This is a genomic window from Pantoea sp. JZ29 (assembly GCF_035190385.1).
Classification (GTDB): Bacteria; Pseudomonadota; Gammaproteobacteria; order Enterobacterales; family Enterobacteriaceae; genus Pantoea; species Pantoea stewartii.
Genome location: NZ_CP045241.1, coordinates 1 through 115343, shown reverse-complemented (window position 1 = coordinate 115343; position 115343 = coordinate 1). Strand labels below are relative to the sequence as shown.

The following is a 115343-nucleotide window of genomic DNA, read 5'->3' as shown; positions in this document are numbered from 1 at the left end:
CCAGTGGTCCGTCGGGATCCACCGGCAACACGATGTAAACCGCTTCAAATACCGCGCCACACTCATCATCGCCAAACAGCTGCACTTCAAGCTGAACACGGGCTTTGCGTCCGCGCGCCAGGCGATCAAGATCGCCACTCAGTGAGCCAAGATCGGCAATAGCACCGGGTTTACCGGTAATCGGACGACTGTAGCGTATGTGCGCGTCGGCCAGAATAATGGTGCCGCCCAGATGGCGCTCCCGCAGTAACAGCCAGATCAGCCCCCAGCCGGTGAGCGTAGCCAGTGAAAACAGGCTTCCGGCAAACAACGTATGGTGCGGATTTTGGTTGCCGGTTTCCGGCATGGTGGTAATAAACTTCTGCCCGGTATATTGCAGGATGCGCACGCCCATTTTTTCACTCAGAGGAATGTGCTCATACCAGGCCTGTTGTAACTGCCCGCACCAGTCCGCACGGTGCAGAATATCGTCCAGTGTGACAACCGGCTTGATCATCAGAAAGTGGCGCACCGGCGTCGTCTGCGGTGCGGTAATCTCGCCCTGATTCAGGTAGCCAAGTTTAGCGAAGAACGCCACCGCATCTTCTCGTGCGCTACAGGTCACGCGCTTCACACCTTCCTGACGCGCAACGGACTCCAGCGTCATCGCCACCAGCGTGCCGAGGCCTTTGCCCTGTACGGTGGGATGAACGGCCAAAAAACGGATAGCCGCTTCGTTATCAGCATTGATATAGAGCCGTCCTACCGCAACCGGATTGCCCTGTTCATCCACCACCATTTGATGATGCGCTAATGCATCCCAGGCATCGCGTTCAGAACCCTGAGGCTGATGCAGCGGCTTTCGTAACATTTCCCAGCGGAACTGATAATACATATCCAGCTCTTCCGCCGTTTGTGGCACACGAAGATGATACATAAAATGGTTCTCTCGTTCTGAGGCGGGGTTGCCGAGGCTAAGCCGTGCGAAATGAGGCGTCATACCTGTAACCAGAACGTCACCGGACCGTCGTTGACCAGAGCAACCTGCATATCGGCAGCAAAACGGCCATTGGCGGTCGTGACATCATGACGGCGACAACACGCGCTGAAATACTCATATAACCGCTCCGCTTCCTGCGGCGCGGCGCCACCGGAAAAAGAGGGCCGCATGCCCTTTTGCGTATCGGCAGCCAGGGTGAACTGTGATACCACCAGCACGCTTCCGCCAGCCTGTTTGACGTTCAGGTTCATTTTGCCCTGTTCATCGCTAAAAATACGGTAGCCCAGTACGCGCTCCGCCAGTCGTTCAGCGCGCTTTTCGTCATCACCTTTTTCAACGCCTAACAGAATTAATAATCCCTGCCCGATCTCACCCACGACCGCATGATCAATGCTGACGCTGGCACGCTGAACGCGTTGAATTAAAGCAATCATCCGTCCTCTCGTTCTTTTTCTTTTTCCTGCCGTTTGAACTGGCGATAGTCATCTAAGGTAACCGTAATTTCGGCACCGAGCAAAACGATGCACCAGGTCCAGTACACCCACAGGAAAAGAATGGGGATCACCGCCAGCACGCCATAGATTAACTGATACGTCGGGAACATCGTAACATACAGCGCAAACCCCTTTTTCCCCAGTTCAAACAGCAACCCGGCGACCAGCGCCCCCGTCAGCGCATCGCGAGAAGGCACCCGCTGCGTTGGGACAATACTGTACAGCAACCAAAATGACAGCCACGACAGAAGCAAGGGAAAGAAACGCAGCGTCTGATCGACCAGGCTGGTCACCCCCGTCACGTTTATCCATTTCAGCGACAGCAGGTAAGAGCTGATGGCTAAACTGGCACCAGCCAGCAACGGCCCAAGCGTCAATATCATCCAGTAGACGGCAAAGGAATAGACCAGCGGGCGCTTTTTATGACTGCGCCAGATAGCATTCAGAGCCGAATCGACAGAATGCATCAACAGCAGCGCCGTGACAATCAGCCCCACGGCGCCCACGGCGGTCATGCGGTGCACGTTAGCCACAAACTGCTCAAGGTAACGCTGCAACGTGTTCCCCGCAGCAGGCATAAAGTTGGCAAAAATAAAGTTTTTAAGCTGGACGCTGATATCAGAAAACACAGGAAACGCGGCAAACAGCGCAAAAACTACGGCGATCAGCGGCACCAGCGCCAGTAGCGACACAAAGGCCAGGTTGCCCGCCTGTGTCGTCATGGCATCATTATCAATGCGCTTCCAGAGCAGCTTAAGCCACAGCCAGAAGGCATGAAACCTGGGGCGAAAACGATGTAACTTCATGGCTTAAGGCTGACCCGCGAACCAGTCGGGCACGGTTTTACTGTCGGTCACCAGCACGCTGGTAATGCCTAATGCGCGCGCACCTTCAATATTGGCGGCATTGTCGTCGAAGAAGACGGCCTGATCGGCACTGAATCCTTCCGCATCCAGTACGTGCTGATAAATGCGGGCTTCAGGTTTACGCATGCCCAGTTCCTGGGACAGATAAATCTTGTCAGCCGCCTGCTGCACATCAGGATACTGGGTCGGCCAGAAGGTGCAATGCAGTGCATTGGTATTCGACAATATCACCACCCGATGTCCCGCCTGGCGTAGCTGATTCATCAGCGCCAGCGTATCCGGACGCACCCCCACAAAGATAGCCTGCCAGCCCGCAGCAAACTGTTCATAGCTCAGCGCAATCTCCAGTTTTTCACATAAGGCTTCTGCAAAGGCTTCATCGCTGATTTCACCGCGCTCATGCTGCTCAAAAGCCGCATCCATTTGAAAATGACTTTGAAGCGATGCCAGCGGTACGCGGCTGAGGTCACTCCAGACGCCCAACACGCGGTTAAAGTCGATATCGATAATCACATTGCCCAAATCAAAGATATACAGCATGGTGCCTCCTTTGGTTCCCTGGATCATTCACTCTAGCGGTAAAAGTGCGGCCTGAACAGGCGGCCCGGACGAGAAAATTACACACTTTAAATTAAGGTACGACAGGACAAAGTGGGAAGGGGACAAAGAAGAAGTTACAGGCTGGTTTAGACTGGATTTAACTGAACTGGTAAAAACCCCGGACAAAAAAAGCCCCGTTAAAACGGGGCGTTATTATTACGCGATTAGGCGTCTTTACCGCCGCGTGAAGCACGCTTACGGTCGTTCTCAGTCAGGTGACGTTTACGGATACGCACTGACAGAGGCGTAACTTCGACCAGTTCGTCATCATCAATGAACTCGATCGCCTGTTCCAGCGTCATTTTCTGCGGTGGAACCAGTGTAGTGGCTTCGTCTGTACCGGAAGCACGCATGTTAGTCAGCTTCTTACCGGTCAGGCAGTTCACGGTCAGGTCGTTAGAACGGCTGTGAATACCGATGATCTGGCCTTCATAAACTTCCGCGCCATGGCCCAGGAACAGCTTACCGCGATCCTGCAGACCGAACAGGGCGAACGCTACCGCTTTACCCTGGCCGTTAGAGATCAGAACGCCGTTCTGACGCTGACCCACTTCGCCCGGACGAATATCGTCGTAGTGGCTGAAGGTGGAGTACAGCAGACCTGTACCTGATGTCATGGTCATAAATTCGTTACGGAAACCGATCAGACCACGGCTTGGGATGACGTAGTCAAGACGTACGCGGCCTTTGCCATCTGGATCCATATTTTTCAGGTCGCCTTTACGCTCGCCCATGGCCTGCATAACGGAACCCTGATGCGTTTCTTCGATATCCAGCGTCACGTTCTCGAATGGCTCTTGTTTACGGCCTTCGAATTCGCGGAAGATAACTTTCGGACGGGATACCGCCAGTTCGAAACCTTCACGACGCATGTTCTCGATCAGTACAGACAGATGCAGCTCACCACGGCCCGATACGCGGAACGCGTCAGCATCTTCGGTCTCTTCCACACGCAGTGCCACGTTGTGAACCAGTTCTTTGTTCAGACGCTCAAGGATCTGACGTGAGGTCACGTACTTACCTTCTTTACCGCAGAACGGTGAGGTGTTGACGTTGAAGAACATGGTTACCGTTGGCTCATCCACGCTCAGGGCTGGCAGCGCCTGCACATTCTGCGGATCGCAAATGGTGTCAGAAATGTTCAGTTCACCCAGACCGGTGATCGCAATGATGTCGCCCGCTTCTGCCAGGTCGCTGTCAATACGCTCCAGCCCCAGGTGAGTCAGCACTTTACCCACTTTACCGTTACGGGTTTTGCCTTCGCTGTCTACGATGGTGACTTGCTGGTTAGGCTTCACTTTACCGCGCTTGATGCGGCCGATACCGATCACGCCCAGATAGTTGTTGTAGTCCAGCTGAGAGATTTGCATCTGCAGCGGCGCTTCGACTTCAACCTGTGGAGGTGAAACGTGGTCAACGATTGCCTGATACAGCGGGGTCATATCGTCAGCCATGTCGGTGTGATCCAGACCGGCAATACCATTCAGCGCAGAGGCGAAAATGATAGGGAAATCGAGCTGCTCATCCGTTGCATCGAGGTTAACGAACAGGTCAAACACCTGATCAACAACCCAGTCAGGACGTGCGCCAGGGCGGTCAACTTTGTTGATAACCACAATCGGCTTCAAACCATGCGCGAACGCTTTTTTGGTAACGAAGCGGGTTTGCGGCATAGGGCCATCCATCGCATCTACAACCAACAGTACCGAATCCACCATAGACATTACGCGTTCAACTTCACCACCGAAGTCGGCGTGTCCTGGGGTATCAACGATGTTGATACGGTAGTCGTTCCATTTAATGGCGGTATTTTTTGCGAGGATGGTAATCCCACGCTCTTTCTCCAAATCATTGGAGTCCATCACGCGCTCGGTGGCTTCAGTACGGGCATCAAAAGTACCAGACTGTTGCAGCAGTTTATCAACCAGGGTGGTCTTTCCATGGTCAACGTGCGCGATGATGGCGATGTTACGCAAATTTTCGATCACAGCTTTTTTGCCTCAGGCATTAGAAATAACGTGGTATTGTACACGGATTAAGCGGGAGACTGAACACGATCACACTTTTCACTGAAAGTTTATTGCATTGTCGCAAAATCGCACTAATAGCCGTGCAAAAATTGCACTGCAATGATGTTTTGCACCACAATGGTGCTCATTTTCAACGCCAATGCACATAAAAAGTGCAGTGCAACTATCATGGTGCACGTCTTTTATGACAAAAAGGTGCATGACAGCGCGATTTTGTGCAAAGAAATAAAGTTGGCACAGAATTCGCTTTGTATTATCCAGATGAAAACGACGTAAGACAACGGTTGCAGAGCTGGTCGGGATCAGACTGAGGTATGGCTGACACATGTCGCACATTTCCTCACCCGGTTCTCACCATGTAGACAATGACCATTTCCAGGAGAGTTGAGTATGTCCGCTGAACACGTTCTCTCGATGATGAACGAGCACGAAGTTAAGTTTGTTGACCTGCGTTTTACCGATACCAAAGGTAAAGAACAGCACGTTACTATTCCGGCTCACCAGGTTAACGCTGACTTCTTCGAAGAAGGCAAAATGTTCGATGGCTCTTCCATCGGCGGCTGGAAAGGCATTAACGAATCAGACATGGTACTGATGCCGGATGCAACCACGGCAGTTATGGATCCGTTCTTTGAAGATTCAACACTGATCATTCGCTGTGACATCCTTGAGCCTGGCACCATGCAAGGCTATGACCGCGATCCACGCTCTATCGCAAAGCGCGCTGAAGACTATCTGCGTTCTTCAGGCATCGCTGATACCGTTCTGTTTGGACCCGAGCCAGAATTCTTCCTGTTCGACGATATCCGTTTCGGTTCGTCAACCTCTGGTTCGCACGTCGCTATCGATGATATCGAAGCGGCCTGGAACACCGGCAAAGAATACGAAGGCGGTAACAAAGGTCACCGTCCAGGTCTGAAAGGCGGCTACTTCCCGGTTCCACCGGTCGATTCATCACAGGACATCCGTTCTGCTATGTGTCTGACAATGGAGCAAATGGGTCTGGTTGTTGAAGCTCATCACCACGAAGTTGCGACAGCGGGTCAGAACGAAGTGGCAACCCGCTTCAATACCATGACCAAAAAAGCTGACGAAATTCAGATCTACAAATATGTTGTGCACAACGTGGCGCATGCTTACGGCAAAACGGCAACCTTTATGCCGAAGCCAATGTTTGGTGACAACGGTTCAGGTATGCACTGCCACATGTCTCTGTCTAAAGGCGGACAAAACCTGTTCTCTGGTGACAAATACGGCGGCCTGTCTGAAACCGCGCTGTTCTACATCGGCGGTATCATCAAGCACGCAAAAGCAATCAACGCCCTGGCCAACCCAACCACCAACTCTTACAAGCGTCTGGTTCCGGGTTATGAAGCACCGGTTATGCTGGCTTACTCTGCCCGTAACCGTTCTGCATCAATCCGTATCCCGGTTGTTGCCAGCCCGAAAGCACGTCGTATTGAAGCGCGCTTCCCGGACCCAGCGGCTAACCCGTACCTGGCGTTTACTGCACTGCTGATGGCTGGCCTGGATGGCATCATCAACAAAATCCATCCTGGTGATGCGATGGATAAAAACCTGTATGACCTGCCACCGGAAGAAGAAGCTGAGATTCCAAAAGTTGCAGGTTCACTGGAAGAAGCGCTGAATGCACTGAACGAAGACCGCGAGTTCCTGACCCGTGGCGGCGTCTTCACTGACGACGCGATCGATGCTTACATCGAGCTGCGTAAATCAGAGAACGACCGTGTGCGCATGACGCCACATCCGGTTGAGTTCGAACTGTACTACAGCGTCTAATTTCAGAGTCAGCAAAATGGGTGCCGCATTGAAAGATTGCAATTGCGGCACGCTTAACCTGAAACGTTTTTTTGTTGCCGTGGAAACTTTAGCCCATCTTCGGATGGGCTTTTTTCTCCGCGAATTCATCGTTCATTCGCTTTAATTCCGGCTTAAAGACTACAATGCACTAAATTAGTGCAGAGGAACGCTGTATGGCAACTGCCTCCCTGCCCGACGCCGGGCAGATTCTCAATACCTTAATCAACAGTATTTTGTTGGTGGATACCGATTTGGCGATCCATTATGCCAACCCGGCGGCACAGCAATTACTGGCGCAAAGCTCACGTAAATTGTTCGGCACGCCGTTACCTGAATTAACCGGCTACTTTTCGCTGAATGTCGAGGTCATGCGCGAGAGTCTTGAGGCGGGCCAGGGCTTTACTGACAGCGAAGTTACTCTGGTCGTGGATGGCCGGGCGCACATTATGTCGCTCACGGCACAGCGCCTGCCTGATGGGTTGATTCTGCTGGAAATGGCACCGATGGATAATCAGCGTCGCCTGAGTCAGGAACAGCTGCAGCATGCTCAGCAGGTGGCCGCACGCGATCTGGTCCGCGGGCTGGCCCATGAGATTAAAAACCCGCTAGGTGGATTGCGCGGCGCGGCGCAGCTTTTGTCACGCGCCCTGCCGGACCCTGCCCTGAATGAATATACCAAAGTCATTATTGAACAGGCAGACCGCCTGCGAAATCTGGTCGATCGCTTACTGGGGCCGCAACAGCCCGGTATGCATATTACCCAGAGTATTCATCAGGTAGCGGAACGTGTCGTTAACCTGGTTTCGATGGAGCTGCCAGAAAACGTATCGCTGGTTCGCGATTACGATCCCAGCCTGCCGGAATTACCGCACGATCCCGATCAGATTGAGCAGGTTTTGCTGAACGTCGTGCGCAATGCGCTGCAGGCGTTAGGCGAAGACGGCGGCACAATCGTGATTCGAACCCGTACAGCCTTCCAGTTAACACTGCATGGCACACGTTATCGTCTGGTTGCCCGCATTGATATCGAAGATGACGGCCCCGGTATTCCAGCCCAGCTACAGGATACGCTGTTCTATCCAATGGTAAGCGGACGGGAAGGCGGTACCGGCTTAGGCCTTTCTATTGCCCGTAGCCTGATTGATCAGCATTCGGGAAAAATTGAGTTCAACAGTTGGCCGGGTCATACCGAGTTTTCGGTTTACCTGCCTATTCGCCAGTGAGGTTTCTATGCAACGAGGGATAGTCTGGATCGTCGATGACGATAGCTCCATCCGCTGGGTGCTTGAACGCGCGCTCACTGGAGCCGGTTTAAGCTGTGCCACTTTTGACAGCGCGAACGACGTGCTCAATGCACTCGCAACAAAAACCCCGGACGTTTTATTGTCTGATATCCGTATGCCGGGTATGGACGGGCTGGCTCTGCTAAAACAAATCAAACAGCGCCATCCCATGCTTCCGGTTATCATCATGACAGCGCATTCCGACCTGGATGCCGCGGTAAGCGCCTATCAGCAAGGCGCGTTCGATTACCTGCCCAAACCGTTCGATATCGACGAAGCGGTCGCGCTGGTTGAACGTGCCATCAGTCACTATCAGGAGCAACAGCAGCCACGTAATCAACCGGTAAGCGGCCCCACCACCGATATTATCGGTGAAGCGCCCGCCATGCAGGACGTGTTCCGTATTATCGGCCGTCTCTCCCGTTCGTCGATTAGCGTGCTGATCAACGGGGAATCGGGTACAGGTAAAGAGTTGGTAGCGCACGCACTGCACCGCCACAGTCCTCGCAGTAAAGCGCCGTTTATTGCCCTCAACATGGCGGCGATCCCTAAGGATTTAATTGAGTCGGAACTGTTTGGCCATGAAAAAGGGGCCTTTACCGGTGCGAATCAGATTCGTCAGGGACGCTTTGAACAGGCCGACGGCGGGACGCTGTTTTTAGATGAAATTGGTGATATGCCGCTGGATGTTCAGACGCGCCTGCTGCGCGTACTGGCAGACGGGCAGTTTTACCGCGTCGGTGGCTATGCACCGGTCAAAGTGGACGTGCGCATCATTGCCGCTACGCACCAGAACCTTGAACTGCGGGTACAGGAAGGCAAGTTCCGTGAAGACTTGTTTCACCGCCTGAATGTCATCCGCGTGCATTTGCCGCCGCTGCGTGAGCGTCGTGAAGATATTCCCCGTCTGGCCCGTTATTTCCTGCAGGTGGCCGCACGCGAGCTTGGTGTGGAAGCCAAGATCCTGCATGCGGAGACCGAGACCGCGCTGACCCGTTTGCACTGGTCGGGTAACGTGCGTCAGCTGGAGAATACCTGCCGTTGGTTAACGGTGATGGCCGCCGGTCAGGAAGTGCTGATTCAGGATTTACCACCGGAGTTATTCGAATCCAGTACGCCGGAAAGCCCCACGCAGTCGCTTCCCGACAGCTGGGCAACCCTGCTGGCACAATGGGCCGATCGTGCCTTGCGTTCCGGTCATCAAAACCTGCTGTCAGAAGCACAGCCGGAAATGGAACGCACGCTTCTGACGACTGCACTGCGCCACACGCAGGGTCACAAACAGGAAGCCGCGCGTTTGCTGGGTTGGGGAAGGAATACGCTGACACGTAAGCTGAAAGAACTGGGCATGGAATAAGCCATTCCGCCGGAACAGCCTGTGCTGTTCCGGCGGTTAAATCACACGCGAATAGGGCTGCGGTTGCGTCTTTTGTCGCAGGTAAGCATCAAAACACATACAAATATGGCGAATCAGCAGTCGTCCTGTTCCTGTCACTTTCAGGCCTGTCGCGTTTTGCACCACCAGCCCATCCGCAATCAGCGGTTTTAACCGCGCCAGCTCTTCGGCAAAATAGCTGTCGAAGGTGATATTCCACTGCGTTTCTGTCGCGCTGAAATCGAGCGCAAAGTTGCAGATAAGCGTTTTGATCACATCGCGGCGCAGGCAATCGTCCTGACTGAGCGTGAATCCCCGCCATAAGGCATGGCCCTGTTTTTCAACCTGGCTGTACCAGTCATTCAGGCTTTTCTGGTTTTGCGCGTAGCGATCGCCGATCATGCTAATGGCGGAGACGCCCAGACCGAGTAAATCGCAGTCGCCCTGGGTGGTATAACCCTGAAAATTGCGGTGCAGGTTCCCCTCGCGCTGAGCCACCGCCAGCTCGTCCTGCGGTTTAGCAAAGTGGTCCATACCGATGAACTGGTAGCCATGCCGGGTCAGCGTTGTAATGCTCTGCTGCAGGATAGCCAGCTTCTGTTGCGCCGAGGGCAGTTCATTTTCTTTAATTTTTCGCTGTGCGGCAAAGAGTGACGGAAGATGCGCATAGTTAAAAACGCTCAGTCGATCGGGATCCAGCGCGATAACCCGCTGCAGCGTAAAAGCAAAGCTTTCCGCCGTTTGCAGCGGCAGACCGTAAATCAGGTCGATGCTGGTTGAACGAAACCCCTGCTCACGTGCCCGTGCCATCAGGGCAAAAATCACGTCCTCATCCTGCACCCGGTTAACCCGCTCCTGCACCGCCTTGTTAAAGTCCTGTACGCCCATGCTCAGGCGATTAAAACCGCACGTCCGGAGATGATCGATCATCTCCAGTTCAATTTCACGCGGATCGACCTCGATCGACATCTCCGCGTCATCCTCGAAGGTGAAATGCTGTTTCAGCAGCGCCACCAGCCGGCTAACCTGCTGCTTATTCAAAAATGTCGGCGTGCCGCCGCCCCAGTGCAGTTGAGTGACGCGACGATCACGAAACAGTGGCGCGCGGGCGACAATCTCCTGTTCCAGCGCGTTCAGATAGCGGTCGGCTTTATGTAAGTGACGCGTGACAACCTTATTGCAGCCACAGAAATAGCACAGGCGATGACAGAACGGGATATGAACATAGAGCGACAGCGCGCGTTGCGGATAACGTTCAGTGGCACGTTGAAAATCAGCGTCTGTAAAGGTCTCGCTGAACGCTAGCGCGGTGGGATAAGAGGTATAGCGCGGACCCGCCGCATTGTATTTTTCAATTAATGCCTGGTCCCAGTCGATTTGTGTCGCTGACATGCTGACTCCTTCCGTTTACCTCGCTGTGGGAAAGGCCGCGATGCAGAAGGAAAGAGAGGAGTGCGGGAGGAAACCCGCCGTAAACGCTGCTTCAGACGCGACAGTCGTTGTAGTTTAAACAATAACCACAGGAGATAACATGTCATCAAAAGCACGAAAATTGATCCAGGCCAAAACATTGTCGTTTACCTGTTAAACCAGGCATGCGCATTTACGCATGCCGATCAAAGACGGCTTAATGCCCTTTAAGCAGGCGGTACATATCTTCTTCCGCCTCCGGATCGTCTTCCTCGTCCATCGCGATGCCGAGCTGTTCCATCAGTTCATCAATGCGATCCAGCGTGACATCAAGCCAGCCCTGATCCTCAGATGACAGCGTTTCGCCTTTCTCAAGGCGGTCCAGTAGCGCATCAAGACGCTCGCTGTTCTCTAACTGCGCCAGCTCTTCTTCCGGTGTCAGCACCACTTTCTGCTTCGCCGGTTTTGCCGTCACTTTTTTGGTTTTTGCGGGTGCAGCGCTGTCGTCAACGATTAACGACACCGGCTTTTTACTGCCGATACGCGGATCTTTTGCCGGGGCCGCTTGCTTACCGTTGCTGCTCTGCGCTTGCGGGTTAGCACGGCTGCCTGACGCATGGCCACGATGCTTTTTATCGCGTTTACGATCGCGCGCTTCGTTATTGATCTCTTCACGCGATTTACGTTTTGCTTTGGCGACAGGCTTGCCCTTCGCCGCGCTTGCAGGTTGCTTCATAATCTTGGGTTCCGGTGTTTTTTATTCAGTATAGAATTGCGGCGAAATCTAGCAGAAACCAGACAAAGAAAAAAGGCGACAGCTCAAGCTGTCGCCTTATTTCATACCTTCGGCAGAAGGAATCATGTTTCAAATCCGTTTCGGCTCACAACATCCCGGTTAATCCTGCGCCTGCTCAACTCCGGAGCTCATCCTTTTCCTTTTCTGGTCCGCAATCCCTGACCATTTCCTTTCCTGTCGCTCTTCGTTATCCCAACGTTCCTGAGCGCATCATCCTGATGAATGCTGTCCTGCACTGCTGAATAATGTAGACCAATTGGTAAAAGGCTCAAGTAATACTTGTATGGTGTTTGAGCGAAAAACCTGTACTTTAGTATAATGCACTGAATTTTAATCATTTATTTTTTTAATTTTTTAATTAAAAAGCGACATAACTTGCAAGATTTATGGCAAATGTCTTACAGCGAGCCCTGAACAATGGTATTGAGCACTTTCCCGCCATAATGCGTATAATCAGCGCCATTGCCCTAATGCGTTTCTGGAGTACTACCTTGTCTGAACTGAATTACCATGTCACCCGCTTCATCCTTAGCGCGCCTGATATCCGCCATTTACCTTCTGATACCGGCATTGAAGTGGCGTTCGCTGGCCGTTCTAATGCGGGGAAATCCAGCGCTTTAAACACGTTAACCAACCAAAAAAGCCTGGCGCGTACCAGTAAAACGCCCGGTCGTACGCAGTTGATTAACCTGTTTGAGGTGGCCGAAGGTAAGCGCCTCGTCGATCTACCCGGTTATGGCTATGCCGAAGTACCGGAAGAGATGAAACTCAAGTGGCAGCGGGCACTGGGAGAATATCTGCAAAAACGCCAGGCATTAAAAGGCCTGGTGGTACTGATGGATATTCGTCACCCTCTTAAAGATTTGGATCAGCAAATGATTCAGTGGGCCGTTGACAGCGGTATTCCTGTTTTGCTGCTGCTGACGAAAGCCGACAAGCTCGCATCTGGCGCACGTAAGGCCCAGCTTAATATGGTGAAGGAAGCCTCGCTGGCTTTCATGGGAGATGTGCAGGTGGAAGTTTTCTCATCGCTGAAAAAGATTGGCGTTGATAAAGTGCGCCACAAGCTGAATAGCTGGTTTAGTGAACTGGAACCCGCAGTGGACGATCAGGACAGTGACGCATAAGGCCGGGCAAAAAGCCCAATAAAAAACGCCCCAGTCACAGAATGACTGGGGCGGCTAAATTCAGCCAAATCCGATTACGTGAAGTAAAAGGTCTGAAAGATAGAACATCTTACCTCTGTACCCTACGCCTCGAACTTTACCTGATTTTTTGTGAGCAACAAAGGTTTTTTTGTTACTCCCATTCATTTTCCGCCACTTTTTTTACTATGCTCGTCACAAAAATGAAGATGACATGTAGTTAAATTATCAAAAAAATGGTGGAGGCAGAGTCAGTCATTCCTTCATGATGCTGAGAAAACCTGAATGGTTGAACGGGCCACGTTTCTCACCGGGCGCTAACGCATCACGTCAGCGCCGGTTGCTTACCTAGTGTGCCTGCTCCCAGTTATCCCCTACCCCAACTTCAACCAGTAAGGGCACATCCAGCGCCATACTGCCTTCCATTAGCGTACGAATCTGCTTACTGGCCGCTTCAACGGCCTCCTCTTTGATTTCGAACACCAGTTCATCGTGCACCTGCATAATCATCTTCACTGCGTCGCTTCGCTGTTCCTGTAACCAGTTATCAACCGCGATCATCGCGCGTTTAATGATATCGGCCGCCGTTCCTTGCATGGGGGCATTGATTGCGGCGCGTTCTGCCGCTTTACGTCGTATCGCATTGCTGGACTTGATGTCAGGCAACCACAGGCGACGCCCGTCCAGCGTTTCGACATAACCGTTACTCGCGGCGAGCTGACGGGTATTTTCCATGTAGCGCAGGACGCCTGGATAGCGCTCGAAGTACAGATCCATATATTTCTTCGCCTCACCTGCACCGATATTCAGCTGGCGGGATAAGCCAAATGCACTCATACCGTAGATGAGACCAAAATTGATGGCCTTCGCGCTGCGACGTTGTTCACCCGTCACCTTACTGAGCGGTACGCCAAACACTTCCGCTGCGGTAGCCCGGTGGATATCTTCTCCCTGCGAGAACGCGTCCAGCAGGCCTTTATCCTGCGACAGATGGGCCATGATACGCAGTTCAATCTGCGAGTAGTCCGCCGCGACGATGCGGTTGCCTTTGCCTGCTACGAAGGCCTGGCGAATGCGCCGTCCTTCGTCATTCCGCACCGGGATGTTTTGCAGATTAGGATCGGTAGATGATAAACGTCCGGTCGCGGTGACGGCCTGATGGTAAGACGTATGCACGCGGCCGGTTACAGGATTGATCATCAACGGCAGCTTATCGGTGTACGTGGACTTGAGTTTTGACAGCCCACGGTGCTCCAGAATGACTTTCGGTAATGGATAGTCCAGCGCCAGCTCTGCCAGCACTTCTTCGCTGGTCGACGGCGCACCACCCGGCGTTTTCTTGGTGGGCTTAATGCCCTGCTTTTCAAACAGGATGACCTGCAGCTGCTTCGTGGAAGAGAGATTAAACGGCTCGCCCGCCAGTTCATGCGCTTCACGTTCCAGTTCAGCCAGGCGCGCTGTCAGCTCTTTTGAGTGCTGCGCTAAGATGGCCTGATCGATCAACACGCCATTACGCTCAATGCGCGAAATGACCCTGAGCAACGGCATCTCGATCTGTTCGAACACCTTTTTCGGGCCGGCTTCTTTTTCAAGCTCAGGCCACATCTTCAGGTGCAACTGCAACGTGACGTCAGCATCTTCTGCCGCATAATGCGCAGCCTGCTCAAGGGCAATCTGATTAAACGTAAGCTGATTTTTACCCTTACCGGCGATCTCTTCGAAGGTGACCGTTTTATGATTCAACCAGCGTGCCGACAGGCTGTCCATATCATGCTTGCCCACCACACTGTTCAGGATGTACGACTCAAGCATGGTGTCATATTTAATGCCTGCTAACTCAATATCGTAGTTCTTAAGGACACCGCGATCGTACTTGAGGTTTTGCCCCACTTTGCTCACATCAGGATCTTCCAGCAGCGGTTTGAGCTGTGCGAGCACCGCATCGCGATCAAGCTGTTCGGGCGCATCAAGATAATCATGCGCGACAGGAAGATAAGCCGCTTCGCCTGGCGCGATGGCGAAACTGAGACCCACAATGTTGGCTGTTAACGTGTCCAGCGCATCGGTTTCAAGGTCAAACGCGAAAACGTCGCTTTTTTTCAGTTTCTCAACCCAGTTGTCCAGCGTTTGCTGATCCAGGATGGTGACATAACCCTCGGCAGACAAGACGCTTGAGGCTTCCGCCTTTACAGGCTCATCGACAAGAACCTGTTGGGCCTGTCGGTTGCTTTTCTTACCCTGTAGCCATTTTCCCTCTTGCAGGTCGGTCAACCAGCGCCTGAACTCGTAACGGCTAAACAGCGCCTGCAAGGCCTGAATATCCGGTTCACCGACGGTAAGCGCCTCACAAGGCTGATCCAGCGCCACATCCGTTTTAATGGTCGCAAGTTGATAGGAGAGAAACGCCACCTCGCGGTTTTGTTCCAGCTTTGTGGCCATAGTTTTGGCACCACGGAATGAAAGATCGGCAACTTTATCGAGATTATCGTAGATCGACTGCATCCCTCCCAGTCCCTGTAGCAGGGCCTGAGCCGTTTTTTCACCCACGCCTGGTACGCCTGGAATGTTATCTGAGCTGTCGCCCATCATCGCCAGAAAATCGATGATCAAGGCGGGTGGCACACCATACTTTTGCTCAACTTCTTCCGGCCCAAGAATGGTGTTAGTCATCGTATTGATTAACGTTATCGCTGGCGTCACCAGCTGCGCCATATCTTTGTCGCCCGTACTGATAAGGACAGAGTAACCCTTTTTTTCCGCTTCTAACGCCAGCGTACCAATCACATCATCCGCTTCGACACCGCTGACGGCCAGCAGAGGCAATCCCATCGCACGCACCATTTCGTGTAACGGCTCAATCTGTGACCGCAGATCGTCGGGCATGGGCGGGCGATGAGATTTGTAATGTTCAAACAGCTCATCCCTGAAGGTTTTGCCTTTAGCATCAAACACCACAGCAACATGTGTAGGGCTGTATTGAACCAACAGGCTTTTAAGCATGTTCAGCACGCCATACATAGCACCGGTAGGCTCTCCTGCACTGTTCGTCAGCGGCGGGAAAGCGTGGTACGCGCGATAAAGATAGGATGAGCCATCAACCAAAATCAGGGGGTTTTCTGCTATTTGCGCCATATGTCTGTGTATTCTTCGTTGCCATGGATTGGTCTATAAGGATGCCACACCTTGGCGAAAAGGGTTAATCAAGACAAACGGGAAGTTGTTTTTTTGGTGCTGTAGCCTTTTGGATCGTAACGATCTTCCTGTGGATAACTTTGTGCGTAAAAATCATATCAATCATTTATTTATATCATAGCGATCCCAGCCAGCAATGATACTTGTTTAAAATTAGTAACTTAAAACAAAACCGTGATGTGATCGTGATTTTTGACGGCATGTCTGCTTGTGTGGATAGAAAAACTGTGCTTCTCCAGTCCAGCAGAGATAAGGTGAGTGATGGCAAAAGAAAACGCCAGCGAATGCTGGCGTTTTGCGGAAGATGATAGCAAAAAACGCTTATTTCTTTTCGACCAGGAATTTAACAACGTTGGCATAATCCGCCACGAAGTTTTCCATTGAGCTCGTATCCAGTCCACCATTATTAACCATGTATTTGCCGTTAATAAAGATAGCGGGAACACCGCGCAGATCCACATCAGCGGCCGCTTTTTGCTGCTGGGCAACCAGCGCTTTTACTGCAAAGCTGTTCCAGGCCGAATCATATTGCTCAGAGGTAATGCCTGCGGCTTTGATGAAAACGTCTTTCAGACTGGCGGGATCGGTAATGGTCTGGGTTTTCTGAATACCGTCGAAAATAGGTGCCGTGACTTTATCTTCAACCCCCAGCGCCATGGCCACAGCCCATGCGTGCGTGACAACCGGCCCCAGCTCGCCGCCCAGGAAATCAACATGGTATTTAACCATTTTGGTATCCGCTGGCAGGTTCTTTTTCACCGCATCACTGACATGATAGATTTCTTCAAACTGGTAGCAGTGAGGACAGAAAAAAGAGAAAAACTCCATGACCTGCGGTTCACCGGCAACCGGCTTAGGCAGGCTGACATATTGTTTACCTTCAGAGAATTGTGCAGCAGATGCGCTGAAGGCCAGCACCAAACCCATCAGTGCAAAAAATATTTTCTTCATTGGGGAAAACTCTCCTGACTTGTCATTAAAATTGCGGGGTCAGCTGCAACGGGGGTTCCCGCAACACCTTTTCCTGCTCGATAAACTGCAAAATTTGCCTGCGCCAAAAATCCTCATCGGTCATCCAGGGAAACGCGCGCGGAAAGGCGGGGTCCTGCCAGCGGCGAACAACCCAGGCCAGATAATAAATCATGCGCATCGCACGTAAAGGTTCAATCAGTGACAATTCGTTAATATCGAAGTCACTGAATTCACTATAGGCTTCCAGCAGAATATCCCACTGGATCCGCTGCTCCTGCTTATCGCCGCTGATCAACATCCACAGATCCTGAACGGCCGGGCCATTGCGGGCATCGTCGAGATCGACAAACAGGGGGCCATCCCGCCACAGGATATTGCCTGGGTGGCAATCACCATGTAATCGTAACGGCTGCCAGTTGTCGTGCCAGCATTGACGGAGTGTCATACCCAGCTTATCGACGGCCTCTGACAATGCACTGCGCAGCGACGCGGGCACAAGTTCAGCGTTTGCCAGCACATCCCGGGGCTGATCCAGATATTCATCAAGTCCCATTGAGGGGCGATGCCGGAACAGATTTTTTCGGCCTGTTTGATGCATGCGGCCCAGGAAGCGCCCAACCCATTCCATCTGATCGTCGTTATCGGTTTCATATTGTCGGCCCCCGAGGCTGGGGAAAACCGCAAAGTAAAAACCCGCATGCTGTTGCAACGTATTACCCTTAAGAACCAGGGGCGCAGCAATGGGCACTTCATCGCCGAGTAAATCGTGAGAGAACTGATGCTCCTCAGTAATCTGCTCAGCAGACCAACGCTGTGGTCGGTAAAACTTGGCCACATAGCGCTGCCTGTTATCATCGCTAAACTGATAAACGCGGTTTTCGTAGCTGTTCAGGGCAGTAAGACCGGAGTCTACCCGAATACCTGTTTCCCAAAGCGCATCAAGCAGGACATCTGGATTGAGCGTTTGAAAATTAAAGGCGGCATCACTCATGGTTATCCCTGTGCTTATCTTTACTGTGAACGGCTAAGGATAACACTACTCATCATTTTTAATGACTCCACGTGCACGCAGCAGCGCCGTTTTAAAATCAACTTCATAATCTTTTTTCAGTCCGGGAATCTGATCATGGCTGGCAGAATCACGCATTTTTAGATGATAAATCAATATGTCATCGCTTAATTCACTTAATGGGCCAACGAAACCGGACGCCTGAGCCAGTTTTTGTAAAAATGCCAGCAGGTTAAGATCAGGTTCTTTTTCCCAGGCAGGTTGCAGGAGTTCGAGCAGTTCACTCAGCCGATGCGTTTTCATGATAATTCCTTTATGCAGGTGGTCCGCTGCCGCAATGTGAGTATCGTCCAGATTTGAGTCAGGAGACGAAAATGACAGCAATTACCGGGGTAATCCTTGCAGGTGGACAAGGTCGCCGTATGGGAGGACAGGATAAAGGGTTAATAATGCTGCAAGGTAAACCACTTTATCAGCATGTTCTTCAGCGGTTAAAGCCGCAGGTAGACATTGTGTTAATAAGCGCCAACCGTAACATTGATCGTTATCAGATAAGTGGTTGTCAGGTCGTGGCTGACACCATGCAGGACTATCCCGGACCACTGGCAGGTATGCTGAGCGGTTTGCGAAACAGTCCTACTGAGTGGGTTGCGTTTTGCGCGTGCGATACACCTGATATTCCCGGCGATTTTGTTGCGCGTCTTTGGCAGCAGCGTAACAGCGCACCTGTTGTCTGGGTGCAGTCATCCGAACGTGATCATCCGACTCTGGCGCTGATGAATCGGGCGCTGATCGGCGATCTTGAAGCGGGCCTGTTACGTGGTGAACGCAGGCTTATGCAATTTATGCGTGAACAGGGTGGGCATCCCGTACTGTTCAGTGATGCGGAATCAGCTTTCCGCAATATTAATACGCCTGACGATCTGGTTAATCGGGAGAAATCATCATGCCCGTCCCGTTATTAGCGATTGTCGCCTGGAGCGGAACCGGTAAAACCACGCTGCTTGAGCAGGTTATACCGCTGTTGAAAGCGCAGGGAATACGAGCAGGACTGATCAAACATACGCATCATCAGATGGATGTTGATACGCCAGGTAAGGACAGCTATCGGCTGCGAAAAGCCGGTGCCGATCAGGTTATTGTCGCCAGCGATCGGCGCTGGGCGATGATGTGTGAAACGCCAGAGCAGCCCGTTAGTCTAAGGGCGTTAGCCTCACGAATGGATAGTACGCAACTGGATTTGGTGCTAGTGGAAGGCTTCAAAGATGAGCCCGTGCCCAAAATCGTGCTTTGGCGATCGGGTGTTAAAGGGGAGTTGGTCGATCTGCTGGATGAGCATGTCGTGGCGGTTGTCACTGACGACCTTTCGCGTAAGCCGGATGTGCCTACCGTGGATATCAACCAGCCCGGAGAGGTTGCTGCGTTTATCATGACATGGCTGGAAAAGGCCAGTTAATGGAACGAGATACATGGCGCGTTATCTCTGACAGGTATCGGCTGAGACGTCGTATGGGGTTGTACGAGGGCGGCGTCGGAAGATAAACGTCATGACGGCCGCATACATGCAGAGGCAAGGTAAACGGTCAGGGCAGGACCAGGACCAGGGAGGATGACCGGCAGGCAGCAACAGAGCTCTGCCCTGAAGCCCGCAGAGGTCCGGCAGCCCCCGCCCTCCCCGGACGACGGACGTAAAAAAGCCCCGTACTTCCGTACGGGGCTTCTTCACCTGATTGATGCCTGGCAGTTCCCTACTCTCGCATGGGGAGACCCCACACTACCATCGGCGCTACGGCGTTTCACTTCTGAGTTCGGCATGGGGTCAGGTGGGGCCACCGCGCTACAGCCGCCAGGCAGATTCTGTCTGCCGCACCGCCCCCTCGGGCCGCACGGCGTTATCCGGTAAACAAGGCTGAAAATTCTTTCTGTCTCTCAACCCAAAACGCCTCTGGCGTTGTAAGGTTAAGCCTCACGGGTCATTAGTACCGGTAAGCTCAACGCATCGCTGCGCTTACACACCCGGCCTATCAACGTCGTCGTCTTCAACGTCCCTTCAGGAGGCTCGGAGCCTCAGGGAGAACTCATCTCGGGGCAAGTTTCGTGCTTAGATGCTTTCAGCACTTATCTTTTCCGCACTTAGCTACCGGGCAGTGCCACTGGCGTGACAACCCGGACACCAGCGGTGCGTTCACTCCGGTCCTCTCGTACTAGGAGCAACCCCCCTCAATTCTCCAGCGCCCACGGCAGATAGGGACCGAACTGTCTCACGACGTTCTAAACCCAGCTCGCGTACCACTTTAAACGGCGAACAGCCGTACCCTTGGGACCTACTTCAGCCCCAGGATGTGATGAGCCGACATCGAGGTGCCAAACACCGCCGTCGATATGAACTCTTGGGCGGTATCAGCCTGTTATCCCCGGAGTACCTTTTATCCGTTGAGCGATGGCCCTTCCATTCAGAACCACCGGATCACTATGACCTGCTTTCGCACCTGCTCGAGCCGTCACTCTCGCAGTCAAGCTGGCTTATGCCATTGCACTAACCTCCTGATGTCCGACCAGGATTAGCCAACCTTCGTGCTCCTCCGTTACGCTTTGGGAGGAGACCGCCCCAGTCAAACTACCCACCAGACACTGTCCGCAGCCCGGATCACGGGCCCACGTTAGAACACCAAACATTAAAGGGTGGTATTTCAAGGACGGCTCCACGCAGACTGGCGTCCACGCTTCAAAGCCTCCCACCTATCCTACACATCAAGGCTCAGTGTTCAGTGTCAAGCTGTAGTAAAGGTTCACGGGGTCTTTCCGTCTTGCCGCGGGTACACTGCATCTTCACAGCGATTTCAATTTCACTGAGTCTCGGGTGGAGACAGCCTGGCCATCATTACGCCATTCGTGCAGGTCGGAACTTACCCGACAAGGAATTTCGCTACCTTAGGACCGTTATAGTTACGGCCGCCGTTTACCGGGGCTTCGATCAAGAGCTTCTCCTTACGGATAACCCCATCAATTAACCTTCCGGCACCGGGCAGGCGTCACACCGTATACGTCCACTTTCGTGTTTGCACAGTGCTGTGTTTTTAATAAACAGTTGCAGCCAGCTGGTATCTTCGACTGGCCTCGGCTCCGGGAGCAAGTCCCTTCACCTACGCGCCAGCGTGCCTTCTCCCGAAGTTACGGCACCATTTTGCCTAGTTCCTTCACCCGAGTTCTCTCAAGCGCCTGGGTATTCTCTACCTGACCACCTGTGTCGGTTTGGGGTACGATTTCGTGTTACCTGATGCTTAGAGGCTTTTCCTGGAAGCAGGGCATTTATCACTTCAGCACCGTGGTGCCTCGTCGTCACGCCTCAGTGTAAAGTGCACCGGATTTGCCTGGCGCACACACCTACACGCTTAAACCGGGACAACCGTCGCCCGGCCGATATAGCCTTCTCCGTCCCCCCTTCGCAGTAACACCAAGTACAGGAATATTAACCTGTTTCCCATCGACTACGCCTTTCGGCCTCGCCTTAGGGGTCGACTCACCCTGCTCCGATTAACGTTGAACAGGAACCCTTGGTCTTCCGGCGACAAGGTTTTTCACCTTGTTTATCGTTACTTATGTCAGCATTCGCACTTCTGATACCTCCAGCATGCCTCACAGCACACCTTCAACGGCTTACAGAACGCTCCCCTACCCAGCAACGCTTACGCGTCGCTGCCGCAGCTTCGGTGCATGGTTTAGCCCCGTTACATCTTCCGCGCAGGCCGACTCGACCAGTGAGCTATTACGCTTTCTTTAAATGATGGCTGCTTCTAAGCCAACATCCTGGCTGTCTGTGCCTTCCCACATCGTTTCCCACTTAACCATGACTTTGGGACCTTAGCTGGCGGTCTGGGTTGTTTCCCTCTTCACGACGGACGTTAGCACCCGCCGTGTGTCTCCCGTGATAACATTCTCCGGTATTCGCAGTTTGCATCGGGTTGGTAAGCCGGGATGGCCCCCTAGCCGAAACAGTGCTCTACCCCCGGAGATGAGTTCACGAGGCGCTACCTAAATAGCTTTCGGGGAGAACCAGCTATCTCCCGGTTTGATTGGCCTTTCACCCCCAGCCACAGGTCATCCGCTAATTTTTCAACATTAGTCGGTTCGGTCCTCCAGTTAGTGTTACCCAACCTTCAACCTGCCCATGGCTAGATCACCGGGTTTCGGGTCTATACCCTGCAACTTAACGCCCAGTTAAGACTCGGTTTCCCTGCGGCTCCCCTATACGGTTAACCTTGCTACAGAATATAAGTCGCTGACCCATTATACAAAAGGTACGCAGTCACACCACGAAGGTGCTCCCACTGCTTGTACGTACACGGTTTCAGGTTCTGTTTCACTCCCCTCGCCGGGGTTCTTTTCGCCTTTCCCTCACGGTACTGGTTCACTATCGGTCAGTCAGGAGTATTTAGCCTTGGAGGATGGTCCCCCCATATTCAGACAGGATACCACGTGTCCCGCCTTACTCATCGAACTCACAGCTCATGCACCTTTGTGTACGGGAGTATCACCCTGTACCCTGCGACTTTCCAGACGCTTCCACTGATGCACAAGCTGATGCAGGTTCTGGGCTCCTCCCCGTTCGCTCGCCGCTACTGGGGAATCTCGGTTGATTTCTTTTCCTCGGGGTACTTAGATGTTTCAGTTCCCCCGGTTCGCCTCATGCCGCTATGGATTCACTGCATGATAGTGTGACGAGTCACACTGGGTTTCCCCATTCGGGTATCGCCGGTTATAGCGGTTCATATCACCTTACCGGCGCTTATCGCAGATTAGCACGCCCTTCATCGCCTCTGACTGCCAGGGCATCCACCGTGTACGCTTGGTCGCTTAACCTCACAACCCACAGGCGTTTTGCGCTTGCGTGTTATGAGCTTTTGAGAGACCCGAACGCATCGTGCTGTGTTCCTTATTACGGAGGAACACGACGTGCGTCGTTTCAAATTTTCAGCTTGTTCCGGATTGTTAAAGAGCAAATATCTCAAACGTGACCCTGAGGCCAGTTTTGAGATACTTCGTGGAGACACCTTTCACCTGTCACCAAGCAAGTGGCGTCCCCTAGGGGATTCGAACCCCTGTTGCCGCCGTGAAAGGGCGGAGTCCTAACCGCTAGACGAAGGGGACACGTACGTGTGTCTCGGCTTCGCAGCCGTCTTGCTTCTTCAGCTTTCTATCAGACAATCTGTGTGAGCACTTCGCACGACGGTATCTTCAGGTAAGGAGGTGATCCAACCGCAGGTTCCCCTACGGTTACCTTGTTACGACTTCACCCCAGTCATGAATCACAAAGTGGTAAGCGCCCTCCCGAGGGTTAAGCTACCTACTTCTTTTGCAACCCACTCCCATGGTGTGACGGGCGGTGTGTACAAGGCCCGGGAACGTATTCACCGTGGCATTCTGATCCACGATTACTAGCGATTCCGACTTCACGGAGTCGAGTTGCAGACTCCGATCCGGACTACGACGCACTTTATGAGGTCCGCTTGCTCTCGCGAGGTCGCTTCTCTTTGTATGCGCCATTGTAGCACGTGTGTAGCCCTACTCGTAAGGGCCATGATGACTTGACGTCATCCCCACCTTCCTCCGGTTTATCACCGGCAGTCTCCTTTGAGTTCCCGACCGAATCGCTGGCAACAAAGGATAAGGGTTGCGCTCGTTGCGGGACTTAACCCAACATTTCACAACACGAGCTGACGACAGCCATGCAGCACCTGTCTCAGCGTTCCCGAAGGCACCAATCCATCTCTGGAAAGTTCGCTGGATGTCAAGAGTAGGTAAGGTTCTTCGCGTTGCATCGAATTAAACCACATGCTCCACCGCTTGTGCGGGCCCCCGTCAATTCATTTGAGTTTTAACCTTGCGGCCGTACTCCCCAGGCGGTCGACTTAACGCGTTAGCTCCGGAAGCCACTCCTCAAGGGAACAACCTCCAAGTCGACATCGTTTACGGCGTGGACTACCAGGGTATCTAATCCTGTTTGCTCCCCACGCTTTCGCACCTGAGCGTCAGTCTTCGTCCAGGGGGCCGCCTTCGCCACCGGTATTCCTCCAGATCTCTACGCATTTCACCGCTACACCTGGAATTCTACCCCCCTCTACGAGACTCAAGCCTGCCAGTTTCAAATGCAGTTCCCAGGTTAAGCCCGGGGATTTCACATCTGACTTAACAGACCGCCTGCGTGCGCTTTACGCCCAGTAATTCCGATTAACGCTTGCACCCTCCGTATTACCGCGGCTGCTGGCACGGAGTTAGCCGGTGCTTCTTCTGCGGGTAACGTCAATTGCTGAGGTTATTAACCTCACCACCTTCCTCCCCGCTGAAAGTACTTTACAACCCGAAGGCCTTCTTCATACACGCGGCATGGCTGCATCAGGCTTGCGCCCATTGTGCAATATTCCCCACTGCTGCCTCCCGTAGGAGTCTGGACCGTGTCTCAGTTCCAGTGTGGCTGGTCATCCTCTCAGACCAGCTAGGGATCGTCGCCTAGGTGGGCCGTTACCCCGCCTACAAGCTAATCCCATCTGGGCACATCCGATGGTGTGAGGCCCGGAGGTCCCCCACTTTGGTCTTGCGACGTTATGCGGTATTAGCTACCGTTTCCAGTAGTTATCCCCCTCCATCGGGCAGTTTCCCAGACATTACTCACCCGTCCGCCACTCGTCACCCGAGGAGCAAGCTCCTCTGTGCTACCGTCCGACTTGCATGTGTTAGGCCTGCCGCCAGCGTTCAATCTGAGCCATGATCAAACTCTTCAATTTAAAGTTTGATTTGCTGCAACCAGTGCAGCGATGCTCAAGGAAAACGTCGTAATGAATTTCAATACGTGTTCACTCTTAAGACTTGATATTTTTTTGCGTCCGGAGACGCGGATATCAATCCTGCGAGTGCCCACACAGATTGTCTGATAAATTGTTAAAGAGCAGTGCAACCAGCGGGTTAACCGTCTGTTGCGAGGTGGCGTATATTACGCTTTCCTCCTTCAGAGTCAACCTCTTTTTCAGAAGTTTTTCTCCGGCGAAAACTCCGGGGAGTTCTCTGCTGAACACCGCGTTACGTAAGCCGTTGTGCCGTGTCAGTGGAGGCGCATTATAGGGCGTTCTTTCTGGGTGACAAGCATTAATTATAAAAAAATGACTGAGCGATTCATTTTTAAACGAACGGGGTAAAAAGCAACACATCCTGCGTAAATAACGCACGGAAATCACCACATATCGGTTGAAAGAGGCGTATTGTGCATTTCTGCCAATGCTATTCTTTTTTATATTCTTTGCCGAAGACATTACGAAGGACGCTCAATGATTAAATCCGCGCGCAGTATGGCCGGTCTGCCATGGATTGCCGCTATGGCCTTCTTTATGCAGTCACTGGATGCCACGATACTCAATACCGCGCTGCCCGCGATCGCTACCAGCCTTGAACGTTCCCCGCTAGCCATGCAGTCCGCCGTTATCAGCTACACCTTAACTGTTGCCATGCTTATTCCGGTTAGTGGATGGCTTGCAGACCGCTTTGGCACACGCAAGATCTTTATTATTGCCGTTTCGCTGTTTACGCTGGGTTCACTTGCCTGTGCCTTATCGCCCTCCTTATCAATACTGGTCACATCGCGCGTTATTCAGGGCGTGGGTGGCGCGATGATGATGCCCGTCGCGCGGCTGGCACTTCTGCGTGCCTATCCCCGTAGTGAACTCTTACCTATTCTCAACTTTGTCACCATGCCGGGATTAGTCGGACCGATACTGGGGCCGTTGCTGGGGGGAATCATGGTGACCTATGCCACCTGGCACTGGATCTTCCTGATAAACATTCCGATAGGTCTGCTCGGCATCGTCTATGCACGTAAATTCATGCCTGACTTCACGACACCAAAGCGCCGTTTCGACTTTCTGGGATTTTTATTGTTCGGCATTGGATTAGTGATGATCTCTACCGGCATAGAGCTGTTTGGTGAGCGTATTGTCTCACCCTGGCTTGCGGCAGGCGTTCTGACTGGCGGCGTTGTCTTGTTGCTCCTCTATATAGCCCATGCCCGGCGTCATCCCTCGCCGTTGATCAATCTGCCCATGTTTAAAACACGCACATTCTCGGTAGGCATCATTGGTAACATCGCTTCGCGGCTGGGCACTGGTTGCGTGCCGTTTTTGATGCCGCTGATGCTTCAGGTAGGATTTGGCTATTCTGCGATTCTGGCTGGCTGCATGATGGCCCCCACAGCCATTGGCTCCATTCTGGCTAAACAAAGCGTGACGCAATTACTGCGCTGGTTTGGCTATCGCCGCCTGTTAGTCAGTATTACGATGATCATTGGCGTGATGATCGCCAGCTTCTCGCTGCAGTCACCTTCTGAGGATATTGCGTTCTTATTAATTCCACTCTTTCTGTTAGGTATGGCGATGTCCACCCAGTTTACGGCAATGAACACCATTACCCTGGCTGATTTGGATGACGACAATGCCAGTGGCGGCAACAGTGTACTCGCGGTGACACAGCAGCTCGCGATCAGCTTTGGGGTGGCCGTGAGTGCAGCTGTCCTGCGCTTTTATCAGGAATTTGATAGCACGACAGTAGAACAGTTCCATTCTACCTTCCTGACGATGGGCATCGTCACCGTCCTGTCAGCGCTGACGTTTACGATGCTGCGCAATGGCGACGGACGCAACCTGATTAAAAATCGCGATAAAAAGAAGAAAGCTTAAACCGATCCCCGCGGAACCAGTTCCGGCGTCAGTACCAGCGTCTGCTGGCTGACGTCGGGATTACTCAGACGATAAATCAACGTATCAATAGCCAGTTCACCCAGCTCATCTTTCGGTTGATGAATGGTGCTCAGCGGCGGCGACATATAGCGCGCCAGTTCCACGTCATCATATCCCATCACCGCCATATCCTGCGGAATCTGCAAGCCGGCCTGATGTAGTGCATGGTAAACCCCAACCGCCATCGCGTCGTTGCTGGTAAAAACGGCATGCGGTGGGGTATCCAGCGCCAACAGTTCGAACATGGCGTTATAACCGCCCGCAAACTCAAAGTCACCGCTCACGACATAGTCTGGCGGGACCTCCAGACCGTTTTTCTGCATTGCCTGATGAAAACCTTCAAGGCGCATGCGCGCCGGGGTTTTATCAAGCGGCCCGGAAATACAGGCGATTCGCGAATATCCGCTGTCAATCAGATGCTGTGTCGCCAGTTCACCCCCAACAGCGCGTTATCCTGAATGATATCGCCCCGCCCTTCGAAAGGCGCCCAGTCCATCATCACCATAGGAATAGAAGGATAACGATTCAGGATTTCCGCCGACGGTAAATGGCTTTCCGTGCACATAATCAGCAAACCATCGACCCGCTTTTGCAGCAAGGTTTCCAGGCTACGATTCATACGGTCTTCGTCCCCGGCGGTATTGCACAGAATCAGGCTGTATCCACGCTCATAACAGCTGTCTTCAACACCACGTACCACTTCGGCATAAAAGGGGTTACTGCTGGCGGTCAGTAGCATGCCGATCGTATGGGTTTGGTTAAGCTTGAGGCTACGAGCCAGTGCCGACGGCGCATAGTTCAGATCGCGAATCGCCTGTTCGATTTTTTCACGCACCCCATCGCTCACAAAACGATTCTTGTTGATGACGTGTGAAACCGTTGAGGTGGAGACGCCCGCCAGCCGGGCGACATCTTTCATCGTAGCCAAGCGCTTAACCCTGTTGCTGTAAAAAGTCGTCGATCTCGGCACGCCAGGGTACAGAGGGCTGTGCTCCCGAACGGGTTACCGCAATTGCCGCAGCAGCGTGCGCAAAGCGAACGGCATCCAGCATGGCCTTGCCTTCAAGACGTGCTGTGATAAACGCGCCGTTAAACGTATCACCCGCCGCAATCGTATCTACGGCTTTCACGTCAAAACCCGCAACACGTTGCCCCTGGCCCTTTTCACTCAGCCAGACGCCACGGCGTCCCAGGGTGATCAAGACAGTGGGGATGCCTTTATTATGTAACGCAGCCGCCGCACGCGCAGCGTCCTCATCATTTCTGACGGCGATTCCTGTCAGGATTTCAGCCTCAGTCTCGTTTGGCGTAATCACGTCAACCAGCGCTAACAGACTGTCCGGCAGAGCCGTTGCTGGCGCAGGATTCAAAATGACCTGCGTCTGATGCTGTCGGGCAAGGCTTGCCGCCGCTACCACGCTGTCCAGTGGCGATTCAAGCTGCATCAGTAATGCGTCAGCCCCGGCGATAACCTGCTGGTGACGCGCGACGTAGGCTGGCGTTAACGCGGCATTAGCACCGGAATAGATGCCTATATTATTTTCGCCTTCACCATTGACGAAGATCATCGCAACGCCCGTCGATTCACCCTCAATGACCTCTACCGGCTGGGTATCAATCTTATCCTGCGCGAGTTGCTGACAGACACGTTCACCAATGTCATCGGCACCGACACAAGCAATAAAGGCAATATCAGCGCCCGCACGGCCGGCCGCAACCGCCTGATTGGCGCCTTTACCACCAAACGCAATCTGATATTTCTGCCCGATCACCGTTTCGCCGGGGCGGGGAAAGTGTGCCAGATTAAGGATATGGTCAGCATTGATGCTGCCGAGAACGGCCAGTTTTGCGTGTTTGCTCATTGGGAGAGTCCGAAATAAGTGCGCCACCGATGGGTGGCGCAGTGCCCTGCTTTTCTTTGATTTATTTAGTAACCAGTTTCAAATCAACTGGATAAACTGCCTGCACTTTTTCGCCTTTCAGCACTTTATCAGCAGTCTGAACGCCGATCATGCCAATTTTCTCTGGCATCTGAGCAACGGTCGCCGCCAGCTTACCGCCTTCAACGGCTTTCACACCATCTGGCGTGCCGTCAAAGCCCACCACCAGCACATCGGTCTTGCCAGCAGTCTGCAGTGCACGCAGGGCACCCAGTGCCATTTCGTCGTTCTGGGCAAATACCGCCTGCACATCTGGATGCGCCTGCAACAGGTTCTGCATCACGTTCAGGCCTTTAGTACGGTCAAAGTCAGCAGGCTGGCTGGCCAGAACCTTGAACTTGTGTGCATCAACGGCTTTCTGGAAGCCTTCGCCACGTTCACGGGCTGCTGAAGTTCCCGCGATCCCTTCTAATTCGATGATTTTCGCGCCATCACCCAGTTTACGGGCAATAAAGTCACCAGCCATTTTTCCGCCGAAGCGGTTATCAGATGCAACATGGCTTACCACGGTACCCTGAGCCGCCACGCGATCCAGCGTGATAACAGGGATTTTTGCCTGGTTAGCCAGCTTGATGGCATTGCCTACAGAGTCAGAATCGGTTGGGTTGATCAGCAGCGCTTTGGTGCCGCGAACCGTCAGATCCTGCACGTTAGCCAGTTCTTTCGCAGGGTTGTTCTGTGAATCCAGCACGACCAGGTTGTAACCCAGTTTGTCCGCTTCTTTTTGCGCGCCGTCTTTCAGGGACACAAAGAACGGGTTATTCAGCGTAGAGATAACAAGGGCAATGGTATCTTTCGCCATTGCGCTGGCGCTGAGGGTTGCGCCAAGAATGACAGCGAGTGCAGTTAACTTTTTCATCATTTTATCCTGTATAAGAGTCTGAGTTATTTGCTGCTTTTATTATCCACCAGCACCGCCAGCAGAATAACGACTGCTTTGACGATCATCTGGTAGTAGGAAGATACACCCATCAGATTTAATCCATTGTTTAAAAAGCCAAGGATTAATGCGCCAATTAAGGTGCCAACGACGCGGCCTTTACCGCCTGCCAGACTCGTTCCGCCCAGCACGACAGCCGCGATAGCGTCCAGTTCATAGCCTGTACCCGCTGTTGGCTGGGCAGAAGACAGACGCGCCACTTCAATCGATCCCGCCAGCGCGGCCAGCATGCCAGACAGTGAGTAAACAATAACTTTCACACGGTTAACGTTGATGCCGGAGAGACGCGTGGCCGCCTCATTACCGCCCAACGCATAAATATAGCGACCCAGGCGCGTGTGATGCAGCATGTACCAGGCGGCGACAAACACCAGCGCCATCAGCCAGACCGGGGTTGGAATACCCAGCGGACGACCAATACCAATCCAGCCAAACAGATCGGCATTATCGTTAAACCCCGTATTGACCGGACTGCCGTTGGTATAAACCATGGTGACGCCGCGCAGCAGTAACATCATGACCAGCGTAGCGATAAACGCCTGCACCTTGCCCCTCGCCACGATGGTTCCCGTGACCGCACCAATCGCCGCGCCCAGCACCAGGGAGGCTGCAACGGCAACAAAGGCATTCACCTCCATGCCTACCAGCGAGGCGGCCACCGCGCCCGTCAGCGCCAGCAGCGAGCCGACGGAAAGATCGATGCCGGACGTTAAAATGACCAGGGTCATTCCCACAGCCATGATGGCATTGACCGATGTCTGCTGAAGAATGTTGAACAGGTTGGCCACAGTAAAGAAATTCGGGCTCTGGCTCGCCACCACAGCAATCAACACAATCAGCGCAATCAGCGATTTTTGCTCAAGTAGCCAGGCTTTGCTGAACCAGCGACGGTTAGATGGAACGGTTTGGGTGGTCATACAACTAAATCCTCACTGTGTTGCTTACCGACGGCTGCTGCCATCAGGCTTTCCTGGGTAGCTTCTTCACGGCTAAATTCGCCGCTTAAACGGCCTTCATGCATCACGACAATACGGTCACTCATGCCCAGCACCTCTGGCATTTCTGACGACACCAGGATGATGCTCAGCCCTTCAGCTTTGAACTGATTAATCAGCTGATAGATCTCTTTTTTGGCCCCGACGTCCACGCCGCGCGTCGGTTCGTCAAGAATCAACACGTTAGGGCGCGTCATCAATCCACGGGCTATCGCCACCTTCTGCTGATTCCCGCCCGATAGCAGGCCAATCGGCTGCTCCATCGACGGCGTTTTCACGTTAAATAAGCGAATGAAATCTTTTACAGCGAGCTGCTCTTCCGCATGGCGCAGTCTGCCAGCCGGGTGACTGAAATAGCGTAAGGCGGTAAGCGACATGTTTTCTTTGACTGACATGCCTAACACCAGGCCATCGCGCTTGCGATCTTCGGAGATATAAACGATGCCGTTAGCCAGGCCATCCTGAGGAGAACGGATCACGACTTCACGTCCACTCAGCCAGACCTGCCCCCCGGTACGGGGCAAGGCACCATACAAAATTTTCATTAACTCTGTCCGGCCTGCGCCCATCAGGCCCGATACGCCGAGAATTTCGCCTTTACGTAAGGTAAAGCTGACGTCATCCACGCCAGGGCCGCTGAGGTTCTGAACCTTAAGACGAATTTCGCCGGGCGCCTCATCCAGATGGGGATACTGATCTTCTAATTTGCGCCCCACCATCATTTCGATCAGGCTCTCTTCGCTCATCTCGGCGACCGGACGCTCTGCAATAAATTGCCCGTCACGGAAGACCGTCACGTCATCACAAATCTCAAAAATTTCTTTCATGCGATGAGAGATATAAACGATGCCGCATCCTTGCGCCTTCAGTTCATTGATCACCCGGAACAAGGACAATGTTTCAGTATCCGTCAGCGCATCCGTGGGCTCATCCATAATGATGACTTTCGATTCAAAGCTCAGAACCTTGGCAATTTCGACCATTTGTTGATCGCCGATGGATAAATCGCCCACCAGCTTGTGACTGCTAAAACGCAGATTCAGGCGTTTCAGGAGCGCATCCGCCTCGGCATACATCCGCTTCCAGTTAATGCGACCAAAACCATTAACGAATTCACGCCCAAGAAAGATGTTTTCTGCCACAGTCAACTGCGGGATCAGGTTGAGCTCCTGATGGATAATGCCGATACCGGCTTCCTGCGAGGCTTTCGGTCCACTGAAGGTGGTTTCTTCGCCCAGCCACTGCAGTGATCCGGCATCACGGGTATAAATCCCGGTCAGCACCTTCATCATGGTGGACTTGCCGGCGCCATTCTCACCGACTAATGCCATAACGCGCCCTGCCCAGACGGACAGCGACGCGCCATTTAATGCTTTCACGCCCGGAAACGCTTTTTCGATGCCTTTGAGCTGCAGTAACGGTTGCATAACGGCCTCAGAAGGTCACACCGGCACTCAGGATGACATTCGCATACGGAGAGCACTCTCCGCTGCGAATGACCGCCTGGCTACGTTGTGTTTGTTGTTTAAACTGTTCATGACTGATGTAGCGGATGGTAATGCGATTTCCCTGGTGCTGTTGCAATGCGTCGAGCACGGCGATCAGTTCGCTATGGAGCTGCGGATTGTGTTGCTTAATTTCTTCCGCGATAAAGGCGCTTTCCACCTGCATCTCATGCGTTACCGCTTCCACCACCTGCATGAAGCCTGGCGTACCCGGTATCAGTGCCAGATCGATACGCTGCGTTTCTGCCGGAATGGGCAACCCCGCATCAGCGATCGTCAACGTATCTGTATGGCCCAGGCGGGCGATAACGTAAGAGAGTTCAGCGTTTAACAGGCGACCTTTTTTCATTTTTCCACTCCAGAGCGAAACGTTTCGCTTTCTGGAGTGTATAAAAAGAAGGTTACAATTCAACCACTGGAGAAGAAATTTGTGATCGCTATCGAAACGTTTCGATATTGCCGGAGGGAATTTGAGTTAGGGACTGTTCTGAAAGGAAAACCGGACCGTCAATACGGTCCGGTCACGGGAGATTAAGGAAGCTTCTTAACCTGTTTCACATCCAGTTCAATGCTGTTGAAGTCTTTATCCAGTTCACCTGTCAGCTCAACCCGATCTTTCGGCGAAACCGTGACGCCATTCCAGCGTTTATGGTCGATCTCGACCGTCATTGTGCCGCTTTCATCGCGGAACAAATAATCTTCGTTACCCGTTTGTTTTTCAAGCTGGCCCCTTACGGTAATCCAGCTGTCATCTTTCATCGCTTCAGCCTGCTTCACCGTCACGACGCTGGTGTGATCGGCGTGAAAACCACCCTGCTGCGTGTGTGCTGCCGGTGCAGGCGCATTCGGGTCAACAAAACCGCCTTGTTGTGCCGCCAGTACAGGCGCAGACGCTAACAGTGTTACAGCGATAAGTGCAGCATACTTTTTCATTTCGTCACCTCTTGTCTGTGAATCCGTTCTTTCAGTGAAAGCAGTAAACCACACAGTTCTTAACAGGATCTTAAGGGGAAAATATCCTCTTTTTTTAGCCAGACTCGCTGTACAACCGCCATTTCGCTTCGTATAAATCGCTTATTAAAAGGGAGAGACGATGCGCATTTTACTGATTGAGGACGATCGCCTGATCGGCGACGGCATTAAGGCTGGACTCAGCAAGCTGGGGTTTAGCGTCGACTGGTTTGTCTCAGGCGAGGCCGGATTTCAGGCCCTGAATGCCGCCCCGTGGGATGCGGTTGTGCTTGATTTGTCCCTGCCGGAGCGTGACGGGCTGGACATTCTGCGTCAGTGGCGTCAGCAGGGCTACGATGTCCCGGTACTCATTCTGACGGCGCGCGATGCACTCGACCAACGGGTTGAAGGATTACAGATGGGCGCGGACGATTATCTGTGCAAACCCTTTGCGCTGACCGAAGTCGCCGCGCGTTTACAGGCACTGATTCGACGACGCCACGGGCAACTGCAACCCGAACTGCGTCACGGCGATGTCGTATTGATCCCCGGTAACCTCAGCGTGGTACAAAACGGGGCCAGCGTTGAACTAAAAAGCCGCGAGATGGCGCTGCTGGAACTGTTTATGCGTAACCCGGGGCGCGTGCTGACGCGCAGCCAGTTAGAAGAAAAACTTTACACCTGGGATACCGAGGTTTCGAGTAATGCGGTGGAGGTGCATATTCATCATCTGCGCAGGAAATTAGGCCAACGCTTTATTCGCACGATTCACGGCGTGGGCTATACGCTGGGGGAAAGCGAATGCGATCGATGAGCTTATTCCTGCGTCTGGGCATTGGCCTGATGTTGATACTCGGCATCTGCTGGGGAGCGGCCACGCTGAGCGCTCGCTACCAGACGCGCGAAACGATCAATGAGCTGTTTGATACGCAGCAACTGTTACTTGCAAAGCGCCTGCTGACGCTGAATTTCACCTCAGTGAACGAAACCTCGCTTCCCAGGAGTAAAAAAATACTGCCCCATAACCGGGGCGAACAGGATGATGATGCGCTGGCCTTTGCCGTCTTTACGCGTGATGGAAAACCGGTCCTCAACGATGGCGATAACGGCAAAGATCTTCTCTTTAATGCCGATCATCAGGGCTTTCTGAATGGTCAGCTCAGGGACGATGACGATCCCTGGCGGTTAGTCTGGCTGACCACGCCCGATCAACGCTACCGCGTAGTGGTGGGTCAGGAATGGGAATACCGGGATGACATGGCCAACGATATCGTGAAGACCAGCACGCTGCCCTGGCTGATTTCACTCCCCTTTATGCCGCTGATGTTAACGAGCCTGGTCTGGTATGAACTCCGCCCGCTAAAAAAGCTCAGCCAGCAACTGGCTCAACGCGCACCTGATGATGATGCGCCTTTACAGGCTGACCGCGTGCCGAAAGAGGTGCGCCCGGTCATTGACGCGCTGAATGGGCTGTTTGGTCGAATTCATACGATGGTGCAGCGGGAACGCCGCTTCACGTCCGATGCGGCACACGAATTACGCAGTCCGCTGGCGGCCCTGCAGGTACAAAGCGAGGTCATCCAACTGGCCGCCGATGACGAGGCAATGCGCACGCATGCACTTCAGCAGTTGGATGCGGGCATTGTCCGGGCGACACGTCTGGTGGATCAGTTACTGACGCTGTCGCGTATTGAAGCAGAGGATGTCCGTAACGCGTTCCAGCCTGTCATGCTGAAGAAAGTGGCGCAGGAAACCCTGGCCTCACAGCTGCCGCTGGCAGAGAAAAGTAATATCCGGTTGCGCTTCAATGCTGAAGCCGATCCGGTCATTTCGGGACATCCCTTGCTGCTGTCTTTGCTGATAAGGAATCTGCTTGATAACGCCATTCGTTATACACCGCCAGGCAGCAACGTAGATCTGATTCTTCAGTCAGGAAGATTGCGAGTGGAAGATAACGGCAACCGTTTATCACCCGACGCGCTACAACGACTGGGTGAGCGTTTCTGGCGTCCGCCAGGGCAGGAGAAAAGCGGCAGTGGATTAGGTTTATCCATTGTGCGCAATATTGCCCAGTTACATGGCATGACGCTGCACTTCAGTCAGCTTCCGGAAGGCGGGCTGTGCGTCAGCCTGAGCTGGTAAAAAAAAGCGCCTGACAGGCAGGCGCACGCTGTTAAATCTCGACCTGGGTACCCAGTTCAATCACCCGGTTGGGCGGAATCTCAAACTGGTCTGGCGCACGTAGCGCATTGCGCTGTAGCGTCATGAACAGCTTGCCGCGCAGTCGCAGATACCATGGCCGTTTGCCGATGATCAGCGACTCATGAGACATAAAGAATGAGGTCTCCATCATGCGGCAGTTCAGTCCCTCCAGCCCACAACGATGGAAAATCTCCTCTACGTTTGGCGTTTCACGCCAGCCGTAACTGGCTACCACACGCCAGAAGGTCGGCGACAACTGTTCGATAGTCACGCGTCTGACGTTATGCACATAGGGCGCGTCTTCTGTGCGCAGTGTTAATAACACCACGCGTTCGTGCAGCACCTTATTGTGCTTGAGGTTATGCAGCATGGCAAAAGGGATCACATTTAGTGCGCGTGACATATAAACCGCCGTTCCGGGCACGCGCACAGGCGGCGATTTTTCCAGAGAAGCAATCATTGCCTCCAGAGAGTTGCCGTGTTCATGCATACGACGCAGCAAACGGAAGCGTTCACTCTTCCATGTCGTCATCACGATAAACATCATCAATGCCAGAGTCAGCGGCAGCCAGCCACCGGAAAAAATCTTGATCAGGTTGGCCGAGAACAGGGATACGTCAATGCACAGCATGGCAATCAAAATCAGTCCAACCAGATAGCGATTCCAGTGCCAGTTCATTATCGCGACGGTCGCGCAAAGCACAGAGGTCAGCACCATTGTGCCCGTGACCGCAATCCCGTATGCCGCAGCGAGATTACTCGAATGCTCAAAACCAATAATCACAATCACCACAGAGAAATAGAGCAGCCAGTTAATGATTGGGATATAGATCTGGCCTGACTCTTTTTCTGAGGTATGAACAATGCGCATGGGCGGCAGATAGCCGAGACGCACGGCCTGGCGGGTTAACGAGAATACGCCGGAAATAACCGCCTGCGAGGCGATGACGGTGGCTAACGTTGCCAGAATCAACATGGGGACAAGCGCCCAGTCGGGTGCCAGCAGGAAAAACGGGTTTTTGATCGCTTCCGGGTGTTTCAGCAACAGCGCGCCCTGACCAAAATAGTTGAGCACCAGCGACGGCAGCACCACCACAAACCACGCCAGGCGAATAGGAAACTTACCGAAGTGCCCCATGTCTGCATACAGCGCTTCAACGCCCGTAATCGCCAGCACAACGGCGCCAAGCGCAAAGAAGGACACCGATTTATATTCCACAAAGAAGTGCAGCGCCCAGTAAGGATTCAACGCCTGGAGTACCTCAGGATTGTTGGCAATGCTTCGTGCGCCCAGTATTGCCAGCACGATAAACCACAGCAGCATGACCGGCGCAAACAGTTTACCGACAATCCCTGTACCGTGTTTCTGGATAATAAACAGCAGCGTAAGCACGGTGATCGCCAGCGGAACAATATAGCTGTCCAGGTTGGGCGCGGCGATTTCCAGCCCTTCAATCGCTGACAGCACGGAGACGGCTGGCGTAATCACCACTTCGCCATAGAAGAAGCTGCCGCCAATCAGTCCCATAATTACCAGCGTTGCCGTTATGCGCCCGCCCGTATGTCGGCCCGCCAACGACATCAGCGTCAGAATACCGCCTTCTCCGGCATTATCAGCACGCATAACGTAGCTGATGTATTTCAACGAGACCACCAGCACCAGCAGCCAGAAAATCAGCGAAAGAAAGCCAAAGACGGCATCCCGTTCAACGCCAAAACCAAACTGTCCCGAAAGACATTCGCGTAAGGTATAAAGCGGGCTGGTACCGATATCGCCATAGACGACCCCAATAGCCGCCAGCGTTAATCCGCCTAGTGAGTGCTTATTATCAGAGCTCATAAAATGATCTTTTGTTAGATTCTGAGAGGCGCTCAAGCCATCAAAAAGCGCACAGTATGCACGTATTCACGAAAATTTATACTCCGCCGTCAGGGTTACAGGCGGTCATCCCCTGATTTCTTGCGTTCTTATTAACATTAAAAGCCGCGCTATCGAACCTTCTGAAACAAAAAAGCTGACATCGATTAACGCTTTCGCGCATCATACCCTATAGAGTATTGCGTTCGCTAAAACGCTGCGGCTCGACGATCGTAAGGACATAGATGTGATTATGGCTCAACCCCATCTTTTGGCAGAAAGAATTTCTCGTCTCAGCAATGCGTTAGAAAAAGGTTTGTATGAGCGACATCATGCCATTCGCCTTTGTTTGCTGGCCGCACTTAGCGGCGAAAGCGTTTTTTTACTTGGCCCGCCAGGTATTGCAAAAAGCCTGATTGCCCGCCGACTGAAATGCGCCTTTCAACATGCCCGTGCCTTTGAATATTTGATGACCCGCTTCTCCACACCGGAAGAAGTCTTTGGTCCCCTTTCCATCCAGGCATTGAAAGATGAAGGCCGTTATCAGAGGCTGACCAAAGGTTATTTACCGGACGCTGAAATCGTTTTTCTGGATGAGATCTGGAAAGCCGGCCCGGCCATCCTGAATACGCTGCTCACCGCCATCAACGAACGCCGCTTTCGTAATGGCGATAGCGAAGAAAAAATTCCGATGCGCCTGCTGGTCACCGCCTCGAATGAGTTACCGGAAGCCGACAGCGGACTGGAAGCCCTGTATGACCGTATGTTGATCCGCCTGTGGCTGGACAACGTGCATGAAAAACAAAACTTCCGCAGCATGCTGACCCACCAGCAGGATGAAAATGACAATCCGGTAGCCGAGTCGCTGCGCATCAGTGACGAAGAATATGTGCAATGGCAGCAAGGCATCAGTCAGGTTGCGTTGCCGGATAATGTCTTTGAACTGATATACCAGCTACGTCAGCACCTGGAGAAGCTACCAGAGGCACCCTACATTTCCGATCGCCGCTGGAAAAAAGCCATTCACCTGTTGCAGGCCAGCGCTTTTTACAGTGGCCGCAATGCGATAGCGCCCCTCGATCTGATCCTGCTTAAGGACTGCCTGTGGCACGACATCGCGTCGATGAAAATTCTGGACAGTGAAATCGATCAGTTGATGACGCAGCACGCCTGGCAACAGCAAACGATACTGCTGAAACTCCAGCAGCTCAAAGCGCGCCGGCTGGCGTTGCAACAGCAGCAAAGCGTCGCTGCCGCGATCACGCTGGAAAAGCACAGCGGTATGTTTAGCCGTAAACCCCATTACGATTTGCCCGAAAGCTTTACCGAGGCACAGTTAACCCTGATGTTGCAGAAACCCCTGGTGCTGCACGACATGCAGGTGACGCATTTGGTGATCGAGCGCGAAGCGCTGGATCACTGGCTGCAAAAAGGTGGTGATGTGCGCGGTAAATTAAATGGCATCGGTTTTGCGCAGACGCTGGATTTGCTGGTGGATGCGCAGCACTGCCTGGCGATACGCGACGTCAGTTTGCAAACCGCCAGGCTGACATTGCCGGGTGCCAGCAGCGCCGATGCCTTGCCGCAGGAAATCAGCGACGCGCTGGATGAACTTGACGGCCAGTTGCGTCAACAGCGTCACCTTTTCAGCCAGCAGCAACGTTGCCTGTTTATCAGCGATGACTGGCTGGCACGCGTCGAAACCAGCCTGCAGGATGTGGCGGAACAGCTCAAACAGGCGCGTAAATGATCTCACTGGAGACGCTGAGTACATTGCTGTCAATCGGCGAAACGGACCTGATTGAAGAGCTTATTCTGGCCTTACTCGCGTCTCCACAGCTGGCGCTGTTCTTTGAAAAATTCCCCGGTATGAAGAAGGCGCTGCTACGTGATGTCCCTCGCTGGAAAGCCGAGATTGACGCCGAACTCAAAGCCACGCCCGTTCCCGACATGCTGGCGGAAGAATTTCAGCTGTTTCAGCGTATTCAGTTACTCAGCGATCGTGAATTTAGCCAGCAGCTTGATGAAACGCTTGCTCACCTCGAACGCCTGACGTCCCCTTTCTTAGAGGAAGCTCGACGGCTGCTGCTGCATAACGATCCCGGTAATCTCAGCACCGCACAACATACCTTATTCCTGCAACGCTGGCGGCTCAGCCTCACACTGCAAACGCTCACGCTGAATGAACAACTCCTTGAGCAGCAGCGTGAACGTCTGATGGCAGAGTTGCAGCAACGTATGGCACTGAGCGGGCAGCTGGCGCCGGTACTGGCGGATGATGACGAAGCCGCAGCCGGACGCTTGTGGGATATGGGCAAAGCCCCGCTCCAGCACGGCGATTACCAGTTGATGCTGCAATATGGGGATTTTCTTGCGCAGCAGCCTGAATTAATGAAGCTGGCTCAGCAACTGGGCCGCAGCCGGGAAGCAAAGTCGGTGCCTTCACAGGATGCCCCGCTGGAAACATTCCATCATCTGGTACGCGAACCGGATGCCGTGCCGGAAGAAGTCAGCGGTATTCATCAGAGCGATGATGTGCTGCGTTTATTACCGCCCGAGCTTGCGGCATTAAGCGTCAGTGAACTGGAACTTGAGTTTTACCGACGCCTGGTAGAGAAGCGATTACTTACTTACAAACTTCAGGGTGACGCCTGGCACGAAAAGATCACTCAGCGTCCGGTCAGCCACCAGCAGCATGAAGAACAGCCACGTGGCCCCTTTATCGTTTGTGTCGATACGTCCGGCTCGATGGGCGGTTTCAATGAGCGATGTGCAAAAGCCTTTTGCCTGGCCCTTCTCAAGATTGCGCTGGCCGATCGGCGGCGCTGTTACATCATGTTATTCGCGCATGACGTAATTGGTTACGAATTAACGGGCGATGACGGACTGGAGCAGGCCATTCGTTTTCTCAGCCAGCGTTTTCGCGGTGGCACCGACCTGGCAGCCTGCCTTTCCGCCGTCATTGCCCGCATGGAAGGGCCGCAATGGCAGGATGCGGATGCCGTCATCGTGTCTGATTTTATCGCGCAACGCCTGCCAGATGAGGTTGTGCGCAGCGTTAAACATCGCCAGCAACAGCAGCAGCAACGCTTTCACGCTGTCGCCATGTCTGCGCACGGAAAACCCGGCATCATGCGTATCTTTGACCATATCTGGCGTTTTGATACCGGCATAAAAAGCCGTTTATTGCGTCACTGGCGCCGTTAAGCCCTACGGCAGAAATTCCATTTTGCTTTATAGTAAATATCTGCAATTACTTATTCAGCAATCTGGAGTGCCCTGTGAACGCTGTTCAACACCATCATGATTTGCCAGCCCCAACCCGAACATTGCTGCTCTCTGGCCAAAACGTCGAACAAAAACGTGCCGAGCTCCTGGCTTATTTCAACCAGACCTGGGCGCTGTACGAGGATCTGTTTACCTGCCTCAACGATCAACGCGCCTGGTTTACAAAAGCGATACCGCTGCGTCATCCGCTGATCTTCTATTTCGGCCACACCGCCACCTTTTATATAAACAAGCTCATGGCAGGCCGCTACATCGACTCACGTATTGACGATCGCATCGAAGCGATGCTGGCAATAGGCGTCGATGAAATGAGCTGGGATGATCTTAATGACAGTCACTATGACTGGCCTTCAGTGGAAGCTGTACGCGATTATCGCGGCAGTGTGAAAGCACTGGTGACGCAGTTTATTGAAACGATGCCGCTGGAATTGCCTGTTAGCTGGGACAGTCCGGCCTGGGTTATTTTGATGGGCATTGAGCATGAACGTATTCATCTTGAAACATCCAGCGTACTGATTCGGCAGTTACCGGTTGAATGGGTAAAACCTCAACCACAATGGCCGGTCTGCAGCGAAGCGCGTCACGATCGCCAGTCCGTCCCGACAAACAGCCTGGTTTCTCAGCCAGGCGGACTGATTACGCTGGGTAAAACCGATGACACCTACGGCTGGGACAACGAATACGGCACGCAGCAGACCGAGCTGAAACCGTTTAAAGCCAGCAAAATGCTGGTCAGTAATGCCGAGTTTTATACCTTTATCGAAGCGGGCGGTTACCAGAACGATCGCTGGTGGGATGAAGAAGGGCTGGGCTGGCGTAAGTTTGCCAGGGCGACAATGCCGACCTTCTGGGTCGGCAACGCCGCGATGCCCGATCAGCTAAAACTGCGTTTGATGTGCGAAGAAGTGGCAATGCCATGGGACTGGCCTGCTGAGGTGAATCAGTTGGAAGCGGCCGCGTTTTGCCGCTGGAAAGCCGAGGAAACCGGAAAATCTGTGCAGTTGCCTTGCGAAGCAGAATGGTACCAGTTGCGTGAACAGGTTGAAGGCGACCAGCCAGACTGGGATCAGGCGCCGGGCAACATAAACCTGGCCTACTGGGCTTCATCCTGTCCTGTTGATCGCTTCCCACAGGGTGAGTTCTTTGACATCGTGGGGAACGTCTGGCAGTGGACGACTACGCCAACCAATGGCTTTGAGGGCTTCAAAGTTCATCCCCTTTACGATGATTTCTCGACACCTACCTTTGATGGTAAGCATTCACTTATTAAAGGTGGCAGTTGGATATCGACTGGCAATGAAGCCATTAAATCGTCACGTTATGCCTTCCGTCGCCACTTTTTCCAGCATGCCGGCTTCCGCTATGTCGTTTCTTCCCATCAGGAAACCATGGCGCTGAACCCTTATGAAACCGACAGCATGGTTTCACAATATCTCGATTTCCAATACGGCCCACGGTATTTCGGCGTTGATAACTATGCAGAAGCGCTGGTCACACTGGCGCTGCCGCACTGTAAGAACCGCGGAGAGGCACTGGATATCGGCTGCGCGACGGGCCGCGCGAGCTTTGAGCTGGCTCGTCACTTTGCGCATGTGACCGGCATGGATTACTCGGCACGCTTTATTGATGTCGCGTTACAGCTGACCACGGGTGAGGATTTCCGTTATGTCGTGCCGGAAGAAGGCGAGTTGGTTGAGTATCGTCAGGTAAGGCTTAAGGACTTTTCTGTTACCAGCGAACAGGCAAAGCGTATTCAGTTTATCCAGGGTGATGCCTGTAATATGAAACCCCAGCCTACACGTTACGATCTGGTCCTGGCATCAAATCTGATTGATCGCCTGCGCCAGCCGGCCCGGTTCCTTCATGATGTCACCCCCATGATCCGCTCGGGTGGCCTTCTGGTTCTGTCATCGCCATACACCTGGCTTGAAGAGTTTACGCCGAAGGAAAACTGGTTGGGCGGGGTAAGGGAAAATGGCGAAGCGCTGACGACCTTACAGGCGCTACAACGCCTGCTGGCGGCAGACTTTGAGCAAATCGGTTCGCCACAGGACGTGCCGTTTGTGATTCGTGAAACCGCCCGTAAGTTCCAGCACACGCTTGCCCAGGTCACGCTCTGGCGTAAGCGTTAACCCGTGGGCAGCGGCACGTGCCGCTGTCCGTTGGTTGCCAGGGCCGTTATTTTGCTGCACATTCTCCTCAGTTCATTGAAGAAAAACGATAACGAGGATGACAATGCCTGACCATCTGCAGCTGGATAATCTGGACCGGGGCATTCTGAATGCCCTGCTGGAAAATGCGCGAACCGCCTACGCCGAGCTGGCCAAACAGTTCAATGTCAGTCCGGGAACGATTCATGTACGCGTCGAAAAGATGAAGCAGGCGGGCATCATTCTGGGCACGCGGGTCGAGATCGACCCGCGTCAGCTGGGTTTTGATGTCTGCTGTTTTATCGGCATTATCCTGAAAAGCGCCCGTGATTACCCGGCAGCCCTCAGCAAGCTTGAAGCCCTGGATGAGGTCGTGGAAGCCTGGTACACCACCGGGCACTACAGTATTTTCATTAAAGTCATGTGTCGTTCTATCGATGCCCTGCAGCAGGTATTAATCAATAAGATCCAGACCATCGACGAAATCCAGTCCACTGAGACACTGATCTCACTGCAAAATCCAATTATGCGAACCATCAAGCCCTGATCTTTCCACTGGCTTGTGCACAATCTTATCCTTTGACGATCAGCCGTCTGACAACGGCTGTATCGGGTTTATCTAAACTAATAACCTTGTTTTCCACAGGTGGATCACTGCTTGATCACAGCGTACAATACCGGCTTCACCTCAGGAGAGCACGATGGCCGACATTACGTTAATCAGTGGCAGCACCTTAGGCAGCGCCGAATATGTTGCCGAACATCTCGAAGAAAAACTGCAGGAAGCGGGCTTCTCTACGCAGATGCTGCATGGCCCTGAGCTGGAAGAGGTGCCGCAGGAAGGCATCTGGCTGGTGGTAAGTTCAACCCACGGCGCCGGTGAGTTACCTGACAATCTGCAACCTTTTTATGATGCTATTAATGAAAGCCGTCCCGATCTGTCTGCCGTCCGTTTTGGGGCTGTTGGCATTGGCAATCATGAGTACGATCTGTTTTGTGGCGCCATCCGCAATATTGATGCTCTGCTGATTGCCTGCGGCGCGCAGCGTATCGGTGAACGACTGGAAATCGACATTCTCGAACATGAGATCCCTGAAGATCCGGCTGAAGAATGGGTGATGACCTGGAAATCCGCGATCTGAGCGGGTGTGGGATCGTGAAATAATGACGATCCCCAGCAGATAATATTGTTTTTCGTCGGATCCTGCTGTTTGTTTTGTGGATAACTACCCTGCTTTTCTGCGTATAACCGGTAGTTATCCAAAGAACAACCGTAGTTTACTTTCTGAGCTGTGGATAAGGACCTGTTTTGATCCCAGCTTATACGGATCGGGATCACCGATCATTCACAGGTATCGATCCTCGCTACCAACTTGTTTCCTTTGAGGTTTCCGCAGATATCCACAAGGCATGGCGCTCCTAATAAGAGATCTAACAGAGAGATCATATAAAGAATAAAGATCTTATCTTTTAAACCTGACGATCCCGCTGCTTTCGCCTCAGCCATAATTTCAGTAGAATCCACCGCCCAGAGAGAACGATCTCTGACTATTCATCAACGAGGTACCACTTCATGTTTTATCAAGATCCTTTTGACGTCATCGTTATTGGTGGTGGTCATGCGGGCACGGAAGCTGCCATGGCAGCAGCCCGAATGGGTCAGCAAACCCTGTTACTGACCCATAACATTGATACGCTGGGACAAATGTCCTGCAATCCGGCGATCGGTGGTATCGGCAAAGGACATTTGGTAAAGGAAGTGGATGCCTTAGGCGGTTTGATGGCCAGCGCGATCGACCAGGCCGGCATTCAGTTTAGGATACTAAACGCCAGTAAAGGCCCTGCTGTTCGGGCAACGCGTGCGCAGGCCGACCGCGTGCTTTACCGTCAGGCTGTGCGTACAGCACTGGAGAATCAGCCCAACCTGATGATCTTCCAGCAGGCCGTCGATGATCTCATCGTTGAAAACGATCGTGTCGTCGGTGCTGTGACGCAAATGGGCCTGAAGTTCCGTGCCAAAACCGTTGTGTTAACCGTGGGCACGTTCCTTGACGGGAAAATTCATATCGGGCTGGATAACTACAGCGGTGGACGCGCGGGTGATCCCCCTTCTATCCCGCTGGCGAAACGTCTGCGTGCGTTACCCTTACGTGTTAATCGTCTGAAAACTGGCACTCCGCCGCGTATTGACGCACGTAGCATCGACTTCAGCGTGTTATCGCCGCAGCATGGCGACAACCCCATGCCTGTGTTTTCGTTCATGGGAAGCGCGTCACAGCATCCTCAGCAGGTTCCGTGCTGGATCACCTATACCAATGAAAAAACGCATGATGTGATCCGCAATAACCTCGATCGTAGCCCCATGTATGCCGGGATCATCGAAGGGATCGGCCCACGCTATTGCCCTTCGATTGAAGACAAAGTCATGCGCTTTGCCGATCGCAATTCGCATCAGATTTTCCTTGAGCCTGAAGGGCTGACCAGCAACGAGATCTACCCGAACGGTATCTCCACCAGCCTGCCATTCGATGTGCAGATGCAGATCGTACGTTCTATGCAGGGTATGGAAAATGCAAAAATCGTGCGCCCGGGCTATGCCATTGAGTATGATTTTTTCGACCCACGTGATCTGAAACCCACGCTGGAAAGCAAATTTATTGCCGGTCTGTTCTTTGCTGGCCAGATCAACGGCACCACCGGTTACGAAGAAGCGGCGGCCCAGGGCTTGCTGGCAGGCCTGAATGCGGCAAGACAGTCTGCTGATAAGGAAAGCTGGGCGCCACGTCGTGACCAGGCCTATCTGGGCGTGCTGGTGGACGATCTTTGTACGCTCGGCACCAAAGAACCGTATCGCATGTTTACCTCGCGTGCTGAATACCGTTTGATGCTGCGTGAAGACAACGCCGATTTGCGTCTGACGGAAACGGGTCGCGAACTCGGTCTGGTGGACGATGCGCGCTGGGCGCGCTTTAACCAGAAGCTGGAAGCGATCGAGCAGGAGCGTCAGCGACTGCGTGATATTTGGGTCCATCCTAAATCCGCAAACATCGCCGACGTGAATACCGTAACCAGCGCACCGTTGACGAAAGAAGCCAGCGGTGAAGATTTGCTCCGTCGTCCTGAAATGACCTACCTGAAACTGATGACGCTGGAAGCATTTGGCCCGGCGTTAACCGATGAGCAGGCTGCTGAGCAGGTCGAAATCCAGGTGAAATACGAAGGTTATATTGCGCGCCAGCAGGAAGAGATTGAACGTCAGCTGCGTAACGAAAATACATTACTGCCTGCGACGCTGGATTATCGTCAGGTCAGCGGTCTGTCCAATGAAGTTATCGCCAAGCTGAACGATCATAAACCCACGTCAATTGGTCAGGCGTCACGCATTTCAGGCATTACGCCTGCGGCAATTTCGATTTTACTTATTTACCTGAAAAAACAAGGTCTGTTGCGCAAAAGCGCCTGATCTGAACCGGGGCGGGCTTACCCGCCCCCGCTGACTGGACTGATGCTGTGATCAACAAACTCACTTCGCTGCTGCAAGCGGCAAACATTTCTCTTACCGATCAACAAAAACAGCAACTGGTAGCCTACGTCGGGCTGCTGGATAAATGGAATAAAGCCTACAATCTGACGTCCGTACGGGATCCCCAGCAGATGCTGGTGCGCCATATTCTGGACAGCATTGTGGTTGCGCCGCATCTTAAAGGTGCCCGCTTTATCGATGTCGGGACAGGGCCGGGCTTACCTGGTATTCCTCTGTCCATCGTCATGCCTGATGCGCATTTCACTTTACTGGACAGCCTCGGTAAGCGTGTGCGTTTTTTACGGCAGGTCCAGCATGAACTCGGTTTGACCAATATCACGCCAGTGCAGAGCAGGGTAGAGGACTTTCCTGCAGAGCCGCCATTTGACGGCGTCATCAGCCGTGCCTTTGCCTCCCTGGACGATATGGTGAGCTGGTGCCACCACTTACCGGCGGAAGACGGCCACTTTTATGCTCTTAAAGGCGTACGGCCTGATGATGAAATTGCCAACCTGCCTGCGGGCTATGCGCTTGATAGCGTGGTTGCATTGCGGGTACCCCAGCTTGAGGGTGAACGTCACCTGGTCATTATCGGACGTGAATAGCTGAAGTTTGCACCGTGCGCGACGACGAGGCATGGTGCATGTGTTACCAAAGATGCGGTAGGGCGACATTTGTCTCATCGGTTATTTCACCTCGCAATGTTAAATACCCACGCGGAAATTATCTGAAAAACTTTTTCACATTTAACTTTTACTTCACAACTTTTTATCAAAATAATCACGCATTCCTGGAATTTTCCAGGTGTGAATCACCCATTATCCGGTTAAACGGCAATGAAATGTGGTCACGGGGAATAAGCATTTTACGATTCTGAACCCGTCTTCGATGTCAATAGACCCTTTTTATCGCCATTACGAAAAAATGAGGCGGTAATTCTTTTTAAGTAACTGTCCATAAAGGGTTTATTTATTGATTCTTAGCTCAGGTAATTACAGGACGATAAAACCTGCTACGGTGCGAATGCTTATTATGTGATCTAAAGCACGCTTTAAAACAGCATGACGACCGAACTTTTCGGCGTGTAATTCGTAACGACCTGCTCTCTATCTTTGGAAAAATAGTCCTTCGGAAAGAAATTTAGATAATTGTTCACCTTTTCGTTACTTAACGATTGAAATCACAGGTGCGGCCCGTATAATTTGCACGGCTTTTGCTACTTGACTCAAATGCACAAAGGCAGTCTTATACGACACGCGACATACCCCTAAAGGGGCAGGAGAGTATCAGCGTCATGTCAGTGTCTCTTTACAGTGTAAAATACGCCCGAACGGTGCTGATGATTCAGTTAGTGACCATTGTCATCGTCGGTGTTCTCTTTTTTGCCCTGAAAGATATGACCTGGGGCGCCTCTGCACTTGCTGGCGGCGTGGCAGCCTGGCTGCCGAACGTGTTGTTCTTGTTTATAGCCTGGCGCCTGCAAGGGCAAACCCCGGCATCGGGGCGCGTCGCATGGAGCTTTGCTTTGGGTGAAATAGCCAAAGTGTTCGCGACCATTATTTTGCTCATTGTGGCGTTGGGTGTATTCGATGCGGTCTTTTGGCCGGTCGGAGTAGCCTGGTTATCGGTGCTGGTCGTACAGATGTTGGCACCGGCGGTAATTAACAACAAAGGGTAAGAGGCATCATGGCTGCAGGAGAAATCTCTACTCCGCAAGAGTACATTGGTCACCACCTGACTCATCTTCAGTTGGACCTGCGTACCTTCGAGTTAGTGAATGCTCACGACGCTCCCGCGACGTTCTGGGTATTAAATATCGATTCCATGTTTTTCTCTCTGGTGCTGGGAGTTATCTTCCTGGTGTTGTTCCGTAGCGTGGCGAAAAGCGTCACCAGCGGTGTGCCAGGGAAAATGCAGGCGGCTATCGAGCTGGTTGTCGGTTTCGTTGATAGCAACGTGCGCGACATGTATCACGGTAAAAGTAAACTTATCGCCCCGCTGGCTCTGACAATTTTTGTCTGGGTCTTCCTGATGAACTTCATGGATCTGCTGCCAATCGATCTGCTGCCGTATATCGGTGAGCATTGGTTAGGTCTGCCAGCGCTTCGCGTTGTGCCGTCCGCAGACGTGAACATCACGTTATCTATGGCGTTGGGCGTCTTTATTTTGATTCTGTTCTACAGCATCAAAATGAAAGGCATTGGCGGCTTCACGAAAGAGCTGACGCTGCAGCCTTTTAATCACCCGATCTTTATCCCCATCAACCTGATTCTGGAAGGTGTTAGCCTGCTGTCCAAACCGGTTTCTCTCGGTCTGCGACTGTTCGGTAACATGTATGCGGGTGAACTGATCTTTATCCTTATTGCCGGTCTGTTGCCGTGGTGGTCACAGTGGGTTCTGAATGTGCCGTGGGCCATTTTCCACATCCTGATCATTTCGCTACAGGCTTTCATCTTCATGGTCCTCACGATTGTCTATCTGTCGATGGCATCTGAAGAACATTGATTTTTTTCTCAACAATACGCGTTTAACTGAAACAAACTGGAGACTGTCATGGAAAACCTGAATATGGATCTGCTGTACATGGCTGCCGCTGTGATGATGGGACTGGCGGCAATCGGTGCTGCGATCGGTATCGGCATCCTCGGAGGAAAATTCCTGGAAGGCGCTGCTCGTCAGCCTGACCTGATTCCTCTGCTGCGCACGCAGTTCTTTGTTGTAATGGGTCTGGTGGATGCAATCCCAATGATCGCTGTTGGTCTGGGCCTCTACGTGATGTTTGCTGTCGCCTAAAGCCCTGTGTTCACTCTGCGCCCGGCGCAGGCGTGAACGGATTCTGCCGTTTATCACTGATAGCGGCAGAAAAGTTTACTACTTAATTAGAGGCATTGTGCTGTGAACATTAATGCAACAATCCTCGGCCAGGCCATCGCGTTCATCCTGTTTGTCGCGTTCTGCATGAAGTACGTATGGCCGCCGATTATGGCTGCCATCGAAAAGCGCCAGAAAGAAATTGCTGAAGGCCTTGCTTCTGCTGAACGCGCGAAGAAAGATTTGGATCTCGCGCAGGCTAATGCGACCGACCAGCTGAAAAAAGCGAAAGAGGAAGCTCAGGTCATTATCGAGCAGGCGAACAAGCGTCGCACGCAGATTCTGGACGAAGCCAAGACTGAAGCTGATAACGAACGTACTCGCATCGTGGCACAAGCGCAGGCTGAAATTGACGCCGAGCGTAAACGTGCACGTGAAGAACTGCGTAAGCAAGTCGCGTTGCTGGCAATGGCTGGCGCCGAGAAGATCATCGAACGTTCCGTGGATGAAGCTGCTAACAGCGACATCGTTGATAAACTGGTCGCTGAACTGTAAGGAGGGAGGGGCTGATGTCTGATCTGATTACTGTAGCTCGCCCCTACGCCAAAGCAGCTTTTGACTTTGCTGTTGAGCATCAAAGTATTGAACGCTGGCAAAAGATGCTGGCGTTTGCCGCAGAAGTGGCTGCCAATGAACAGATGGCTGACCTGCTTTCCGGTGCGTTAGCACCTGAAGCGTTGGCTGCCTCGTTTAACGCAGTCTGTGGTGATCAACTGGATGAACCCGCGCAGAACCTGATTAAGGTGATGGCGGAAAACGGACGTTTGACAGCGCTTCCAGCTGTACTGGCGCAATTCATTCAACTTCGGGACGCGTATGAAGCGACGGCCGAAGTGGATGTCATTTCTGCCAGCACGCTGAGTGACGACCAGCTGACTAAAATCAGCGCCGCGATGGAAAAACGTCTGTCACGCAAAGTTAAGCTGAATTGCAAAATTGATAAGTCTGTGATGGCAGGCGTGATCATCCGTTCGGGTGATCTGGTGATTGATGGCAGCGTACGCGGCCGTCTTGACCGTCTGGCAGACGTCTTGCAGTCTTAAGGGGACTGGAGCATATGCAACTGAATTCCACCGAAATCAGCGAACTGATCAAGCAGCGCATTGCTCAGTTCAATGTCGTGAGCGAAGCTCACAATGAAGGTACTATTGTTTCTGTAAGTGACGGTATCATCCGCGTACACGGCCTGGCCGATGTAATGCAGGGTGAGATGATTTCCCTGCCGGGAAACCGTTACGCTATCGCCCTGAACCTCGAGCGTGACTCTGTAGGTGCCGTGGTGATGGGTCCGTATGCTGACCTGGCCGAAGGCATGAAGGTCAAGTGTACTGGCCGTATTCTGGAAGTACCGGTTGGCCGTGGCCTGCTGGGCCGCGTGGTGAACACCCTGGGTGCACCTATCGACGGTAAAGGCGCAATCGACAACGACGGCTTCTCGCCAGTCGAAGTGATTGCACCCGGTGTTATCGATCGTCAGTCCGTAGACCAGCCTGTTCAGACGGGTTACAAATCTGTCGATGCGATGATTCCAATCGGCCGTGGCCAGCGTGAGCTGATCATCGGTGACCGTCAGACCGGTAAAACCGCGATGGCAATCGACGCCATCATCAACCAGCGTGATTCAGGCATCAAGTGTGTCTACGTTGCGATTGGTCAGAAAGCGTCAACCATTTCTAACGTGGTACGTAAACTGGAAGAACACGGTGCGCTGTCTAACACCATCGTTGTTGTGGCTTCTGCATCTGAGTCTGCTGCACTGCAGTACCTGGCTCCGTATGCGGGTTGCGCCATGGGCGAATACTTCCGTGACCGCGGTGAAGATGCGCTGATCGTATACGATGATCTGTCTAAGCAGGCTGTTGCATACCGTCAGATTTCTCTGCTGCTGCGCCGTCCACCAGGTCGTGAAGCATTCCCGGGCGACGTGTTCTATCTCCACTCTCGCCTGCTGGAGCGTGCATCACGCGTTAGCGCTGACTACGTTGAGCGCTTCACCAATGGTGAAGTAAAAGGCCAGACCGGTTCTCTGACCGCACTGCCTATCATCGAAACTCAGGCGGGTGACGTTTCTGCGTTCGTTCCGACCAACGTAATCTCGATTACTGATGGTCAGATCTTCCTGGAATCTAACCTGTTCAACTCCGGTATCCGTCCGGCTGTTAACCCGGGTATCTCTGTATCCCGTGTAGGTGGTGCTGCTCAGACCAAGATCATCAAGAAACTGTCCGGTGGTATTCGTACCGCGCTGGCACAGTACCGTGAACTGGCTGCATTCTCCCAGTTTGCGTCTGATCTGGACGATGCAACCCGTAAACAGCTGAGCCACGGTCAGAAAGTGACCGAGCTGCTGAAGCAGAAACAGTATGCGCCGATGTCTGTCGCGCAACAGGGTCTGGTTCTTTTCGCAGCGGAACGCGGCTATCTGAACGACGTTGAGCTGGCAAAAATTGGTAGCTTCGAAGCGGCTCTGCTGGCGTTCGCAGATCGCGATCACGCCGAGCTGATGGCTGAAATCAACCAGTCTGGTAACTTCAATAACGACATCGAAGAGAAGCTGAAAGGCCTCCTTGAGACGTTTAAAGCAACCCAGTCCTGGTAATGTCTGGCGGCTTGTCTGAAAAGGCAGGCCGCAAGGCTTTGAGGAGAAGCTAATGGCCGGCGCAAAAGAAATACGTACCAAGATTGGAAGCGTAAAAAATACGCAGAAGATCACCAAAGCGATGGAAATGGTCGCCGCCTCCAAAATGCGTAAAACGCAGGAACGCATGGCGGCCAGCCGTCCGTATGCAGATACCATGCGCAAAGTGATTGGTCACCTTGCGTTAGGCAATCTGGAATACAAGCACCCTTACCTGGATGAGCGCGACGTTAAGCGCGTCGGCTACCTGGTCGTTTCGACTGACCGCGGGCTTTGTGGTGGTTTGAACGTTAACCTGTTCAAAAAATTGCTGGCAGAGATGAAGGCCTGGTCCGACAAAGGCGTACAGAGCGATCTGGCCATTGTGGGATCGAAAGGCGTGTCATTCTTCGGCGCTGTTGGTGGCAATGTAGTGGCACAGGTCACTGGCATGGGCGATAAGCCTGCGCTGTCTGATCTTATTGGCCCGGTAAAAGTGATGTTGCAGGCCTACGATGAAGGCCGTATCGACAAGCTGTACATTGTTAACAACAAGTTCAACAACACCATGTCTCAGACTCCGACCATTACCCAACTGCTGCCGTTACCGCCAGCGGAAGGTGAAGAAGAGATGAAGGCGAAGACCTGGGATTACCTGTACGAGCCCGATCCGAAAGCGCTGCTGGATACGCTGCTGCGTCGCTATGTCGAATCGCAGGTTTATCAGGGTGTGGTGGAAAACCTGGCCAGTGAGCAGGCCGCACGTATGGTGGCAATGAAAGCTGCAACCGATAACGGCGGAAATCTGATCAAAGAGCTGCAGTTGGTTTACAACAAAGCTCGTCAGGCCAGCATCACCCAGGAACTTACCGAGATCGTCTCGGGAGCCTCCGCGGTTTAACCAGGTTTGGAATTAGGTAGAGGATTCAAGATGGCAGCTGGAAAGATTGTCCAGATTATCGGCGCCGTAGTTGACGTCGAATTCCCTCAGGATGCAGTACCGCAAGTGTACAGCGCTCTTGAGGTTAAGAATGGTGATGCTCGTCTGGTGCTGGAAGTTCAGCAGCAGCTGGGTGGTGGCGTAGTGCGTACTATCGCCATGGGTACTTCTGACGGCCTGAAGCGCGGTCTGGAAGTTGCCGACCTGAAAAAACCGATCCAGGTACCGGTTGGTAAAGCAACCCTCGGCCGTATCATGAACGTGCTGGGCGAGCCTATCGACATGAAAGGCGACCTGAAAGAAGAAGATGGCAGTGCAGTAGAGGTTTCCTCTATTCACCGCCCTGCGCCTTCTTATGAAGAGCAGTCTAACTCGCAGGAACTGCTGGAAACCGGCATCAAGGTTATCGACCTGATGTGTCCGTTCGCGAAGGGCGGTAAAGTCGGTCTGTTCGGTGGTGCGGGTGTGGGTAAAACCGTAAACATGATGGAGCTGATCCGTAACATTGCGGCTGAGCACTCAGGTTACTCGGTATTTGCCGGCGTAGGTGAGCGTACTCGTGAGGGTAACGACTTCTACCACGAAATGACTGACTCCAACGTTATCGACAAAGTTGCGCTGGTGTATGGCCAGATGAACGAGCCGCCGGGTAACCGTCTGCGCGTTGCACTGACCGGTCTGACCATGGCGGAGAAATTCCGTGATGAAGGCCGTGACGTTCTGCTGTTCATCGACAACATCTACCGTTATACCCTGGCCGGTACAGAAGTCTCTGCACTGCTGGGTCGTATGCCATCTGCGGTAGGTTATCAGCCAACGCTGGCAGAAGAGATGGGTGTGTTGCAGGAGCGTATTACCTCCACCAAAACCGGTTCAATCACCTCCGTACAGGCCGTTTACGTCCCTGCGGATGACCTGACTGACCCGTCACCGGCAACTACCTTTGCTCACTTAGACTCAACAGTCACCCTGAGCCGTCAGATCGCCTCTCTGGGTATCTACCCAGCCGTTGATCCGCTGGACTCAACCAGCCGTCAGCTGGATCCACTGGTTGTGGGTCAGGAGCACTACGATGTTGCACGTGGCGTACAGTCACTGCTGCAGCGTTATCAGGAACTGAAAGACATTATCGCCATCCTGGGTATGGACGAACTGTCTGAAGAAGACAAACTGCTGGTGGCACGTGCGCGTAAGATTCAGCGCTTCCTGTCTCAGCCGTTCTTCGTAGCAGAAGTGTTCACCGGTTCTCCAGGTAAATACGTGACGCTGAAAGACACCATCCGTGGCTTTAAAGGCATCATGGAAGGTGAATTTGACCACCTGCCAGAGCAGGCCTTCTACATGGTTGGTGCCATCGAAGAAGCGGTCGAAAAAGCGAAGAAACTGTAATAACGGTTTCCCAGGAGGAAAATTATGGCTATGACTTATCACCTGGATGTTGTCAGTGCAGAGAGCCAACTGTTCTCTGGTCTGGTACAGAAAATTCAGGTGTCAGGTAGCGAAGGTGAACTGGGGATTTTCCCTGGCCACGCCCCGCTGCTGACTGCCATTAAGCCTGGAATGATCCGTATCGTGAAACAGCACGGCGAAGAGGAGTTTATTTACCTCTCTGGCGGCGTGCTGGAAGTGCAGCCTGGCAGCACTACCGTTCTGGCCGATACCGCTATTCGCGGTACCGATCTGGACGAAGCGCGTGCCCTGGAAGCAAAACGTAAAGCAGAAGAGCATATGAACAGCAGCCACGGCGACGTGGACTATGCTCAGGCTTCTGCGGAACTGGCGAAAGCCATTGCCAAACTGCGCGTGATCGAGCTGACCAAAAAAGCGATGTAATCCGGCTTTATGCGTCACGAAATGCCAGCCCATTGGGCTGGCATTTTTTTTGTCTGAAGCCCGGATAGCGGGATGATTGCTAATTTCGGAACGAGAAAAATGTAGTAATCTCAAGGGTAAATCGTTTAACGTTCCTCAGTCAAAAATCAGTCAGGATAGATATGTCTAACAGTGCGATGAGTGTGGTGATTCTTGCGGCTGGCAAGGGCACCCGTATGTATTCCGATCTGCCAAAAGTCTTGCATACGCTGGCAGGTAAACCGATGGTTCAGCACGTCATTGATGCCGCAAAAGGGCTGGGTGCGCAACAGGTTCATCTGGTTTACGGACACGGCGGTGACCAGCTCAAAGCCACGTTAACCGACAGTGCCGTTAACTGGGTGTTGCAGGCAGAACAACTCGGTACCGGGCATGCCATGCAGCAGGCAGCTCCGCACTTTGCAGACGACGAAGACATCATGATGCTTTATGGTGATGTTCCGCTGATTTCTGAAGAGACGTTACAGCGTCTGCGCGACGCGAAGCCGGAAGGCGGGATTGGACTGTTAACCGTCGTGCTGGATAACCCCACGGGCTACGGCCGCATCGTGCGTGAAAATGGCACCATCGTCGGCATTATTGAGCAGAAAGATGCCAGCCCTGCGCAACTGGCCATTAATGAAATCAATACGGGCATTCTGATCGCTAACGGTGGTGATCTAAAACGCTGGCTGGCAAAACTTACCAATAATAATGCTCAGGGTGAATATTACATCACCGACATCATTGCCCTGGCGCATCAGGAAGGTCGGGTCATCAATGCGGTACACCCGGCACGCAATAGCGAAACCGATGGCGTAAACAACCGTCTGCAACTGGCAACTCTCGAGCGCACTTACCAGCAGGAGCAGGCAGAAAAACTGCTGCTTGCGGGCGTTATGCTACGCGATCCGGCACGCTTCGACCTGCGCGGCACGCTGCAGCATGGTCGGGACGTTGAGATCGACGTCAACGTCATTATTGAAGGCCAGGTAACGCTGGGCAACCGGGTCAAAATTGGTGCGGGCTGCGTCATTAAAAACAGCGTCATCGGCGATGATAGCGAGATTAGCCCCTATTCGGTGATCGAGGATGCGAATCTGGCCACTGACTGTACGGTCGGCCCGTTCGCGCGTTTACGTCCCGGCAGTGAACTGGCCCAGGCCGCCCACGTCGGCAATTTCGTTGAAATGAAAAAAGCCCGACTCGGGAAAGGCTCTAAAGCAGGTCACCTGTCTTATCTGGGTGATGCGGAGATCGGTGCCAATGTGAATATCGGTGCAGGGACGATTACCTGCAATTACGATGGCGCAAACAAATTCAAAACCGTTATTGGTGACAATGTATTTGTTGGCTCGGATACGCAGCTGGTCGCACCGGTGAGTGTGGCGGCAGGCGCAACGATTGCCGCCGGAACAACGGTGATGAAAGACATTTCCACTGCCGATCTGGTCTATAACCGTAAAGAGCAGAATCACAAAGCCGGCTGGCAGCGCCCGCAGAAGAAAAAATAATTTTTACGGCCCGGGCTAAACGGGCCGCTTGCAGTACCAAAACTATAATCCCCACTCTCTACAAGGCTCGGGGAACCGGCAATGCCGGACAATCAGGTCATATGACAACGTAATGGCAAACAGCCATGAAGTCAGGAAATAACTTATGTGTGGAATTGTTGGTGCAGTAGCACAACGTGATATCGCAGAAATTTTGTTAGAAGGTTTACGCCGCCTGGAATACCGCGGTTATGACTCCGCGGGGCTGGCGGTCGTCGATCAGCAAGGCCATATCACCCGTCTGCGTCGCCTGGGCAAAGTACAGATGCTGGCCGCGGCGGCGGAAGAACAGCCACTGATCGGCGGAACCGGTATCGCGCATACGCGCTGGGCAACCCATGGCGAACCCTCAGAGGCCAATGCGCATCCGCACGTTTCTGAGCATATCGTTATAGTGCACAACGGTATTATCGAAAACCATGAGCCGCTTCGTGAAGCGCTGATTGCACAGGGTTACCATTTCAGCTCAGAAACCGATACCGAAGTGGTAGCGCATCTGGTTCATCTGGAGCAGAAAAAGGGCGGTTCGCTGCGTGAAGTCGTGCAGCGTGTGATTCCCCAACTGCGCGGTGCCTATGGCATGGTGATCATGGACAGTCGCGATCCATCGTGTCTGGTGGCCGCCCGTTCAGGCAGCCCACTGGTGATCGGCCGTGGTGTGGGTGAAAATTTCATTGCTTCTGACCAACTGGCACTGTTGCCGGTCACTCGCCGCTTTATTTATCTGGAAGAGGGCGATATCGCTGAAATCAGCCGTCGCGATGTCACGATCGTCGATCGTGCGGGTAATACCGTGCGCCGCGCCGAGATCGAATCCAGCGTACAGTACGATGCCGGTGATAAAGGTATCTATCGCCATTACATGCAAAAAGAGATCTATGAGCAGCCAAATGCGATTAAAAACACCTTAACGGGGCGTTTTAATCACGGTGCAGTCGATCTCAGCGAACTGGGGCCAAATGCAGAAGCGCTGCTCAGCAAGGTTGAGCACATCCAGATCATCGCCTGTGGCACTTCTTACAATTCTGGCATGGTCTCGCGTTACTGGTTCGAGGCGCTGGCAAACCTCCCTTGTGATGTCGAGATTGCGTCCGAATTCCGCTACCGTAAATCGGCGGTACGTAAAAACAGCCTGCTGATTACCCTGTCTCAGTCGGGGGAAACGGCGGATACGCTGGCCGCGCTGCGCCTGTCGAAAGAGCTGGGGTACCTGGGATCGCTGGCTATCTGTAACGTCGCGGGTTCGTCGCTGGTACGTGAATCCGATCTGGCGCTGATGACCAAAGCGGGTACGGAGATTGGTGTAGCCTCTACAAAGGCCTTTACCACTCAACTGACCGTACTGCTGATGCTGGTGGCAAAACTCGGCCGCCTGAACGGCATGTCCGCAGAAAAAGAGCACGAAATTGTGCATGGTCTGCAGGCTCTGCCAAGCCGCATTGAGCAAATGCTGGCGCAGGACAAGCTGATTGAAAACCTGGCCGAAGATTTCTCTGATAAGCACCATGCCCTGTTCCTTGGTCGTGGCGATCAGTACCCTATCGCGATGGAAGGGGCGCTCAAGCTGAAGGAGATCTCGTATATTCATGCGGAAGCCTATGCGGCAGGGGAACTCAAGCACGGTCCGCTGGCGTTGATCGATGCCGATATGCCGGTCATTGTGGTGGCACCGAACAATGAACTGTTAGAGAAGCTGAAATCGAATATCGAAGAAGTACGCGCACGTGGCGGTCTGCTGTACGTGTTTGCCGATCAGGATGCCGGTTTCAGTGACAGCGAAGGAATGAAAATCATTCCTCTGCCGCACGTCGAAGAGGCCATTGCGCCTATCTTCTATACCGTGCCGCTCCAGCTGCTCTCCTATCATGTGGCCCTGATCAAAGGCACCGATGTGGATCAGCCGCGTAACCTGGCGAAATCGGTAACGGTCGAGTAATGCATCTTATGCGTGAATCCCCGACGGGATTCACGCGTTTCATTTATTTGATCTTGCTACTGCATTGCTCCAGTGCACGCTGTTGATCGCTGATTTTGCGGTTAGCCTCATCGAGTGAACGCTGCAGGTTATTGATCGTATCCTCATTGTTGCTTAGCTTTTGGCGAGTTGACTGAGGATATTTGCCTGATTTTATAGCGTTTTTGTTAAGTCTTTAATCTTATCTTTCATTGCAATAACACCTTCAACATCGACGGATGATTGTTTAACGGCGCCGTAATAACCCAATATAGCCAGAGCGCCTCTGTTATTAGCTGCGGTATAAAATTTATCTAAATGAATCGTGGGTGTCGTATCATCCGCCTTTAAGCCTGCCAGCGTACAGAGCAGGACGACATTGCACACCAGAAGCTTCTTCATAAATCTCATCGAACATGTCCTTTTCGAGAGGAGTCTTATGAAATGAGCAATAATTGTGCCTGTCATATAACTGTAATATTAACTACATTTTTCTGTCACTAAACTGTCCTATTTTCCCTCCTGCAGCAATCACTGACTCTTACTAAAAAGGCACTTAGCCTGACTTTTCTCCCCTGGAGGGAACATGACACTGATGCGTAGCACCGTAGCCCGAATCCTCGCCGCCTCTCTTGCCGTTAGTGCGGTTTCTGCATTTGCAGCCACCGATCTGACCGGTGCTGGCGGTACATTCCCGGCGCCGGTTTATGCCAAGTGGGCAGCAGAGTATCAGCAAGCCACCGGTAGCAAAATCAACTATCAGGGCATTGGTTCATCTGGCGGTGTAAAACAAATTATCGCCAAAACCGTTGATTTCGGTGCCTCCGATGCGCCTATGAAAGACGAAGATCTGCAGAAATATGGTCTGTTCCAGTTCCCTACCGTAATCGGTGGCGTGGTGCTGGCGGTTAACCTGCCAGGCATCAAATCTGGTCAGCTGACGCTGGACGGTAAAACCGTTGGCGACATCTATCTGGGTAACATCAAAAAGTGGAACGATCCTGCGATTGTTAAACTGAACCCAGGCGTGAAACTGCCCGATACCAACATCAACGTGGTGCGTCGCGCGGATGGTTCAGGTACCTCTTTCGTTTTCACCAGCTATCTGGCGAAAGTGAACGAAGAGTGGAACAGCAAAATTGGTAAAGGCAACACCGTTAACTGGCCAACCGGTCTGGGCGGTAAAGGTAACGATGGCGTGGCAGCCTTTGTACAGCGTCTGCCAGGTTCTATTGGTTACGTTGAGTACGCGTATGCCAAACAGAATAACCTGACCTATACCAAACTGATGGATGCGGACGGAAAAGCGGTTGCGCCAAGCGAAACCAGCTTCTCTAATGCCGCGAAAGGCGCAGACTGGAGCAAATCGTTTGCTCAGGATCTGACCTTCCAGAAAGGCAATGATGCATGGCCGATCACCTCAACCACCTTTATCCTGATTTACAAAGATCAGACTAATGTGGCGAAAGGTGCCGAAGTCCTGAAGTTCTTTGACTGGGCCTACAAAGATGGCGGTAAAACGGCCAATGCGCTGGATTATGCCACCCTGCCGGAGAGCGTGGTTCAGCAGATCCGTGCTGCCTGGAAAGCCAATATCAAAGACAGTTCTGGTAAAGCGCTTTATAAGTAAGTGAATGACCCTGACCAGCCTGCGTGCTGGTCAGCCTTCAAGGGCGGCGTCTGCCGCCCTGATAACTTCTGAGGACGAAGACTTCTATGGCTGCAACGAAGTCGGCATTCAAAGCCCCAGGTAAGCAAGGTGACCGAATTTTTGGCGCGCTGGTAAAACTCTCTGCGCTGATTGTTCTGTTGCTTATGGGCGGCATTATCGTCTCCCTGATCTTCTCTTCCTGGCCAAGCATACAGAAATTTGGTTTCGCGTTTTTGTGGACCAAAACCTGGGACGCCCCTAACGAACAATTCGGTGCACTGGTGCCGATTTACGGCACACTTGTCACCTCAATCATTGCGTTGATTATTGCGGTACCGGTCAGTTTCGGTATTGCTCTTTTTCTGACCGAACTCTCACCAGGCTGGTTACGACGTCCACTGGGAACCGCAATTGAGCTGCTCGCTGCGATTCCGAGTATTGTTTATGGTATGTGGGGCTTATTTATCTTTGCTCCGCTGTTCGCAGAATATTTCCAGACGCCCGTTGGTGATGTCCTCTCGGGCATTCCGATTATTGGCGCTCTGTTCTCCGGTCCGGCGTTTGGTATCGGTATTCTGGCCGCAGGTGTGATTCTGGCCATCATGATCATTCCCTATATTGCTTCAGTCATGCGCGACGTGTTTGAGCAGACGCCGGTGATGATGAAAGAGTCAGCCTATGGGATTGGCTGCACCACGTGGGAAGTGATCTGGCGCATCGTATTGCCGTTTACTAAAAACGGCGTCATCGGCGGCATCATGCTGGGCCTGGGACGTGCGCTAGGCGAAACCATGGCGGTCACCTTTATTATCGGTAACACCTACCAGCTCGACAGTGCCTCACTGTTTATGCCAGGCAACAGTATCACCTCGGCACTGGCGAATGAGTTTGCTGAAGCCGAATCGGGTGTTCACGTAGCGGCACTGATGGAACTGGGCCTGATTCTGTTTGTTATCACCTTTATTGTGCTGGCGATTTCCAAGTTAATGATTATGCGCCTGGCAAAAAGTGAAGGAGCGCGATCATGACAACAATGGAAGTACAGGCTCGGGCCGAACTGGAAGCGTCACGTCGCAAAATGCAGTCGTGGCGTAGCACCAAGAACAAAATCGCCTTAACGCTGTCCTTGCTGACGATGGCATTTGGCTTATTCTGGCTGGTCTGGATTTTGTTTACCACCGTGAGCCGCGGCATTGACGGGCTTTCATGGTCGCTGTTTACCGAGTCCACACCGCCGCCAAACACGGCGGGAGGCGGATTAGCCAATGCGCTGGTAGGTAGCGGTTTACTGATTTTATGGTCGACATTCATTGGCACGCCACTGGGCATTCTGGCGGGTGTGTATCTGGCAGAATATGGTCGTAAGTCTTTACTGGCGGAAGTGATTCGTTTCATTAACGACATCCTGCTGTCTGCCCCATCGATTGTTGTGGGCCTGTTTGTCTACACCATTGTCGTGGCGCAGATGCACCATTTCTCAGGCTGGGCAGGTGTGATAGCGCTGGCGTTGTTACAGATTCCAATAGTGATTCGCACGACGGAAAACATGTTACGACTGGTGCCTGACAGCATGCGCGAAGCAGCCTATGCGCTGGGTACGCCGAAATGGAAGATGATTTCCGCCATTACGCTGAAAGCGTCCGTATCCGGGATTATTACGGGTGTGCTGCTGGCGGTAGCGCGCATCGCGGGCGAAACCGCGCCGCTGCTGTTTACTGCGCTGTCGAACCAGTTCTGGAGCACCGACATGATGCAGCCGCTGGCAAACCTGCCGGTCACCATCTTTAAATTTGCGATGAGTCCGTTCGCCGAGTGGCAAAGTCTGGCCTGGGCGGGCGTACTGATTATTACCCTCTGTGTGTTGCTGTTAAATATCGTAGCACGCGTGGTATTCGCCAAGGGTAAACACGGTTAACGACTGACACGGCCCTGTGCGGTGTCGTATAAGAGAGAAAAGCAATGAGTACTGCGACTGCATCAGCGGGTAAGATTCAGGTCCGTAATCTGAATTTTTATTACGGCAAGTTTCACGCTCTGAAGAACATCAACCTGGATATTGCGAAGAATCAGGTGACGGCCTTTATCGGCCCTTCAGGCTGTGGTAAATCCACTTTGCTGCGAACCTTCAATAAAATGTATTCGCTCTATCCCGAGCAGCGCGCGGAAGGGGATATTCTGCTGGACGGCGACAACATTCTGGCGTCCAACCAGGATATCGCCCTGCTGCGCGCCCGGGTTGGCATGGTGTTCCAGAAGCCAACGCCTTTCCCGATGTCGATTTATGACAATATCGCCTTTGGCGTGCGCTTGTTTGAAAAGCTGTCTCGCGCCGATATGGACGAGCGTGTGCAGTGGGCGCTTACCAAGGCAGCCCTGTGGACTGAAACCAAAGACAAGCTGCATCAGAGTGGCTACAGTCTGTCAGGCGGCCAGCAGCAGCGTCTGTGTATTGCGCGCGGTATCGCCATTCGTCCGGAAGTCCTGCTGCTGGATGAGCCCTGTTCAGCGCTGGATCCCATATCTACCGGCCGTATCGAAGAACTCATTACTGAACTGAAGCAGGATTACACCGTCGTGATCGTGACACACAACATGCAGCAGGCGGCACGTTGTTCCGACCACACGGCGTTTATGTATCTGGGCGAACTGATTGAGTTCAGCGACACCGACACGCTGTTCACCAAGCCGGCACAGAAACAAACGGAAGACTACATTACAGGTCGCTACGGCTGATTAGACAGGAGATCGCCATGGACAGTTTAAATCTGAATAAACACATCTCCGGTCAGTTTAACGCTGAGCTGGAGCACATCCGCACGCAGGTGATGATCATGGGCGGCATGGTTGAGCAGCAGCTGACCGATGCCATTACCGCCATGCATAATCTGGATGGCGAACTGGCCCAGCGCGTCATTGATGGCGACCAGAAGGTCAACATGATGGAAGTGGAGATTGATGAAGCCTGTGTGCGCATCATCGCCAAACGTCAGCCGACCGCTATCGATTTACGTCTGGTCATGGCGATTATCAAAACCATCTCCGAACTGGAACGCATCGGCGATGTTGCCGAGAAAATCAGCCGCACTGCGCTGGAGAAGTTTGGCCAGCAACATCTGCCGCTGCTGGTCAGCCTGGAGTCGCTGGGCCGTCATACTGTGCAGATGCTGCATGATGTGCTGGATGCCTTTGCGCGCATGGATCTTAACGAAGCCGTGCAGATCTACCGCGAAGACAAGAAAGTGGATAAAGAGTACGAAGGCATTGTGCGTCAGCTGATGACCTACATGATGGAAGATCCGCGGACGATTCCCAGCGTTCTGACGGCGCTGTTTTGCGCCCGCGCCATCGAACGTATCGGTGACCGCTGCCAGAATATCTGCGAAATCATTTTCTACTTCGTGAAAGGTCAGGATTTCCGTCACGTGGGCGGCGACAGGCTGGACGCGCTGTTATCCGGTGACGACGATGGTAGCAACAAACCGTCTTGATCTCGCGCAACCGTGCGCCATAAGGCGCACGGCTCCGGCTATTCTGCATAGACCCCATCCTCTTAGCTCTTTATACTTGCGCCAGTTTTTTAACCAACGGGTGCGCACTCATGTCCTCTTCTTCCCCTGTTAAGCAGAGCATTACGCCTGCGAAAGCGATGCTGGCTGCCGTCAGCGGTTATGCCATGGACGGATTCGATCTGCTGATTCTCGGGTTTATGCTGCCCGCTATCAGCCTGTCGCTGGCACTGGATCCGTCACAGGCTGGTTCGCTGGTGACCTGGACGCTGATCGGCGCGGTCATCGGCGGCATTGTGTTTGGCCACCTCAGCGATCGCTATGGGCGCATTCGTGTGTTAACCATCACGATACTGATGTTCTCTGTCTTTACCGGATTGTGTGCAGTGGCGCAGGGTTACTGGGATCTGCTGGCGTACCGTACGCTGGCGGGCATGGGACTGGGCGGTGAGTTTGGCATCGGCATGGCGCTGATTGCAGAAGCCTGGCCGGCAGAAAAGCGCAACCGCGCCTCGGCCTGGGTCGGCATCGGCTGGCAACTCGGCGTACTGCTGGCGGCATTTATCACCCCGCCTTTACTGAGTGTGATTGGCTGGCGCGGCATGTTCCTGGTGGGATTACTGCCCGCGCTGGTGTCATTTGTTATTCGCCGCAGCATGGGCGAACCCGAGAGCTTCACCCGTCAAATTAAACATGTTCCCTCGCTGTCCTTTCCCGCCCGACTGAAACTGCTGTTTAAAGACCGTGCCACCAGCAAAGCCAGCCTGGGGATCTTTATTCTCTGTTCCGTTCAGAACTTCGGTTATTACGGCCTGATGATCTGGATGCCCAGTTACCTGTCCTCTAACTTCGGTTTCAGTCTGACCAAATCCGGCGTCTGGACGGCGGTAACCGTGGTGGGCATGACCTTTGGCATCTGGCTGTTTGGCGTGCTGGCCGATCGCTTTGCGCGCTGGAAAATCTTTCTGCTTTACCAGTTCGGTGCGGTCGTGATGGTTGTGGTTTATGCGCAACTGCGCGATCCGACCGTGATGTTGTTTACCGGTGCGCTGATGGGCCTGTTCGTCAACGGTATGATTGGCGGCTATGGCGCATTGATCTCAGATACCTTTCCGCCGCAGGTTCGTGCGACCGCGCAGAACGTATTGTTTAATCTGGGGCGCGGCGTCGGTGGATTGGGTCCGTTGGTAATCGGGCTGCTGGCGGGTAAATTCTCCTTCGTGGCTGCTATCACGCTACTGGCCCTGATCTACCTGCTGGATATTGCAGCAACGCTGTTCCTGCTGCCGAAAAAGCAAAGCCAGGACGATGCGCTGGGGGCGATTGGTTAAGTAACCCGGCTGATGTCACTTAACCGGCTTTATAATGAAGCCGGTTTAAGTTGGCTGGGGATGCCTGGATCGTTTGCTGAACTGAATTCGTCCATTGCGCATGGTTATACTGGCTGTTTGCGTATTCATTCCAGGCCGATGTTAGTGGAAAGACGCAATGCGGAACTTCGCCGCGTGAAAACAGGCAATGATTTCATCGTATTCATCAGGGTTCGCACCATGCTGGCCAGTTTGCTCGATTACTACAAAAGTCTTCCTTTGACAGAAGAAGCCTTAAGGTTTCAGTTGGAAAAATGGCTTAGCATGCAACGCTCATGGTGTTGCGATATGTCATTTGCCACACAGTTTCCGTGGAAGGAAACGGGACTCCCTGCGCATTATTTTCTTCAGCGTCAGGTCGATGTGGATGGCGGGCATTACCTGACTGGCCCACGTTACATGGCAGGCGATCTGGCCCGTCCTTTTGTCGATATCGTGGCATTTGATGCCCCCATTACTTCGCATGTCATAACGAAAATTTGCAGGGAATGGTCAGAAATTAAGCCTCAGCGTGTTCGCATTCTCGTGCCTGGCGACATTCCTGTATGCGGAGAAACGGATCAACTCATCTATGCCTCAGCCCTCACCAGCAAGGGAAACGAGGCTGAAGAACATCATTTGACACTAATTCGCGCTGACGCAAGAAGTTTGAGCTGGTGCATGCAAGGGTTGACTGACGCTTATCAACGGGCATGGGAAGCCATGCCTGCTTTGAAAGAAAGTTTACTGCCGACGAATGAAAGGACACTGATGGAAAAAATTTCTGATGGCAGTGTTTTTATTCTTTATGAAGAAGCACAACGTGTCGGGTTTATTGTTTGTGAGGAAGGTACGGTAGGGTTTCTTCAGGCATTCCAGATAACTGAGGAAGTGATATTGCCTGAATATCAAGGGCGATCGCTGGCATCCCTTGCTCAGCAGGTTTTAAGAAAACAGCTGTGTCTTTCGGGTAAACGAAATTCCCTGTTAGCGGGCACGATTGTTCCGGGGAATCGTCCCTCAATCCGCGTAGCCGAAAAAGCAGGCCGTCGATGCGTGCTCAGATATGAATTTCTTCCAGCAGGACAGCCTTGATCGGCGACGATGAAAACCCTGCGCAGCCAGAGGGCAACACCGTTGCCCTCTGGCTGAATTACTGATTCATCAGCGGCAGCAACTGCTGATACAACCGACTGAACGTCTCACGTCTCGGCTGATAATGTGCATGACGAGCCGGATCTGGCTCATGGCGCTGCACCTGCTTCAGGGCCGGAATGGTCAGGTTGTTATCTATTGCCATCTGCGCCAGTCGGGCGGCACCCAGCGCAGGGCCGACATCGCCACCTTCGCAGTAGTGCAGTGTTTGTCCGCTGATATCTGCCAGCATCTGCCGCCAGTAGCGACTTCGTGCTCCACCGCCAATCAGCATGATGCTTTCGGGTGTTACGCCGCAGTCGTGAACCACATCCATGCCATCCGCCAGCGCAAAACCGACGCCTTCCAGCACGGCGCGCGCCAGCTCGGGTCGCCCATGCTGGTGGGTAAACCCAAAGAAGCTGCCGCAGGCATGCGGATTATTATGCGGTGTGCGTTCACCGGAAAGATAAGGCAAAAACCACAAGGCGGGCGCATCGTCTTTTGCACGTTCCGCTTCGGCTAACAGGTGCGGGACATCATCGCAGCCCGTCAGTGACGCTGCCCAGTCCAGGCAGGAAGCGGCGCTCAGCATTACCGACATCAGGTGCCAGCGCTGCGGCAGCGCATGACAAAAGCTGTGTACCGCCTGCTCGGGATTGCTGAGATAGCCTTCGCTGACCACGAAGTACACGCCGGAGGTACCGAGTGACAACATCCCTTGCCCCGGCGCGACCATGCCGACGCCGACCGCGCCTGCCGCGTTATCGCCACCGCCCGCCACGATCGGCACCTGCGGCAGCGACCAGCGCTGCGCGATCGCGGCTGATAAAGTACCGGTAATCTGGTTGCCTTCGAACAGGGCTGGCATCTGGCTGTGATCCAGCCCGCAGGCCGCGAGCATCTGCTCACTCCAGTCACGCTTTTCCACATCCAGCCACATGGTTCCGGCTGCATCAGACATGTCGCTGGCAAACTCGCCGCTCAGGCGCCAGCGCAGGTAATCTTTAGGCAGCAGCACCCTGGCAATCCGGGCAAAAATGTCTGGTTCGTGCTGTTGCACCCATAATAGTTTGGGCGCGGTAAAGCCTGGCATCATCAGGTTACCGGTGATGCGCCGTGAGTCAGGTACCCGCTGCTCCAGTTCACGGCACTGATCGCCGCTGCGTCCGTCGTTCCAGAGAATGGCGGGACGCAGCACCCGATGCTGCGCGTCCAGCAAGGTCGCGCCGTGCATCTGTCCTGTCAGGCCCACAGCTTTCACCGTGCTCAGGTCGTGCCGTTGTGCCAGTGCCTGCATTGCCTTATCCGTGGCCTGCCACCAGCTTTCGGGATCTTGCTCGCTCCATAACGGATGCGGGCGGGAAACCGTTAGTGGGGCCGTTTCCACCGCCGCCACCTGCCCTTGCACATCCAGCAACACGACTTTTACGCCGGATGTGCCGATATCGATCCCGATTACCATGTCGCGCTCCTTACGGATTAGAAGTCATAGAGGTAATGATTCACCAGGTTTTCCAGTTGCTCCTGGCGACCGCTGCGATGTTGCGGATTGAACTGCTGCTGGTGCGCATGGGCCGCGAGCGTTTCCAGTGAAAACTCACCTTTCAAAATCTGCTGACCAAACTCCCCGTTCCAGCCGCTGTAGCGCTGTGCCACGCGCTGATCAAGCTCACCGTCAGACAGCATACGCGCCGCCACTTTCAACGCCAGCGCCATCGTGTCCATGGCTCCGATGTGTCCATAGAACAGATCGTACTTGTCGGTGCTCTGCCGACGTACTTTGGCATCAAAGTTTAAGCCGCCTGTGGTAAAGCCGCCTGCTTTGATAATTTCATACATCACCAGCGCGTTCTCTTCCACGCTGACCGGGAACTGATCGGTGTCCCAGCCACACTGGGCATCACCCCTATTGGCATCGACCGAACCAAATACACCCAGCGCAATTGCCGTCGCTATTTCGTGATGGAATGAGTGACCCGCCAGCGTGGCATGGTTGGCTTCCACGTTTACCTTAATCTCTTTTTCCAGGCCAAACTGCTTCAGGAAGCCATAAACCGTCGCGACGTCATAATCGTACTGATGTTTGGTCGGCTCTTGCGGTTTGGGTTCAATCAGGAGCGTGCCCTGGAAGCCGATTTTGTGCTTATGTTCAACGACCATCTGCATAAAGCGGCCAATCTGCTCGCGCTCCTGGCGCAGGTCGGTATTTAACAGCGTTTCATAGCCTTCGCGTCCGCCCCACAGTACGTAGTTTTCGCCCCCCAGCGTTTGGGTCGCTTTCATTGCACTGCACACCTGACTGGCGGCCCAGGAAAATACTTCCGGATCCGGATTGGTGGCGGCACCCGCACCATAGCGCGGATGCGTAAAGCAGTTAGCGGTGCCCCAGAGCAGTTTTAAGCCCGTTTCCTGCTGTTTCGCCTGCAACGTATCGGTCATTACCGCCAGGTTTTCGCGATAGCTTTTTAAGGAGTCACCTTCAGGTGAGACGTCCACATCGTGGAAGCAGTAGTAAGGCACGTTCAGCTTGTGGAAAAACTCAAAGGCAACGTCCGCTTTCAGTTTGGCCAGCGCCAGCGCATCGCCCGCTTTTTGCCATGGACGATCAAAAGCGCCGACACCAAACATGTCCGCGCCATTCCAGCAGAAGGTGTGCCAGTAACAGGCGGCGAAGCGCAGATGCTCAGCCATGGTTTTCCCCAGGATGACTTCGTCAGGGTTGTAGTGGCGGAAGGCCAGAGGATTACTGGTTTTTGCGCCTTCGTAGCGAACGCGATCAAGCTGGTCAAAATAAGCGTGCATGGTTTGCTCCTTAACAGTGGTCCCGAATGGGTTACCCAGAAGCCATATTGTGCGTATCCGCTTTCTGACCACTCAATTACGATATTTCACACAGGCAGTAAGAGAATTATTTATTGTGCGCTTGCTCGCAAAAAAATATGACAATGAGATGACCTCATGCTGTGCAGTTTGCGGTAACGGCGAGTCTGAAAATGTTAAAATTTGGATCGCGCTCAAAAATTCAGAAATAAACCAAAAAACGTAATAGCCGGATAAAAATCAGTAATTGCTGGCAGGTAAAAATAAGGTGAACAATTCATCCGCCTGGTTCATAGCCTTACAACGACAATAACCGTTCCCTACAGGATGACCATGATGAAAATGAAACCCGCATTACTCGCTGCGCTTGCGGCGCTTACGCTGTTCAGTCAGGCCAGTCTGGCAAAAGAAGTCAAAATCGGCATGGCCATTGACGATTTACGTCTGGAACGCTGGCAAAAAGACCGCGATATCTTCGTTAAACAGGCGGAAGCAAAGGGCGCGAAAGTCTTCGTGCAGTCTGCCAATGGCAACGAAGAAACGCAAATGTCGCAAATCGAAAATATGATCAACCGCGGCGTGGATGTGCTGGTTATTATTCCCTACAACGGTCAGGTATTAAGTAACGTCGTGGCAGAAGCGAAACGAGAAGGCATTAAAGTTCTGGCCTATGACCGCATGATTAATAATGCCGATATCGATTTCTATATTTCGTTTGATAATGAAAAAGTCGGCGAAATGCAGGCCGAAAGCCTGGTGAAAAAAGTGCCCAAAGGCAATTACTTCCTGATGGGCGGATCGCCTGTCGATAATAACGCCCGCCTGTTCCGCGAAGGGCAGATGAAGGTGTTAAAACCCTCTATTGATAATGGCAGCATAAAAGTTGTCGGTGATCAGTGGGTTGATGCCTGGCTGCCGGAAAATGCACTGAAAATCATGGAAAACGCCCTGACCGCCAATAAAAACCACATCGATGCCGTTGTGGCCTCAAACGATGCTACCGCGGGGGGAGCGATCCAGGCGCTCAGCGCGCAGGGGCTGGCCGGTAAGGTCGCCATCTCCGGGCAGGATGCCGATCTTGCCGCCATCAAACGCATCATGAATGGCACGCAAACCATGACGGTGTACAAACCGATCAAAGAACTGGCGACTGAAGCAGCTAATGTCGCCGTCGAGCTGGGCAACGGTCAGACGCCTGCCAGCAATGCCAAACTCAACAACGGCCTGAAAGACGTGCCGTCGCGCCTGCTGACGCCCATCGAGGTCAACAAAGACAATATCGACAGTACCGTGGTGAAAGACGGTTTCCACAAGAAGAGTGAACTCTGATCGCCATCCTGCGAAGGAGAAGACCGATGTTGCTGGAAATGAAAAATATCACCAAGCGTTTCGGCGCGGTGAAGGCGCTGGACAACGTCAGCCTGCAACTGGATGCCGGTGAAGTGCTGTCGTTGTGTGGTGAAAACGGCTCTGGCAAATCGACCCTGATGAAAATCCTGTGCGGACTGTATCCGCACGGGGAGTTTGAGGGGCAGATTCAGTTTTCCGGGGACCCGATCCAGGCACAGACTATTCGCGATACCGAACGCAAAGGGATTGTCATTATCCATCAGGAGCTGGCGCTGGTACGGCAACTGACCGTGATGGAGAACATCTTCCTGGGCGCAGAGCTGGGGCGCTTTGGCATGGTGGACGATGAAACCATGACGCTGCGCTGCCAGCAGTTGCTGGAACGGGTCAAACTTAACGTCTCGCCCGACACACGCGTGGGTGAGCTGGGCCTGGGGCAGCAGCAGCTGGTGGAGATTGCGCGGGCGCTCAACAAACAGGTGCGGCTGCTTATCCTCGATGAGCCGACGTCCTCGCTGACCGAGCAGGAAACCACGGTACTGCTCAGTATCATCCACAACCTGCGCGAGCACGGTATCGCCTGTATTTATATCTCGCACAAACTGAACGAGGTGCGGGCGATTTCGGACACCATCTGCGTGATTCGCGATGGTCAGCATATTGCCACTCGTCCGGCGGCGGGCCTGAGTGAGGACGATATCATCACCATGATGGTCGGACGTGAACTTACGGCGCTCTATCCACATTCACCTCACGAGATTGGCGACACGGTGCTGCAGGTCAGCAACCTGACGGCCTGGCATCCGGTCAACCGCCACATCAAGCGCGTGAATAACCTGTCCTTTACCCTGCGTAAGGGAGAGATCCTTGGTATCGCCGGATTAGTCGGTGCTGGCCGAACGGAAACCGTTCAGTGTCTTTTTGGCGTCTGGCCTGGTCGCTGGCAGGGTGAGATCCGGATTAACGGCAACAAAGTGACTATCCGCGACTGTCAGGAGGCAATCGCGCACGGCATTGCCATGGTACCGGAGGATCGTAAAAAAGACGGCATTGTGCCGCTGATGGGCGTGGGCAAAAACATCACTCTGGCGGCGCTGGATCAGTTCAGCCAGCACCTGTCCACGATTGACGAAGCCAGCGAGCTGCACGCCATTAATGCCGCTATCGCCCGCCTGAGGGTCAAAACCTCGTCACCTGAACTGCCGATTGGCCGCCTCAGCGGCGGCAACCAGCAAAAAGCGATTCTGGCGAAATGCCTGCTGCTCAATCCAAAAATTCTGATTCTGGATGAGCCCACGCGCGGTATTGATGTGGGTGCGCGGCAGGAAATTTATGTGCTTATCAATGCGCTGGTACAGCAGGGCATCTCCGTCATTGTGATCTCGTCTGAGTTGCCCGAAGTGCTGGGCCTCAGCGACCGCATTCTGGTGATGCATGAAGGGCAAATCAAAGCCGATCTGATTAACGACAATCTGACTCAGGAGCAGGTGATGGAAGCCGCTCTGCGGAGTGAACATTATGCTTAACAGCGAAACCAAGCCCGCCGTATCGACGCCGGCCAACAAGCCCGTCTCCAGCAAGCTCGGCCTGCGTAATTTGCAGGTGCTGGTCATGCTGGGGGCGATTGTGTTGATTGCCCTGTTTTTTACCTGGACTACTGACGGTGCCTGGCTCAGCCCGCGCAACGTCTCTAACCTGCTGCGCCAGACGGCGATAACCGGCATCCTGGCGGTGGGCATGGTGTTTGTCATTATCTCCGCTGAGATCGACCTCTCAGTTGGCTCTATGATGGGGCTGCTGGGCGGCGCGGCGGCGATCTTTGACGTCTGGCTGGGCTGGCCGCTGCCACTGACCATTGTGGTCACGCTGGTGCTTGGCCTGCTGCTGGGCACCTGGAATGGCTGGTGGGTGGCCTACCGCAAGGTGCCTTCGTTTATCGTAACGCTGGCCGGTATGCTGGCGTTTCGCGGCATCCTGGTCGGTATCACCGACGGAACTACCGTTGCCCCGACCAGTCCGGCGATGTCCCAGATTGGGCAAAGCTATTTGCCAGGCGGCTTCGGTTTTGGTTTTGGCTTTATCGGCCTGGCACTGTTTATTCTGTGGCAGTGGCGCTTACGGCTGCGTCGTCAGCAGTTGGGTCTGACTCAACCGGCGGCGACCGGCACCGTGGCACGCCAGGCGATCACCGCCGTGCTGGTGCTGGGAGCGATCTGGCTGCTGAATGATTACCGTGGCGTACCTACTCCGGTACTGCTGCTGGCATTGCTGCTGCTGGCGGGAATGTTTATGGCCACCCGCACGGCTTTTGGCCGCCGCATTTACGCCATCGGCGGCAATATTGATGCCGCCCGGCTTTCCGGTATCAATGTGGCGCGCACCAAGCTGGCGGTGTTTGCCATCAATGGCCTGATGGTGGCGATCGCGGGGCTGATCCTCAGCTCACGTCTGGGCGCGGGATCGCCTTCTGCCGGGAACATCGCCGAACTGGATGCGATTGCAGCCTGTGTTATCGGCGGCACCAGCCTGGCTGGCGGCGTCGGATCCGTCGCCGGGGCGGTGATGGGCGCGTTTATCATGGCCTCGCTGGATAACGGCATGAGCATGATGGATGTGCCGACCTTCTGGCAGTACATCGTAAAAGGGGCGATTTTGCTGCTGGCGGTCTGGATGGACACCGCAACGCGCCGCCGTATGTAATCGTGTGAACGATCACACTGTGGCGCAAACCATTTCTGTGATGCATCCAGCTGTGCTATGCAATTCGCTGGGAGTTAACGGGACGCTGCCACTATGCATGAGAAACGATACCGCATTACCCTGCTGTTTAACGCCAACAAGGTTTACGATCGTCAGGTGGTTGAAGGCGTTGGCGAGTATTTACAGGCTTCACAGACAAACTGGGATATTTTCATTGAGGAGGATTTCCGCTGCCGCATTGACAATATCCATGAGTGGCTGGGCGACGGCGTGATTGCGGATTATGACGACAGCGCCATTCAGCGTTCGCTGGCAGACGTGGCGGTGCCGGTCGTCGGTGTGGGTGGCTCCTATCATCGTGAAGAGGATTACCCGCCGGTACACTACATTGCCACCGACAACAGCGCGCTGGTGGAAAGTGCCTTCCTGCACCTGAAAGCGCGCGGTATCAACCGTTTTGCATTTTACGGTTTGCCGGCTTCCAGTGGTAAACGCTGGGCACAGGAGCGCGAACTGGCGTTTCGCCAACGCGTCATGCGTGAGCGCTATATGGGCGTGGTTTATCAGGGCATGGAAACCGCCTCTGAGAACTGGCAGCACGCGCAAAACCGCCTGGCCGACTGGCTGCAAACCCTTCCCCCGCATACCGGCATTATTGCTGTCACTGATGCACGTGCGCGTCATCTGCTGCAGGCCTGCGAGCACCTGAAGATTCCGGTGCCTGAGAAGCTGTGCGTAATTGGCATCGACAACGAAGAACTGACCCGTTATCTCTCTCGCGTCGCGCTTTCCTCGGTAGTTCAGGGTTCACGACAGATGGGTTATCAGGCCGCTAAGCTGTTACACCGCCTGCTGGATAAGCAGGTTCTGCCGCTCCAGCGCATTCTGGTACCGCCAGTGAAAGTGATTGCTCGCCGCTCAACCGATTTCCGCTCGCTGCACGATCCGGCAGTGATTCAGGCGATGCATTTTATCCGTTTTAACGCCTGTAAGGGCATTAAGGTGGAGCAGGTACTGGATGCCATTGGCCTGTCGCGTTCTAACCTGGAGAAGCGTTTCCGTGACGAAACCGGCGATACGATTCACGCCATGATCCATCGAGAAAAGCTGGAAAAGGCAAAGGAACTGCTGGCGGGCTCGTCACTCAGTATCAATGAGATCTCGCAGATGTGTGGTTATCCCTCATTGCAGTATTTCTATTCGGTGTTCAAGAAGAGCTATGCGACGACACCGAAAGAGTACAGGCAGGAAAATGGAGAAGTGGCGTAAGAAGGCGACGTTGGCATTTCTGTGAGTGCATGAATGAACCGATTACCTGTCGCCATCATCTATAAGGAAGCCGGTCCGAATGTCCTGGGCTGGCTTTCCACTTATATTTTCTCTGAAAGACAAGACGAGAATGTCAGAATGAATATATTCAACTGAGTAACACCGTAAGGCATATTAAAGTAGCTATAAAAGAGTTATTTTTTTTGATTTATATAATGAATTGTTCAAAATTTTATGAGGTTATGTTCTGTTAAACAGTGTGGCAGAGATCGCTGTCACTCTGTTTAACAATCACCATGATCCATGGGCACCCTTTTATTGAGGAACTATGTAGTTCGGTGTTAAGCCATTACATTCCTGAGATCATTGAATTTGGAAGAGAAACTGGCGGTTTTATATGCAGCGTGACCATTGTTAATCTTGCAAAAGGGTTACTTTCATTACCCGATACACTGCTTAAAAAATTCAAAAGGCATCAATGATAAACGGCTGTACCGAAATTAATAATGCCGCGTATTATAACGCTGGCCTGACATAAAACAGACCTAGTGAGCGTGAATAAAAGCACGCTGAAGATTTTCACTTAGAAGGTGATTGCCGTTAAAAGACAATGGGCTATGGCGCTGCCGATGACATTAACGGGATGATTAAGTTAAAGAGCATGAAGGTGTATAACTTATTTACTGTAATATTTAAGTTAATCTAAGTGATATTATAAATATAATTACCGCAGATAATTCATCATCGGCATTAAAGGTATTTATGCTGAGCTTGCGCTTTGCCTGTGTTTTTCTTCGTGGCGACTGGGCCGCCGCCTCGCTTAAGTAGGGATCGCAAAATCCCAGAGCTATTCGTAATACCCTGGTTGACTGCGCCTGCGCTGTCATCGTTATTATGGTCATCAGCCACGATTTTACAGACTCCATCGCATTAAGATAGCTTCTGAGGGAGACTGCTGCTTTACTGATTGAGCAGGCTCCAACAAGCCGTCAGTCGCGTTTTCGTATCCGCGATGTGTAGCGTTGTCATGGCATTACAGCGGCAAGTTATCTGGCCCATCGACTAAAAGGAACGTCAATGCTTAACGTTCGTAATGCCCTGCCGGATGATTACGCAGCCTGGCTGGGGCTCTGGAAAGATTACCTGCTGTTTTATGGTCATCACCTGGATGAGAGCGTCACGCTATCTACCTGGCAGAGAATCCTTTCACCTGACTCCGCGCTCATGTGTCGACTCGCCGAACACAACGGCAGCGTGATCGGTTTCGCGATATGCGTGATACACGAGGGGACCTGGGTCACTCGGCCCGTATGCTATCTGGAAGATCTCTTTGTTAAGGAAAACAAGCGCGGCGTAGGTGCGGGAAAAGCCCTAATCGTAGCAGTCTGCGATGAAGCCCGTGAACTGGGCTGGGCGAAAGTATATTGGGTGACAAATGAAAACAATCCTGCCCGCAGATTGTACGATAAGCTGGCACAGGTGGATGATATTGTCCGTTATAACATCAGGCTCTGAGCATCAATCCGCTGGGCTACAGGCCTGAAATCACGATGGATACTGTCTCCAGAATCACCTTCAGCCTTTAAAGGATGCAAGATGGCTAATCGGGAACATCATTACCATATTCACATTCGCTGGACCGGTAACCGTGGCAGCGGTACAGATTCCTACACCGCGTACGACCGCAATGGTGAGCTTGCCGCTGAGGGGAAAGCGACCATCGCACTGAGTGCCGATCCGGCCTTTCGGGGCGATGCCACGCGCTGGAATCCCGAAGAACTGTTGCTGGCCTCGGCGTCCGCCTGCCATAAATTATGGTATCTGCATCTGTGCGCGGATGCCGGTATCATCGTCGAGGCTTATGAGGATGCGGCGGAGGGCACAATGGTCGAGGGTGAGCGGGGGCATTTCACGCAAATCACGCTGAAGCCGTTGGTCACATTGCGCGATCCGGCGGACGCTGCGCGCGCAGAAGCGCTGCACCACGATGCTCACGATGCGTGTTTTATCGCCAATTCGCTGAATTTTCCGGTGAGTTTTGTGCCGCGGTTTGTTTCACGATAAGCAGTGTGCTTCACGGTACTGTTAATCATGCTTAAGTTTTGCGTATATGTGCCGATACTTTATGCGCCACTGGCGAAATCCGTCGCCAGTATTATGTGACCCCCGTTTGGGGCTCAGTCAACATAAGGAGCAACTGCATGGATATTCAGCAACTCACAACGCTGTCTGCAGGGTTAGATCAATGGCAGGCACGTGGTGAAGCCAATGCGACGCTGTTAAAGAAAACCCTGAACCAACAGGCAGATACCATCACTACACTGGTGGAAGGCGTTACTGCCCTTCCCGCGAACCCGGCTGTAGGGCGGAACATTAACACCACCGCCTGATTATTCTGCTCCAGGTTCCCCGGGCGGATCATGTCGTACCGCCCGCTTTATTCCCTTTCCCCGTCGGCTGACTCTCCCTTCATCCCTTCGCTGCAATTTTTTCCAATACCTGAGCTGAGTAAAAGAATGAAATAAGGTATCACTCACGTTCAGGCAGGGAACTCAATGATGCCGCTTCAGTTTACGCTTCGCTCTCCAGAATGGGCTCTTTTTACAGAATTTACAGGCACATATCAGGTGGCGCAGCGCGAGGTTCTGTCGTGCAGGAGTGCAATGCGATGATGTCCTTTTCAACGGGGTTTTTCTTAAGTCTGTCACTGTGTCTGGATATCGGCATTGCCAACATCGCTATGATTACGCTGGCAATGCAGCGGGGGTATTTTCAGGGATTTTCGCTGGGCATCGGCACCTGTATAGGCGATCTTTTTTATGCCGTGCTGGCGCTGGCGGGCATGGCGGTGTTGCTGCAATTCGAGATAGTGCGATGGATAATCTGGTCGGTTGGAGGGCTTCTGCTGACAGGGTTCACCGTTAAAATGCTGATGGCTGCCTTCAGTACAGTTAACGATATCGACACATCACAGGTGACTGTCAGGCGATCGCTGTTTCGTGAGTTCCGTCGCGGAATTGTACTGGCCCTGTCCTCGCCCACCGCCATTCTGTGGTTTGCGACGGTGGGTGGCGCGCTCATTTCCCGTTTCGGGGAGCAAAACCTTACCGGAACCACGCTATTTCTGAGCGGTTTTTTTCTGGCCGGGGTGATATGGACGGGTGTGCTCTGTCTGGTTGGCAGCGTGGGCGGCAGGCTATTAGGACAAAAGTTGTTGAGATATTCCTACATGCTTTCTGCCCTTATCTTTGCCTGTTTTGCTTTTTACGTCATCGTTTCAGGTTATAAAGAATTTTTGCTTTCCTGAACCTACTTGTGAAGCATAGTGTTTGGGCGTGGTGCCCATTACTTTGCGAAACGCATTGATAAAATGGCTTTGATCGTAAAATCCCAGGCGATGCGCGGCGTCCAGAGGATGCTGATTCTGTCGCAGAAGCGCCCGCGCTGCACACAGGCGAAGCTGCATGTGATACTGCAAAGGTGGAAGCCCGGTATAAGCAGTAAAACGCCTCACCAGCGTGTATTTGCTTATTCCCGCTACCTGCACCAATGCATTCAGCGTAAGCTTCATGTTCACATGCTGGCGCATAAAAGCAATGATGCGGTCCAGGTCTTTATCGACTACGGCATCTCGCGTGACTTTGTCAGAGAACAGTTCTGCGCACAACAGCAAAAGTGCCTGCTCTTCCTCTTCGCTGTCATGGTGTTGTGTCAGTTGGGCATAGCGACATATAGCGTTAAATAACGCCTGATGCGTGAAAACGCCTTCAGCTAAAACGGGTGCCTCACGGTAACTGCTGAGATTTTGGCTGAGATTGAATGTTTTTAATAGCGTCTGCGGAATATGGATGCTGAGGAATTCAGCGCCGTGCTGATCGAAACGTGAAGACTGGATGCTGGCCGGATTATACAGGGTGATCTGACCCGCATTGACCTGCTGTGTCTGGCCATTAAGTGTGATTTCCTCAATGCCCGACAGGTTGGCGCTAAGCACATATTCATCGTGCGTGTGTTTTGGAAAGGTTGCGTTATGCGCTTTAACGCGCGAGCACTCCATACCATTGCGACTAAACCAGTCCAGAGCGTACAGCGCCATTAAAGCTCTCCTCCACAAAATATCAGCGCGCAGATGGCGCTGATAAAGCCTCTCAGCAGACTATATCACCCCGATGAAAAGACGCACATTAACGCGTAATATTCCAGTCGCTTTTGCCACAGGAAAAAACAGGTAGTTAAAGAAAAGAGCGGAGGAGGGCGAAAAGGCATGATTTTTCAGGATTACTGGCAAATTTTAGTGCGCTTTGCTTACCTGGAAAGCCGAAAGCCGAAAGCCGAAAGCCGAAAGCCGAAAGCCGAAAGCCGAAAGCCGAAAGCCGAAAGCCGTGACAAACAAACCCATCCGCTCTCTGGAATCTAAGCCATGGGTTAACACGTAAGAAACCAACAGGGGAAAAGGGCGCGCTACGTACTAACGTGCGCAAGCAATAAAGCATTATCCTGTTTGTTGTCTGGCAGCAGTCATCAAGATGTGCGCGCTTAAAAGCGCACAACCTTCGCAGTTAACCGCTCTTAGCGCGCAGATAAGATCTGCCAGACAGGTGAGATATCCTTAATCCCTGGCATAGCAAAACGTGAAATATAGCTGCAGCTCGCGCTGAGCCTCTGCTTTTCCTGCCTCAGTCACCCTTACCAAAAACGTTATATGTCAATTCCGCAACGTCGGCATGAGGTTTTAGCTATCAGCGTGATAGATAGCAGGATCACAATTGCGGCACTTATTGTTAACTTTGTATTAATAACTATGGTTATCATTACTCCCATCGAAAGCACACTGCTTTCCCGCTTACATGATAAGGAACCGGATTATGAAAACCATGAAAACACTTTCCCTTGCTGCCGTTGCTGCGCTTTCACTGATGTCAGCCTCTGCTTTTGCGCAAACTGTCACCGCAACGGGTTCAACCCTTGATGGTACCGAAGCGAAAATTGCAGCCCAGGCTGAACAGCAGGGTGCGCAGTACAGAATCATCGAAGCCAACACGAACGACCGTGTCCACATGACCGCCGAGCTGTATAAATAACCGCGTCGTGTTGAAAGATGCGCAAAGAGCTGCCTGATGGCAGCTTTTTTTTGGTCGCTGCAGAGCGTGAAAAGGACGGTTTATGCCGACAGTGACGTAAACCCGGTGTGCAAATAATTTTCCACTTAATGTCAGTCATTACGTTTTAACGCGGCCAAAAAATAAAGGGCGTTGTATTCATCCTTTAATTAACGTTATTAGCCCGGTCACAATCTGTTGCCTGTTTATTCTCCATTGTCTCAAGCCTGCTCTTTCTTCTGCCGATAAACTCTCCAGACCACTCAACATGGCAGTATAAAAATGACAATTCTAAAAAAATTATTTTCCCTTTTCTCAAAACACCAGCATAAACACGCCGCCGATTCGCTCAAAGCACTGAATGATGCCATTCCGATCATCGAGTTTACGCCAGAAGGCACGATCCTTCGGGCAAATGATCTTTTTCTCAACAAGATGGGCTATGAGATAAAAGAAATCGTGGGTCGTCATCACAGCATGTTTTGCTCGCCCTCGCTGGTCAACTCAGCCGAGTATCGCCAGTTCTGGCTACGGCTGGCCAGCGGCAAGAGCTTCAGCGGTAAATACCTGCGTTTAGGCAAAGATAATCATCCCGTCTGGCTGGAAGCCAGCTATGTGCCAGTAAAAGATCGGCAGGGTCGGGTGATTAAGGTCATCAAGCTGGCGGCTGATATTTCCGAGCGTATCAGCGAAGCGCAGCAGCAGGATGCCATGGTACAGGCGATCAGCCGCTCAATGGCCGTCATTGCATTTAATAAGGCCGGGGAAGTACTGGAGGTGAATGAAAACTTCCTGAAAGCGACCGGCTACAAAGCCGATGAGATCCTCGGGCGGCATCACCGTATGTTTTGCTCTGAGGAACTGCGTAACAGCCAGGAATATCAGCAGTTCTGGCAACGCCTGAACCAGGGCGAATTTTTTTCCGGCCAGTATCCGCGCCTTAACCGCCAGGGTAAAACCATCTGGCTGCGTGCAACCTATAACCCGGTTTTTGATACCGAAGGCCGGTTATATAAGATCGTGAAATTCGCGACGGATGTGACGGAGCAGGTGTTGCAAAACCAGCAGGAAAACGAAGCCGCTCAGCACGCATGGAAGATGGCGCAACAGACACGTGAAAGCTCGGTAACGGGTGCCGATGTCATCGAAGACAGCGTCAGAACGATGGCGGACATCGCCAATGAGATGAACAGCGTTTCGGCGGATGTCTTTGGCCTGAACGGCCAGTCTGACCGGATTGCCGATATGGTGCATTCCATTCGCAATATCGCCGAGCAGACGCGCTTTATTGCGCTGAATGCAGCCATTGAGGCTGCCCGCGCCGGCACGTCGGGGCGCAGTTTTGCCATCGTAGCCGCCGAGGTACGCACGCTGGCGGCACGTATTAACGAAGCGACAGAAGAAATAGGACGCGTGGTGTCCAGTAATAATCAGCTGGCGAAAAAGGTGCTGGAAGACATCGAAAATAACCTGAAAAACACGGCGCGTGGAGTCAATCTTATGCGTCAGGCGGGTGAGGTAATCGCCAGTATTCAGAGCAATTCTGAGCGCGTCGAGGAAGCGGTCAGAAACGTTTCCCGTTCATCCACGCCACATCCTGTCTGAGTATTTTTTCCGGTCGCCTGCCTTTACGGGTGACCGGTTTCCCCGCTTAACACCCGCCGTTTCGCGCATATTTCACTTTGTTTGCTGTTAAGCGATAAGGCACTATGGTTCCAGCCTTTTCAACATCACGGGAATGTCTGTCGCCATGCCGGTTAATTTCGATCTTAACGATCTGTACGCGTTTCGCGCCCTGGTCGAATATGGCAATTTCCGCATTGCAGCGGAGTCCATTTGCCTGTCCCAGTCGGCCCTGAGCCGCAGGATTGAAAAGCTGGAAACGGCACTGGGGATTAAGCTGTTCGACAGAACCACGCGCCGGGTTACGCTTACGCTTTATGGTCAGACATTTGCCGCACGTTCGGAGCAGCTGCTCGCTAATTTTGAAGAGGTTATGGCCGATATCAGTAAAGTCAGCCAGGATCGGACCGGACTGGTGACGGTGGCGACGGTGCCCTCTGCGGCCTACTATTTTATGCCGGATGTCATTCGCCGCTTTCAGGCCCGCTATCCTCGCGTACGCGTCAAAATCATTGATAGCAGCGCAGGCAACGTGATCGAGGCGGTAACCAGTGGTCAGGCAGATTTTGGCATTTGCTTCTCCGGCAATCCACCACCTGGCACCGAATTTTTACCCCTGGTTGAGGATGTGTATGTTGTCGCCTGCCGACACGACCATCCGCTTGCCAGCCGTAAAGGGCTGACATGGCAGGAATTTTATCAGCAGGATTATGTGGGGCTGGATAAGACGTCGGGTAATCGCAACCTGCTGGACTCTGCCCTGGGTCATGTTGTTCCGGCGCGTCCCAGTATCTGTGAGACCCGACATGTGACCACGATGCTCGGTATGGTTGAAGCGGGAATCGGCATTGCTGCCGTGCCCGCCATGTCGATGCCGTCATCCGGTCATTCGGTGCTGGTGCAGTTACCCCTCACCGATCCGGTGGTGAAACGTACTGTAGGGCTGCTCAGACGCAGCGGACGTATTCAGTCGTATATTGCAGCAGAACTGGAAAAGCTCATTACTGAACAGTATCACGCTGCGTAACAGGCTGCTGCGTTTTCACCGAGTGCAAACCGGTTGCGTGAACGACCGCCTGCGCCTGGGCTGAGGCCAGGAAATCAAGTAGCGCTTTACCTGCTTCCGGATGCGCGGCTTTCGCCGGGACAGCGCCCGCGAAGCGGGTAATGTACTGGACATCGTCAGGCAACTCGCCAACAAAAGTCACGCCCTTGACGGGCAGCAGTTCGCTGACCTGCTGTAGTCCCAGTGCATAGTGGCCTTTTGCCACTTCCGAGGCGACAGGAATACGTTCGACCTGATGTGCTTTGTCTTTGACTTTGTCTTCAATGCCTAACTTCTTAAACAACTCGCTGCTGACATACTGACCGCTGGCGCTATCGGAATACGCAATAGACTTCGCGCTCAGTAAGGCTTGACGTAATTCGTCATCCGTCTTAATTGCGGGCTTAGCGTCGCCTTGCTTCACGACAATACCAATCGGCGAGTCAGCCAGCTCCACGCGTGAGCCGGGTTTTATCCACTTGTCTTTTTCCAGCTGAGTCAGCGCATTGCCTACCATAATTACCGCATCGGCCTTTTCACCACGTGCCAGGCGGTTAGGGATTGCCTGCGGGGTTTTACCCATTGAAGGGCCGGATACCAGGATAATTTTGTCACCACTTTGGGCTTCAAACTGAGGCGTGAGTTTCTCCAGGGCGGCTTTAAAGCCACCAGAGATCATCACGGTCACGTCCTTTGCCAGTACCGTCGTGCTGACGGTTGAAAGCACGAGGGTGGCAAGGAGTGATCGGTATAGTCGTTTCATAATGGAGTCCCTGACTTAATGTTTAACGGCGGGTTGTAAATTGACAGCGCTGCGGCGGTAAAGATACAGCGTCGCCAGTAGGGCACAGACGGCAGCAAAGCTCATCCAGTAACCGGGTGACGCTTTATCGCCGGTGTACTCTATCAATGCGGTTGAAATCACCGGGGTAAATCCGCCAAAGACAGCCGTTGCGAGGCTGTAAGCGAGTGAAAAGCCCGCCACCCGAACTTCGGTTGGCATAATCTCGGTCAGGGCAGGAATCATCGCACCGTTATACAGGCCGTAGATAAATGACAGCCACAGCAGTACGGTCAGCATCATCGTAAAACTCGGGGCTTCGGCCAGCAGCGTCAGGGCCGGATAAGCCGTTGCCAGGGCCAGCAACGTCATGGCAATCAGAACCGGTTTACGTCCAAAGCGGTCAGACAGGGCACCCCCGACCGGCAGCCAGAGGAAATTGGAAATGGCCACCAGCAGCGTAACCAGCAGGCTGTCAGACGCACTGAGCATCAGCACCTTCTTGCCGAAGGTGGGGGCATAAACGGTAATCAGATAGAACGCTGTTGTGGTCATCGCCACCATCAACATGCCCGCAACCACTACCTGCCAGTTAGCTAACAGGGTTTTAAAGACCTCGCGCATCGCCAGATGCTTACGGCGAGCATTAAATTCCTGCGTTTCTTCCAGCTTACGACGCAGAAAGAAAATGAAAGGCACAATCAGGCAGCCAAACAGGAACGGAATACGCCAGCCCCATTCACGAATCGCGCTCTCTTCCAGGGCGGCATTCAGGGCAAAGCCCATGGCAGCGGCAACCATAATGGCGACCTGCTGGCTGCCCGACTGCCAACTGGTATAGAAGCCTTTACGGCCTGGCGTAGCGATTTCGGCCAGGTAAACCGACACGCCGCCCAGTTCGGCACCGGCAGAGAAGCCCTGCAACAGGCGACCGATAAGCACCAGCATCGGAGCCCAAAGGCCAATGCTCTGATAAGACGGGATTAATACGATCAGAAAGGTGCCCGTAGCCATAATGGACAGGGTTACGATCAATCCTTTACGTCTGCCGACTTTATCAATATAAGCGCCCAGCACCACGGCGCCGATCGGGCGCATCAGGAAACCTGCGCCGAAGACGGCAAAGGTCATCATCAGTGAGGCGAACTCACTGCTCGCCGGAAAGAAAGTATGCGCGATGTAGGTGGCATAAAAACCAAACAGAAAGAAGTCAAACTGTTCCAGAAAGTTGCCCGAGGTAACGCGCAAGATGGCGCCGATTCTGGCGCGAGTGGTCATAGGTGAAGTCGAGGAATGCATCGGTATCTCCAGTTTATCATTGACGCTTTTTGCTGCGCCTGTTGCTGAAGACTGGATCAGGAAAATAAAGTAAATAAGCGCAATAAACTCATCGACTGATGCGCTATGCGCATTAATGGCCGTTAACAATTACATTGGGCTATGCGCAACAAGGCTTTAACAAGTTTGCTGGTCGAGGGCGCGCTTATCCCGGTCGAAAAACCGAGTGCGCGTTTTGTGACAGGGTTCATATGGGTATTTAAAGGAAAAGGGGTAGCGTAAAGCCTTTGTCAGGTTCTATCAGGCGACGCGCGCGTTCGCCCCGTCGTGAGTGAAATCATTCCAGACAGGAGGCGGGTTAGCGGCCGGGCTGAAAAAGCTCGACGAGCATCTTCTCGTTATCATGAATGAAAGCGAAACGATCGCCATCGCCGTTGGGTACGGCACGGGGCGGGGAAACGATCTCGACACCTTTTGCCTGCAGTTCCGCAACCGCCTCATCGAGATCGTCGACCTGAAGCGCGAAATGGTTGATACCGCCGATTTTCAGATTGGTTTCTGCGCGTTGCCGCTGTGGATCCATCGGGGTAGCCTGCGCATGTTGAAACAGCTCCAGTTTCACATTGCCCCGCGCAATAAAAACAACCTGTACGCCCGGCCAGCCATAATCATACAGACGCGTAAATCCCAGCATCTGGCTATACCAGGCTTCACTGGCTTCAATATCCTGAACCACAATACCGATGTGATGAAATGTATTACCGATTGCCGACATGGTGCTTTTCCTTATCAGGTCGCTGAGGTGAATGTCGCGTTGACACGGCAAGGCGGTGTAGCGCGCCCTTCGTACAGCTTACCACCCAATCGGGCATACGGCAGAAATGCCCGAGGGGCGAGGGTTGCTTATCGTTGCAGGTAAATCCGTACACCGCCTCACACTGGCCGTAGACGACCCGTGTTTCGTCTTAAAACCAGGCTTCCCACATCGCACCCAGATTGAAGTCGTCCAGAATATCGTTTTCCCGGCCATTTACGCGTGCGGTGCGCGCATCATCGACCTTGCCGCCCGTCACATAGAAGCGCAGCATGGGACGGAACTCCGGGCCCATCGCGATAGCGATATTTTGCGACAGCGTCAGCTTCCAGCCGTTGTTGCTACCGCCTTCATCATAGTTGACCCGTTGATAACCGGCTTCGAGCCAGGTGGAGTGCACGTCATTCCAGAAATACATCGGGCGCACAATGGCAGCGTAGTTTTTCCGGTTGTCGCTTTTCAGTCGACTGTTGTCATAATCGTGATAGGCCAGCAGATACTCCACCTGCGCCTGCTGAGTAAACAGGTGCTTACCTTCAAAGCTGGTATAAAGCGTGCTGAGGCCATGGGTTTTGCTGTAAACGCTGTTATCCGCATTGTCTGAGTAACGTGCAATCACTTTATTGACGCCATGATCGGTGGTGTGGCTTACGACAAACGCACCCTGCCAGGCGTTGAGGCGATCCTCGCTTTCCACGGCCTTAGAGTCGAAACCGTAATTGGCATACATCTCCAGATCCAGCGGCCCCAGTTTCATGCCGTGGATTTTAGATGTGGCGGCATAGTTTCCTTTATCGCCGGTGCCCGATCCGCCCGTACAGGTAATGCGTGACGGATTGGATTCATCGCTAAGCACTTCAGGATTACAGGATTCCACCGCCGCGACGGCAGCAAGGTCAAATTTTATCCCGCCTACGTCAAAGTCTTTTACGCCCGCGCCCTGACCATCGTGATTCATCCAGAAATAGTCATTGATGTTCTGTTGCGGGCGCTGATGAAAGTCCCGTCCGGCCCAAAGATAGGCATTGGGATTCGAGGCCAGCACGTTGGTCACGCCAGCGTAAGCTTTTTTCAGGTTCACTTCGTCGCCCCAGTGATCGATCATCACGTTCACGTCCCAGATGGCACCGTTCGTGCTTTTAAACGCTTTAGAGAGCTGGAATTCGCCGCCGTTACCTTCGTTCCCCAGGCGACCAATACCGGAGGCGCCGTTGTAAGAGCCATCAACGTTGACATACTTTTGGTCACCACTTTGGTAATGCGCGCCATAACGGGCGTAGCCGCTAAACTTCACGCCAAAAGGAATGGCCATATCCGGTGACTGTGCAGGACTCTGCGGTTCTGTTATCACATCCGTTTTTTTCGCGACGGCGGCATCTATCTTAGTCTGACGCTCTGCTAAAGCTTTATCGACGGCTTTGGCGACGATAGCGTCGATTTGTTCCTGCGTGAATTCCTGTGCGAGGCCGGCAATCGGGCACAGCGCGGCGCTCACCGCCAGAGGAAGTGAAAATGTTTTTATCATGTTCATGGTTATCTCGTTTACACCTCATCCTTCGGGTTAACACGAATTAACCCGAAAGACGCGTGCTGTTGTTTTCAGATAATAACCCGCCCGTTTCGGCTTATTGACTGTCACCAAAACAAGTTGATTTGTAGAGTATGTTTTCTTTCCAGAGGGATGTTTTTTGTCAGGCGTTCTCCTGTATTAAGCGATCAAATTACCGTTGATAGAGATGAATTATTTCTTCTGATAATTCACGGGCTAATAGCGACGTCATTAAATGATCCTGAGCATGGACCATAATTAATGTCATCGGCTGTCGGGCCTCGCCAGCATCCTGTTCAATTAACCGGGTTTGCATCTGATGGGCCTTGCGGGAATAGTCGTCGGCCGCTTTGAGGCGCGCATGGGCCTCGTCAAACTGGCCTTGCCGCGCCGCCTGCAGGGCTTCAAAGCACAGGCTGCGGGCGTGTCCTGAATTGACGATAATTGTCATTACAGCGTCTTCAAGTTCAATCATTATTATCGCTCTCAGTCAAAACCGTTATTTTCGGCAACGTTAGCAAACCAATTCCCGCTCTTTTTTATCGTACGTTGTTGTGTTTCCAGATCGAGCTGCACTAAGCCATAGCGATTTTTATAGCCATTCAGCCAGGACCAGTTGTCGATAAAGGTCCACATATGATAACCCAGACAATGACAGCCCTCGCGAATGCCTTTATGCAGCCATTTAAGATGTTCGGAAACAAATTCGATACGGTAATCATCCTGAACTTTACCGTCTTGAATAAAACGCTGTTCATTTTCGACGCCCATTCCATTTTCAGAAATAAAGCAGCGAGGGTTGCCGTAATTATCGCGCAGGTTGATCAGAATATCGTAAATACCCGGCGCATAGATTTCCCATCCGCGGTATGGGTTCATTTGTCGGCCAGGCATGTCGTAATGATCGAATAATGCCTCCGGCATAAACGGTGCGTCAGGGTTGACGGCGCTGTCCCGGCACTTCACCCGGCGCGGTTGATAATAATTGACACCCAGCAGGTCGATGATGCCGTCGGCAAGCAAGGCGCTGTCGCCAGGCAGGCAGTGTGGCAACTGGTCATGCTGTTTTAATAAGTCCAGCAGCGCAGACGGATATTCGCCCTTGAGAACCGGATCGAGAAAGCTGCGGTTAAACAGCAGATCGGCATGCTGTGCTGCGTTGACATCTGCCGGATTCGTTGAGCGCGGATAGGACGGTGTGAGATTCAGTACCACGCCTATTTCGCCATCATAGTCGCCGTTACGCCAGGCTCGTACCGCCAGGGAATGTGCCAGTACGGTATGAAAGGCCACGGTAGCGGCGCGTTTAAAATCCACCACGTTGGGATAATGAAAATCATACAGATAGCCGCCTTCAACCGGCACAATGGGCTCATTAAAAGTAAACCAGTGCTTCACTTTGTGACCGAACAGCGCGAAACAGCGCTGCGCGTAGCGGCCAAACGCCTGCACCACTTCGCGGTTTTCCCAGCCCCCTTTCTCCTGCAGGGCCAGCGGCATATCGAAATGAAACAGCGTGATAAACGGCGTAATCCCCTGCGCCAGTAATTCATCAATGACCCGGTGATAGAAATCGACGGCCTCGGGATTGATCTCATCCGCTCCGTTCGGCATGAGCCGCGCCCAGCTCAGCGAGGTGCGAAAGCTGTTGTGCTTTAACGCTTTTAGCAGCGCGATATCCTGCCGCCAGTGTTGATAAAAGCCGGAGGTATCGGCCGGGCCAATACCGTGATGGAAACGATGCGGCTGGTGTGCGAACCAGTGATCCCAGGTGGTGGCGCTTTTACCGCCCTGAAGGCTACAGCCTTCGGTTTGCAACGCCGAACTGGCGCTGCCCCACCAGAAATTGTCAGGAAAACGGTAGTGCATGTGACTGACTCCTTAAGCCTGGGGATGACCGTGCACGGTATTGCCTGCGGGCACGGTATCCTGAATTTTTTTCTCTTCTGCTTTGATCAGGCTGCGTTCGTAAGCGCGCAGAAAAGGTAAGTACATCAGTGCCGACATCACCATGCAGATCAGGCACATGACCAGTGGACTAAGCGCCCAGTTGGCCGCCCAGGAAGCACCAATCGGCGCGGGCGTCGTCCAGGGCGTCAGCGAAACGACCTGCGCAACCCAGCCCAGTTTTGTGGCGGTATAGGCCAGAACGGCATTAATCATCGGGACGCAGACGAAGGGAATAAACAGCAGGGGATTCATGATGATGGGCGCACCAAATAAGATCGGCTCATTGATATTAAAGAAGCTGGGAACCACGCCCATTTTGCCGATGGTACGCAGATGCAGCACCCGGCTGCGCAGCAGTAAAAAGGCCAGCGGCAAAGTGGAACCGACGCCGCCGATAAGCAGATAGTGATCCCAAAAGCCCTGCAGATAGACATGGGGCAGCGCCGCACCGGCTGCCAGAGCGGCCTGATTGGCGGAGAGATTAGCCATCCAGAAGGGATTCATGATGCCAGTGACGATGAGTGCGCCATGAATACCGGCGAACCAAAAAATCTGGCACAGCAGCACCGACAGCAAGATGGCTGGCAGGGAATCCGAGGCGGATACCAGCGGTTCCAGCAGATGCATAATCGCCTGAGGAATAATCATGCCCGTTTTGGCTTCAATAAACAGATTAAGCGGATGCAGGGTGCCAATGATCACCAATACCGGAATTAAAATCTCAAAAGAACGGGCGACGCCAGTGGGGACTTCTTTGGGCAGGCGAATCGTGACGTTATGCTGTTTGAGCCAGGCATAAACACGGGTGGCATAAATCGCGGTAATCAGGGCCGTAAAAATTCCCTGACCGGACAGGTACTGCGTAGAGATCTTTTCATCAGCATAGGGCGCTGCCACCAGTAAAAAGGCCATAAAAGCCAGTAAACCTGACATGATGGGATCAAGGTTGAACTGTCGGCCCAGACTGGCACCGATGCCGACTGAGATAAAGAAGGTCATGACGCCCATGCTGAGATGAAACGGCAGCATCAGTTGCTGGCGATAAGTGACCGAAAAGTCGAGCCAGGCCCGGGCAAAGCTGTTGGTGGTATCCGCTGAAAAGGGCGGGAAAATAAACACCAGCATGAACGAGCCAATAATCATAAACGGCAGGGCCGCCGTAAAACCATCACGAATAGCGATAACGTACTTTTGCTGACCCAATTTTCCGGCGAGGGGCGTAATAGCCTGTTCAATCACCGTCACCATTGACTGATATAACGAACCCATAAATGACACCTTTTAGTGTGTCGCTTCAATAAGCGACAGAGCGTAATCCAGCACGTTGTCACCGCGTTGCATACCGTAGTCCGTCATATCAATAGCCCGGACAGGAATACCGTGGGTGGCAGCTTTTTCTGAAAGCGTGTTTAACATGTACTTTACTTGCGGGCCGAGCAGCACAACCTGATACGTTGGAAACTGCGTATCAAACTCGGCAATGCCCCAGGCATCAATCTGCACAGCGAGGCCGCGCTGATCCGCCACCTCTACCATTTTGCGCACCAGCATGCTGGTGGACATACCTGCCGAACAGCACAACATAATCCTGATCATGAGAACGCTCCTTTACGTGTAAAACTTGTTACGGAGATGATTTGATACGATATGGAAACCGGTTTCCATTTGTCGCAAAAGGAAGTGTGACAGGCATCATGCTCTGGCTGATAACGGGTGTTTAATTACGATTCAGATCACTAAATTAAGCGGTAAAAATCATTATTGAGTAGAAACGGAAAATCGGTTTCCATGAAAAAACGAAAACGCTATACTGCCTGTGGCGAAAAATTAAGCCACCGTTTCGGTCAGTTTTCAGGGAGCCGTTTGGTTCTGTTAGGGGAAAATGATGTCTACTATCAACGATGTATCGCGACTGGCTGGCGTGTCTAAAGCCACCGTATCGCGCGTGTTGAGTGGGTCACGTGGGGTGAAAGAGGCCAGTCGGGCTGCGGTGTTAAAAGCGGTGGATGAACTGAATTATCGTCCAAATGTCATCGCCCAGTCACTACTGAGTCAGTCTACGGGCTGTATCGGTGTTATTTGTGCGCAGGAAAATATCAATCAGACGACGGGTTACCTTTATGCGCTGGAGAAACATTTCAGTCAGCATCAAAAACACCTGTTACTTCGTTTCGCCAACACGAAAGCGGACGTGATGACCTGCCTCAGTGAGTTGACCTGTGGGTTATGTGATGATGTCTTAATTATCGGCGCGCGCTTTCCGTTAAACCTGCGTCAGCCAAACGTGATGCTGGTGGATTGTCTGGAATCCGGCGAAGAAGTGAACAGTATCCAGCGTGATCATGCTTTTGCAGCGGAAACGGCCTGTAACTATCTTATCAGTCAAAATCGTCGTCAAATTGCTCTGATTCATCCCGAGGGCATGGGCTTTGCCGATCAGGTTCTGCTGGGCTATAAACATGCCCTGGAAAAAAATTTCCTGCCTTTTAACCGCAATCTGGTCTTTATGGACACGTCATCTTCTTCAGTGGCGTTGCAGGAACTTCTGAACAATGCCTCCACGCTCAATTTCAATGCATTGCTGGTGGCCGATGAACAGCAGGCACAAAAAGTGATTCCTCAGTTGCAGGCGTTCAATAAGCAGGTGCCAAAAGACATTATGGTCTTTAGTCTGGCCGGCACGCTGGATCTGCCCGGTATCCCGACGATTCCGGCTATCTCATATTCAATGGATGCCATGGCCGCGCGTATTGTGAAGGCACTGAATCAACAGACGCAGAGCGTGTTACATTCCTCAGTAATGCGTGGCGATCTGGTTATTCCCGATTTTCGCCAGCGCTAAGCCACCGGGCCACGCTCAGTGGCCTGTTACTCGAGGCGCTGCTCCATCTGTTCGATAATGGCCAGTGCCAGCCCGGTTGCCGGGGCCAGATGCGATTGCAGAAAATGTACCTGCGTATGGGCCGCAATAAACGCCAGTTTGTTGGCCTGCGTCTGATTGAGCACGGCCTGGCAAAAGGTCGGGCTGACACTCCAGGGGCAGTCAATGATGATTGTGGCGGGATTCAGTAATAACATGATTTGGCTGAGCGCGATGCCCAGATAGTTGCCTGCCAGCTGCATCACTTCATTCACGACATTCGGTGCGCTGTCACGACTGTGCCAGGTTAATCCCGGCTGACGCTGGGCAAGCTGTTGGTTAATGGCAGGTTTACTGATCATCGCCTCCAGACAACCCTGCCGATTACAGCTACAGCGAGGGCCATTTGGCTGGACGGTAAGGTGACCTGCTTCACCAGCGGTCCAGCTGTTACCGGTGAAAACCACGCCATGCTGCACCAGCGCGCCGCCAATGCCTTCCGCAATGCGCAAATAAAAATGCCCGCTTTCGGCGGGCAGATTGAGCTGTTGCACAGACAGCAGCGCAGCGGCCCTGACGTTATTCATAATCCGAATCGGCAAGGCGATCTGTTTGCGCAGATCACTGGCCAGGTCAACATTCTGCCAGCCCAGGTGGGTCGATAAATGCATCCAGCCTCGCCGTGAATCGACGACACCGGGAAACCCCAGCCCAATTCCCAGCAGCCCTGGCCAGGCTTCCATCAGTTTTTCGCACAGGGCGCCGATTTCAGCCAGGATCGGGCCAGGTTTACTGGTGTCCGTCCGTATTGTCTGTTCGGCAAGCGGTTGTGAAAAATAATCGCAGATCTGCCAGTGAATCAGGTTTTTTTCCACCATGATACCGGCACTGACCAGCTTTTCCGGGCGCAGGGTAATGTGAATTTTAGGACGGCCAGCCGAAGAAACGCTGGCTTTACCTAGTTCCTGAACCCAACCGTTTTCCAGCAAATCATCAATAATTTGCGAAACGGTGTTTTTGCTGAGTGCCAGTACCTGCGCCAGATCCTGGCGCGATGTGATGCGCAGCTGACGCAGTTGAGCCATTACGCGCTTTTGATTATTCAGCCGCATCAATGCAGGCCCTTTGCCAGTTGCTTTCATGACGGCTTACCCCAGAGGTGAACAGCGGCGAGGGAGCGCCCACCGCCAACGAAGTCTTATTAGTTTGATGTCTAATGAAAACTTAGCATTGGGCAGAGAGGGCTGCCAAATAGCAATGTCCTCTGAATAAGGGGATTACATCAGAAATGGGGGCCAGGCCACAGGATAATGCAACTGGAGAGTAACCCTACCGCCCGCTTCAGCGGGCAGCAACATCAGTATTCGTCACCCCGGACGCGGCTGCGATAGCTTTCCCAGTCGAAGCGCACCCACAGGCTGTTACCTAAACGCATACGATCCATCACGCGTTCACCTAACAGGGCGTTCATGCCGGTGGGATCGAGATTGGTGAGCATCCCCGTCGGACGTTTAGATGACGAGCGGCGGTCAACAATCTGGTTAATAATCACTTTTTCGTAGCGCGATTCACTCTGCATACCAATCTCATCAATGACCAGCAAATCCACGCTGCTCAGATCCTGAATCAGTCGCTCTTCGGTGATATCACTGCTGCCGCTGAACGTTCCTTTCATGCTGGACATCAGATCCGCGACAGTCACGATAAGCACGCTCTTGCCACGCAAAATCAGATCGTTACCGATGGCGGCAGCCAGATGATTTTTCCCTGTGCCCGGCCGACCTGCAAAGACAAAACTGGCGATGTTTCCTTCAAAATTAGCAGCATACTGGCGCGCCTGCTCCAGGGCTTTGCGCTGACCTTCATTCTCGACGCGGTAGTTGTCGAATGAGCAGTTAATATGCAGATCACGAATCCCAGAACGCCCCATGATACGCTGCATTTTCATCGCGCGGTTTTCTCGCACAATCGCTTCTGAACGCAACCGCCCCTGTTCCTGGTTCCAGGCCAGCAACTCTTCACCATTAGTGAATTTGGGACGGGTTCCTGCTGGCATCATTCTTTTCAGACGGTTAAACAGATCGTTGGGCGTTTTCATTACTCACCTCGGAAACCATCGGGAATATTGTAGTCAGTACTGCTGATCTGCGTAATATCGCGACGCGGCTGTCCGCCATTGGCGGCGCGGTTCATCTGCAGGCTACGCGCCAGCTTCTGTTGCCACTGTACATGATGAAAAAGGCGGCCTTCGGCCTGCCAGTAAGCCACAAAGGCGGCCAGCTCTGCCGCCGTCACCGGCTCGCTGAGCGCGACGCCCCAGATTGCTGCCTGGCGGGTAAAGTCGGCGTCAGGCTGCCAGCCGTCATACATGGCAAACTTGCCGACGGGTTTATGCAGCGTAGCAGAAACATCGTCATACAGACTGTCATCCAGCGCCACATCACTGGGTTGCTGAGCGGCGGCTTCAAGGGCTAATAACTGTGCAAGACGCGCGGGAGTGAGGGCATACATCACCGGCGTGTAATTATCCAGCACCGCCAGCATGCCGTCTTCAGCCTGCTGTAAGGCGCTCTGCGGGTCCTGACGGAAAGCCTCCAGACCGATTAGCGTTGACGTTAAGATTTTGACTGACATGAAAAGACCTGCGGTTAACTTACACCCAACACCGGATCACCTGTCGCGGTGCAGAAGGGCATATTGTACCTTTTTTAAGGCGCGGGATCGCTGAAAAAGCGTTGCCGGCGATCTCCCCGGCGAGCGCCTGTTATGCAACCGTGGGGCGGACAGAGACTTGCGCGTTCACGGCCGGGTTTGCCACAGATAGCGCAGACCGGCCAGCCAACACAGGCTGTATCCCAGCAGCTCTACCCCTTCTTCGGCCATGTTTTTTACCCCGCGGTTGTAATGATCGGGCATCAGGTGTTGCCAGAGGGTGTTCATGCCAAACAGACGTGAGAAAACCAGCACAATCATCAGTCCGGTCGCCATCACGGGCCAACGGTTATGGTGCAGCAGGTTCGCCAGCGTACGGAGCGTCTGCCTGGGAGTACGCATGGCGACGGCGAAACTCGCCAGTGCGGTCGCCAGTGCAAACCACACCCAACTGCCGTGACGAACAAGATCGAAGAAGAAATCCAGCTCGCGGATAAGCATACAGCTGTAAAAACCGGCTATTAGGGTTAATCCACCGCACTGGTCGGGACGGTGTCGTGCGGCAATATAAAATGCGCCGGCGAGACTAACTAACAACAGTTCCTGTGTGGTTTCAGTAAAAGAGGCTTCGTGCAGCGCGTTATCCATCCACACCACATCCATATAGAGGGGGACAAGCATGAAGGTGATAAACAGGGAGGCAAAAAGGAATACCGTGATTTCACGGCCGATAAGAATGACTTCGTTACGCATGGAATGACCTGAAAATGACTATCGTTATCATTGTATTCGCCTGGCGTGGGGCTGCCTTCGCTTTCAATGCTTTACGGATGTGGTGGTGACTATGGAAGCCGCCTCGCATTTTGTCATGTGGCGGGTTCAAATGGTGGCAGTTTCCCTCTACCATCGGTCAACAAACTGGCGCTTTATAAAGGAATACCATGATGCAACGATGCGGCTGGGTTACGCAGGATCCCCTCTATCTGGCTTACCATGACAATGAGTGGGGCCGTGCGCAGAGAGATAAACTGGCGCTGTTTGAAATGCTGTGTCTGGAAGGTCAACAGGCCGGGTTATCCTGGATTACGGTGCTGAAAAAACGCGAGAATTACCGCGCGGCCTTTCACCAGTTTGATCCGCAGGCGGTGGCATTGATGAACGATCAGGACGTTGTCCAACTTATGCAAAACAGCGGCATCATTCGTCACCCGGGTAAAATTGCGGCGATTATTGCCAACGCCAGAGCGATGCTGGCGATGGAGGCGGAAGGGGAAGATTTTGCCCATTTCGTCTGGCAGTTCGTCGATAACCGGCCAATTGTTCACCACTATGCGGATTACAAACAGAGCCCGACCACCTCTTCGCAGGCTATAGCACTCTCTAAAGCATTAAAGACGCGTGGTTTTAAATTCATCGGTCCGACAATTTGCTACTCCTTTATGCAAGCCTGCGGCCTGATTAACGATCACCAAACCAACTGCTTTTGCCATCCTGATAACATTTAACACCGCTCCTTTACAAAATAAGACATTGTCTCAGGATTTCCCTCACTTTTACGCGGCATAATCAGGGCCAGTAAGGGGCCGGGGCGCCCCGATTAGAGAAACCCAAGGGACACATAATGCAGAAAAAATTGATTGCCATCTCGTTATTAATCAGCGGTAGCCTGGTGATATCCGGTTGTACCACGAATCCCTATACCGGCGAGTCGCAGGCCGGAAAATCCGGCGTGGGGGCAGGTCTTGGTGCATTAGTCGGCGCCGGTGTGGGCGTGCTTTCATCCTCGAAGAAAGATCGGGGTAAAGGGGCACTCATCGGTGCCGCCAGCGGCGCAGCCTTAGGCGGCGGTGTGGGGTATTACATGGATGTTCAGGAAGCCAAACTGCGCGATAAAATGAAGGGTACGGGCGTCAGTGTGACGCGCCAGGGCGACAATATTGTGTTGAATATGCCAAACAATGTGACCTTCGATTCCAGCAGCAGCAGTCTGAAGCCAGCCGGCGCCAATACTCTGACCGGCGTCGCAATGGTACTAAAAGAGTATCCGAAAACGGCCGTAAACGTGGTGGGGCATACGGATAGTACGGGTTCGCGCGCATTGAATATGCGCCTGTCACAACAGCGCGCAGAAAGCGTGGCCAGCGCCTTGATCGTACAGGGCGTGGCGGCTGACCGTCTGCATACGCAGGGTGTCGGCCCCGACAGCCCCATTGCGACCAACAGTACTGAAGCAGGCAAAGCCCAAAACCGCCGGGTTGAAATTACGCTGAGCCCGTTAAATTGATCATTTCGCCCCCTGTCACCGGGGGCGAAAGACATGCTACTGTCAGTTATTCGACAATTTTTAGACAATAAACTCGGTAAGGTTTCCAGTTGGTGCCTGTACACAGTGCCAGTTAACGCTTTATGCCAGCATAGTTCAAATTGAACAATGGATAACGCATCATGTCACTTAAAGCCATTGCGTCAGTCCTGGGGCTCTCCGTAACCACCGTGAGTCGCGCCCTGAATGGGTATGAGGATGTAGCAAAACACACACGTCAGCGCGTGGAAGAAGAAGCCCGGCGACGTGGCTACCGTCCTAACGTAGCTGCCCGGCGTTTAAAAACCGGACGCGCTAACGCGGTCGGCGTCGTCTACCCGATGAGCGCCCCACCCCTCAGCGATATCCATTTCAATAAGATATTACTGGCGCTGGACCAGCGTCTTTCCCACTATGATATCGACCTGCTGTTGCTGACGGATAAACCCTGTGACGGACAGCGTTCACTGATGCGTATGCTGCGCAGTCGCGTGGTCGATGCGCTAATCATCACGCACACCTTGCCGCAGGACGAACGCCTGCGCTGCTTACAGCAGAAGGGCTTTAATTTTCTCTCGCTGGGGCGCACTGATGCACAGCAAAATCATGCCTGGTTTGATGTCGATAACGCCGCAGGTTCCGCGCTGGCGGTAAAACACTGCCTGACCCAGGGCATGCAGCGCATCGCCTTTCTCGGGGGAAACGAACGCTGTACGTTTGTTCGCGATCGCCGTCAGGGCTACCTGAACGCCCTGGATTCCGTACCACCTTATGCCACTGCGGCGGTTGCTCCCTCGCGCCGCGCAGGGTATCAACAAGTCTCCGCCTGGCTGGCTGAAGGGCTACAACCTCAGGCCATTATTACCGATAGCAGTACGCTGGCCGAAGGCGCGTTAATAGCGCTTCAGCAGGCAGGACGACTGCAGGGTAAGGATGCCATCACTTTGATGGCCTGGGATGGACTCCCGGTTGACGCCATCATTGATTTTCCGGTTATTGCGATTCGTCAGGCCAGTGAGCAGGAGAGAGGCGAACAGCTTGCGACCATGGTGATGCAGTTACTGGACGGCGCACCGCTGGCCCAGCTACAGGTCTTGTGGCAACCCAGTCTGCAACTGCCCGCACAGCGCTAACGTGTTTGTCATGCCGGACGCCTGTGGTAGTCTCGCGGCATGCGTAATTTGCGGAATATTCTATGAAAATCAGGCCTTCTCGCGCCACTATTAGCGATGTTGCCCGCGCGGCAAAAACCGGGAAAACCAGCGTCTCGCGTTATCTTAACGGCGAACAGCATCTGCTTTCTCCCGACTTAAAAGCGCGCATTGAACAGGCAATTAGCGATCTTAACTATCGGCCAAGCCAGATGGCGCGCGGGCTTAAACGGGGGCGAACCCGGCTAATCGGGTTAATCATTGCCGATATCACCAATCCCTATTCCGTGGACGTTATGTGCGGCATTGAAGCGGCCTGTCGTGCCTGCGGCTTTACATTGCTTATGTGTAACACCAACAATGAAGTCGATCTTGAACAGCATTATTTGCAGTTGCTGAGTAGCTATCAGGTTGAAGGCATTGTCGTTAACGCGGTAGGTATGCATGAAAAGGTACTGAGCCGGCTGCAGCAATCTTTGCTGCCGATGGTGCTGATTGACCGAAAAATCCCCGATTTTCCCTGTGATGTGGTGGGCCTGAATAATGCTGAAGCGGCAGAAACGGCCACCGATCACTTAATTGATAACGGTTATGAGGCGCTGCTGTTTTTGAGTGAACCGTTAGGCAGCGTGAATACCCGTCGCGAGCGCCTGCAGGCGTTTCGCCAGCGTCTGGCTGCGCATCCGGCCATCCTCCATGAAAATGCAGAAGTCTCGCTGCATCAGCCCGATGTGATGGATACCGTCTTGCGTGACTTCTGTCAGCGTCATGCAGACAGGCGTTGCGCAGTTATGGTGGCAAACGGTGCGCTGACCTTACAGGTGGCCCGTTCCCTTCAGCGTCTAAATTTGCACTGGGGAAGCGACATGGGTTTATTGGGGTTTGATGAGCTGGAGTGGGCGGCGCTGGCAGGTGTCGGGATTACCACGCTTAAACAGCCCACCTGGCAGATTGGCTACCATGCGCTGGAGCGCCTGATTTCGCGTATTGAAGGCCACGACCATCCTCCCTGTGAGCAGGTTTTCTCGGGTGAGCTGATTGTCCGGGGATCAAGCCAGCGTCTTCGCTAATTTTCAGATTGTTCCCTTCACTTACGTGCTCGCTTCGTGAGCACGATCATAATTCCGCATTTTGCCACTTTGCTTTGGAACCGGTTCCATTTAACGTTTTTGTAACGTTAATACCGATTTTCCCCCTCAGGAGTCCGCAATGGAGCCCGAAATTATCGTCGTCACGGCGGCTTATGGACATCAACAGATTGCTGCGCTGGGCGGACAAAGGGCGCTCTTACCGATCATTCAGCAGGCTGGTGCGGACGGTGTGGAAATCCGTCGCGAATTGTTCGATGACAAGACTTTCGATGATCTGCCCGCGCTGGCGCTGGCCATTGATCAGCACCGGCTGCGCGCCAGCTATTCTGTACCCGATACCTTGTTCAGTGAGGACGGCAAGCTGAACCCTTTGCTGACGCGTTATTTTACCGAAGCTCGTCAACTAAACGCGCAGAGACTAAAGGTGGCGCTGGGCAATTTTACGGGGGCTCTGTACAGCGAAACACTGCGCATGCTGATTGCGGAATATGGCGTGCCGCTGACCGTGGAAAATGACCAGACAGTGCACGGCAAACTGCAACCGATGCTGCGCTTTTTTAACGCTGCCCGTGAGGCGGCATTGCCGATTGGCATGACTTTCGATATGGGGAACTGGCACTGGACAGGCGAAAACCCGGAGCAGGCTGCAGTCCTGTTGACCGACCAGGTGGGTTACGTGCACGTCAAAGCAGCGGTGCCGCAGGGGAAAAGCTATCGCGCTATTGCGCTCGACGATGCCGGACCGGGCTGGCAAGACCTGTTGCATCGGCTACCGGCGAGAGCCCCTCGCGGTATTGAATTTCCGCTGGAAGGCGACAATCTGATTGCGGTTACGCGCCATTATGTGACGCTGCTGCGTAATGTCTGAGGAGTAAAAATGACGACTCATCCTAACGGTACGCTTGATGTCATCACGATCGGCGAAGCCATGGCCATGTTTGTCGCCCGCGAAACGGGTGATTTGGCTGCAGTAGAAACATTTATCAAACGCGCCGCAGGTGCAGAACTGAATGTCGCCATCGGTCTGGCACGCCTCGGGCTGAAAGTGGGCTGGGTGAGTCGTATTGGACAGGACGCGTTTGGTCGTTTTATTTGTCAGGTGCTGGATAAAGAAAATATCGACCATCGTCAGGTGACCGTCGATCCGCGCTATCCCACGGGCTTTCAGCTTAAATCTAAAGTGGATGATGGTTCCGATCCGCTCGTGGAATATTTCCGCAAAGGCTCCGCTGCCAGTCATCTGTCACCCGAGGATTTTGACCACGATTATTTTGGCTCTGCACGCCATTTGCATCTGAGCGGCGTGGCGGCAGCAATATCAGACAGTTCGCTTGAGCTGACCAGGCATGCTGCGAAAGAGATGCGGGCGCGGGGTAAAACAATTTCCTTTGATCCTAATCTGCGTCCGGTGCTGTGGCGCAGCGAAGAGGAAATGCGTAAGCAGCTCAATCTGTTAGCGGAATACGCAGACTGGGTACTGCCCGGTGAAAAAGAGGGTTACATCTTAACCGGCTATCGCCAACCGCAGGATATTGCCGATTTTTATCTCGATAAAGGGGTAAAAGCGGTGGTGATTAAAACCGGCGGCGAGGGCGCCTGGTATAAGACAGCCGGGGGTGAGCAGGGCCAGGTGGCGGCAATCAAAGTTGATCAGGTTGTGGACACGGTCGGGGCCGGAGATGGGTTTGCCGTGGGAGTCATAAGTGCATTGCTGGAAGGGAAACCACTGGTAGAGGCGATTCGCCGGGGGAACAAAATTGGTTCACTGGCGATTCAGGTGAGTGGTGACAGCGAAGGTTTGCCGACGCGTCAGCAGTTAGGTGATGTGTAGCCCGGCCCGCAAACAGAAACAGAGGAGTTCCCGATGAAAACGCAGATTATCGCGCCTAAACGCTGGTGGTTCATTATGCCCATCGTGTTTATCACCTACAGTCTTGCCTATCTGGATCGGGCAAATTTTAGCTTCGCATCCGCCGCTGGCATCAATGACGATCTGGGCATTACCAAAGGAATGTCTTCCCTGCTGGGTGCGTTGTTCTTTCTGGGGTATTTCTTTTTTCAAATCCCTGGGGCGATCTATGCGGAGCGCCGCAGTGTAAAAAAACTGATCTTCTGGTGCCTGCTGTTGTGGGGCGGCTGTGCTTCACTCACCGGCGTTGTCAGCAACATCCCTGTGCTGGCGGCGATTCGCTTTGTGCTGGGGGTTGTCGAGGCTGCGGTAATGCCTGCTATGCTGATTTACATCAGTAACTGGTTTACAAAATCTGAGCGCTCGCGGGCAAACACCTTTTTAATTCTCGGTAATCCCGTCACGGTCCTGTGGATGTCCGTGGTTTCAGGGTATCTGATAGAAGCGTTTGGCTGGCGGGAAATGTTTATCTTCGAAGGCATTCCTGCGGTGATCTGGGCCATTGCCTGGTGGTTTATGGTACAGGATAAGCCTGCGCAAGCGCGCTGGATGAGCGATGCAGAAAAAGCCGCGCTACAGGCCGCGCTGCAAAAAGAGCAAGAAAGCATCAAAGCAGTGCGCAACTACGGCGAAGCCTTTCGCAATCGTAACGTGATCATTCTCTGTATGCAGTACTTTGCCTGGAGTATTGGCGTTTACGGTTTTGTCCTGTGGCTGCCTTCAATTTTGCGCAACGGTACACAAATGGGCATGGTGGAAGCGGGCTGGTTATCGGCTGTGCCTTATCTGGCAGCCACGATTGCGATGGTGGTGGTGTCCTGGGCATCGGACAAAACGCAAAACCGTAAACTGTTTGTCTGGCCACTGTTGCTGGTGGGTGCCTTCGCCTTCCTCGGTTCGTACATGGTAGGTTCGGGCAATTTTTGGCTGTCTTATACCTTGTTAGTCGTCGCCGGTGCCGCGATGTACGCGCCTTATGGCCCGTTCTTTGCCATTATTCCGGAAATGCTGCCCCGCAATGTTTCCGGCGGCGCAATGGCGCTTATCAACAGTATGGGGGCGTTGGGCTCGTTTATCGGCTCCTGGATTGTGGGTTATCTGAACGGGGCAACCGGCAGTCCTTCGGCCTCCTATATTTTTATGGGTGGCGCACTACTGCTGTCCGTGGTCCTGACGCTTATCGTCAAACCCGCACAAAATAAGGCGCCTCCGCTACAAGGCGCGAAACCGGCCTGAAAGCGTAAGCGTTAGCATCTTCTCCGGGCGACCTTTGTGTTGCCCGTCATTTATTTACAGGAAGCTATCTGATGAAACCCGCCGTCATTCTTTATAAAAAATTGCCTGACGATCTCCGTGCGCGTCTCGCAGACTATGCCACGATCACCGAAATCAACGATTTATCACCCGAAATCCAGCAGCAACATGCGCAGGCACTGCAACAGGCCGAAGGAATGTTGGGATCGGGCGGAAAAGTCAATGGCGAGTTGCTGGCCAAAATGCCCGCACTGCGCGCCTGTTCCAGCGTTTCTGTCGGCTATGACAACTTTGATGTGGATGCCCTGAATCAGCGAGGGGTCGTGCTGATGCACACGCCAACGGTACTGACGGAAACGGTGGCCGACACCATCATGGCGCTGGTTCTCAGTACGGCAAGACGTATACCGGAGCTGGATGCCTGGGTGAAAGCTGGCAACTGGCAAAAAAGTATTGGTCCGGACCGGTTTGGCATGGATGTGCACCATAAGACGATGGGAATTCTTGGTATGGGACGCATCGGTATGGCGCTGGCCCAGCGTGCGCACTTCGGATTCGGCATGAACATTCTCTACAATGCGCGCCGTCAGCACGACCAGGCCGAATCGCAGTTTGCAGCCCGCCGGTGTGAGCTGGAAACGCTGCTCAAAGAAAGCGATTTCGTTTGCATCAGCCTGCCGCTTACCGAAGAAACGCATCATTTAATTGGCGCAGAACAGCTGGCGATGATGAAGCCCAGTGCGGTGCTGATCAACGCGGGCCGTGGGCCAGTGGTAGATGAAAATGCCCTGATTACCGCGCTACAAGAGGGCACGATCCACGCCGCCGGGCTGGATGTTTTCGAAAAAGAGCCGCTGCCGACTGACTCGCTGCTGCTGTCGTTACCGAATGTTGTTACGTTGCCGCACATTGGCTCTGCAACCCACGAAACCCGCTATGGGATGATGCAGGACGCGGTAGAAAATCTCATTGCCGCCCTGAGCGGCAAGGTTGAAAAGAACTGCGTGAATCCTCAGGTGCTGAAGTAATCCTGCGGCTGCCCATTGCGCCCGCCGGGAGCGGGCGTTATGGTGGTTATCCCATTCTTTATTACAAATTTTTAACCGCTATGGCTTTTTCTCAGTTCGGCGACAAGTTTACTCAACATTCCGGCATCTCACGTCTGATGGAAGACATGGGCGCAGGCCTGCGTACGCCCGGCACGATCATGCTTGGCGGAGGCAACCCCGCACAGATCCCGGCAATGAACGATTATTTTCAGCAGTTGCTGCAGCAGATGCACGACGAGGGCAAACTGAGTGAGGCCTTATGCAATTACGATGGTCCACGCGGTAAAGCCGTGCTGCTGGATGCCCTGGCGGCAATGCTACGTGAGCAGTGCGGTTGGTCTGTCACTGCGCAAAATATCGCGCTGACTAACGGCAGTCAGAGCGCATTTTTTTATCTCTTCAACCTGTTCGCGGGGCGGCGCAGTGACGGCAGTAAAAAACGGGTGCTGTTTCCTCTGGCTCCAGAGTACCTGGGGTACGCTGATGCGGGCCTGGATGAAGACCTCTTTATTTCTGCCAGGCCCAACATAGAGTTATTACCGGAAGGGCAGTTCAAGTATCACGTCGATTTTGAACATCTCCCCATGAATGACGATGTGGGGCTGATTTGCGTATCGCGCCCGACCAATCCAACCGGCAATGTCATTACGGATGACGAACTTCTGCAACTGGATGCGCTGGCGCAGCAGCATGAGGTGCCGTTACTTATCGACAACGCTTATGGTGTGCCATTTCCCGGCATTATTTTTAGTGATGTGCGGCCGCTGTGGAACCCCAATATCATCCTCTGCATGAGTTTATCCAAACTCGGTCTGCCAGGCGCACGTTGCGGGATCATCATCGCCGATGAGAGCACGATTACCGCGATCGGTAACATGAACGGCATCATCAGCCTGGCACCGGGCAGTATTGGCCCGGCCATTGCCAGCGAAATGATTCAACGTGGCGATCTGCTGCGCTTGTCTGAAGAAGTGATTAAACCTTTTTATCAGCACAAGGTGATGCAAACGATCACCCTTATTCGCCGGTACTTATCGGCGGAGCGCTGTCTGATCCATAAACCGGAGGGGGCAATTTTTCTCTGGCTGTGGTTCCGGGATTTACCGATCAGTACGGAGTTGCTGTACCAGCGGCTTAAAGCTCGGGGCGTGCTGATGGTGCCGGGCCACTTTTTCTTTCCGGGTCTGGAGCATGACTGGCCGCACACGCACCAGTGCATGCGCATGAATTATGTACCGGATGCGGAAAACATTGAGCGCGCCATACAGATTCTGGCTGAAGAAGTGGAGATCGCCTGGCGCGACAGTTAAATCTACAGACCCGATCGGGCAACAAGGCGTCGTCTCTATCCGGCCGGCCTTGATGAAGCGCAACGCTGCCTTAACCCGATCGCAAAGGCATTTTGCATTATTAACAGACGTGATGCGCATATGGCCGTGCGGGCCAGCGCGGGCAAAAGGAGAGTGCGGTGTCGGGAAAAGACTGGCTGTTAGCCCTGTGTGTAGTGATTGCGTGGGGCGTGAACTTCGTTGTCATAAAACTGGGTCTGCATAACATGCCTCCCTTTTTGCTGGCGGGATTGCGTTTTGCACTGGTTGCCTTTCCTGCCCTTTTACTGGTGCGCCGTCCTGCTGTGCCAGTAAAGTGGCTTTTACTTTACGGCATGACCATCAGTTTTGGGCAGTTTGCGTTTCTGTTTTTGGCCATCAAACTGGGTATGCCTGCAGGCCTTGCTTCGCTGATATTACAGGCGCAGGCGTTCTTTACGCTGCTGCTTGGGGCGCTGTTTCTGGCCGAAAAGCTGCGCTGGAATCACATTGCGGGCATGCTGATTGCCACCTCAGGCATTTTTTTATTAGCCACCTCCGGCATGGCTGGCCAGAGCGCCGCCGGCATAACACTGACCACTATGATGCTTATGCTGGCGGCGGCGTTTTCCTGGGGACTGGGGAATATCACCAATAAAATCATCACCCGGCATTATCCCGTACCGGTTATGTCGCTGGTGGTCTGGAGCGCGCTGGTGCCCGTCGTTCCTTTCTTTGCCTGTTCGCTGCTGTTTGAAGGCCGGTCGGCAATCATTACCAGTCTGACGCACATTGATCTACAGACGGTGATGGCGCTGATTTACCTGGCTTTTGTGGCGACCATTATGGGTTACGGCATCTGGAGTACGTTGCTTAGCCGTTATGAAACCTGGCGTGTGGCACCGCTTTCCCTGCTGGTGCCTGTTGTTGGGATTGTTTCGGCAGCCCTGGTGCTGGGGGAAACCTTATCACGCCAGCAGATTGTGGGTGCTGTAATCATCATTGTCGGGCTGCTGGTCAATATGTTTGGTGGCGTGATTGGTCAGCGCTGGCTCAGGCAGCCGCAACATTAGCGCTTACCACTCGTCAAACTGACGTGCCCGACGTAACTACCCTTTCGTAAATGCCTGTGCATGCGCGCGTTTTCGGGCTGGCTTTGGCAGCCCGCTCGCAGAATAAAACCTCCGCCTGGACAGCAATGCGGATGCATGGAAGTATCCGCATTGCCAGGGCGGCCAGACATCTCTTTTCACTCATCACGACTTTCGCCCGTGTGCTTTATAACCGGGCCAGCAATGATGAAGAAGAAAAACGCAACGCCAACACCACACGATGCAACCTTTCGTCAGTTTCTCACCCAACCTGACATTGCCCGCGATTTCATGGAAATTCATCTTCCCGCAGATCTGCGCGCGATTTGCGACTTACGGACGTTAAAACTGGCGTCCGGTTCCTTTGTTGAAGCGGATCTCCGGCAGTATTTCAGTGATGTGCTGTATAGTCTCAAAACGACAGCGGGTGAGGGCTATATGTACGTCCTGATCGAACATCAGTCTTCACCTGACAGGCATATGGCGTTCAGGCTTCTTCGCTACGCGGTCGCGGCCATGCAGCGCCACCTGGATGCCGGCTATAAAACGCTGCCGCTGGTGATACCGGTGCTGTTTTATATGGGTAAACGCAGACCCTATCCTTATTCCACCTGCTGGCTGGATGATTTTACGCATCCGGCACTGGCTCGCAGGCTCTACAGTACTTGCTTCCCTCTGGTTGATATTACGGTAATGCCTGACGATGAGATTGTGGAACATCGCAGCATGGCGGCACTGACGCTGCTGCAAAAGCACATCCATCAGCGCGATCTCGCAAATCTGATGGACAGACTTGTCCCTGTGCTGCTGTCCGGTTATCTTTCGTCATCACAGATTGTATCGTTGGTGCACTACATTGTGCAGGCGGGTGAAACCCCAGACGTCGAGGCTTTTATTCAGGAACTGGCCCTGCGGGTGCCGCAACACGGAGACACGCTTATGACCATTGCACAGCAGCTTGAACAAAAAGGTATGCAGAAGGGTTTTGAGAAGGGTATTCAGACCGGGCGGCATGAAGGCCGTAATGAAGGTAAACGCGAGGTTGCGCGCACTATGCTGCAGCATGGCCTGGACAGAACAACCGTAATGAAAATGACCGGGTTGAGTGAAGCAGATCTGGCACAGATTCAGCATTGATCTGAACCTGCAAAAGAAGGCGCGGGACAGGTGAAGCCCTGCGTTTGTCAACGCGACCTGATGCTTTTCGTTTTCTTACCATCAGGCCATCACTGATCGCTTCGCCGCATCCGCATCAATCTGCTTGTCGCGGTCATAAAAAAACGGCCACAACCTGTATGCTGTGACCGTTCTCATGTTTACTCAGCCGTCACGGCCGCTTTATTTTAAAATTTCAATCCGGCGTGGTTTCGCTTCTTCAGGAATCAAACGCTCAAGATCGATGCTCAGCAGACCATTTTCCAGGCGCGCGTCGCGCACGACGATATGGTCAGCCAACTGGAATTTACGCTCGAAATTACGCTCGGCGATGCCCTGATAGAGATATTTACGTTCTGTCTGCTCTTCCGGATGCGCACCACGCACGATGAGCACGTTGTCGTGGGCCGTAATATCCAGTTCACTCTGAGCAAAACCGGCTACCGCGATAGTGATGCGGTAATGATTCTCATCAACCAGTTCAACATTGTAAGGGGGATAACCACCGTTGCTCTGATTTTGATTGGACTCAAGCAGGTTGAACAGGCGATCAAATCCGATGGCAGAGCGATAAAGGGGAGACAGATCAAAGTTACGCATAAAAAGACTCCTGAATGTCAGCAAGTTTTGGCAACCTTCCACTATTGGACAGGTTGTGCAGGACCGCATTGCCCCTTTCGGCGGCAGCCTTAACGACCCTGTTTAGAAAATGGGTGCAGACGCCAGGCTTTCAAGACCCGATGCGTGATTTTTTTCGCCAAACTGGCGAAATGGCATACACTCAAGGGTAAATTGCCGGACCAGAACGGACTTCATGACTGAGAGGGTACGCTGGTGCGCTCACGCAATCAGGTGCCAGAATCGAAGGGACGACATATGAAAATGATGAAAAGGTTACCGTTGGCTGGCGTGATGTGTTGCGCAGTCGCTTCCGGTGGATGTTCCAGCGTCATGACGCATACCGGTGCAAGTCAGGGCTACTATCCGGGCACACGTGCCAGTGCTGACATTCTGACGGACAGTCAGGCCAGCTGGGCGCTAAAGCCCCTGGCGCTGGTTGATCTGCCTTTTTCTGCCGTCATGGATACGCTGTTACTGCCCTGGGATTACTATCGCAGCGACAAGGATAAAGCCCTGGATTCGCCGCGTGCCCGCGTGCTTCAGAGTGAAAAGCTGGCACACACCGAGGAAAATCTGGCGCATGCTCAGCCCATGCCCGCTATGCAACCGTCACAGTAAACAGGTGCTGCCAGCCCTCTTTTTCCCGCATAAAAGCGATCTTTTTTCCATCCGGTGACCAGACCACCGCATCCCCGGACGGTGCCGACCCGGTGCGGGCGGTTAAGCGTTCGCACTCTCCCGTTTGCCAGTGACACAGCATCACGCTGTTGTCGCAAATAAAGGCAATGGTTTCACCACGAGGATGCCAGCTAAATGCAGACTGAATGCTGTGGTTCAGCCGCGTTATCTGGCGCGGTTCACCGCCGTTAGGCGATACCGACCATAATTGAATCACCTGCTGGCTGTCCGCCATCAAAAAGGCGATAGCGCTGCCATCGGGTGAGCTACGTAACCAGTGGCGAGGTTGCTGCGCCAGTCCCTTGCTATAGGTTAACCGTCGCTGTTGAACCCCCGCTGGTGGCGCGGGTAGATGGTGGCTGTCCCCTTCCAGCGGTGAGTGGCCGGGTTTGGCATAGGCTTCCAGTGCCTCTGGCAAATCGACGACAAATACCTCGGGATGCTTGTCTCCTGCCGCGGAAAGCGTGTCGCCAATAAAGGCGATGGCCCAGCGTTGACGGCTGCCGTCCGGCTTTTCATAGCCCTGATGACCAATCCAGCACTCTTCATAGGCCCGATTGATTTGATCGCTGCCCGGCTGTGGGTGCGCTGTCGTTTCACTGACTACTACACAAAAATGGCTGCCATCATATTCGCGCGGATGCTGTTTTTCTGGTTTCACTGCTTTTAACGGGACGGCAATGCCGACATTGCGCAGATCAAGACTGATATCCAGCTCGTGCATCACGTGATCGTTATAGGTGAAGCTGAGGCGCGAGCCATCCGGACTAAAAACATGGACGTGAGAACCGCCGCGCAAAGCACCTGGCGTAAAGGGCGGCGTGATATCGCATGCATCCAGACTGGCGGCCTGACCCGCTTCAATGATCACGCCGCGGCGATGATGAAAGTCATAATGCCAGTTGTCGTCAGGATGCTCTGGCCCATGAATACAGACATAGCGCTCGGGTAAGGTGGGACAAACCGTCACCACGCCAACATGGGCGCCCGCCGTTGCCTCATACAGCACTTCCACTTCGCCGGTATCCACATTAACGCGTTCAATTGTCTTACCGGTGAACGACGCGCCGGAAGGCCGCACATCAAAGGCCAGCCACTGGCTGTCGGGCGTCCAGACGTTGATGTTGGTCAGTTGATGATGACGAGGAGCAAAAGTAATCTGTTTTTCAGGCATGAAAGCACTCGTGAGCAGGCGCGTTATTTGACAGTTGCAGTGATGTTATGGGTAAAACCGTGCAGATGACTGACCTGACTGCGCGGTTTTACCCATAAAAGAAACCGATTAAAGCACCCATTTTTCAATGGCGTGCGCAACCCCATCTTCCATATTGGTTTTGGTCACAAACTGGGCTATTTTTTTCACAGAATCAATCGCATTGCCCATCGCGACGCCGGTCCCTGCGTATTCAATCATCGCCAGATCATTTTCCTGATCGCCTATCGCCATAACCTCTTCCGCTTGCAAACCCAGCTTCTCTGCCAGCATTTTTACGCCATAACCTTTGTTTACCCGACGGTCGAGAATTTCCAGATAGTAGGGCGCGCTTTTCAAAATGGTATACGTCTGGTGCGCATGCTCAGGCAGTCTGGCGATGGCCGCATCAAGCAGAGCGGGTTTATCAATCATCATGAGTTTTGGAAAACGCGTTGCCGGATCCATTTCTTCAACGGCCCGATAACGTACCGGGATGCCGGTCAGGCTGGCTTCATGAATTGTAAATTCGCTGATATCTTTATTTGGCGTATACAGGTGTGATTTATCAAACGCCTGAAAATGCACGCCCAGTTCTCTGGCCAGCTTCTCAACATACATGTAATCGTCAAAGCCCAGCGTCACATCGGCGACGACTTCACCATCTTCAGCCCGATGAACAAGCGCGCCATTATTACTGATGCAGTACTGACCTGGCGTATGGAGATCAAGTTCCATTAAATAACGTTCAATACCAACATAAGGTCGGCCGGTCGCCAACACGATGGAAACCCCTTTTTCCCGGGCGCGGTTCAGTGCCGATTTTACGCCTGCGGTGATCTCGTGCTGCGGATTCAGCAGCGTGCCATCCATATCAATTGCGATCAGTTTAATAGCCATAGCATCCTCATTGTGTCGGGTTTACAGCAATGCTAGCGCGATTCAGCTCACATTGACCAGTTTATCGGCGCTTTTCAGCACGCGTGAACCATAACGTGTTACGTTTCGGTCCACGATGATCTGGCAAAAAAAAACCCTTCACGAGGAAGGGTTTTACATCTTTTGGCGCGATTATATATCGATGTTTGCGGCTTTCAACGCATTCTCTTCGATGAAGGCGCGGCGCGGTTCAACGGCATCCCCCATCAGGGTTGTAAACAGCTGGTCGGCGGCGATCGCATCTTTAATGGTGACACGCAGCATGCGACGGCTGTCTGGATCCATTGTCGTTTCCCACAACTGATCCGGGTTCATCTCACCCAGACCTTTATAGCGCTGTACAGACAGACCACGACGGGATTCTTTCACCAGCCACTCAATCGCCTGTTCGAAGCTGGATACCGGTTGACGGCGCTCACCGCGCTCGATGTAAGCATCCTCTTCCAGCAGGCCGCGCAGTTTGCCACCCAGGGCGCAAATTTTGCGGTATTCCGGCCCCATAATAAACTCGCTGTCCAGAGGATAATCCGTGTCCACGCCATGGGTCCGTACGCGTAAAACAGGCTCAAACTGATTCAGCTCACGATTTTCACGTACGTGTGCCACATAGGTGCTGCCGTGCGCTTCACGTTCAGTCAGATAGCTCACCAGTCCGTTAATCCAGGCGTTAACGGCCGCTTCATTACTCAGATCGCTCAGCGTGTCGTGATAGACCAGCGCACGTAACATCGCCAGCGGAAAACGGCGCTCCATACGTTTGATCATCTTCTGCGTGCTGTTAAAGTCCGCGACCAGAGATTCAAGCGGCTCACCACCTAATGCCGGTGCGCTGGCATTGGTGTGCAGCGTCGTTCCGTCGAGGGCGATAGCGATCTGATACTGATCCATCGCCTCATCGTCTTTAATATACTGTTCCTGCTTGCCTTTTTTCACTTTATACAGCGGCGGCTGAGCAATGTAGACGTGACCACGCTCAATAATTTCTGGCATCTGACGATAGAAAAAGGTCAACAGCAGTGTACGAATGTGCGAGCCGTCGACGTCCGCATCGGTCATGATGATGATGCTGTGATAGCGCAGTTTATCCGGGTTATATTCGTCGCGGCCAATGCCGCAGCCCAGCGCGGTAATCAGCGTAGCCACTTCCTGAGACGCCAGCATCTTATCGAAACGCGCCTTCTCAACGTTCAGAATTTTCCCTTTCAGCGGCAGAATAGCCTGGTTTTTACGGTTACGGCCTTGCTTGGCAGAACCGCCCGCGGAGTCACCCTCCACCAGGTAGATTTCAGACAGAGCCGGATCGCGCTCCTGACAATCCGCCAGCTTGCCCGGCAGGCCAGCCAGATCCAGCGCACCTTTGCGGCGTGTCATTTCACGGGCACGGCGCGCGGCTTCACGGGCGCGGGCGGCATCAATGATTTTGCCGACAACGATTTTTGCATCGCCCGGATTTTCCAGCAGATATTCCGCCAGCAGTTCATTCATCTGCTGCTCAACGGCCGATTTCACTTCAGAAGACACCAGCTTGTCTTTGGTCTGTGAAGAGAATTTTGGATCCGGCACTTTCACCGACACCACGGCAATCAGGCCCTCACGCGCGTCATCACCGGTGGCGCTGACTTTGGCCTTCTTGCTGTATCCCTCTTTATCCATGTAGGCATTCAGGGTACGCGTCATCGCGGCGCGGAAACCGGCAAGGTGCGTACCGCCGTCGCGTTGAGGAATGTTGTTAGTGAAGCAGTAGATGTTCTCCTGGAAGCCGTCGTTCCACTGCAGGGCTACTTCCACGCCAATGCCGTCTTTTTCGGTTGAGAAATAGAATACGGTCGGATGGATAGGCGTTTTGTTCTTGTTCAGGTACTCAACAAACGCTTTAATCCCACCTTCATAGTGGAAATGGTCGTTTTTGCCGTCACGTTTGTCTTCCAGACGAATGGAAACACCGGAGTTCAGGAAAGAGAGCTCACGCAGGCGCTTCGCCAGAATGTCGTATTCGAAGTCGGTCACGTTGGTGAACGTGTCATGGCTTGGCCAGAAACGGATACGGGTACCGGTCGCGTCGGTATCGCCTGTCACCGCCAGCGGCGCCTCGGGCACGCCATGCAGATAAATCTGCTGGTGCACTTTGCCTTCGCGACGAATGGTCAGCTCCAGCTTCTGTGACAGGGCGTTAACCACAGACACGCCCACGCCGTGCAGGCCGCCCGAGACTTTATACGAGTTATCGTCGAACTTACCGCCAGCGTGCAGCACCGTCATGATCACTTCTGCCGCGGACACGCCTTCTTCTTCGTGGATACCGGTTGGAATACCGCGTCCGTCATCCTGTACGGAAACCGAGTTGTCCGCATGGATGGTGACAACGATATCTTTACAGTGACCGGCGAGCGCTTCGTCGATTGCGTTATCCACGACCTCGAATACCATGTGATGCAGACCGGTTCCGTCATCGGTATCGCCGATGTACATGCCCGGGCGTTTGCGTACCGCATCAAGCCCTTTCAGAACTTTGATACTTGAAGAGTCATAAGAATTCGACATCAACGTTTCTCGCTCATTTAATCTTTAGGTTGAACCGCTATTTTACCCTGTTCCACGCGGAACATCTTGCCCTTTTCGTCAGTCATGTCGATTACATGCTCGGACGAGATGGCGCTGACAAAGACCTGAGCCTGAGTCGCCTTCAGTCGTTCCGCCAGCAGGCGGCGGCGACTGTCGTCCAGTTCAGAGGCAAAGTCATCAATGAGGTAAACACAACGGCGTCCGCTCTGGTTAGTCAGGAACTCGCCCTGCGCCAGACGCAATGCACACATCAGCAGTTTAAGCTGCCCGCGTGAGAGTAAATCTTCCACCGGCGTACCTTCGGCACGAATACGAAAGTCCGCTTTATGCGGGCCGCTGGCGGTGTAGGTTAGGGCCCGATCGCGTTCAAAGTTGCGTTCAAGCAGTTCGGCATAATCGCTCTCTTTGTCCCAGCCGCGCTGGAACGAAAAACGCAGATCAAATTCGGGTAAAAACTGCCCGCAGGTGGTTACGATCTCGGCTGAGATCGCGTCACTGTACTCGGCGCGCCACTGGCTAATCTGTTCGGCCAGCGGCACCAGTTCTTGATCCCATGGACGAACCTGACTGTAGCGCGTGACCTGACGCAATGCCGCATTGCGCTGTTTGAGCAGGCGCCGCAGGTTGCTCCAGGCATTAAAAAAACCCGGCGTATTGTGAAAGCAGCCCCAGTCGACATAGGCTCTGCGATATTTAGGACCGCCATTAAGTAGGGTAAAACCCTCTGGCGTGATCAACTGCATCGGCAGTAACTGCGCCAGCTCGGCCACTTTATGTCCGTCGCTGCCGTCAATGCGGACTTTGCTCTCCCCGGCGCGATTTTTACTGAGCCCGACGGAGAACTCGCGCTCCTGGCCTTCCAGCCGGCCATGCAGCACAAAGGCGGCCTGATCGTGCCGAATTACCCGTCCCGCCTGCAAACTGCGAAACGCACGTCCGTGGCCCAGCGTATAGATCGCCTCAAGCACGCTGGTTTTGCCGCTACCGTTCGCGCCCACCAGAAAATTAAATCCCGGCGCTAACGCCAGGTCAGCCTGTTCAATATTGCGAAAATCTTTTATTAGCAGGCGGGTTAAAGCCATGAATCAATCCAGCGTGAAGGGCAAAAGTCAGGATGAAAGGGATTGTGCCTTTGAAAAACAAGCCGCTCGGGTCACGGACAATACTGTCCGAAACCCGAATGGCGAGCAGGCCAGCGTACGATGGCCTACAGGCGCATAGGCATGACGACATAGGCCGCCGCCGGGCTGACGACATCTTCAATCTGCACACTCGACACAGAATCCGTCAGCAGCAAACGGACGTTCTCGCACTTCAGCGCATTCAGCACGTCCAGCACGTAACTCACGTTGAACCCAATTTCCAGCTCGCTGCCGTTATAGCTGACATCCAGCATCTCTTCCGCTTCTTCCTGTTCAGGGTTATTCGCGGTAATTTTTAGCTGATTTTCGGTGATATGCAGACGAACGCCACGGAATTTCTCATTCGACAGAATCGCAGCACGGGCAAACGCCTGTTTCAGCAGATCGCAACCGGCTTCCAACACCTTATCCGGATTCTTGGGCAACACACGACGATAATCCGGGAAGCGACCATCCACCAGCTTAGAGGTGAAGATATAGTCGCCCACATGTGCACGGATATTACTGCTGCCAATCTGTACCTGAAGCGGCGTATCGCCGCCATCCAGCAGACGCAACAGCTCGATAACCCCTTTACGCGGCACGATGACCGAATGGCTGGGCAGCGCCTGGCCAACGGGCATGGAACAGACGGCCAGACGGTGACCATCGGTGGCGACCGTACGCAGTTCTTCGCCTTCGGTCTCAAACATCATGCCGTTCAGGTAGTAACGAACGTCCTGATGCGCCATGGAAAACTGCGTGGCTTCAATAAGCCGTTTTAACGTTGCCTGCGGCAGCGTGAATTCCACCTCGCTCTGCCAGTCATCCAGGTTGGGGAAGTCGCTGGCGGGCAAGGTCGAAAGCGAGAAACGGCTGCGGCCAGAGCGCACCAGCATCCGTTCGCCTTCCAGTGTGACGTTGATCTCTGCGCCTTCGGGCAGGCCGCGGCAAATATCGAGAAATTTGCGTGCCGGCACGGTGGTTGCGCCAGGCTCGTGCGCCTGAGTAAGCGCCACGCGCGCCACCATTTCCATTTCCAAATCTGTGCCGGTCAGCAACAGCGATCCGTCATTCACCTGCATCAGCAGGTTGCCAAGGATCGGCAGCGTCGGACGACCACCAAGGGGGCCGCTGACTTGCTGCAGCGGCTTTAGCAACTGTTCACGTTCAACAATAAATTTCATAGCGTCACGAAGATAATGTTCTGATGAGATTAGAGAAATCTTCTTTGATGTCGTGGCTTTCTTCACGCAACTGCTCAATCTTGCGGCAGGCATGAAGCACCGTGGTATGGTCGCGACCGCCAAAAGCATCGCCAATTTCCGGCAAACTGTGGTTGGTCAGCTCTTTCGCCATCGCCATCGCCATTTGACGCGGACGCGCGACTGAGCGCGAACGGCGCTTAGAGAGCAAATCCGCGACTTTAATTTTGTAGTACTCCGCAACGGTCTTCTGAATATTATCAATAGTGACCAGTTTTTCCTGCAGGGCCAGCAGATCCCGCAATGCTTCGCGAACGAAATCGATCGTAATCGCCCGACCGGTAAAGTTAGCGTTCGCAATCACCCGGTTCAGTGCCCCTTCCAGCTCACGCACGTTCGAACGTAAACGCTTGGCAATAAAGAAGGCCACTTCGCCCGGCAAACGAATGTCGTTTTCGTCCGCCTTTTTCATCAGGATCGCAACGCGGGTTTCCAGTTCAGGCGGTTCGATCGCCACGGTCAGGCCCCAGCCAAACCGTGACTTCAGTCGATCTTCAACCCCGTTGATCTCTTTGGGGTAACGATCCGACGTCAAAATGATCTGTTGATTGCCTTCCAGCAGGGCATTGAAGGTGTGAAAAAATTCTTCCTGCGAACGCTCTTTATTGGCAAAAAACTGAATGTCATCGATCAACAGCGCATCAACCGAGCGGTAGTAACGCTTAAACTCTTCAATCGCGTTATTTTGCAGCGCTTTTACCATGTCCTGCACAAAGCGCTCGGAATGCATGTAAACCACTTTCGCATTTGGCTTACGCGCAATGATGCCATTACCCACGGCGTGCAGCAGGTGAGTTTTGCCGAGGCCAGTACCGCCATAAAGGAACAACGGATTGTAGGCACCGCCAGGGTTATCGGCCACCTGGCGTGCCGCCGCGCGCGCCAGTTGGTTAGATTTACCTTCAACAAAGTTGTCGAAGTTATGGCGATTGTTAACATTGGACCGATAGGTCACATCCGCAGGAGCAGGCACGTTGTCCCAGCTCGGACGTAAAATCTGTGTCGGTGCCGGACGGCTTGGCACAGGCTCCGCCGGCGCACTGACGCTGGCCATCGCGGGCTGGCTGACCGCTGCGGCGTGTTGAACCGGACGCGTGCCCACCTCAAAACGCAACAGCGGGACATTGGCACCGCAGAATTCGTTCAGCAATGCGTTAATGCTGTTTAGGTATTTATCCCGAACCCAGTCGAGTACGAAGCGGTTAGGAGCATACAAGGCAAGCGTATTGTCGTTTAATTCAGCCTGTAGTGGACGGATCCACATGCTGAATTCGGTGGCAGGAAGCTCATCCTGCAAACGGGCAAGACACTGTTGCCAAAGCGTAAGTGACAC

General features: G+C 53.1%; 100 protein-coding genes, 1 tRNA gene, 3 rRNA genes and 1 pseudogene (1 of these 105 running past the window's edge). 59 read left to right on the top strand and 46 right to left on the bottom strand.

The genetic code is table 11. The features are described 5' to 3' along the window. From fabY to typA, 5 genes are all read right to left on the bottom strand, one after another. Positions 1–916: the 5' portion of a fatty acid biosynthesis protein FabY gene (gene fabY, locus GC090_RS00525; RefSeq protein WP_172912711.1), read on the bottom strand. Its footprint begins 32 nt before the window's first position; 916 of the gene's 948 nt are visible here — the first part of the coding sequence; its start codon is at positions 914–916; its stop codon lies beyond the left edge, outside the window. A gap of 59 nt (positions 917–975) precedes the next feature. After that, positions 976–1413, bottom strand: coding sequence for a D-aminoacyl-tRNA deacylase (dtd, locus tag GC090_RS00520; protein ID WP_006121336.1), 438 nt, complete (start codon positions 1411–1413; stop codon positions 976–978). Continuing rightward, the gene (locus GC090_RS00515) at positions 1410–2279 is read right to left on the bottom strand and encodes a virulence factor BrkB family protein (RefSeq protein WP_324020676.1); all 870 of its coding nucleotides are present in this window, start codon (positions 2277–2279) and stop codon (positions 1410–1412) included. The genes dtd and GC090_RS00515 overlap by 4 nt, the downstream gene beginning before the upstream one ends. A 3-nt stretch (positions 2280–2282) precedes the next feature. Next, positions 2283–2879 carry a glucose-1-phosphatase gene (gene yihX / locus GC090_RS00510; protein ID WP_006121333.1) on the bottom strand — a complete coding sequence of 199 codons (597 nt, stop codon included), beginning with the start codon at positions 2877–2879 and terminating at the stop codon, positions 2283–2285. A 224-nt stretch (positions 2880–3103) separates the two neighbouring features. Continuing rightward, positions 3104–4927 carry a ribosome-dependent GTPase TypA gene (gene typA / locus GC090_RS00505; RefSeq protein WP_006121332.1) on the bottom strand — a complete coding sequence of 608 codons (1824 nt, stop codon included), beginning with the start codon at positions 4925–4927 and terminating at the stop codon, positions 3104–3106. Between the two features lie 432 nt (positions 4928–5359). Here typA and glnA point away from each other — a divergent pair, with 432 nt between their 5' ends. From glnA to glnG, 3 genes are all read left to right on the top strand, one after another. Further along, positions 5360–6769, top strand: coding sequence for a glutamate--ammonia ligase (gene glnA / locus GC090_RS00500; protein WP_006121331.1), 1410 nt, complete (start codon positions 5360–5362; stop codon positions 6767–6769). Between the two features lie 194 nt (positions 6770–6963). Beyond that, positions 6964–8013: a nitrogen regulation protein NR(II) gene (glnL, locus tag GC090_RS00495; protein ID WP_033738029.1), complete on the top strand. Its 1050-nt coding sequence runs from the start codon at positions 6964–6966 to the stop codon at positions 8011–8013. Between the two features lie 7 nt (positions 8014–8020). Beyond that, positions 8021–9430 carry a nitrogen regulation protein NR(I) gene (gene glnG / locus GC090_RS00490; protein ID WP_006121329.1) on the top strand — a complete coding sequence of 470 codons (1410 nt, stop codon included), beginning with the start codon at positions 8021–8023 and terminating at the stop codon, positions 9428–9430. 36 nt (positions 9431–9466) lie between these two features. Here the strand turns inward: glnG and hemN are convergent, their stop codons facing one another. Next, complete coding sequence (gene hemN / locus GC090_RS00485) at positions 9467–10840, bottom strand: oxygen-independent coproporphyrinogen III oxidase (protein WP_110268842.1); 1374 nt, start codon at positions 10838–10840, stop codon at positions 9467–9469. Positions 10841–11075: 235 nt separating this feature from the next. Continuing rightward, entirely contained in the window at positions 11076–11594 is a 519-nt protein-coding gene (gene yihI, locus GC090_RS00480; protein ID WP_277283554.1) for a Der GTPase-activating protein YihI, read from the bottom strand. A 551-nt stretch (positions 11595–12145) separates the two neighbouring features. Between yihI and yihA the strand changes: the two genes are divergently transcribed. Then, a complete protein-coding gene (yihA, locus tag GC090_RS00475) occupies positions 12146–12781 on the top strand; it encodes a ribosome biogenesis GTP-binding protein YihA/YsxC (RefSeq protein ID WP_006121326.1) in 636 nt (211 codons plus the stop codon). A gap of 366 nt (positions 12782–13147) precedes the next feature. On the opposite strand, the gene polA is transcribed toward yihA, so the two are convergent. The 4 genes from polA to GC090_RS00455 form a co-directional block, all read right to left on the bottom strand. Continuing rightward, entirely contained in the window at positions 13148–15931 is a 2784-nt protein-coding gene (gene polA / locus GC090_RS00470; RefSeq protein WP_162286826.1) for a DNA polymerase I, read from the bottom strand. Between the two features lie 381 nt (positions 15932–16312). Beyond that, positions 16313–16942 carry a thiol:disulfide interchange protein DsbA gene (gene dsbA, locus GC090_RS00465; RefSeq protein ID WP_006121321.1) on the bottom strand — a complete coding sequence of 210 codons (630 nt, stop codon included), beginning with the start codon at positions 16940–16942 and terminating at the stop codon, positions 16313–16315. A gap of 25 nt (positions 16943–16967) precedes the next feature. Beyond that, positions 16968–17954, bottom strand: coding sequence for a serine/threonine protein kinase (locus tag GC090_RS00460; protein WP_006121320.1), 987 nt, complete (start codon positions 17952–17954; stop codon positions 16968–16970). 45 nt (positions 17955–17999) lie between these two features. Further along, positions 18000–18275, bottom strand: a complete 276-nt coding sequence (locus GC090_RS00455; protein ID WP_006121318.1) for a YihD family protein — start codon at positions 18273–18275, stop codon at positions 18000–18002. A gap of 71 nt (positions 18276–18346) precedes the next feature. Here GC090_RS00455 and mobA point away from each other — a divergent pair, with 71 nt between their 5' ends. Both mobA and mobB read left to right on the top strand, forming a co-directional pair. Then, positions 18347–18937, top strand: coding sequence for a molybdenum cofactor guanylyltransferase MobA (mobA, locus tag GC090_RS00450; protein WP_033738021.1), 591 nt, complete (start codon positions 18347–18349; stop codon positions 18935–18937). Then, positions 18919–19428 carry a molybdopterin-guanine dinucleotide biosynthesis protein MobB gene (mobB, locus tag GC090_RS00445; RefSeq protein ID WP_324020675.1) on the top strand — a complete coding sequence of 170 codons (510 nt, stop codon included), beginning with the start codon at positions 18919–18921 and terminating at the stop codon, positions 19426–19428. Before mobA ends, mobB begins: the two co-directional genes overlap by 19 nt. A 279-nt stretch (positions 19429–19707) precedes the next feature. Here mobB and rrf read toward each other — a convergent pair. The 4 genes from rrf to GC090_RS00425 all read right to left on the bottom strand — a co-directional run bounded on the left by rrf (position 19708) and on the right by GC090_RS00425 (position 24754). Then, positions 19708–19823, bottom strand: a 5S ribosomal RNA gene (gene rrf / locus GC090_RS00440). A 104-nt stretch (positions 19824–19927) separates the two neighbouring features. Beyond that, positions 19928–22832: ribosomal RNA gene (locus tag GC090_RS00435) — 23S ribosomal RNA — on the bottom strand. A 213-nt stretch (positions 22833–23045) separates the two neighbouring features. Then, positions 23046–23120 (bottom strand) — tRNA-Glu (locus tag GC090_RS00430). 92 nt (positions 23121–23212) lie between these two features. Next, positions 23213–24754, bottom strand: a 16S ribosomal RNA gene (locus GC090_RS00425). Together the 16S, 23S and 5S rRNA genes with 1 tRNA gene alongside form the textbook arrangement of a ribosomal RNA operon. A gap of 537 nt (positions 24755–25291) precedes the next feature. Between GC090_RS00425 and mdtD the strand changes: the two genes are divergently transcribed. Next, positions 25292–26692, top strand: a complete 1401-nt coding sequence (gene mdtD, locus GC090_RS00420; RefSeq protein ID WP_006121179.1) for a multidrug transporter subunit MdtD — start codon at positions 25292–25294, stop codon at positions 26690–26692. Here the strand turns inward: mdtD and rbsR are convergent. The 7 genes and pseudogenes from rbsR to GC090_RS00385 all read right to left on the bottom strand — a co-directional run bounded on the left by rbsR (position 26689) and on the right by GC090_RS00385 (position 33065). Then, a pseudogene (rbsR, locus tag GC090_RS00415) lies at positions 26689–27680 on the bottom strand (ribose operon transcriptional repressor RbsR). The gene mdtD and the pseudogene rbsR sit on opposite strands and share 4 nt — an antisense overlap. Before the next feature lie 4 nt (positions 27681–27684). Further along, entirely contained in the window at positions 27685–28614 is a 930-nt protein-coding gene (gene rbsK, locus GC090_RS00410) for a ribokinase (protein WP_262959630.1), read from the bottom strand. A 61-nt stretch (positions 28615–28675) separates the two neighbouring features. After that, positions 28676–29551, bottom strand: a complete 876-nt coding sequence (gene rbsB / locus GC090_RS00405) for a ribose ABC transporter substrate-binding protein RbsB (RefSeq protein ID WP_033737208.1) — start codon at positions 29549–29551, stop codon at positions 28676–28678. A 26-nt stretch (positions 29552–29577) separates the two neighbouring features. Further along, positions 29578–30549 carry a ribose ABC transporter permease gene (gene rbsC / locus GC090_RS00400; protein ID WP_006121183.1) on the bottom strand — a complete coding sequence of 324 codons (972 nt, stop codon included), beginning with the start codon at positions 30547–30549 and terminating at the stop codon, positions 29578–29580. Then, a complete protein-coding gene (rbsA, locus tag GC090_RS00395) occupies positions 30546–32054 on the bottom strand; it encodes a ribose ABC transporter ATP-binding protein RbsA (RefSeq protein WP_033737209.1) in 1509 nt (502 codons plus the stop codon). The genes rbsC and rbsA overlap by 4 nt, the downstream gene beginning before the upstream one ends. A gap of 7 nt (positions 32055–32061) precedes the next feature. Further along, positions 32062–32481 (bottom strand): D-ribose pyranase, encoded by a 420-nt coding sequence (gene rbsD / locus GC090_RS00390; RefSeq protein WP_006121185.1) that lies wholly within the window; start codon positions 32479–32481, stop codon positions 32062–32064. 182 nt (positions 32482–32663) lie between these two features. Beyond that, positions 32664–33065: a YgiW/YdeI family stress tolerance OB fold protein gene (locus GC090_RS00385; RefSeq protein WP_006121186.1), complete on the bottom strand. Its 402-nt coding sequence runs from the start codon at positions 33063–33065 to the stop codon at positions 32664–32666. A 160-nt stretch (positions 33066–33225) separates the two neighbouring features. On the opposite strand from GC090_RS00385, the gene qseB reads away from it, so the two are divergent. After that, on the top strand, positions 33226–33897 hold the full coding sequence (gene qseB / locus GC090_RS00380; protein WP_006121187.1) for a quorum sensing response regulator transcription factor QseB: 672 nt from the start codon (positions 33226–33228) through the stop codon (positions 33895–33897). Beyond that, entirely contained in the window at positions 33885–35225 is a 1341-nt protein-coding gene (gene qseC, locus GC090_RS00375; RefSeq protein ID WP_324020674.1) for a quorum sensing histidine kinase QseC, read from the top strand. Before qseB ends, qseC begins: the two co-directional genes overlap by 13 nt. Positions 35226–35256: 31 nt before the next feature. Here the strand turns inward: qseC and kup are convergent, their stop codons facing one another. Beyond that, positions 35257–37125 (bottom strand): low affinity potassium transporter Kup, encoded by a 1869-nt coding sequence (gene kup, locus GC090_RS00370; RefSeq protein ID WP_006121188.1) that lies wholly within the window; start codon positions 37123–37125, stop codon positions 35257–35259. Between the two features lie 271 nt (positions 37126–37396). Here kup and ravA point away from each other — a divergent pair, with 271 nt between their 5' ends. The 18 genes from ravA to glmS all read left to right on the top strand — a co-directional run bounded on the left by ravA (position 37397) and on the right by glmS (position 57872). Beyond that, on the top strand, positions 37397–38893 hold the full coding sequence (gene ravA, locus GC090_RS00365) for an ATPase RavA (protein WP_039339253.1): 1497 nt from the start codon (positions 37397–37399) through the stop codon (positions 38891–38893). Then, the gene (gene viaA / locus GC090_RS00360; RefSeq protein ID WP_033737214.1) at positions 38890–40350 is read left to right on the top strand and encodes an ATPase RavA stimulator ViaA; all 1461 of its coding nucleotides are present in this window, start codon (positions 38890–38892) and stop codon (positions 40348–40350) included. Before ravA ends, viaA begins: the two co-directional genes overlap by 4 nt. Positions 40351–40424: 74 nt before the next feature. Beyond that, entirely contained in the window at positions 40425–42563 is a 2139-nt protein-coding gene (gene ovoA, locus GC090_RS00355; protein WP_058701550.1) for a 5-histidylcysteine sulfoxide synthase, read from the top strand. 103 nt (positions 42564–42666) lie between these two features. Beyond that, positions 42667–43128, top strand: coding sequence for a transcriptional regulator AsnC (asnC, locus tag GC090_RS00350; protein WP_006121192.1), 462 nt, complete (start codon positions 42667–42669; stop codon positions 43126–43128). A 154-nt stretch (positions 43129–43282) separates the two neighbouring features. After that, a complete protein-coding gene (gene mioC / locus GC090_RS00345; protein ID WP_033737219.1) occupies positions 43283–43723 on the top strand; it encodes an FMN-binding protein MioC in 441 nt (146 codons plus the stop codon). A gap of 431 nt (positions 43724–44154) precedes the next feature. Further along, a complete protein-coding gene (mnmG, locus tag GC090_RS00340; RefSeq protein ID WP_033737220.1) occupies positions 44155–46044 on the top strand; it encodes a tRNA uridine-5-carboxymethylaminomethyl(34) synthesis enzyme MnmG in 1890 nt (629 codons plus the stop codon). Positions 46045–46091: 47 nt separating this feature from the next. Further along, complete coding sequence (gene rsmG / locus GC090_RS00335) at positions 46092–46709, top strand: 16S rRNA (guanine(527)-N(7))-methyltransferase RsmG (RefSeq protein ID WP_006121195.1); 618 nt, start codon at positions 46092–46094, stop codon at positions 46707–46709. Positions 46710–47398: 689 nt separating this feature from the next. Beyond that, positions 47399–47782, top strand: coding sequence for a F0F1 ATP synthase subunit I (gene atpI / locus GC090_RS00330; protein WP_006121196.1), 384 nt, complete (start codon positions 47399–47401; stop codon positions 47780–47782). A gap of 8 nt (positions 47783–47790) precedes the next feature. Then, the gene (gene atpB, locus GC090_RS00325; RefSeq protein ID WP_033737226.1) at positions 47791–48609 is read left to right on the top strand and encodes a F0F1 ATP synthase subunit A; all 819 of its coding nucleotides are present in this window, start codon (positions 47791–47793) and stop codon (positions 48607–48609) included. A gap of 48 nt (positions 48610–48657) precedes the next feature. After that, the gene (gene atpE / locus GC090_RS00320) at positions 48658–48897 is read left to right on the top strand and encodes a F0F1 ATP synthase subunit C (RefSeq protein ID WP_003849523.1); all 240 of its coding nucleotides are present in this window, start codon (positions 48658–48660) and stop codon (positions 48895–48897) included. A 102-nt stretch (positions 48898–48999) separates the two neighbouring features. Further along, positions 49000–49470: a F0F1 ATP synthase subunit B gene (gene atpF / locus GC090_RS00315; RefSeq protein WP_013023933.1), complete on the top strand. Its 471-nt coding sequence runs from the start codon at positions 49000–49002 to the stop codon at positions 49468–49470. 14 nt (positions 49471–49484) lie between these two features. Then, on the top strand, positions 49485–50018 hold the full coding sequence (gene atpH / locus GC090_RS00310; protein ID WP_006121199.1) for a F0F1 ATP synthase subunit delta: 534 nt from the start codon (positions 49485–49487) through the stop codon (positions 50016–50018). A 14-nt stretch (positions 50019–50032) separates the two neighbouring features. Then, positions 50033–51574, top strand: coding sequence for a F0F1 ATP synthase subunit alpha (gene atpA / locus GC090_RS00305; protein WP_028725331.1), 1542 nt, complete (start codon positions 50033–50035; stop codon positions 51572–51574). 52 nt (positions 51575–51626) lie between these two features. Continuing rightward, positions 51627–52493, top strand: a complete 867-nt coding sequence (atpG, locus tag GC090_RS00300; protein WP_006121201.1) for a F0F1 ATP synthase subunit gamma — start codon at positions 51627–51629, stop codon at positions 52491–52493. Positions 52494–52523: 30 nt separating this feature from the next. Beyond that, positions 52524–53921 (top strand): F0F1 ATP synthase subunit beta, encoded by a 1398-nt coding sequence (gene atpD / locus GC090_RS00295; RefSeq protein ID WP_006121202.1) that lies wholly within the window; start codon positions 52524–52526, stop codon positions 53919–53921. Between the two features lie 24 nt (positions 53922–53945). Continuing rightward, complete coding sequence (locus GC090_RS00290; RefSeq protein ID WP_013023936.1) at positions 53946–54365, top strand: F0F1 ATP synthase subunit epsilon; 420 nt, start codon at positions 53946–53948, stop codon at positions 54363–54365. Between the two features lie 161 nt (positions 54366–54526). Next, complete coding sequence (gene glmU, locus GC090_RS00285) at positions 54527–55897, top strand: bifunctional UDP-N-acetylglucosamine diphosphorylase/glucosamine-1-phosphate N-acetyltransferase GlmU (protein ID WP_324020673.1); 1371 nt, start codon at positions 54527–54529, stop codon at positions 55895–55897. Positions 55898–56042: 145 nt separating this feature from the next. Beyond that, complete coding sequence (glmS, locus tag GC090_RS00280; RefSeq protein WP_058708580.1) at positions 56043–57872, top strand: glutamine--fructose-6-phosphate transaminase (isomerizing); 1830 nt, start codon at positions 56043–56045, stop codon at positions 57870–57872. Positions 57873–58064: 192 nt separating this feature from the next. Here the strand turns inward: glmS and GC090_RS00275 are convergent, their stop codons facing one another. Then, positions 58065–58292 (bottom strand): hypothetical protein, encoded by a 228-nt coding sequence (locus GC090_RS00275; protein ID WP_226374602.1) that lies wholly within the window; start codon positions 58290–58292, stop codon positions 58065–58067. Positions 58293–58476: 184 nt separating this feature from the next. On the opposite strand from GC090_RS00275, the gene pstS reads away from it, so the two are divergent. The 7 genes from pstS (at position 58477) to GC090_RS00240 (ending at position 65491) form a co-directional block, all read left to right on the top strand. Continuing rightward, positions 58477–59520, top strand: coding sequence for a phosphate ABC transporter substrate-binding protein PstS (gene pstS, locus GC090_RS00270; RefSeq protein WP_324020672.1), 1044 nt, complete (start codon positions 58477–58479; stop codon positions 59518–59520). Positions 59521–59606: 86 nt separating this feature from the next. Further along, on the top strand, positions 59607–60569 hold the full coding sequence (gene pstC / locus GC090_RS00265; RefSeq protein ID WP_006121208.1) for a phosphate ABC transporter permease PstC: 963 nt from the start codon (positions 59607–59609) through the stop codon (positions 60567–60569). Then, the gene (gene pstA, locus GC090_RS00260) at positions 60566–61456 is read left to right on the top strand and encodes a phosphate ABC transporter permease PstA (protein WP_033737233.1); all 891 of its coding nucleotides are present in this window, start codon (positions 60566–60568) and stop codon (positions 61454–61456) included. The genes pstC and pstA overlap by 4 nt, the downstream gene beginning before the upstream one ends. Before the next feature lie 44 nt (positions 61457–61500). Further along, positions 61501–62274 (top strand): phosphate ABC transporter ATP-binding protein PstB, encoded by a 774-nt coding sequence (pstB, locus tag GC090_RS00255; protein ID WP_033737235.1) that lies wholly within the window; start codon positions 61501–61503, stop codon positions 62272–62274. A gap of 17 nt (positions 62275–62291) precedes the next feature. Then, entirely contained in the window at positions 62292–63029 is a 738-nt protein-coding gene (gene phoU / locus GC090_RS00250; RefSeq protein WP_006121211.1) for a phosphate signaling complex protein PhoU, read from the top strand. A gap of 110 nt (positions 63030–63139) precedes the next feature. Next, the gene (locus tag GC090_RS00245) at positions 63140–64378 is read left to right on the top strand and encodes an MFS transporter (RefSeq protein WP_033737237.1); all 1239 of its coding nucleotides are present in this window, start codon (positions 63140–63142) and stop codon (positions 64376–64378) included. Between the two features lie 12 nt (positions 64379–64390). Beyond that, positions 64391–65491, top strand: a complete 1101-nt coding sequence (locus GC090_RS00240) for a GNAT family N-acetyltransferase (protein ID WP_050504689.1) — start codon at positions 64391–64393, stop codon at positions 65489–65491. Between the two features lie 58 nt (positions 65492–65549). Here GC090_RS00240 and xylB read toward each other — a convergent pair whose 3' ends face one another. Together xylB and xylA are read right to left on the bottom strand one after the other, a co-directional pair. Further along, the gene (gene xylB / locus GC090_RS00235; RefSeq protein WP_033737239.1) at positions 65550–66995 is read right to left on the bottom strand and encodes a xylulokinase; all 1446 of its coding nucleotides are present in this window, start codon (positions 66993–66995) and stop codon (positions 65550–65552) included. A gap of 17 nt (positions 66996–67012) precedes the next feature. Next, positions 67013–68335 (bottom strand): xylose isomerase, encoded by a 1323-nt coding sequence (gene xylA, locus GC090_RS00230; RefSeq protein WP_033737241.1) that lies wholly within the window; start codon positions 68333–68335, stop codon positions 67013–67015. A gap of 354 nt (positions 68336–68689) precedes the next feature. Between xylA and xylF the strand changes: the two genes are divergently transcribed. The 8 genes from xylF to GC090_RS00190 all read left to right on the top strand — a co-directional run bounded on the left by xylF (position 68690) and on the right by GC090_RS00190 (position 76979). Beyond that, positions 68690–69682 carry a D-xylose ABC transporter substrate-binding protein gene (gene xylF, locus GC090_RS00225; RefSeq protein WP_039339152.1) on the top strand — a complete coding sequence of 331 codons (993 nt, stop codon included), beginning with the start codon at positions 68690–68692 and terminating at the stop codon, positions 69680–69682. Positions 69683–69708: 26 nt separating this feature from the next. After that, entirely contained in the window at positions 69709–71229 is a 1521-nt protein-coding gene (locus tag GC090_RS00220) for a xylose ABC transporter ATP-binding protein (protein ID WP_324020671.1), read from the top strand. Further along, positions 71222–72403, top strand: a complete 1182-nt coding sequence (xylH, locus tag GC090_RS00215; protein WP_226375757.1) for a xylose ABC transporter permease XylH — start codon at positions 71222–71224, stop codon at positions 72401–72403. Before GC090_RS00220 ends, xylH begins: the two co-directional genes overlap by 8 nt. A 93-nt stretch (positions 72404–72496) precedes the next feature. After that, the gene (gene xylR, locus GC090_RS00210; RefSeq protein WP_033737245.1) at positions 72497–73672 is read left to right on the top strand and encodes a D-xylose utilization transcriptional activator XylR; all 1176 of its coding nucleotides are present in this window, start codon (positions 72497–72499) and stop codon (positions 73670–73672) included. Positions 73673–74749: 1077 nt separating this feature from the next. Further along, positions 74750–75187 carry a GNAT family N-acetyltransferase gene (locus GC090_RS00205; RefSeq protein ID WP_006121218.1) on the top strand — a complete coding sequence of 146 codons (438 nt, stop codon included), beginning with the start codon at positions 74750–74752 and terminating at the stop codon, positions 75185–75187. An 81-nt stretch (positions 75188–75268) separates the two neighbouring features. Next, the gene (locus GC090_RS00200; RefSeq protein ID WP_205950909.1) at positions 75269–75736 is read left to right on the top strand and encodes an OsmC family protein; all 468 of its coding nucleotides are present in this window, start codon (positions 75269–75271) and stop codon (positions 75734–75736) included. A gap of 137 nt (positions 75737–75873) precedes the next feature. After that, complete coding sequence (locus tag GC090_RS00195; RefSeq protein ID WP_006121221.1) at positions 75874–76062, top strand: YjfB family protein; 189 nt, start codon at positions 75874–75876, stop codon at positions 76060–76062. Between the two features lie 278 nt (positions 76063–76340). Continuing rightward, on the top strand, positions 76341–76979 hold the full coding sequence (locus GC090_RS00190; RefSeq protein WP_058701544.1) for a LysE family transporter: 639 nt from the start codon (positions 76341–76343) through the stop codon (positions 76977–76979). On the opposite strand, the gene GC090_RS00185 is transcribed toward GC090_RS00190, so the two are convergent. After that, positions 76950–77768: a helix-turn-helix domain-containing protein gene (locus GC090_RS00185; protein WP_324020670.1), complete on the bottom strand. Its 819-nt coding sequence runs from the start codon at positions 77766–77768 to the stop codon at positions 76950–76952. The genes GC090_RS00190 and GC090_RS00185 overlap by 30 nt on opposite strands. Positions 77769–77936: 168 nt before the next feature. On the opposite strand from GC090_RS00185, the gene GC090_RS00180 reads away from it, so the two are divergent. The 4 genes from GC090_RS00180 (at position 77937) to GC090_RS00165 (ending at position 81421) form a co-directional block, all read left to right on the top strand. Beyond that, positions 77937–78089 (top strand): hypothetical protein, encoded by a 153-nt coding sequence (locus tag GC090_RS00180; RefSeq protein WP_155550090.1) that lies wholly within the window; start codon positions 77937–77939, stop codon positions 78087–78089. Between the two features lie 448 nt (positions 78090–78537). Beyond that, positions 78538–78753, top strand: coding sequence for a YdgH/BhsA/McbA-like domain containing protein (locus tag GC090_RS00175; RefSeq protein ID WP_033737256.1), 216 nt, complete (start codon positions 78538–78540; stop codon positions 78751–78753). 300 nt (positions 78754–79053) lie between these two features. After that, on the top strand, positions 79054–80376 hold the full coding sequence (locus GC090_RS00170) for a methyl-accepting chemotaxis protein (protein WP_058701542.1): 1323 nt from the start codon (positions 79054–79056) through the stop codon (positions 80374–80376). 145 nt (positions 80377–80521) lie between these two features. After that, positions 80522–81421: an L-proline-binding transcription factor PsrA gene (locus GC090_RS00165; protein WP_033737398.1), complete on the top strand. Its 900-nt coding sequence runs from the start codon at positions 80522–80524 to the stop codon at positions 81419–81421. Here GC090_RS00165 and GC090_RS00160 read toward each other — a convergent pair. The 8 genes from GC090_RS00160 to GC090_RS00125 all read right to left on the bottom strand — a co-directional run bounded on the left by GC090_RS00160 (position 81396) and on the right by GC090_RS00125 (position 89407). After that, positions 81396–82202, bottom strand: coding sequence for a substrate-binding domain-containing protein (locus tag GC090_RS00160; RefSeq protein ID WP_054634765.1), 807 nt, complete (start codon positions 82200–82202; stop codon positions 81396–81398). The genes GC090_RS00165 and GC090_RS00160 overlap by 26 nt on opposite strands. A 15-nt stretch (positions 82203–82217) precedes the next feature. Further along, positions 82218–83519, bottom strand: a complete 1302-nt coding sequence (locus GC090_RS00155; RefSeq protein ID WP_033737399.1) for an MFS transporter — start codon at positions 83517–83519, stop codon at positions 82218–82220. Positions 83520–83856: 337 nt separating this feature from the next. Further along, positions 83857–84273: a VOC family protein gene (locus tag GC090_RS00150; protein WP_054634764.1), complete on the bottom strand. Its 417-nt coding sequence runs from the start codon at positions 84271–84273 to the stop codon at positions 83857–83859. 190 nt (positions 84274–84463) lie between these two features. Next, a complete protein-coding gene (locus GC090_RS00145; protein ID WP_324020669.1) occupies positions 84464–85843 on the bottom strand; it encodes a carbohydrate porin in 1380 nt (459 codons plus the stop codon). Between the two features lie 190 nt (positions 85844–86033). Then, positions 86034–86336: a PTS lactose/cellobiose transporter subunit IIA gene (locus GC090_RS00140; protein WP_324020668.1), complete on the bottom strand. Its 303-nt coding sequence runs from the start codon at positions 86334–86336 to the stop codon at positions 86034–86036. A gap of 11 nt (positions 86337–86347) precedes the next feature. Continuing rightward, positions 86348–87730: a 6-phospho-beta-glucosidase GmuD gene (locus tag GC090_RS00135; RefSeq protein ID WP_205953807.1), complete on the bottom strand. Its 1383-nt coding sequence runs from the start codon at positions 87728–87730 to the stop codon at positions 86348–86350. Between the two features lie 12 nt (positions 87731–87742). Continuing rightward, positions 87743–89080, bottom strand: coding sequence for a PTS sugar transporter subunit IIC (locus GC090_RS00130; RefSeq protein ID WP_058708573.1), 1338 nt, complete (start codon positions 89078–89080; stop codon positions 87743–87745). A 12-nt stretch (positions 89081–89092) separates the two neighbouring features. Beyond that, complete coding sequence (locus GC090_RS00125) at positions 89093–89407, bottom strand: PTS sugar transporter subunit IIB (protein ID WP_033737272.1); 315 nt, start codon at positions 89405–89407, stop codon at positions 89093–89095. 289 nt (positions 89408–89696) lie between these two features. Here GC090_RS00125 and GC090_RS00120 point away from each other — a divergent pair, with 289 nt between their 5' ends. Next, on the top strand, positions 89697–90653 hold the full coding sequence (locus tag GC090_RS00120) for a LacI family DNA-binding transcriptional regulator (RefSeq protein ID WP_039339256.1): 957 nt from the start codon (positions 89697–89699) through the stop codon (positions 90651–90653). A gap of 26 nt (positions 90654–90679) precedes the next feature. Here GC090_RS00120 and GC090_RS00115 read toward each other — a convergent pair whose 3' ends face one another. From GC090_RS00115 to GC090_RS00100, 4 genes are all read right to left on the bottom strand, one after another. Beyond that, entirely contained in the window at positions 90680–91813 is a 1134-nt protein-coding gene (locus GC090_RS00115) for an ROK family transcriptional regulator (protein ID WP_324020667.1), read from the bottom strand. A 215-nt stretch (positions 91814–92028) separates the two neighbouring features. Further along, a complete protein-coding gene (gene dnaC, locus GC090_RS00110; RefSeq protein WP_006121359.1) occupies positions 92029–92769 on the bottom strand; it encodes a replicative helicase loader DnaC in 741 nt (246 codons plus the stop codon). Further along, complete coding sequence (gene dnaT, locus GC090_RS00105; RefSeq protein WP_324020666.1) at positions 92769–93305, bottom strand: primosomal protein DnaT; 537 nt, start codon at positions 93303–93305, stop codon at positions 92769–92771. Before dnaT ends, dnaC begins: the two co-directional genes overlap by 1 nt. 165 nt (positions 93306–93470) lie before the next feature. Further along, positions 93471–94076 carry a hypothetical protein gene (locus tag GC090_RS00100; RefSeq protein WP_277283602.1) on the bottom strand — a complete coding sequence of 202 codons (606 nt, stop codon included), beginning with the start codon at positions 94074–94076 and terminating at the stop codon, positions 93471–93473. Between the two features lie 191 nt (positions 94077–94267). Here GC090_RS00100 and GC090_RS00095 point away from each other — a divergent pair, with 191 nt between their 5' ends. The 11 genes from GC090_RS00095 to GC090_RS00045 all read left to right on the top strand — a co-directional run bounded on the left by GC090_RS00095 (position 94268) and on the right by GC090_RS00045 (position 105614). Continuing rightward, positions 94268–94828: a DNA-3-methyladenine glycosylase I gene (locus GC090_RS00095; protein ID WP_164483237.1), complete on the top strand. Its 561-nt coding sequence runs from the start codon at positions 94268–94270 to the stop codon at positions 94826–94828. Positions 94829–94944: 116 nt separating this feature from the next. Then, positions 94945–95607, top strand: a complete 663-nt coding sequence (locus GC090_RS00090) for an OmpA family lipoprotein (protein ID WP_006121355.1) — start codon at positions 94945–94947, stop codon at positions 95605–95607. A 161-nt stretch (positions 95608–95768) separates the two neighbouring features. Further along, a complete protein-coding gene (locus tag GC090_RS00085) occupies positions 95769–96758 on the top strand; it encodes a LacI family DNA-binding transcriptional regulator (protein ID WP_324020665.1) in 990 nt (329 codons plus the stop codon). A 62-nt stretch (positions 96759–96820) separates the two neighbouring features. Then, on the top strand, positions 96821–97846 hold the full coding sequence (locus tag GC090_RS00080; protein WP_006121353.1) for a LacI family DNA-binding transcriptional regulator: 1026 nt from the start codon (positions 96821–96823) through the stop codon (positions 97844–97846). Positions 97847–97985: 139 nt separating this feature from the next. Next, on the top strand, positions 97986–98735 hold the full coding sequence (locus GC090_RS00075; RefSeq protein ID WP_324020664.1) for a sugar phosphate isomerase/epimerase family protein: 750 nt from the start codon (positions 97986–97988) through the stop codon (positions 98733–98735). Positions 98736–98744: 9 nt separating this feature from the next. Then, on the top strand, positions 98745–99698 hold the full coding sequence (locus tag GC090_RS00070; RefSeq protein ID WP_054688589.1) for a sugar kinase: 954 nt from the start codon (positions 98745–98747) through the stop codon (positions 99696–99698). 33 nt (positions 99699–99731) lie between these two features. Then, positions 99732–101012 (top strand): MFS transporter, encoded by a 1281-nt coding sequence (locus tag GC090_RS00065; RefSeq protein ID WP_039339172.1) that lies wholly within the window; start codon positions 99732–99734, stop codon positions 101010–101012. Between the two features lie 71 nt (positions 101013–101083). Next, positions 101084–102058: a glyoxylate/hydroxypyruvate reductase GhrB gene (gene ghrB / locus GC090_RS00060; protein WP_324020663.1), complete on the top strand. Its 975-nt coding sequence runs from the start codon at positions 101084–101086 to the stop codon at positions 102056–102058. 80 nt (positions 102059–102138) lie between these two features. Next, entirely contained in the window at positions 102139–103389 is a 1251-nt protein-coding gene (locus GC090_RS00055; protein WP_006121367.1) for a valine--pyruvate transaminase, read from the top strand. Positions 103390–103547: 158 nt separating this feature from the next. Beyond that, entirely contained in the window at positions 103548–104459 is a 912-nt protein-coding gene (locus GC090_RS00050) for an EamA family transporter (RefSeq protein ID WP_058701535.1), read from the top strand. A 225-nt stretch (positions 104460–104684) separates the two neighbouring features. Then, the gene (locus tag GC090_RS00045; protein WP_110268692.1) at positions 104685–105614 is read left to right on the top strand and encodes an Rpn family recombination-promoting nuclease/putative transposase; all 930 of its coding nucleotides are present in this window, start codon (positions 104685–104687) and stop codon (positions 105612–105614) included. A 201-nt stretch (positions 105615–105815) separates the two neighbouring features. Here the strand turns inward: GC090_RS00045 and ibpA are convergent, their stop codons facing one another. Next, entirely contained in the window at positions 105816–106232 is a 417-nt protein-coding gene (gene ibpA, locus GC090_RS00040) for a small heat shock chaperone IbpA (RefSeq protein WP_006121371.1), read from the bottom strand. Positions 106233–106508: 276 nt separating this feature from the next. On the opposite strand from ibpA, the gene GC090_RS00035 reads away from it, so the two are divergent. After that, positions 106509–106871 carry a YceK/YidQ family lipoprotein gene (locus tag GC090_RS00035; RefSeq protein ID WP_006121372.1) on the top strand — a complete coding sequence of 121 codons (363 nt, stop codon included), beginning with the start codon at positions 106509–106511 and terminating at the stop codon, positions 106869–106871. Here the strand turns inward: GC090_RS00035 and GC090_RS00030 are convergent. From GC090_RS00030 to dnaA, 6 genes are all read right to left on the bottom strand, one after another. Then, positions 106852–108105 (bottom strand): YidR family protein, encoded by a 1254-nt coding sequence (locus tag GC090_RS00030; RefSeq protein WP_324020662.1) that lies wholly within the window; start codon positions 108103–108105, stop codon positions 106852–106854. The two genes, GC090_RS00035 and GC090_RS00030, sit on opposite strands and share 20 nt — an antisense overlap. Positions 108106–108213: 108 nt before the next feature. Continuing rightward, positions 108214–109023: a sugar-phosphatase gene (yidA, locus tag GC090_RS00025; protein ID WP_006121374.1), complete on the bottom strand. Its 810-nt coding sequence runs from the start codon at positions 109021–109023 to the stop codon at positions 108214–108216. A 171-nt stretch (positions 109024–109194) separates the two neighbouring features. Beyond that, the gene (gene gyrB, locus GC090_RS00020; protein WP_006121375.1) at positions 109195–111603 is read right to left on the bottom strand and encodes a DNA topoisomerase (ATP-hydrolyzing) subunit B; all 2409 of its coding nucleotides are present in this window, start codon (positions 111601–111603) and stop codon (positions 109195–109197) included. A gap of 17 nt (positions 111604–111620) precedes the next feature. Continuing rightward, positions 111621–112706: a DNA replication/repair protein RecF gene (gene recF, locus GC090_RS00015; protein WP_006121376.1), complete on the bottom strand. Its 1086-nt coding sequence runs from the start codon at positions 112704–112706 to the stop codon at positions 111621–111623. 125 nt (positions 112707–112831) lie between these two features. Further along, positions 112832–113932, bottom strand: a complete 1101-nt coding sequence (gene dnaN, locus GC090_RS00010) for a DNA polymerase III subunit beta (RefSeq protein WP_006121377.1) — start codon at positions 113930–113932, stop codon at positions 112832–112834. Between the two features lie 4 nt (positions 113933–113936). After that, positions 113937–115343, bottom strand: coding sequence for a chromosomal replication initiator protein DnaA (gene dnaA / locus GC090_RS00005; protein ID WP_006121378.1), 1407 nt, complete (start codon positions 115341–115343; stop codon positions 113937–113939).

Excerpts from the sequence above, each read along its gene's own strand:
- dtd (WP_006121336.1), bottom strand. The coding sequence starts at position 1,413 with ATGATTGCTTTAATTCAACGCGTTCAGCGTGCCAGCGTCAGCATTGAT.
- GC090_RS00515 (WP_324020676.1), bottom strand. The coding sequence starts at position 2,279 with ATGAAGTTACATCGTTTTCGCCCCAGGTTTCATGCCTTCTGGCTGTGG.
- yihX (WP_006121333.1), bottom strand. The coding sequence starts at position 2,879 with ATGCTGTATATCTTTGATTTGGGCAATGTGATTATCGATATCGACTTT.
- glnA (WP_006121331.1), top strand. The coding sequence starts at position 5,360 with ATGTCCGCTGAACACGTTCTCTCGATGATGAACGAGCACGAAGTTAAG.
- glnL (WP_033738029.1), top strand. The coding sequence starts at position 6,964 with ATGGCAACTGCCTCCCTGCCCGACGCCGGGCAGATTCTCAATACCTTA.
- glnG (WP_006121329.1), top strand. The coding sequence starts at position 8,021 with ATGCAACGAGGGATAGTCTGGATCGTCGATGACGATAGCTCCATCCGC.
- hemN (WP_110268842.1), bottom strand. The coding sequence starts at position 10,840 with ATGTCAGCGACACAAATCGACTGGGACCAGGCATTAATTGAAAAATAC.
- yihI (WP_277283554.1), bottom strand. The coding sequence starts at position 11,594 with ATGAAGCAACCTGCAAGCGCGGCGAAGGGCAAGCCTGTCGCCAAAGCA.
- polA (WP_162286826.1), bottom strand. The coding sequence starts at position 15,931 with ATGGCGCAAATAGCAGAAAACCCCCTGATTTTGGTTGATGGCTCATCC.
- dsbA (WP_006121321.1), bottom strand. The coding sequence starts at position 16,942 with ATGAAGAAAATATTTTTTGCACTGATGGGTTTGGTGCTGGCCTTCAGC.
- GC090_RS00460 (WP_006121320.1), bottom strand. The coding sequence starts at position 17,954 with ATGAGTGATGCCGCCTTTAATTTTCAAACGCTCAATCCAGATGTCCTG.
- GC090_RS00455 (WP_006121318.1), bottom strand. The coding sequence starts at position 18,275 with ATGAAAACGCATCGGCTGAGTGAACTGCTCGAACTCCTGCAACCTGCC.
- mobA (WP_033738021.1), top strand. The coding sequence starts at position 18,347 with ATGACAGCAATTACCGGGGTAATCCTTGCAGGTGGACAAGGTCGCCGT.
- mobB (WP_324020675.1), top strand. The coding sequence starts at position 18,919 with ATGCCCGTCCCGTTATTAGCGATTGTCGCCTGGAGCGGAACCGGTAAA.
- mdtD (WP_006121179.1), top strand. The coding sequence starts at position 25,292 with ATGATTAAATCCGCGCGCAGTATGGCCGGTCTGCCATGGATTGCCGCT.
- rbsK (WP_262959630.1), bottom strand. The coding sequence starts at position 28,614 with ATGAGCAAACACGCAAAACTGGCCGTTCTCGGCAGCATCAATGCTGAC.
- rbsB (WP_033737208.1), bottom strand. The coding sequence starts at position 29,551 with ATGAAAAAGTTAACTGCACTCGCTGTCATTCTTGGCGCAACCCTCAGC.
- rbsC (WP_006121183.1), bottom strand. The coding sequence starts at position 30,549 with ATGACCACCCAAACCGTTCCATCTAACCGTCGCTGGTTCAGCAAAGCC.
- rbsA (WP_033737209.1), bottom strand. The coding sequence starts at position 32,054 with ATGCAACCGTTACTGCAGCTCAAAGGCATCGAAAAAGCGTTTCCGGGC.
- rbsD (WP_006121185.1), bottom strand. The coding sequence starts at position 32,481 with ATGAAAAAAGGTCGCCTGTTAAACGCTGAACTCTCTTACGTTATCGCC.
- GC090_RS00385 (WP_006121186.1), bottom strand. The coding sequence starts at position 33,065 with ATGAAAAAGTATGCTGCACTTATCGCTGTAACACTGTTAGCGTCTGCG.
- qseB (WP_006121187.1), top strand. The coding sequence starts at position 33,226 with ATGCGCATTTTACTGATTGAGGACGATCGCCTGATCGGCGACGGCATT.
- qseC (WP_324020674.1), top strand. The coding sequence starts at position 33,885 with ATGCGATCGATGAGCTTATTCCTGCGTCTGGGCATTGGCCTGATGTTG.
- kup (WP_006121188.1), bottom strand. The coding sequence starts at position 37,125 with ATGAGCTCTGATAATAAGCACTCACTAGGCGGATTAACGCTGGCGGCT.
- ravA (WP_039339253.1), top strand. The coding sequence starts at position 37,397 with ATGGCTCAACCCCATCTTTTGGCAGAAAGAATTTCTCGTCTCAGCAAT.
- viaA (WP_033737214.1), top strand. The coding sequence starts at position 38,890 with ATGATCTCACTGGAGACGCTGAGTACATTGCTGTCAATCGGCGAAACG.
- asnC (WP_006121192.1), top strand. The coding sequence starts at position 42,667 with ATGCCTGACCATCTGCAGCTGGATAATCTGGACCGGGGCATTCTGAAT.
- mioC (WP_033737219.1), top strand. The coding sequence starts at position 43,283 with ATGGCCGACATTACGTTAATCAGTGGCAGCACCTTAGGCAGCGCCGAA.
- mnmG (WP_033737220.1), top strand. The coding sequence starts at position 44,155 with ATGTTTTATCAAGATCCTTTTGACGTCATCGTTATTGGTGGTGGTCAT.
- atpI (WP_006121196.1), top strand. The coding sequence starts at position 47,399 with ATGTCAGTGTCTCTTTACAGTGTAAAATACGCCCGAACGGTGCTGATG.
- atpB (WP_033737226.1), top strand. The coding sequence starts at position 47,791 with ATGGCTGCAGGAGAAATCTCTACTCCGCAAGAGTACATTGGTCACCAC.
- atpE (WP_003849523.1), top strand. The coding sequence starts at position 48,658 with ATGGAAAACCTGAATATGGATCTGCTGTACATGGCTGCCGCTGTGATG.
- atpH (WP_006121199.1), top strand. The coding sequence starts at position 49,485 with ATGTCTGATCTGATTACTGTAGCTCGCCCCTACGCCAAAGCAGCTTTT.
- atpA (WP_028725331.1), top strand. The coding sequence starts at position 50,033 with ATGCAACTGAATTCCACCGAAATCAGCGAACTGATCAAGCAGCGCATT.
- atpG (WP_006121201.1), top strand. The coding sequence starts at position 51,627 with ATGGCCGGCGCAAAAGAAATACGTACCAAGATTGGAAGCGTAAAAAAT.
- atpD (WP_006121202.1), top strand. The coding sequence starts at position 52,524 with ATGGCAGCTGGAAAGATTGTCCAGATTATCGGCGCCGTAGTTGACGTC.
- GC090_RS00290 (WP_013023936.1), top strand. The coding sequence starts at position 53,946 with ATGGCTATGACTTATCACCTGGATGTTGTCAGTGCAGAGAGCCAACTG.
- glmU (WP_324020673.1), top strand. The coding sequence starts at position 54,527 with ATGTCTAACAGTGCGATGAGTGTGGTGATTCTTGCGGCTGGCAAGGGC.
- glmS (WP_058708580.1), top strand. The coding sequence starts at position 56,043 with ATGTGTGGAATTGTTGGTGCAGTAGCACAACGTGATATCGCAGAAATT.
- GC090_RS00275 (WP_226374602.1), bottom strand. The coding sequence starts at position 58,292 with ATGAAGAAGCTTCTGGTGTGCAATGTCGTCCTGCTCTGTACGCTGGCA.
- pstS (WP_324020672.1), top strand. The coding sequence starts at position 58,477 with ATGACACTGATGCGTAGCACCGTAGCCCGAATCCTCGCCGCCTCTCTT.
- pstC (WP_006121208.1), top strand. The coding sequence starts at position 59,607 with ATGGCTGCAACGAAGTCGGCATTCAAAGCCCCAGGTAAGCAAGGTGAC.
- pstA (WP_033737233.1), top strand. The coding sequence starts at position 60,566 with ATGACAACAATGGAAGTACAGGCTCGGGCCGAACTGGAAGCGTCACGT.
- pstB (WP_033737235.1), top strand. The coding sequence starts at position 61,501 with ATGAGTACTGCGACTGCATCAGCGGGTAAGATTCAGGTCCGTAATCTG.
- phoU (WP_006121211.1), top strand. The coding sequence starts at position 62,292 with ATGGACAGTTTAAATCTGAATAAACACATCTCCGGTCAGTTTAACGCT.
- GC090_RS00245 (WP_033737237.1), top strand. The coding sequence starts at position 63,140 with ATGTCCTCTTCTTCCCCTGTTAAGCAGAGCATTACGCCTGCGAAAGCG.
- GC090_RS00240 (WP_050504689.1), top strand. The coding sequence starts at position 64,391 with ATGTCACTTAACCGGCTTTATAATGAAGCCGGTTTAAGTTGGCTGGGG.
- xylB (WP_033737239.1), bottom strand. The coding sequence starts at position 66,995 with ATGGTAATCGGGATCGATATCGGCACATCCGGCGTAAAAGTCGTGTTG.
- xylA (WP_033737241.1), bottom strand. The coding sequence starts at position 68,335 with ATGCACGCTTATTTTGACCAGCTTGATCGCGTTCGCTACGAAGGCGCA.
- xylF (WP_039339152.1), top strand. The coding sequence starts at position 68,690 with ATGAAAATGAAACCCGCATTACTCGCTGCGCTTGCGGCGCTTACGCTG.
- GC090_RS00220 (WP_324020671.1), top strand. The coding sequence starts at position 69,709 with ATGTTGCTGGAAATGAAAAATATCACCAAGCGTTTCGGCGCGGTGAAG.
- xylH (WP_226375757.1), top strand. The coding sequence starts at position 71,222 with ATGCTTAACAGCGAAACCAAGCCCGCCGTATCGACGCCGGCCAACAAG.
- xylR (WP_033737245.1), top strand. The coding sequence starts at position 72,497 with ATGCATGAGAAACGATACCGCATTACCCTGCTGTTTAACGCCAACAAG.
- GC090_RS00205 (WP_006121218.1), top strand. The coding sequence starts at position 74,750 with ATGCTTAACGTTCGTAATGCCCTGCCGGATGATTACGCAGCCTGGCTG.
- GC090_RS00200 (WP_205950909.1), top strand. The coding sequence starts at position 75,269 with ATGGCTAATCGGGAACATCATTACCATATTCACATTCGCTGGACCGGT.
- GC090_RS00195 (WP_006121221.1), top strand. The coding sequence starts at position 75,874 with ATGGATATTCAGCAACTCACAACGCTGTCTGCAGGGTTAGATCAATGG.
- GC090_RS00190 (WP_058701544.1), top strand. The coding sequence starts at position 76,341 with ATGATGTCCTTTTCAACGGGGTTTTTCTTAAGTCTGTCACTGTGTCTG.
- GC090_RS00185 (WP_324020670.1), bottom strand. The coding sequence starts at position 77,768 with ATGGCGCTGTACGCTCTGGACTGGTTTAGTCGCAATGGTATGGAGTGC.
- GC090_RS00180 (WP_155550090.1), top strand. The coding sequence starts at position 77,937 with ATGATTTTTCAGGATTACTGGCAAATTTTAGTGCGCTTTGCTTACCTG.
- GC090_RS00175 (WP_033737256.1), top strand. The coding sequence starts at position 78,538 with ATGAAAACCATGAAAACACTTTCCCTTGCTGCCGTTGCTGCGCTTTCA.
- GC090_RS00170 (WP_058701542.1), top strand. The coding sequence starts at position 79,054 with ATGACAATTCTAAAAAAATTATTTTCCCTTTTCTCAAAACACCAGCAT.
- GC090_RS00165 (WP_033737398.1), top strand. The coding sequence starts at position 80,522 with ATGCCGGTTAATTTCGATCTTAACGATCTGTACGCGTTTCGCGCCCTG.
- GC090_RS00160 (WP_054634765.1), bottom strand. The coding sequence starts at position 82,202 with ATGAAACGACTATACCGATCACTCCTTGCCACCCTCGTGCTTTCAACC.
- GC090_RS00155 (WP_033737399.1), bottom strand. The coding sequence starts at position 83,519 with ATGCATTCCTCGACTTCACCTATGACCACTCGCGCCAGAATCGGCGCC.
- GC090_RS00150 (WP_054634764.1), bottom strand. The coding sequence starts at position 84,273 with ATGTCGGCAATCGGTAATACATTTCATCACATCGGTATTGTGGTTCAG.
- GC090_RS00145 (WP_324020669.1), bottom strand. The coding sequence starts at position 85,843 with ATGAACATGATAAAAACATTTTCACTTCCTCTGGCGGTGAGCGCCGCG.
- GC090_RS00140 (WP_324020668.1), bottom strand. The coding sequence starts at position 86,336 with ATGATTGAACTTGAAGACGCTGTAATGACAATTATCGTCAATTCAGGA.
- GC090_RS00135 (WP_205953807.1), bottom strand. The coding sequence starts at position 87,730 with ATGCACTACCGTTTTCCTGACAATTTCTGGTGGGGCAGCGCCAGTTCG.
- GC090_RS00130 (WP_058708573.1), bottom strand. The coding sequence starts at position 89,080 with ATGGGTTCGTTATATCAGTCAATGGTGACGGTGATTGAACAGGCTATT.
- GC090_RS00125 (WP_033737272.1), bottom strand. The coding sequence starts at position 89,407 with ATGATCAGGATTATGTTGTGCTGTTCGGCAGGTATGTCCACCAGCATG.
- GC090_RS00120 (WP_039339256.1), top strand. The coding sequence starts at position 89,697 with ATGTCTACTATCAACGATGTATCGCGACTGGCTGGCGTGTCTAAAGCC.
- GC090_RS00115 (WP_324020667.1), bottom strand. The coding sequence starts at position 91,813 with ATGAAAGCAACTGGCAAAGGGCCTGCATTGATGCGGCTGAATAATCAA.
- dnaC (WP_006121359.1), bottom strand. The coding sequence starts at position 92,769 with ATGAAAACGCCCAACGATCTGTTTAACCGTCTGAAAAGAATGATGCCA.
- dnaT (WP_324020666.1), bottom strand. The coding sequence starts at position 93,305 with ATGTCAGTCAAAATCTTAACGTCAACGCTAATCGGTCTGGAGGCTTTC.
- GC090_RS00100 (WP_277283602.1), bottom strand. The coding sequence starts at position 94,076 with ATGCGTAACGAAGTCATTCTTATCGGCCGTGAAATCACGGTATTCCTT.
- GC090_RS00095 (WP_164483237.1), top strand. The coding sequence starts at position 94,268 with ATGCAACGATGCGGCTGGGTTACGCAGGATCCCCTCTATCTGGCTTAC.
- GC090_RS00090 (WP_006121355.1), top strand. The coding sequence starts at position 94,945 with ATGCAGAAAAAATTGATTGCCATCTCGTTATTAATCAGCGGTAGCCTG.
- GC090_RS00085 (WP_324020665.1), top strand. The coding sequence starts at position 95,769 with ATGTCACTTAAAGCCATTGCGTCAGTCCTGGGGCTCTCCGTAACCACC.
- GC090_RS00080 (WP_006121353.1), top strand. The coding sequence starts at position 96,821 with ATGAAAATCAGGCCTTCTCGCGCCACTATTAGCGATGTTGCCCGCGCG.
- GC090_RS00075 (WP_324020664.1), top strand. The coding sequence starts at position 97,986 with ATGGAGCCCGAAATTATCGTCGTCACGGCGGCTTATGGACATCAACAG.
- GC090_RS00070 (WP_054688589.1), top strand. The coding sequence starts at position 98,745 with ATGACGACTCATCCTAACGGTACGCTTGATGTCATCACGATCGGCGAA.
- GC090_RS00065 (WP_039339172.1), top strand. The coding sequence starts at position 99,732 with ATGAAAACGCAGATTATCGCGCCTAAACGCTGGTGGTTCATTATGCCC.
- ghrB (WP_324020663.1), top strand. The coding sequence starts at position 101,084 with ATGAAACCCGCCGTCATTCTTTATAAAAAATTGCCTGACGATCTCCGT.
- GC090_RS00055 (WP_006121367.1), top strand. The coding sequence starts at position 102,139 with ATGGCTTTTTCTCAGTTCGGCGACAAGTTTACTCAACATTCCGGCATC.
- GC090_RS00045 (WP_110268692.1), top strand. The coding sequence starts at position 104,685 with ATGAAGAAGAAAAACGCAACGCCAACACCACACGATGCAACCTTTCGT.
- ibpA (WP_006121371.1), bottom strand. The coding sequence starts at position 106,232 with ATGCGTAACTTTGATCTGTCTCCCCTTTATCGCTCTGCCATCGGATTT.
- GC090_RS00035 (WP_006121372.1), top strand. The coding sequence starts at position 106,509 with ATGAAAATGATGAAAAGGTTACCGTTGGCTGGCGTGATGTGTTGCGCA.
- GC090_RS00030 (WP_324020662.1), bottom strand. The coding sequence starts at position 108,105 with ATGCCTGAAAAACAGATTACTTTTGCTCCTCGTCATCATCAACTGACC.
- yidA (WP_006121374.1), bottom strand. The coding sequence starts at position 109,023 with ATGGCTATTAAACTGATCGCAATTGATATGGATGGCACGCTGCTGAAT.
- gyrB (WP_006121375.1), bottom strand. The coding sequence starts at position 111,603 with ATGTCGAATTCTTATGACTCTTCAAGTATCAAAGTTCTGAAAGGGCTT.
- recF (WP_006121376.1), bottom strand. The coding sequence starts at position 112,706 with ATGGCTTTAACCCGCCTGCTAATAAAAGATTTTCGCAATATTGAACAG.
- dnaN (WP_006121377.1), bottom strand. The coding sequence starts at position 113,932 with ATGAAATTTATTGTTGAACGTGAACAGTTGCTAAAGCCGCTGCAGCAA.